General features: G+C 36.8%; 75 protein-coding genes and 2 tRNA genes (1 of these 77 only partly in view). 38 read left to right on the top strand and 39 right to left on the bottom strand.

Annotation, left to right across the window (positions count from 1 at the left end; all coding sequences use genetic code 11):
• Positions 1–4: 4 nt before the first annotated feature.
• Entirely contained in the window at positions 5–322 is a 318-nt protein-coding gene (locus JEP36_RS02285) for a hypothetical protein (protein WP_109372388.1), read from the bottom strand.
• A 68-nt stretch (positions 323–390) separates the two neighbouring features.
• Positions 391–687: a putative quinol monooxygenase gene (locus tag JEP36_RS02280; RefSeq protein WP_198629830.1), complete on the bottom strand. Its 297-nt coding sequence runs from the start codon at positions 685–687 to the stop codon at positions 391–393.
• A gap of 298 nt (positions 688–985) precedes the next feature.
• Between JEP36_RS02280 and leuE the strand changes: the two genes are divergently transcribed.
• From leuE to ttcA, 3 genes are all read left to right on the top strand, one after another.
• Positions 986–1627: a leucine efflux protein LeuE gene (gene leuE, locus JEP36_RS02275; RefSeq protein ID WP_198625583.1), complete on the top strand. Its 642-nt coding sequence runs from the start codon at positions 986–988 to the stop codon at positions 1625–1627.
• 271 nt (positions 1628–1898) lie between these two features.
• On the top strand, positions 1899–2447 hold the full coding sequence (locus JEP36_RS02270; RefSeq protein ID WP_198619581.1) for a 4Fe-4S dicluster domain-containing protein: 549 nt from the start codon (positions 1899–1901) through the stop codon (positions 2445–2447).
• A gap of 324 nt (positions 2448–2771) precedes the next feature.
• On the top strand, positions 2772–3695 hold the full coding sequence (ttcA, locus tag JEP36_RS02265; protein WP_196533251.1) for a tRNA 2-thiocytidine(32) synthetase TtcA: 924 nt from the start codon (positions 2772–2774) through the stop codon (positions 3693–3695).
• Between the two features lie 307 nt (positions 3696–4002).
• Here the strand turns inward: ttcA and zntB are convergent, their stop codons facing one another.
• Complete coding sequence (zntB, locus tag JEP36_RS02260; protein ID WP_109372393.1) at positions 4003–4986, bottom strand: zinc transporter ZntB; 984 nt, start codon at positions 4984–4986, stop codon at positions 4003–4005.
• Between the two features lie 378 nt (positions 4987–5364).
• Here zntB and JEP36_RS02255 point away from each other — a divergent pair, with 378 nt between their 5' ends.
• Both JEP36_RS02255 and JEP36_RS02250 read left to right on the top strand, forming a co-directional pair.
• Positions 5365–5706, top strand: a complete 342-nt coding sequence (locus tag JEP36_RS02255) for a DUF4377 domain-containing protein (RefSeq protein WP_109372394.1) — start codon at positions 5365–5367, stop codon at positions 5704–5706.
• A 304-nt stretch (positions 5707–6010) separates the two neighbouring features.
• Positions 6011–6571, top strand: coding sequence for an Ail/Lom family outer membrane beta-barrel protein (locus JEP36_RS02250; RefSeq protein WP_198619584.1), 561 nt, complete (start codon positions 6011–6013; stop codon positions 6569–6571).
• Between the two features lie 479 nt (positions 6572–7050).
• Here the strand turns inward: JEP36_RS02250 and JEP36_RS02245 are convergent, their stop codons facing one another.
• Positions 7051–8670, bottom strand: coding sequence for a peptide ABC transporter substrate-binding protein (locus JEP36_RS02245; RefSeq protein WP_196533253.1), 1620 nt, complete (start codon positions 8668–8670; stop codon positions 7051–7053).
• A 223-nt stretch (positions 8671–8893) separates the two neighbouring features.
• On the opposite strand from JEP36_RS02245, the gene tpx reads away from it, so the two are divergent.
• The gene (gene tpx / locus JEP36_RS02240; protein WP_198619585.1) at positions 8894–9397 is read left to right on the top strand and encodes a thiol peroxidase; all 504 of its coding nucleotides are present in this window, start codon (positions 8894–8896) and stop codon (positions 9395–9397) included.
• Positions 9398–9465: 68 nt separating this feature from the next.
• Here tpx and tyrR read toward each other — a convergent pair whose 3' ends face one another.
• The 8 genes from tyrR to pspA form a co-directional block, all read right to left on the bottom strand.
• Positions 9466–11031, bottom strand: a complete 1566-nt coding sequence (tyrR, locus tag JEP36_RS02235; RefSeq protein ID WP_196533254.1) for a transcriptional regulator TyrR — start codon at positions 11029–11031, stop codon at positions 9466–9468.
• 153 nt (positions 11032–11184) lie between these two features.
• Positions 11185–11604 (bottom strand): hypothetical protein, encoded by a 420-nt coding sequence (locus JEP36_RS02230; RefSeq protein ID WP_232797443.1) that lies wholly within the window; start codon positions 11602–11604, stop codon positions 11185–11187.
• Positions 11605–12141: 537 nt separating this feature from the next.
• Entirely contained in the window at positions 12142–13185 is a 1044-nt protein-coding gene (locus JEP36_RS02225) for a YcjF family protein (protein ID WP_198625582.1), read from the bottom strand.
• Positions 13182–14576 carry a YcjX family protein gene (locus JEP36_RS02220; RefSeq protein ID WP_109372400.1) on the bottom strand — a complete coding sequence of 465 codons (1395 nt, stop codon included), beginning with the start codon at positions 14574–14576 and terminating at the stop codon, positions 13182–13184. The genes JEP36_RS02225 and JEP36_RS02220 overlap by 4 nt, the downstream gene beginning before the upstream one ends.
• Positions 14557–14811: a phage shock protein PspD gene (locus JEP36_RS02215; protein ID WP_265576286.1), complete on the bottom strand. Its 255-nt coding sequence runs from the start codon at positions 14809–14811 to the stop codon at positions 14557–14559. The genes JEP36_RS02220 and JEP36_RS02215 overlap by 20 nt, the downstream gene beginning before the upstream one ends.
• A 119-nt stretch (positions 14812–14930) precedes the next feature.
• The gene (pspC, locus tag JEP36_RS02210; RefSeq protein WP_109372402.1) at positions 14931–15287 is read right to left on the bottom strand and encodes an envelope stress response membrane protein PspC; all 357 of its coding nucleotides are present in this window, start codon (positions 15285–15287) and stop codon (positions 14931–14933) included.
• Positions 15284–15517 (bottom strand): envelope stress response membrane protein PspB, encoded by a 234-nt coding sequence (gene pspB / locus JEP36_RS02205; RefSeq protein ID WP_023582319.1) that lies wholly within the window; start codon positions 15515–15517, stop codon positions 15284–15286. Before pspB ends, pspC begins: the two co-directional genes overlap by 4 nt.
• A gap of 36 nt (positions 15518–15553) precedes the next feature.
• Positions 15554–16222 (bottom strand): phage shock protein PspA, encoded by a 669-nt coding sequence (pspA, locus tag JEP36_RS02200; RefSeq protein WP_072062534.1) that lies wholly within the window; start codon positions 16220–16222, stop codon positions 15554–15556.
• 214 nt (positions 16223–16436) lie between these two features.
• Between pspA and pspF the strand changes: the two genes are divergently transcribed.
• The 9 genes from pspF (at position 16437) to gstA (ending at position 25765) form a co-directional block, all read left to right on the top strand.
• Complete coding sequence (pspF, locus tag JEP36_RS02195; protein ID WP_198625580.1) at positions 16437–17432, top strand: phage shock protein operon transcriptional activator; 996 nt, start codon at positions 16437–16439, stop codon at positions 17430–17432.
• A 292-nt stretch (positions 17433–17724) separates the two neighbouring features.
• Positions 17725–19410: an ABC transporter substrate-binding protein SapA gene (gene sapA, locus JEP36_RS02190; RefSeq protein WP_196533258.1), complete on the top strand. Its 1686-nt coding sequence runs from the start codon at positions 17725–17727 to the stop codon at positions 19408–19410.
• A gap of 3 nt (positions 19411–19413) precedes the next feature.
• Positions 19414–20379: a putrescine export ABC transporter permease SapB gene (sapB, locus tag JEP36_RS02185; protein WP_088496042.1), complete on the top strand. Its 966-nt coding sequence runs from the start codon at positions 19414–19416 to the stop codon at positions 20377–20379.
• A complete protein-coding gene (sapC, locus tag JEP36_RS02180; protein ID WP_023582324.1) occupies positions 20366–21259 on the top strand; it encodes a putrescine export ABC transporter permease SapC in 894 nt (297 codons plus the stop codon). Before sapB ends, sapC begins: the two co-directional genes overlap by 14 nt.
• Positions 21259–22260: a putrescine export ABC transporter ATP-binding protein SapD gene (sapD, locus tag JEP36_RS02175; protein WP_088495738.1), complete on the top strand. Its 1002-nt coding sequence runs from the start codon at positions 21259–21261 to the stop codon at positions 22258–22260. Before sapC ends, sapD begins: the two co-directional genes overlap by 1 nt.
• Positions 22250–23059, top strand: coding sequence for a putrescine export ABC transporter ATP-binding protein SapF (sapF, locus tag JEP36_RS02170; RefSeq protein WP_023582326.1), 810 nt, complete (start codon positions 22250–22252; stop codon positions 23057–23059). Before sapD ends, sapF begins: the two co-directional genes overlap by 11 nt.
• Before the next feature lie 207 nt (positions 23060–23266).
• Positions 23267–24055 carry an enoyl-ACP reductase FabI gene (gene fabI / locus JEP36_RS02165; RefSeq protein ID WP_072067955.1) on the top strand — a complete coding sequence of 263 codons (789 nt, stop codon included), beginning with the start codon at positions 23267–23269 and terminating at the stop codon, positions 24053–24055.
• Positions 24056–24235: 180 nt separating this feature from the next.
• Entirely contained in the window at positions 24236–24940 is a 705-nt protein-coding gene (locus JEP36_RS02160; RefSeq protein WP_198629829.1) for a DUF3592 domain-containing protein, read from the top strand.
• A 213-nt stretch (positions 24941–25153) separates the two neighbouring features.
• Positions 25154–25765 carry a glutathione transferase GstA gene (gene gstA, locus JEP36_RS02155; RefSeq protein ID WP_198629828.1) on the top strand — a complete coding sequence of 204 codons (612 nt, stop codon included), beginning with the start codon at positions 25154–25156 and terminating at the stop codon, positions 25763–25765.
• A 91-nt stretch (positions 25766–25856) separates the two neighbouring features.
• Here gstA and pdxY read toward each other — a convergent pair whose 3' ends face one another.
• From pdxY to anmK, 4 genes are all read right to left on the bottom strand, one after another.
• Positions 25857–26726, bottom strand: a complete 870-nt coding sequence (pdxY, locus tag JEP36_RS02150) for a pyridoxal kinase PdxY (protein WP_198619592.1) — start codon at positions 26724–26726, stop codon at positions 25857–25859.
• 122 nt (positions 26727–26848) lie between these two features.
• Positions 26849–28123 (bottom strand): tyrosine--tRNA ligase, encoded by a 1275-nt coding sequence (gene tyrS, locus JEP36_RS02145; RefSeq protein ID WP_036913193.1) that lies wholly within the window; start codon positions 28121–28123, stop codon positions 26849–26851.
• 131 nt (positions 28124–28254) lie between these two features.
• Entirely contained in the window at positions 28255–28908 is a 654-nt protein-coding gene (pdxH, locus tag JEP36_RS02140) for a pyridoxamine 5'-phosphate oxidase (protein ID WP_109372409.1), read from the bottom strand.
• Between the two features lie 43 nt (positions 28909–28951).
• Complete coding sequence (gene anmK, locus JEP36_RS02135; RefSeq protein WP_198619593.1) at positions 28952–30064, bottom strand: anhydro-N-acetylmuramic acid kinase; 1113 nt, start codon at positions 30062–30064, stop codon at positions 28952–28954.
• A 221-nt stretch (positions 30065–30285) separates the two neighbouring features.
• On the opposite strand from anmK, the gene JEP36_RS02130 reads away from it, so the two are divergent.
• A complete protein-coding gene (locus JEP36_RS02130) occupies positions 30286–30753 on the top strand; it encodes a glycine zipper 2TM domain-containing protein (RefSeq protein WP_075672187.1) in 468 nt (155 codons plus the stop codon).
• Positions 30754–31063: 310 nt separating this feature from the next.
• On the opposite strand, the gene slyA is transcribed toward JEP36_RS02130, so the two are convergent.
• Positions 31064–31492 carry a transcriptional regulator SlyA gene (gene slyA / locus JEP36_RS02125; protein ID WP_196533262.1) on the bottom strand — a complete coding sequence of 143 codons (429 nt, stop codon included), beginning with the start codon at positions 31490–31492 and terminating at the stop codon, positions 31064–31066.
• A 451-nt stretch (positions 31493–31943) separates the two neighbouring features.
• Complete coding sequence (locus JEP36_RS02120; RefSeq protein WP_198619594.1) at positions 31944–32183, bottom strand: DUF1289 domain-containing protein; 240 nt, start codon at positions 32181–32183, stop codon at positions 31944–31946.
• Positions 32184–32368: 185 nt separating this feature from the next.
• Here JEP36_RS02120 and gloA point away from each other — a divergent pair, with 185 nt between their 5' ends.
• Both gloA and rnt read left to right on the top strand, forming a co-directional pair.
• Positions 32369–32776, top strand: a complete 408-nt coding sequence (gloA, locus tag JEP36_RS02115) for a lactoylglutathione lyase (protein ID WP_198619595.1) — start codon at positions 32369–32371, stop codon at positions 32774–32776.
• Between the two features lie 95 nt (positions 32777–32871).
• A complete protein-coding gene (gene rnt, locus JEP36_RS02110) occupies positions 32872–33510 on the top strand; it encodes a ribonuclease T (protein ID WP_075673239.1) in 639 nt (212 codons plus the stop codon).
• A 121-nt stretch (positions 33511–33631) separates the two neighbouring features.
• Here the strand turns inward: rnt and JEP36_RS02105 are convergent, their stop codons facing one another.
• A complete protein-coding gene (locus tag JEP36_RS02105; RefSeq protein WP_006537039.1) occupies positions 33632–33973 on the bottom strand; it encodes a Grx4 family monothiol glutaredoxin in 342 nt (113 codons plus the stop codon).
• Between the two features lie 458 nt (positions 33974–34431).
• Here JEP36_RS02105 and JEP36_RS02100 point away from each other — a divergent pair, with 458 nt between their 5' ends.
• Positions 34432–35247: a sulfite exporter TauE/SafE family protein gene (locus tag JEP36_RS02100; protein ID WP_109372413.1), complete on the top strand. Its 816-nt coding sequence runs from the start codon at positions 34432–34434 to the stop codon at positions 35245–35247.
• A gap of 284 nt (positions 35248–35531) precedes the next feature.
• Positions 35532–36110: a superoxide dismutase [Fe] gene (sodB, locus tag JEP36_RS02095; protein ID WP_109372414.1), complete on the top strand. Its 579-nt coding sequence runs from the start codon at positions 35532–35534 to the stop codon at positions 36108–36110.
• Between the two features lie 137 nt (positions 36111–36247).
• On the opposite strand, the gene cydH is transcribed toward sodB, so the two are convergent.
• Complete coding sequence (gene cydH / locus JEP36_RS17910) at positions 36248–36331, bottom strand: cytochrome bd-I oxidase subunit CydH (protein WP_103004765.1); 84 nt, start codon at positions 36329–36331, stop codon at positions 36248–36250.
• Between the two features lie 268 nt (positions 36332–36599).
• Here cydH and purR point away from each other — a divergent pair, with 268 nt between their 5' ends.
• Positions 36600–37625, top strand: coding sequence for an HTH-type transcriptional repressor PurR (purR, locus tag JEP36_RS02085; RefSeq protein ID WP_198619596.1), 1026 nt, complete (start codon positions 36600–36602; stop codon positions 37623–37625).
• Between the two features lie 26 nt (positions 37626–37651).
• Here the strand turns inward: purR and punR are convergent, their stop codons facing one another.
• Complete coding sequence (gene punR, locus JEP36_RS02080; RefSeq protein WP_088495752.1) at positions 37652–38554, bottom strand: DNA-binding transcriptional activator PunR; 903 nt, start codon at positions 38552–38554, stop codon at positions 37652–37654.
• A 118-nt stretch (positions 38555–38672) separates the two neighbouring features.
• On the opposite strand from punR, the gene punC reads away from it, so the two are divergent.
• Entirely contained in the window at positions 38673–39890 is a 1218-nt protein-coding gene (gene punC / locus JEP36_RS02075) for a purine nucleoside transporter PunC (RefSeq protein WP_198629827.1), read from the top strand.
• A gap of 303 nt (positions 39891–40193) precedes the next feature.
• Positions 40194–41348, top strand: coding sequence for a cyclopropane fatty acyl phospholipid synthase (cfa, locus tag JEP36_RS02070; RefSeq protein ID WP_198629826.1), 1155 nt, complete (start codon positions 40194–40196; stop codon positions 41346–41348).
• 86 nt (positions 41349–41434) lie between these two features.
• Here the strand turns inward: cfa and JEP36_RS02065 are convergent, their stop codons facing one another.
• Positions 41435–42106 (bottom strand): riboflavin synthase subunit alpha, encoded by a 672-nt coding sequence (locus tag JEP36_RS02065; RefSeq protein ID WP_196533266.1) that lies wholly within the window; start codon positions 42104–42106, stop codon positions 41435–41437.
• Between the two features lie 313 nt (positions 42107–42419).
• Between JEP36_RS02065 and JEP36_RS02060 the strand changes: the two genes are divergently transcribed.
• The 4 genes from JEP36_RS02060 (at position 42420) to pykF (ending at position 46006) form a co-directional block, all read left to right on the top strand.
• A complete protein-coding gene (locus JEP36_RS02060) occupies positions 42420–43793 on the top strand; it encodes an MATE family efflux transporter (RefSeq protein WP_160230322.1) in 1374 nt (457 codons plus the stop codon).
• A gap of 148 nt (positions 43794–43941) precedes the next feature.
• A tRNA-Val gene (locus tag JEP36_RS02055) sits at positions 43942–44018 on the top strand.
• A 29-nt stretch (positions 44019–44047) separates the two neighbouring features.
• Positions 44048–44124, top strand: a tRNA-Val gene (locus JEP36_RS02050).
• 469 nt (positions 44125–44593) lie between these two features.
• Positions 44594–46006 (top strand): pyruvate kinase PykF, encoded by a 1413-nt coding sequence (pykF, locus tag JEP36_RS02045; protein WP_109372420.1) that lies wholly within the window; start codon positions 44594–44596, stop codon positions 46004–46006.
• Between the two features lie 114 nt (positions 46007–46120).
• Here pykF and gadC read toward each other — a convergent pair whose 3' ends face one another.
• Together gadC and JEP36_RS02035 are read right to left on the bottom strand one after the other, a co-directional pair.
• Positions 46121–47677 (bottom strand): glutamate:gamma-aminobutyrate antiporter, encoded by a 1557-nt coding sequence (gadC, locus tag JEP36_RS02040; RefSeq protein WP_198629825.1) that lies wholly within the window; start codon positions 47675–47677, stop codon positions 46121–46123.
• Positions 47678–47780: 103 nt separating this feature from the next.
• Positions 47781–49172: a glutamate decarboxylase gene (locus JEP36_RS02035; protein WP_198629824.1), complete on the bottom strand. Its 1392-nt coding sequence runs from the start codon at positions 49170–49172 to the stop codon at positions 47781–47783.
• 446 nt (positions 49173–49618) lie between these two features.
• Between JEP36_RS02035 and JEP36_RS02030 the strand changes: the two genes are divergently transcribed.
• Positions 49619–50677: a linear amide C-N hydrolase gene (locus tag JEP36_RS02030; protein ID WP_198629823.1), complete on the top strand. Its 1059-nt coding sequence runs from the start codon at positions 49619–49621 to the stop codon at positions 50675–50677.
• Positions 50678–50943: 266 nt separating this feature from the next.
• Positions 50944–51183: an Lpp/OprI family alanine-zipper lipoprotein gene (locus tag JEP36_RS02025; RefSeq protein WP_036913221.1), complete on the top strand. Its 240-nt coding sequence runs from the start codon at positions 50944–50946 to the stop codon at positions 51181–51183.
• A 103-nt stretch (positions 51184–51286) separates the two neighbouring features.
• Here the strand turns inward: JEP36_RS02025 and JEP36_RS02020 are convergent, their stop codons facing one another.
• From JEP36_RS02020 to ydiJ, 11 genes are all read right to left on the bottom strand, one after another.
• Positions 51287–51982, bottom strand: coding sequence for a hypothetical protein (locus JEP36_RS02020; protein WP_198629822.1), 696 nt, complete (start codon positions 51980–51982; stop codon positions 51287–51289).
• 166 nt (positions 51983–52148) lie between these two features.
• Complete coding sequence (locus JEP36_RS02015; RefSeq protein ID WP_198629821.1) at positions 52149–53066, bottom strand: L,D-transpeptidase family protein; 918 nt, start codon at positions 53064–53066, stop codon at positions 52149–52151.
• Positions 53067–53183: 117 nt separating this feature from the next.
• The gene (gene sufE / locus JEP36_RS02010; protein ID WP_198629820.1) at positions 53184–53612 is read right to left on the bottom strand and encodes a cysteine desulfuration protein SufE; all 429 of its coding nucleotides are present in this window, start codon (positions 53610–53612) and stop codon (positions 53184–53186) included.
• A gap of 21 nt (positions 53613–53633) precedes the next feature.
• Entirely contained in the window at positions 53634–54872 is a 1239-nt protein-coding gene (gene sufS / locus JEP36_RS02005) for a cysteine desulfurase SufS (RefSeq protein WP_198629819.1), read from the bottom strand.
• Positions 54873–54883: 11 nt separating this feature from the next.
• Positions 54884–56191: a Fe-S cluster assembly protein SufD gene (gene sufD / locus JEP36_RS02000; RefSeq protein ID WP_198619608.1), complete on the bottom strand. Its 1308-nt coding sequence runs from the start codon at positions 56189–56191 to the stop codon at positions 54884–54886.
• Positions 56166–56912, bottom strand: a complete 747-nt coding sequence (gene sufC, locus JEP36_RS01995) for a Fe-S cluster assembly ATPase SufC (protein WP_023582353.1) — start codon at positions 56910–56912, stop codon at positions 56166–56168. The genes sufD and sufC overlap by 26 nt, the downstream gene beginning before the upstream one ends.
• Before the next feature lie 44 nt (positions 56913–56956).
• A complete protein-coding gene (sufB, locus tag JEP36_RS01990) occupies positions 56957–58459 on the bottom strand; it encodes a Fe-S cluster assembly protein SufB (protein WP_198619609.1) in 1503 nt (500 codons plus the stop codon).
• A gap of 17 nt (positions 58460–58476) precedes the next feature.
• Positions 58477–58845, bottom strand: coding sequence for a Fe-S cluster assembly scaffold SufA (gene sufA / locus JEP36_RS01985; RefSeq protein WP_198625569.1), 369 nt, complete (start codon positions 58843–58845; stop codon positions 58477–58479).
• Positions 58846–59263: 418 nt separating this feature from the next.
• Positions 59264–59884, bottom strand: coding sequence for a hypothetical protein (locus tag JEP36_RS01980; protein WP_198619610.1), 621 nt, complete (start codon positions 59882–59884; stop codon positions 59264–59266).
• A 172-nt stretch (positions 59885–60056) separates the two neighbouring features.
• A complete protein-coding gene (menI, locus tag JEP36_RS01975) occupies positions 60057–60470 on the bottom strand; it encodes a 1,4-dihydroxy-2-naphthoyl-CoA hydrolase (protein ID WP_109372431.1) in 414 nt (137 codons plus the stop codon).
• Entirely contained in the window at positions 60467–63523 is a 3057-nt protein-coding gene (gene ydiJ / locus JEP36_RS01970) for a D-2-hydroxyglutarate dehydrogenase YdiJ (RefSeq protein ID WP_198625568.1), read from the bottom strand. Before ydiJ ends, menI begins: the two co-directional genes overlap by 4 nt.
• A 216-nt stretch (positions 63524–63739) precedes the next feature.
• Between ydiJ and ydiK the strand changes: the two genes are divergently transcribed.
• Positions 63740–64852, top strand: coding sequence for an AI-2E family transporter YdiK (gene ydiK, locus JEP36_RS01965; RefSeq protein WP_198619612.1), 1113 nt, complete (start codon positions 63740–63742; stop codon positions 64850–64852).
• Positions 64853–65307: 455 nt separating this feature from the next.
• Here ydiK and ppsA read toward each other — a convergent pair whose 3' ends face one another.
• Complete coding sequence (gene ppsA / locus JEP36_RS01960; RefSeq protein ID WP_198619613.1) at positions 65308–67680, bottom strand: phosphoenolpyruvate synthase; 2373 nt, start codon at positions 67678–67680, stop codon at positions 65308–65310.
• A gap of 218 nt (positions 67681–67898) precedes the next feature.
• On the opposite strand from ppsA, the gene ppsR reads away from it, so the two are divergent.
• Positions 67899–68765, top strand: a complete 867-nt coding sequence (gene ppsR / locus JEP36_RS01955; RefSeq protein WP_198619614.1) for a posphoenolpyruvate synthetase regulatory kinase/phosphorylase PpsR — start codon at positions 67899–67901, stop codon at positions 68763–68765.
• Between the two features lie 121 nt (positions 68766–68886).
• Complete coding sequence (locus JEP36_RS01950; protein ID WP_198629818.1) at positions 68887–69936, top strand: 3-deoxy-7-phosphoheptulonate synthase; 1050 nt, start codon at positions 68887–68889, stop codon at positions 69934–69936.
• Between the two features lie 77 nt (positions 69937–70013).
• Here JEP36_RS01950 and JEP36_RS01945 read toward each other — a convergent pair whose 3' ends face one another.
• The 3 genes from JEP36_RS01945 to licT form a co-directional block, all read right to left on the bottom strand.
• Positions 70014–71405, bottom strand: a complete 1392-nt coding sequence (locus tag JEP36_RS01945) for a glycoside hydrolase family 1 protein (protein ID WP_198629817.1) — start codon at positions 71403–71405, stop codon at positions 70014–70016.
• Between the two features lie 10 nt (positions 71406–71415).
• A complete protein-coding gene (bglF, locus tag JEP36_RS01940) occupies positions 71416–73320 on the bottom strand; it encodes a PTS beta-glucoside transporter subunit IIABC (RefSeq protein WP_198629816.1) in 1905 nt (634 codons plus the stop codon).
• Positions 73321–73501: 181 nt separating this feature from the next.
• The gene (gene licT / locus JEP36_RS01935) at positions 73502–74338 is read right to left on the bottom strand and encodes a BglG family transcription antiterminator LicT (protein ID WP_198629815.1); all 837 of its coding nucleotides are present in this window, start codon (positions 74336–74338) and stop codon (positions 73502–73504) included.
• Positions 74339–74909: 571 nt separating this feature from the next.
• Here licT and JEP36_RS01930 point away from each other — a divergent pair.
• The 6 genes from JEP36_RS01930 to JEP36_RS01905 form a co-directional block, all read left to right on the top strand.
• A complete protein-coding gene (locus tag JEP36_RS01930) occupies positions 74910–75701 on the top strand; it encodes a histidine phosphatase family protein (protein WP_198625563.1) in 792 nt (263 codons plus the stop codon).
• Positions 75702–75809: 108 nt separating this feature from the next.
• Positions 75810–77153 carry an OprD family outer membrane porin gene (locus JEP36_RS01925; RefSeq protein WP_198619620.1) on the top strand — a complete coding sequence of 448 codons (1344 nt, stop codon included), beginning with the start codon at positions 75810–75812 and terminating at the stop codon, positions 77151–77153.
• 269 nt (positions 77154–77422) lie between these two features.
• The gene (gene hemP, locus JEP36_RS01920; protein ID WP_198619621.1) at positions 77423–77605 is read left to right on the top strand and encodes a hemin uptake protein HemP; all 183 of its coding nucleotides are present in this window, start codon (positions 77423–77425) and stop codon (positions 77603–77605) included.
• An 81-nt stretch (positions 77606–77686) separates the two neighbouring features.
• Positions 77687–79861, top strand: a complete 2175-nt coding sequence (locus JEP36_RS01915) for a TonB-dependent receptor domain-containing protein (RefSeq protein WP_198625561.1) — start codon at positions 77687–77689, stop codon at positions 79859–79861.
• Positions 79862–79931: 70 nt separating this feature from the next.
• Entirely contained in the window at positions 79932–81959 is a 2028-nt protein-coding gene (locus JEP36_RS01910; protein ID WP_198619623.1) for a TonB-dependent hemoglobin/transferrin/lactoferrin family receptor, read from the top strand.
• Positions 81960–81994: 35 nt separating this feature from the next.
• Positions 81995–82447, top strand: partial view of a hemin-degrading factor gene (locus JEP36_RS01905; protein WP_198619624.1) — the beginning only. 597 nt of this gene lie beyond the right edge of the window; the window shows 453 of its 1050 coding nt (coding positions 1–453); its start codon is at positions 81995–81997; its stop codon lies beyond the right edge, outside the window.

Raw genomic sequence — 82447 nt, 5'->3', positions numbered from 1 at the left:
CTAATCATACATTATTAGCAAGTTGCATTTTTAACCAAAAACTTTGCTGGCATAAATTAAAAAATTCTTTTCTACAAGGAGAAATCGGTTTGTTATTCGACTCTACAATTTCCCAAGTTATCCAATGTTCAGGACATTGAGCATCATTATCATAGTGTTCTGTTTCTATCTCTTCTGTGCATTTCAAGATGACACCATCAGAAAATAACCAAGTATGAGTTGCCCTGGTTATTTCTGTTAAGTTATCCAAAAAATTCTGAGTACTTAAAATTTGATAGCTATCTTCTTGGTTTACAATTTGAGATATATACTTCGCTAACATCACCTTCTCTCTTGCCTTACTTCTTATTATTTAGTGTACCCATTATAAATGAGTCTAGTTTTATTACTTTATTTTTCATCAAAAGCATCCGCCATAAGTAAAAATTTAGGCTCAGCTTTTTTATATGCATTAATCATAGGGACTAATCGCTGAAAATGTTCACTAGCACAATGCACATCAAGCGCAGCATGATCTGGCCATTGTTCAATAAAGACAAAGTGACCAGGATCTTTCTCATCAACATATAAATTGTAGCTAATACACAGAGGCTCTTTCTTAGTCGCCTCAACAAGTTCTCGATAAAGAGGTAAAACAATTTCTATCGCTTCTGTTTTAATAAAATCTTCAGCAATTACTTTTAACATCACATTTCCCTTAGCGTAATTGATTAATACAGAATACTGTATAAAAACACAGATAAATATAATCGAGTTAACTTAAGAGATCTACTCTCTTTACATAAGAAAATTGCATCTTTTTTAAATGCTAACAATAGAGTGTAATCCATTGAAGTGATAACAGAGTGCTGTTTCAAACAGAAAGCAGTAAGCATCAAACATTTATCTTCTATATGAGTGAAAATATGCATTTAAATAAGGTGGATTCTCTTTATATAATAGCAATTCATTAAGTAATACAGAGAAAGTAGGATTGGGGGTTAACGTGTGGCTTGAACAATTTGGTGTACTCAATATCTGGACATACCTCGCAGGCATGTTTTTTATTATCCTCGTTCCTGGCCCTAATACACTCTATGTGCTAAAAACAAGCGCATCAGGTGGCGTCAGTGATGGTTATCGTGCTGCATTTGGTGTCTTTTTAGGTGATGCCATTTTGATTTTTCTCGCCTTTATTGGTGTCGCATCTGTTATAAAAGCCTCTCCAGTACTCTTTACTATTGTCCGTTTTTTAGGTGCTTTTTATCTCCTGTATTTAGGAATAAAGATTATCCATGCGACTTTTTTCTCCAAAAAAGTACATTCAGAACAAACAACAACGGTACAGAAACACATTTTCAGAAAAGCGCTTACATTAAGTATGACCAATCCTAAGGCGATCCTATTTTATATTTCATTTTTTGTTCAGTTTATCGATTTTAATTATGCACATACCGGATTATCTTATTTAATTCTCGCTTCCATGCTTGAAGCGTTTAGTTTTATCTATCTCTCTTTTCTAATATTTGGTGGTGTAGCCCTTGCTCGTTTCTTTGGCTCACGTAAAAATATCGCTAAACTGGGTAATGGTGTTATCGGGCTTTTCTTTATGGGATTCGCAACTAAATTAGCAACATTATCATCATAGTTTTTAATAACAGATATCCATTAAAGAAACGGCAATCGAAATAAGATTGCCGTTTTTTCATCTACGATTATTTACGTATATTATAAAGTCTTATTCCTATTATTTTATTAAATACTATTCATTCTCATTTGATTTTAAGTTTAAAAAACCCTTTTTTATTTAGTTGTTATTATTTGACCTTATTTATTAGAGATAATATTGATTAATATTACTAAAATAAATCATCAAACATTATATTATAAGTTATATAACCCTATAAATAGGTATTGAGATGAATAGCCAAATTGTTATTGACTCTAAAAAATGTATTGGCTGTAAAACATGTGAAGTTGTTTGTTCAGTCGGTCATACATCAGAAAAGGATGGAAATGATTTTCTCAATAAAAAGAATTTTCATCCAAGGATCCGCATTATTAAATTAATGCATCAATTTACAGCTTCTGTTTGCCATCAATGTGAAGATGCACCCTGTGCCCAAGCTTGTCAGACAAAAGCATTAGTGCGTGGTGAAAATTTTGTCGAAACACACCCTGAAAATTGCATTGGATGTAGAGCTTGTCTTTTAGCTTGCCCATTTGGCGCCATTGAACTTGAGAAAAAGGCGCATTCGGCACCTACTTATTGTTTAGATCTTGGTCAACAATTTCAAATTGATATCGTTAAATGTGATTTATGTAATCATAGAGAACAAGGCCCTGCTTGTGTTGAGTTTTGTCCTCAAGATGCCTTAATTTTTGTCTCTGATAATGAATTGTCACAATTGACTGCTGAACGTAGAAAAAACTCTATTTTACGAGAACTACCAACGATACCTTATTAAAGTCTATGCTTATTTAATAATCACCACGTGATACAAAAAGTTTATAGCCTTATTCAGTTTATATAAGGCTATTACTTCTTACTTTTTACCGCCTTGAAATCGCTTAACTGTAGTTATCTATATCGAAACCACCCTACCATCTGGTATCATTGGCGACTTATCAATTTTCTTGCCATAAATAACTTTGTTTTTCACACAACTTATTACTTGAGCCTATAAGATATTTTATATATTTATCATATTGTTAAGGCATCAAAACAGCGAAGAACAAAGCCTTGGTTAGCAAGTTACAGAATAATCAGCAACGATATAGAACCGTAAAAAATGAGCATCCCAAAAGAGCAGTATAATTTCAACAAACTACAAAAACGCTTACGCCGTGATGTTGGGCAAGCTATCGCTGACTTTAATATGATTGAAGACGGCGACAAAATCATGGTCTGCCTCTCTGGTGGTAAAGATAGCTACACGCTACTTTCTATCTTAATGAATCTGCAAAAAAGTGCGCCAATTAATTTTTCACTTGTTGCAGTCAATTTAGACCAAAAACAACCCGGATTCCCTGAGCATATTTTACCTGAGTATTTAAATGAACTTGGTGTGGAATATAAAATTGTTGAAGAGAATACCTATGGGATCGTTAAAGATATTATTCCTGAAGGTAAAACAACCTGCTCTTTATGCTCACGTTTACGTCGTGGTATTTTATATCGCACAGCGACAGAACTTGGTGCAACTAAAATTGCTTTAGGCCACCATCGTGATGATATTTTAGAAACATTATTCTTAAATATGTTTTATGGTGGAAAACTTAAAGGTATGCCACCTAAATTAATGAGTGACGATGGCAAACAAATCGTTATTCGCCCTCTTGCTTACGCTCGTGAAAAAGATATTGAGCGTTTTGCACAAGCAAAACAGTTTCCAATTATCCCTTGCAATCTTTGTGGCTCACAACCGAATCTCCAACGTCAGGTTATTAAAGAGATGCTAAGAGATTGGGATAAGCGTTACCCTGGTCGTATTGAAACCATGTTTAGAGCAACACAAAATATTGTCCCATCACACTTATGTGATACTCAATTATTTGATTTTGTGAATATCAAGCATGGTGATGAAGTCATTAATGGTGGCGACTTAGCTTTTGATAAAGACGATATTCCAGCCGTTCCAGTCATGTTCCAAGAAGAAGATGATGAACGCCCTGACTTTAGCCAAAACAAACTCGATATTGTTGAAGTGAAATAATGCACTATCTCCTAAGCCTTGCATTCAGGGCTTAGGATTTTTATGGCTAAATAATCGCCAATAATAAATTTAAGCAAAAAAAAACCGATGTTAATAAACATCGGTGTAATAATGGTCAATTATTCTGTATTAAGAACTCAATATGAGAAAAACTACAATTATGGAGCACAACGTTCATCGCTCAACGTTGTATTCACCTGCGAGAGTTATAATGCCAGATGTTCTATTTTAAAAAATTGATATATCTCAAACAGGGTTAGAGAATTCTTTTTTAAATCCATTTAGTTACGATTAATTTGCTGAAATTTTACAACCATCTACTACGCTTTAACCACCAAGTAACAATCACAATCAAAACAAAGAGAGATAAACAAAAAATGGTAAAACCATAAGGAAATTCATTTCCAGGTATGCCACCTAAATTGACACCAAATAGCCCTGTTAGAAACGTTGTTGGTAAAAATAACATCGCCATTAGAGACATAGTATAAGTACGTCTATTCATCGCATCAGCCATCATTGATGTTATTTCATCTGCAATTACCGCCGTACGAGAAATACTACTGTCCAAATCTTCTAAACGTCGAGAAAGTCTTTCTGAGATTTCTAACATCGTGACTCTATCGCTATCACTCATCCACGGTAATTTTTCAATAGAGAGTCTTGAAAATACATCTCGTTGAGGTGCCATATAACGACGTAAAACAATTAACTGCTTTCTTAATAATGCAAGTTCACCTCTTGCTGGTATTTGTTGATCGAGGATCATATCTTCCAATTCAATTAATTGGTCATGAAGCGTCTCAACAAATTCGCCTATTTCATCAGTCACTGCATCAGCCATTGTAATTAGCCAATCACCGCTATTTTCAGGGCCATTACCAAGTTCTAATGTATGAATAACAGAATCTACAGAATTGACTCGGCGATGGCGACTTGAAACAATTGTTTGGCTGTTAATATAAATTCTAAAAGCGACAAGCTCATCGGGCCGATCATTAGGATTATTATTAATTGTTTGCAAATTGATGACGATACCTTCACCAATGCGTTGTGCTTTTGGTCTGACGTTCTCTGCAAGTAATATATCTTTAGCAATAGGTGGAAGTAATTCTGTCTCTTGTATCCATTGAGCACTTTGTGGCTTGCGGTAATCTAAGTGCACCCAATATGGATTTTCATTTGTTGCAACAGTTTCGGCCGTGATTTCTGCTGCTCCTCCATGCCCATTAAGTTGTGCTGTATAAATAGCATCTGAATCTTGTATAACAGAGTCATTAATTGTTTTCACTTAACTTCCTCCATAACTTTTGCTTTAAAAGTAATATTTGAATTAAATACTCAACTGTCAAATATGATTAATCTACCTTCATTTTATAACGTTATGTTTTGAACCGTTATTCTATACTTTTTTTCTAGTTAACTGTATATCAGCACTATTTTTGTTTTATTCATCTAAAATATCTAATTATCTTTATTACTTTAGGATTATTACACTAAATCAAATACTGATAGTTGCGTTAGTATATTAATACTTAGAACAACCGCAGGTAACTTATTTTATTTTCAGGAGAAAAGTTACCTACTGTAATTTATAATAACTATCTAACTGGTGTATACTAAATATTCTTTAATGCATTTGTTGCACCCTAAAAATAAGGTCATCAATATGAAAAAATTTATCGCTATTCCTTTATTTTTGCTTTTGGCTGGATGCAATGACGCAACTTCAACTGAAAGTGCAAATACAACATCATCTACGGGAACAACAAAAACGCTTCTAGTGGACTCACAACTGTATGATTGTGTGGGTGTCGCGCCAATGAAGTGTATGAAGGTGAAAGAACTGCCTTCTGGAGAATGGTCCCTGTTCTATCAAAATATTGATGGTTTTGAATATAAAGCAGGCACTGAATATACATTAAAAGTTAATGTTACAGATATTCCTAACCCACCAGCAGATGCATCAAGTGTAAAATATACACTGATTGAAGTTGTAGATAAAAAATAGAACATCGCACTAAAATCTGGCTCACAATAGGTATTAAAGCTTATTGTGAGTATTTTACCTATTACGCTCAATTACTACTCCCTTCTATTTAAGTAATTTCTTATCATTTCATTGCACTATCATTAAGATAATTAATAAATCTTATGCTGTTTAATAATTAGCTATTTATAATAGTTTGATTTTTTATTGAGTTTAAAAATAAGCATTCAAACTTTTTTTAAGAGTAATTTCAATCAATTAATATTGAAATCGACATTTATTTTACTAAAAATGGTGTTCTACACATCAACATAGAAACTCCATAATGAATAAATTAGTCCTTATTTTAATTAGTTTAGCTTTATCTTATTCCTCTACATTACATGCCTATGATAAGACGCATACCCTCTCTGGTGGCTATATTTATGGCAAAATAAAAGGTGACACAGCAAAAGGTGAAATAATCAGTTATCGTTATGAAACAGAAAATGCTTGGGGAATATTAATTTCTCTACTACGTTTAAATGCCAACCATAAAGAACATTTTATTGATCCTCGTTTTACCATACCTTCAACAATAAAATACCGAACTAAAACCACAGGACTATTAATCGGCCCAACTTATAGAATAACACCTGAAATTTCTGTTTATGCTCAAATGGGGCCTAATAAATTAAAGCATCAGGAAGATAAATATCACCCTAAAATAAATACAACAGATTCCCATATAATTAATACAACAAGTGTAATTGGTCAAATTGGCATCGATTATAATCCTGTTAAGGATATCTCATTTAGCTTGGGCTATCTTTATTCTGATACCACAGCCAATAAACGTCATATTGAATTAAATGCCTTACAACTCTCTTTGGGATATCGTTTTTAAATCGTGTTGACAATCTGTAGTGTCATTTAACACTTACAAAAAGAAAAACAGATAGATTCATTTATAAAACCATCAAACACCATAACAAAAGCATTAATTATTGTTATAATTAAGAGTTTACAACTATAAATAAACAAAAATACAATATTTAACATCACACACATTGCACGATTAGTCAAAACAATGTCGCAAAAATGTATTAACATCCTACTTGCAATGTTTATTCCTTTTGAGTCTCCTTCTGTTTTCATAACAGAGGGATTTTTTTTGTTATAAATATTTTATTAATCACTGTAACAGTTAGATACAATAAAAGGCGTGCAAAGAAAGTATTAACAATATAATTTATATCTAGATAATAAGTTACCCTGCTTTATTTTGCTACGCCCCTTTCTAAAAGGGGTTCTTTTTTATTTTTTCTATAAAAAACACTCAATTAAATTGAGTGTTTTCTGTTTATGTTAAAATAAAGAATTGAATCAATGTTTCAATATATAAAGTGTATGGCTATAAGCAACATCTTCTGGGTTCTCAATGGGATAACCTTTTAACCACGGCTTTATCAAGCGTCCATTTGTGTATTGATAAATAGGTGCGATTGGTGCATCTTCAGCAATTATTTGCTCAGCGCGGTTATACAGACTATTTCTTTCGTTTGTATCAATAGTCATACCAGACAATGTTAATATTTCATCATATTGCTTATTCTGATATTTAGGGATATTACCAGCGTGTTTAGAGCCTAATAAGCTTAAAAAAGTAGAAGGCTCGTTATAATCGCCAACCCATGATGCTCTTATAACATCAAAATCCCCAGAATTTCGGCTATCAATATATGTTTTCCATTCCTGATTACGTAATTCGACTTTCACGCCTAACTTTTTCTTCCACATAGAAGCAACTGCAATAGCAATTTTCTGATGATTCTCTGAATTATTGTATAGCAATGAGAGTGTTAATGGATTATGAGGGCCATATCCAGCAGCCGCTAATAAGATCTTAGCTTGACTATCTAATTCATCTTGATTGTATTCATCATAAATTGTAGGTTCTGGGGTAAAGCCTGCCGTTACATCAGGTGTAAAACGGTTTGCTGATTTCTCCCCTGTTCCTAATACTTTATCAGTGATAATTTTTCTATCTATTGCCATCGCTAACGCTTTACGTACACGAATATCTTTTGTTGGCCCTGATTGGGTATTAAAAGCATAATAATAAGTTCCTAACTGGTCAGGAATATAAACCTCATTAGGAATATCTTTCATTAATTTATGATATAAATTTTTCGGGAACGACTCTGTAATATCAATATCACCCGCTAAATAACGCTTAGTCGCATGTGATTCATGATTAATCGGCACAAAAGTGACTTTGGTTAATACTGTATTTTTATGATCCCAATAATAAGGATTTGGCGTTAATACGATCTTCTCATTAACGACTCTATCTTTTAAAACAAAAGCTCCATTTCCGACTAAGTTGCCAACCTTAACCCATTCAGTGCCATATTTTTCAATGCTATGATGAGGTACAGGATATAACGAAAAATTAGTCGTTAAACTTGGAAAATACGAGACTGGTCGCTCTAATGTCACTTTTAGCGTTTTTTCATCAAGTGCTTCCACGCCTAATGATGTTGGTTTTAATTTTCCATCAATAATCTTTTGTGCATTTTCAATAGATGCAAGTGATGCATACCATGCAAAAGGTGAAAGATTCTTAGGGTCAACTAACCTTTGCCAGCTATAGACAAAATCTGTTGCGGTTACTTTTTCACCATTAGACCATTTGGCATTATCGCGTAAAGTGAAGATCCACACACGATTATCTTCTGTACGCCAACTTTGAGCAACACCTGGAATGGGACGTCCATGCTCATCTTCTATCGTCAACCCTTCAAATAAATCACGTTGCACTTGAGCTTCTGTTAATCCTACTGCATTAATGGGATCAAGTGATGCAGGCTCATCTTTTAAATGTCGAACTACTTCTTGCTTTTTATCGAGTATCGTTCCTGCGGGGACTACTGCCGCATTTATCTGCGATGTGAGTAATCCTTGAACGACAAGTGCACATGAGATGACGAATATTTTGCGCATGTCTGTTTCGTCCTGTAATCTGTATGAGAATAAACTGCACAATTATAAGAGCCTGATAAAAAGGCACAATCACTGATTACAAATATTTTATAAATTTTTATGTTTTTAGTGATGACTACGCCAATAGTGGCAAATTTTAATAATGGTTAAGCATTAACGAAAATTATCGTTAATACTGAGTATTAATAACAGTTAGTCTGACAACTAATAAAGGAGAACAACAATGGCACATCAAGTTACTTTACAAGGAAATGCAGTGGCACTATCGGGTAATTTCCCAACAGTCGGTCAAAAAGCAGCTGATTTTTCTCTTGTTGGTAAAGATCTTAATGATGTTTCTTTAGCGAATTTTGCAGGTAAACGTAAAGTTCTAAACATTTTTCCAAGTGTAGATACTGGTGTTTGTGCTGCAAGTGTTCGCCAATTTAACAAAGTTGCAAATGAATTAAATAACACAGTTGTTTTATGTATTTCAGCTGATTTACCTTTTGCTCAAGCGCGTTTTTGTGGCGCGGAAGGCTTAGATAACGTTGTGACATTATCTACAATGCGTGGTGCTGAATTTAAAGAAAACTACGGTGTTGCAATTACATCAGGTCCATTAGCTGGCTTAACAAGCCGAGCAGTGATTGTTTTAGATGAAAATAACATGGTTATCTACACCCAGTTGGTTGACGAAATTACAACTGAACCCAATTATGATGATGCGTTAAAAGCACTGAAATAATACTGATAAAAAAATAGACGAGTATTATGCTCGTCTATTTTTATTATGCACAAAATCTTACTACTCAATTATTCTTCAGACTTATCACTCTTTTTATTCGTAAGATTATATTCTCTTAGCTTATTCGCAATAGCGGTATGAGAAATACCTAAGCGTTTCGCTAATTTACGTGTACTTGGATAATCACGGTATAAACGCGTTAAAATCGAAGCTTCAAAGCGTTTTGTCATTTCATCTAACGAGCCTTCTAATAGATTCTCATCAAATAATGTTTCATCCGTGTGCTCAGGTAACGTAATATCTTGAACACGCAATGTATTTCCGACTAACTGTGCCATTGCTTGATAAACAGTATTCCGTAATTGGCGAATATTACCCGGCCAAGAATATTGCATTAAATAATTTGAGAAATCAGTAGAAATGGACGGTACACCCACTTTTTGTTCTTGACAGTACTGATTAATAAAATGAGTTGCCAACGGAATGATATCGTCCTTTCTTTCCCTTAATGGCGGTAATGTTAATGTTAATACATTCAAGCGATAATAGAGATCTTCTCTAAACAATCCCTTTTGTACTAATTCCCACAAATTTTTCTGAGTAGCACAAATAATGCGCACATCTACATTCACTTCTTCTTCTTCACCCACTCGGCGGAACGTTCCATCATTTAAAAAGCGTAGAAGTTTGATCTGCATTTGCGGGGACATTTCACCGATTTCATCAAGTAAAACAGTACCGCCATTGGCTTGCTCAAAAAAGCCCTTTTTTCCTTCAATGGCATTAGGATAAGCACCCGCTGCATAGCCAAATAACTCACTTTCAACAACATCATCAGGCATTGAAGCGCAATTTAAGCCAAGAAATGGATATCTTAAACGGCTACTTAGTAAATGGCAGGCTTTTGCTAATAAATCTTTTCCTGTACCTGTTTCACCCACTAATAACAATGGATCATTCATTATTGCCATTTTCTTTGCACGAGTAATAAGCTGCTTCATTTTAGGTGTTACGGCAATAATTTGGTCAAACCCACTTTGATCATTAGTCACTAATCTAGGGTAATTATAAATAATTTCATTATATTTCAGTAAAACAAAAGCCCCAACGCAATGATTATATTGGTTATCGTCTGTCAGTTTAATTGGGACTATTTCCATTTCAAAATTCTGTTTTTTCACAGTAATAGGCACCTTTTGAATAAAGTGCTCTTTTTGTTCTAAAAAACGATGAATATTAAAATTTGGGATAAATTGGTTAAATGTTTTCTCAGCATGATCATCTGGAGATAAACCAAAAAGCTGTCTTGTTGCAGGGTTAAGTAATTTTACCTTACCCTTGGTATCAATAGAAAACACAGGAACAGGAACAGATTCTAATAATGTCCAAATTGCACGATGTTCTTGCTCTGACGGCATAAATGCAACAGTACGTACATCAATAACACCATTTATTCGACGTATCTCCGCCATAAGAGGTTGAAATATATTAAAATCTATCTGTGAGAAATTCAGGTAAATAAGACCAATTGGGAATATTTCAATTCCACGCAAATCGATATTTTTTAATACGAGCAGATCTAATAATTCACGGGTTAACCCGATGCGATCTTCACAAGTGACCTCTAAACGCATTATAAACCTTCTTAATACTGAGTGACCCTGAACTAATTCTAGATATTATACATAAATATCAACGAAATAAAGAGGATTGTCAGCAAAGGTTGACACCACTAGCATTTATTTTTACACAACTAAATCAATCTCCTAATTTTTAAGCAAGATTATTTATGCTTTAAAAAAACCGAATAACGAAAATGAAGAGGTTTTTATTATTTTTTTTAGTTCAAAATCGATAAGATATTCGACATCCTTTACCAAAGGGCTTAATTCTCGACGGATCACCTTTTTGATAGTTTTACATCCATTATCAAAACAAAAGAGGAGATACTCTAATGCGTTTATTGCCTTTTCTTTCTTATCCGACTCAGTCAGATATTCAAAAAATTGGGATATCTCTTTTATTTGAAATGACTTAGGTTGCTTTTGATATTGTCTTTTTTTAATCTCACTGATCGTCTCATCAAGAATAGGGATTAAAATACTTAATTGGTTGTCAATGTTTGAAACATTAAATTCTGAACTTAGGTAGAGTTGACGTCTTGCTTTAGAGAGTTTTTTTATTACTGAAATTTGTATTTCTTTCATTTTTTACCCTTCTTAGAATAATTATTTATTAACTATTTTCTATTTTTTACAAATAAAAAACCGCCTCTGTTTACTAAATAACGAATAACTTACAAATTAGATGTTTGAAAATATATTGATAGAATAGGTCTTGCGATACATTTTTGCGGTAACATTTAACGCTATTTATTAAACCAAACTCAAGACTATTTTTCTTTCAAAAAAGGAATATTTTGACTGAAATTACAAATATTTCACTAGAGGGATGCACATTAATCTTTATATACAAATAGTTATAACCATCTCAAATTTTGTAAAAATTGACTCTTTTTAAAATTTTTTATCACGATAGTTTCCATTTAAAACAATAACATTATTGGTAGTAAAACTATAAAAACACTTTATAGCATTCAGTGACTTATTTTAAAATAATATTTTATCATCTTTATTATTATGGCTATTTTATATAAATAACACCTTGCCAATCTTTATACAAAAAAACCGCAGAATGGCTTCTGCGGTTTTTATTTAAAATTATTAAAAGGTGAAAATAATAAGTTATTCTTTTTTCTTACTACCAATGGTATTTTTTAATTTTCCAATTAGCTCTTTTCTAAAATCGCCTAGCTTAGGTTTATTATCATCAATCCAAGGTAAAGGACGGCATAATTCCATTGCTTTTATTCCTAAGCGTGCCGTTAATAAGCCTGCTCCAATACCTTGAGCGGCTCTTGTTGATAATCGTGCTGCAAGATCTTGTGAAAGCCAGTCCATTCCAACTTCTCTAACCAGTTCTGTCGCACCCGCAAATGCAATATTGACTAGAACAAGGCGAAAGAGTTTTAGACGACTATAGTAGCCTAATTCGATACCGTAAATTTCTGCAATACGATTAATTAAACGAATATTACGCCAACCAATAAAGGCCATATCAACCATTGCCAGCGGACTAACAGCGATCATTAAGGTTGACTCTGCTGCAGAACGACTAATTTCAGCTCTAGCTTGTTTATCCAAAATAGGTTGAACAAGTTGACTATAAAGTTCTAATACTTCTTTGTCGTTATGGGTGTCGTGTAATGCACTTTGCCAACGAATTAATGCAGGGTGTTGTGAGCTAATACCCGCTTGTTTAGCAAGTTTTTCACAAAATGGTCGACCATTCCCCATCGCATGGCTATAAAGTAACTCTTTTGCTTTATCTCTTTCATCTGCCCGTTGACGTAAACGATAAATACGGCGCCACTCTGTTATAACTGATCCAATCCCAGCGACAACAATTAATCCACCCGCACTGGCTGCACCCAACGCAATCCAGTCAGAATTTACCCATGAGTCATAAATCCATTGTCCCGTTTGGGCAATAACACTAATCCCTAAAATGGTACTCGCAATCGTTAATAAACGTTTCCAGATATTTTTTTTCGGTTTTAAAATTGATTGAACATCACCTTCTAATTGCCCTTCATTCTCTTCATCCAATTGTGGATCAATAGGCAAAAATTGCTCATTTTCATTAAAGCCAACACCTTTTTTCAAGATGACTTCTTCGTGAAGTATGGGCTCTTTAAAATCAATTCGCGATTTTAATGGCTCATTCATTTTAATTTATCCCCTAACAAAAACTCCATTGCACTATCCATACGAATATGAGGAACCGCACTATCTCTTGATATTTGTTGCGGCCTAAAAGATTCGAAACTAAACCCTTGTTTTTCCCAAAATGTTTTTTCAGGTAATCGCTTAGGAACCTCACCGGGAAAATATACTAATGGTGTGTTATCGCTTAAACGAAAACCTTTTAAGGCTGGTATTTTTTCGCCATGATGATCAACAATCCCACTTTCAGTTGCCGCAATAGAAGCTAGTCCCATGCAATCTATACTGATCCCCTCAAAAATAGCATTTTGTTTAGCATCTTGAATAAGCTGTTGAAGCAATGACACTAAGTTTTCGTGTTGATCAACCGTGATATGGTCGGCTTTTGTGGCTGCAAACAGAAGTTTATCGATACAAGGTGAAAATAAGCGTCTAAGTAAAGTTCTTTTTCCATAATGAAAACTGCGCATTAATTGTGTTAATGCTTGGCGCATATCATTAAAAACATCTGCACCTTGATTTAAAGGTTGCAGGCAATCAACCAAAACAATTTGTCTATCAAATCCTTGGAAATGATCACGATAAAAACCTTTTACAACATGCTGTCCATAATATTCATAACGCTGTTTTAGCATACCAATATTAGTGCGTTTATCTGCATTCTTTAATTTAGCAATATCATATTGTTGCAAATCAGCCCAAGGGAAAAACTGTAAAACAGGTGCTCCCGCTAATTCACCGGGTAATACAAAACGTCCAGGTTGAATAAAGTGAAGCCCTTCTTCCTTGCACGATAATAAATAGTCAGTGTAAGCGGAGGCAATATCAGCTAATAACGTTTCATCAGCTGGCGCAAAAGGATCACATTTTTTAAGGAGTAATTGCCAATGCTGTTCTGGTGATGTTCTTTGGCGATTGACCTTATTCATTTGCTCTGACCATTCAAAATAGTCTTGCTCAAGCATAGGTAAATCTAATAGCCATTCGCCGGGGTAATCAACAATTTCTAAATAAAGAGAAGATGTTTCTTTTATAAAACGTGTTAAAGATTCATTCGAGCGATAACGTAGTTGTAAACGAATTTCGCTGACCCCTTTTGTAGGAACGGGCCAACTTGGCGGTGTATGATAAAGAGATTCCATTCCCTCATCATAAGTAAAACGAGGAATATTTAAATTATGTTGAGGAATGCGTTTTACACCTAGTAGTTGTTTATTTCGTGCAGCCGAAAATAGTGGTAAACGCGCGCCTGTATGCACATTAATAAGTTGATTAACTAAAGAGGTAATAAATGCTGTTTTACCACTTCGACTTAATCCAGTTACGGCCAAACGAAGATGTCTATCAACACCACGATTAATAAAAGCGGTAAGTTCATTTTGTAGGCGTTTCATGTTTCTCCCAAGACATTTGACGCGATAGCTTATTAAAACCTGCTTTGATAATAGGTTCAGCTATCAATAGAACCAGCCAACGTAACGGTTTGCTACTTACTCGTTTTAATATACCGCCTGTGATTGCAGCTGGCCCAAATAAAGTGAATAACATTAACCCAAATGTTAACCCTTTTTTGGCTAATTGGGCGAGTTTATTTGTTTTTAAAGAAACGAATACTTGATTGGAATTCACAATAGGCTCCTCAATCAGAATTTTTATTCTCTCACAATACAAGCGTTGAAAAAGATAAACGGACTGAAAGAAAGACGCTCCTAAAATGGAGCGTCTTATCAGATTAAATGGCAAAAATATTACAAATCTCGAAAACGTTTATTTAACTGATAAGTAGAAGAGGTAATATAACGTTCCATTTGTTGTAAACGTTTTTCACCTTGCATCAATTGATTATCTACCCCGCTTAAAATGTCTTTTAAGCTCTCTTGCTGATTTTCACCTTGCTGGTAATTAGCAGGAGCTGGCTCCATAAAGAAACTTAAAACAAAATAAGCAACAATAGTTAAACCGAAAAAACCAGCAAACAGCGCAATCACCGCAATAACCCTGATAAGTAAAACAGGAATATTAAAATAATGGGCAAGCCCAGCACATACACCACGGATCATGCCCTCTTGTGGCAAGCGATACAATTGCTTGCTTTGCATCGTCATTGTGATTGCCTCCAGTTAGGATGTTCTGCATCAAGTATTTGTTCTAACGTCTTAATGCGTTCCTGCATTTGCTGAGCTTTATCCACCAGCGCGCTCAGTCGCTGCATTTCTTGATGGGTTAACTGAACATTACCTCCACCTTTCTGACTGTTGTAGTGCAACCACAACCAAATAGGGAGAATAAATAAAACGAAAATTGTCAGTGGTATTCCCAGAAATATATAGCCCATTACATATCCTTTATAAGATGGTTATTACGCTTGCTGTTACTCTTTATTGATATTGATTTTAGCTTTTAATGCCGCTAATTGCGCGCTAATTTCATCATCAGCTTTTAATTCAGCAAACTGTTGGTCTAAAGATTTTTCCTTTCCTAAACCATAACTTTGAGCTTCACCTTCCATATGGTCAATACGGCGTTCAAATTGTTCAAAACGCGCCATTGCTGCATCCATTTTACCACTGTCTAATTGGCGACGAACTTGGCGAGATGAATTTGCTGCTTGATGACGCACAACTAAAGACTGCTGTTTTGCGCGTGTTTCAGTTAGCTTGTTTTCTAATTCGCTAATTTCGCCTTTTAAACGAGTTAGCGTTTCATCAATAATAATCAGTTCGTGTTTCAATGTGTCATTAACTGATGCTACACGTTGTTTTTCGATTAATGCTGCACGAGCTAAATCTTCTTTTTCCTTGATAAGAGCTAACTCTGCTTTATCCTGCCAATCTTTCATCTGTTTTTCAGCTTGTTCGATACGGCGCTCTAATCCTTTCTTTTCAGCTAAAGTGCGTGCAGAAGTTGTACGGATCTCAACTAACATATCTTCCATTTCTTGGATCATTAGGCGGATCATTTTTTCAGGATCTTCCGCTTTATCTAATAAAGAAGCGATATTGGCATTAATAATGTCAGCAAAACGTGAAAATATACCCATGATGTTATCCTTAATAGCTATGCTAATTAGTGACGTTAAATTATTTCAGTAATGGCGCACTGTCGTAACGCCGGCATACTTTAGTTAATACAATTTGCGTGCCAACTTTTAAAATTCACTTAACCTATTAATAATAGGTAATTTATATTGTTCGCCTATTTTTCAAACACCTGATAGACTGGTAAAAAATACCTCAATATGGTGAATTTAACCAATGAATGAGAATTTAGAGACAATAATCGGCGTTGATAGTCAATTTATTGATGTATTAGAACAAACCTCAGCACTTGCTCAATTAAAAAAGCCTGTATTAATTATTGGTGAACGAGGTACAGGCAAAGAGTTGATCGCTCATCGCTTACACTATCTTGCTCCTTGGTGGCAAGGACCTTTTATTTCAATCAACTGTTCTGCGCTCAATGACAATTTACTTGATTCTGAGCTTTTTGGTCATGAAGCAGGCGCTTTTACTGGTGCTAGAAATCGTCATCAAGGGCGTTTTGAACGTGCGGATGGAGGTTCTCTTTTTCTTGATGAACTGGCGACTGCTCCCATGCTTGTGCAAGAAAAGCTTCTGCGCGTCATTGAGTATGGTCATTTAGAGCGCGTTGGGGGCAGTCAATCTCTGCATGTTGATGTTAGGCTTATTTGCGCGACAAATGCAGATTTACCCGCAATGGCAGAAGAAGGTAAATTTCGTGCCGATTTACTCGATAGATTGGCGTTTGATGTTATTAGACTCCCGCCATTAAGAGAGCGACGTGCAGATATTATGTTGCTTGCTGAAAATTTCGCTATCTCAATGTGCCAAGAGTTAGGTTTACCTTTTTTTCCTGGTTTTAGTGATAGTGCGCGCCAAGTACTTTTAGATTATTCATGGCCAGGTAATATTCGTGAGCTAAAAAATGTTGTTGAACGCTCGGTTTATCGTCATGGAACCTGCGATAACGTACTCACCAATATTATTATTGATCCCTTTGCCGGTCTTCAGACGTCAAAAACACCCACATTAAAAAAATCACCTAAAGAAAATTTTTCACTACCTATATTACCGTTGGATTTACGCCAATGGCAAAATGATGTAGAAAAAAAATTAGTAAATAGTGCATTAAAAGAGAGCTTATATAACCAGAAAGAGGCGGCTGAAAAATTATCACTAAGTTACGATCAATTTAGAGGGCTAATTAAAAAACATCAAATAATAACTTAATTTATTGATAAATATAGTTTTTTAATTGCCAAGGGGGAGGCGTAAACAATAGGCAAAAAAAAAGCCAGCACCCGAGCTGGCTAGTAAAAAATACTGGAAGCAATGTGAGCAATGTCGTGCCCTCTGCGGAAAACCTCTTACCGCTGAAGGGCAATACGGATGATAATCTTTATCATTAGCATTTGTAAAGCATTTTATTGAGAATTTTTCTCACTTTGTTTTTTTGACTATTTGGGGATAGAAAGTTTTTTAAGTTACAATAGCAAAATCGTTTCTCTAAAAGACATTATTTATGCGCCCTATTTTATTTATTGGTACTTTGCTACTCACCTTTACAAGCGTAACTTGTATTGCGGATGTAGCACCAAAAACACAAGCACCATCTATAACGCTTGAGCCAACTCCAATTAATCAAAATGGCTTTGTTTACTGTGTTGATGGCAGTGTAAATACCTTTAATCCACAACTATCAAGTAGTGGATTAATTATTGATCCTCTAGCTGCACAGCTCTATGACCGTCTTTTAGATGTCGACCCATACACTTATCGCCTGATCCCTGAAATTGCAGCTCGATGGGAAACATTAGATAACGGCGCGACATACCGCTTTTATTTACGTAAAAATGTCTCCTTTCAACAAACATCTTGGTTCACACCAACACGTAAACTTACCGCTGATGATGTTATTTTTAGTTTTGAAAGGATGATCAATCCACAAAATCCTTTCAATCAAATTAATGGCGGGAAATACCCCTATTTTGACAGCTTAAGTTTTGCCAATAATATCCAATCGATAAAAAGACTAGGTCAATACACGGTAGAATTTAGCTTAAAAGAGCCTGACGCCTCCTTTCTATGGCATTTAGCAACACATTACGCCCCTATTCTTTCTGCCGAATACGCCCAAAATTTAGAAAAATCAGGCGATCAAACACAGCTTGATTGGAAACCAGTAGGAACAGGCCCTTTCTTTTTAGATGAATATCAACCAGGGCAATTTGTTCGTTTATTTAGAAATAAAGATTACTGGAAAGGCCAACCCAAAATGCAACAGATTGTTATTGATATGGGTGCAGGTGGTACAGGCCGTATATCTAAATTACTCACTGGTGAATGTGATGTTTTAGCCTATCCTGCCGCAAGCCAATTAAAAGTCTTACGTGACGATCCACGACTAAGATTAACGTTGCGTTCTGGTATGAATATCGCTTATTTAGCCTTTAACACCAGCAAACCACCCCTAAATGATCTTAAAGTTCGTCAAGCTATTGCTTATGCCATTAATAACGAACGTTTAATGGAATCTATTTATTATGGTACGGCAGAAACGGCAGCATCAGTGCTTCCTCGCGCATCTTGGGCTTATGATAACCGAGCAAAAATTACAGAATATAATCCTGAGAAATCGAAACAAATTCTTAAAGAGCTAGGCCTTGATGGGCTGAAATTAAATCTTTGGGTACCTAGCGCCTCACAATCTTATAATCCAAGCCCATTAAAAATGGCGGAACTTATTCAAGCAGACTTAGCGCAAGTGGGTATTCAAATGAGCATTCGTCCTATTGAAGGACGATATCAAGAAACGAGTATGATGGATCGCACCCATGATATGACCTTATCTGGTTGGTCAACTGACAGTAACGATCCTGATAGTTTTTTCCGTCCTCTCTTTAGCTGTGCAGCCATTGGCTCACAAACTAACTTAAGTCATTGGTGTTTACCTAACTTTGATGATATTTTGAAAAAAGCGCTTTATAGTCAGCAACTTGCTTCAAGAATGGATTATTATCATGAAGCTCAAGATATTCTTGCTCAAGAGTTACCAGTGTTGCCTTTAGCAAACTCTTTACGTATGCAAGCATATCGTTATGATATTAAAGGATTGGTATTGAGTACTTTTGGTAATGCGTCTTTTGCTGGTGTTTATCGAGAGGCAGAAGTAGACGAACAAAATCACAAGAAAGAGGCTGTAAAATAATCCATGATTATTTATTCAATACGTCGATTGCTTTTATTGCTTGTGACACTGTTCTTTTTGTCGCTAGTGAGCTTTAGCCTAAGTTATTACACACCAAATGCCCCGTTAAGTGGTGCATCACTCACCGATGCCTACTTTTTTTATGCCCATAATATGATCCATTTTGATTTTGGTATTTCCTCTATCAATGGTGAACCTATCAAAGCGCAATTGGTAGAGGCACTTCCAGCGACCATGGAGCTTTGTACATTAGCTTTTCTTTTTGCCCTTATTGTAGGTATTCCTGCTGGTATTATTGCGGGAGTTTGGCGTAATAAATCCGCCGATATTATTATCAGTAACTTCGCGCTTTTAGGTTTTTCTGTGCCAGTATTTGGACTTGCATTGCTGCTAACGCTTTTCTTCTCACTAAAATTGGGTTGGCTACCTGTTTCAGGCCGTATTGATTTGCTTTATAACTTACAACCTATTACAGGCATTGCATTAGTGGATGCGTGGTTATCTGATTCACCTTATCGTCAACAAATGATCATTAATGTATTACAGCATTTAATTTTACCTGTAATAACTCTGGCTATTGCACCAACAACCGAAGTTATTCGATTAATGCGAAACAGTACGGAAGAAATTATGTCAGAGAACTACGTGAAAGCAGCCGCAACTCGAGGTCTTTCACGTTTTACAATTATTCGTCGCCATATTCTTCATAATGCTTTACCCCCAATCATCCCTAAATTAGGCTTACAGTTCTCCACCATGCTTACGCTAACTATGGTAACAGAAATTGTATTTAACTGGCCGGGGCTTGGTCGTTGGTTGGTTACAGCAATCCGTCAACAAGATTACTCTGCTATTTCAGCTGGCGTAATGTTGGTGGGTTCAATGGTCATTATTGTCAACGTTTTATCGGATATTGTGGGCGCAATGAGCAACCCAATGAAACATAAGGTGGGATATGCCTTTAGATAGCCAATTTTATAAAGAGAAAAAAACACCCACACCCGCTGCGGTGATTTGGCAATGTTTTTCTAAAGACGTTATCTCAATGGTTGGGTTTTATGGCGTTCTTTTTCTCTTAGTGCTCAGTATTATAGGCCCTTATATTGCGCCTTATGCACTTGACCAACAATTTTTTGGCCATCAACTCACTCCGCCATCTTGGTATCAAAACGGCAATGTCTCTTATTTCTTTGGTACAGATGATTTAGGACGTGATGTATTCAGCCGAATTTTAATTGGTACAAGCATGACCTTTGGTGGTGCATTTATTGTTACTTTTGCAGCGACACTGATGGGATTAATTATCGGTTGTTTTGCAGGTATGACTCATGGCTTAAAATCCGCTATTCTCAATCATATATTAGATACCCTGTTATCAATTCCATCCCTACTGCTTGCTATTATTGTTGTAGCTTTTGTTGGAACAAGCCTTGGTCATGCGATGATAGCGATTTGGCTAGCGCTGTTACCTCGTTTAGTCAGAATGATTTACTCTGCGGTTAATGATGAATTAAACAAAGAGTATGTTATTGCTTCTCGACTTGATGGTGCATCGAACATTTCCATTTTATGGTATACCGTACTGCCTAATATTACGCCTGTATTAGTTTCTGAATTAACACGCGCTTTCTCAATTGCTATTCTTGATATTACAGCATTAGGTTTTCTCAATTTAGGTGCCCAACTTCCTTCACCAGAATGGGGAGCGATGTTAGGTGATTCGTTAGAGTTAATATATGTTGCTCCTTGGACAGTCTTAATTCCGGGCGCCACAATTATGATAAGCGTTTTACTGGTGAACCTTTTAGGTGATGGTTTACAGCGTGCAATAAATGAGGGAGTTGAATAATGCCTTTATTAGATATACGCAATTTAACCATTGAATTTATGACACCCGATGGCCCAGTAAAAGCGGTAGATCGTGTTTCTATAACCTTAAATGAAGGTGAAGTGAGAGGTCTTGTTGGTGAATCAGGGTCGGGTAAAAGCTTAATTGCAAAAGCGATTTGTGGCGTTACAAAAGATAATATCAGTGTGACAGCCGATCGCTTTCGTTTTGATGATATCGACTTACTTAAATTATCACCAAGAGCTAGACGCCGAGTCATTGGTCATAATGTTTCAATGATTTTCCAAGAGCCACAATCTTGTCTTGATCCTGCTACAAAAATTGAACAGCAACTTATACAGGCAATTCCTGGTTGGACTTTTAAAGGCCATTGGTGGCAACGCTTTCATTGGCGAAAACGTCGCGCAATTGAACTATTACACCGTGTAGGTATTAAAGATCACAAAGACATTATGCGCAGTTATCCTTATGAATTAACTGAGGGTGAATGCCAAAAGGTGATGATTGCCATTGCTATTGCAAATCAGCCTCGATTGCTGATTGCGGATGAACCGACTAACGCTATGGAGCCGGCAACACAAACCCAAATCTTTCGTTTACTGACTCGACTTAATCAAAATAACAATATGACCATTTTGTTGATTAGCCATGATTTGCAATGGATGAGCAAATTGGCGAATAAAATTACGGTTATGTATTGTGGTCAAACCGTTGAAACGGCATCCCCTGACGAGTTATTAGTGACACCTTATCATCCTTATACTCAGGCTTTGATCCGCTCTATTCCCGATTTTACCAACTCATTGGCACATAAGAGCCGTTTAAATACATTACCCGGTGCAATCCCCTCTCTTGAGCATTTACCTGTGGGATGTCGCTTAGGGCCTCGCTGCCCTTATGCGCAGCGACAATGTATTGAAGCACCTCGGTTACGTTTATTTAAAAACCATGCCGTGGCTTGTCATTTTCCGTTAAATGTGGAGCCAACTGATGTTCGATAAGCTGCTTGAGGTGAAAAATCTATCAAAAACATTTCGCTATCGTACCGGATTATTTCGGCGTCAGCAGTTAGAAGCCGTAAAACCTGTGAGTTTTACGCTAGAACCCAAGCAAACTTTAGCTATTATTGGTGCTAATGGTTCGGGAAAATCTACACTAGCGAGAATGTTATCAGGAGTGACAGAGCCTACGGGTGGCGATATTTTTATTAATGGGCATCAACTGACTTTTGGTGATTACCCTTATCGTAGTCAGCGAATTAGAATGATATTTCAAGATCCCACCAACTCATTAAACCCGCGCCAGCGTATTGGTCAAACATTAGAGATCCCTTTACGCCTGAATACAGACTTAAGTGCGATTGAGCGTGAAAAACGAATTTATCAAACATTACGCCAAGTGGGTCTTTTACCTGAACATGCAAACTATTATCCTCATATGTTTGCATCAGGTCAGCGTCAACGAATTGCGCTTGCACGAGCATTGATATTACAACCTCAAGTCATTATTGCCGATGAGGCAATAGCTTCGCTGGATATGTCTTTACGCTCACAAATAATAAACTTGATGTTAGAACTGCAAGAAACCCATGATATTGCCTATATTTATGTGACACAAAACTTAGGCATGACAAAACATATTAGCGATAAAATCATAGTGATGGATAATGGCGAAGTCGTTGAACGTGGTAATACAGCAGAAGTCCTTGCGTCACCATTACATGAAGTTACTCGAAGATTGGTAGCAAGTCACTTTGGTGAAGCCTTAACAGCAGAAGCTTGGCGTCAAGATTTGACTTAAGTGTAAACAATATAAGCATAATGTTGATTGTACATTATTTCACCCTTTTCCCTTAACTCCTCGGAGGTGCTAGGGAAATTAAACAAATTTACAAATGTCGTGGTAGAATCAGCCACGTTTATTAACAATAAGCGTGATAACCTAACAGATAAATAAAACTGTGAATGATGTTATTATCGCGATTTACGAAAAAACAAGGATACAGCTATGGGCTTTATGACCGGCAAACGCATTCTTATTACTGGTGTTGCTAGTAAATTATCAATTGCTTATGGTATTGCCAAAGCTATGCGTGACCAAGGTGCAGAACTTGCATTTACTTACCAAAATGAAAAACTGAAACCACGCGTTGAAGAATTTGCAGCATCATTAGACTCAAATATCGTATTAGAGTGTGATGTGTCAAAAGACGAAAGCATCGATACCATGTACGCAGAACTTGCAAAAGTTTGGCCAAAATACGATGGTTTTGTTCACTCTATCGGTTTTGCTCCTGCTGACCAATTAGATGGCGACTACGTTAATGCCGTAACTCGTGAAGGCTTTAAAATTGCTCACGACATCAGTGCATACAGCTTCGTTGCTATGGCGAAAGCAAGCCGTGAAATGCTAAATCCAAATTCAGCTCTATTAACTCTGACTTATTTAGGCGCTGAACGTGCAATCCCTAACTATAACGTTATGGGTCTGGCAAAAGCCTCTTTAGAAGCTAACGTTCGTTATATGGCAAATGCTATGGGTCCTGAAGGTATTCGTGTTAACGGTATCTCAGCAGGTCCGATCCGTACATTAGCGGCATCTGGTATCAAAGATTTCCGAAAAATGTTAAGCCATTGCGAGTCAGTAACTCCTCTGCGTCGTACTGTAACAACGGAAGATGTGGGTAATACAGCCGCATTCTTATGCTCTGACTTATCTGGTGGTATCACAGGTGAAATCATTCACGTAGATGGTGGTTTCAGCATCGCTGCAATGAATGAATTAGAATTAAAATAATTCTATTCTATAAATAAATAGAAGCCAGTCTTACTGTTAAGGCTGGCTTTTTTATTATAACAATGCTGCTATTTATCCTTACTTTTTAATTGATTTTTTTCTTCTATTTTTTAGCTTATTCCTATAATCTTTTTTATACTAGCGATAAAATAATCACCTATTAATAAAAGGACTTAATGTATGAAGAAATTTAGATTTCTGTTTTATATTTTTGCTCTTATTGGTGCAATTATTTTTGTTGTGGCGTTGTTTGTTATTAAATCTGAATTAAATGTAGTAAGAAATGGAATAGAGACAACAGGTGTTGTTATTGACCAAAGTGTGAGTAAATCTTCGGATGATAGAAGTATTTATCACCCTATTATTAGATTTAATACGGAAGATAATAGAGAAATAACGTTTCACTCACCAGAAGGTGGCAATCAATCCCGCTTTTATCTTGGTGAAAAGATTAACGTTATTTATCTTCCAAGTGATCCACAAAGAGCAACAATAAACAATTTTTTAGGCTTATATGGCGCGGGTACTATATTAAGTATTTTTGGATTGGTATTTGCATCAACAGGGCTTATCCCTTTGTATTTTATCAGAAGAAGAGCAACAAGGGATCAACGACTAAAACGTGATGGGATGCCTATCAATGTAAAAATATCCGAAATTATTATTAATAGTCATATTCGTTTTAATCACCGTTCTCCCTATCAAATTATTGCTGATTATCATGATACATTAAACAATCGATTAATTCGTTATAAAAGTGGTTATATCTTTTTTGATCCCACACCTTATATTAATAAAGAGCTTGTTACAGTCTATGTTGATAAACGAAATCCAAAAATCTATTACCTTGATATTTCTTTTTTACCCTCCTTTGAAGAGTCATAATTGAAGACGTCTTATATCCTATTAATATAAGGAGCATTTGTTTTCGTGTATTTTCATCAATTAACTGCCTTGTTCACAGATTTACAAAAGCCTTTTTTATTCGCACCATTTGAGTTTGCTAATTTCTTAGAACCTCTTATCATCTTATATTAGTGAAGATATTCTGATATCTGTAAGTTAATTCACCACCTCATTGATAGGGAGCTATTCAATATGAAATTGTACTACACGCCAGGTAGTTGCTCGCTTTCCCCTCATATCGTTTTACGTGAAACCGGTTTAGACTTTTCAATAGAGCGCATCGACTTACGTGCTAAGAAAACAGAATCGGGGAAAGATTTTCTAACCATCAACCCAAAAGGCCAAGTCCCTGTTCTTCAATTAGATAATGGTGATATTTTGACTGAAGGTGTTGCAATTGTTCAATACCTTGCAGACTTAAAACCAGATAGGAATTTAATTGCACCGCCAAAATCGCTAGAACGTTACCATCAAATTGAGTGGTTAAACTTTCTTGCCAGTGAAGTACATAAAGGCTATAGCCCTCTATTTTCACCAGATACACCTGAAAGCTATATACCTGTTATTAAAACTAAATTAAAAAGTAAATTTGCTTATATTAATGATGTATTAAGCAAGCAAAAATGTGCATGTGGTGAGCATTTTACGGTTATTGATGCCTATTTATTTACATTAAGCCAATGGGCACCGCATGTGGGTTTAGATTTAACTGACTTAACACATCTGCAAGATTACCTAAAACGCATTGCACAACGACCTAATGTGCATAGCGCACTGGTCACTGAAGGGTTAATTAAAGAGTGAGTTAAAACGTAATAAAAAATAAACTTAATACAATAAAAAAGCGGACGTAATATTCATATCCGCTTTTTCTTTTCTTAGGATTTTGTGTGGTTTAATCTATCTGTGTTGCGCAGAATCTGTGTGTTGGATGCACCATTTGATCTTGAGCAGCAACGAGTTGCAGTTCGTACTCATTCATCTCTTTCGTTTTTAGCATCACTTCATAAACTGCCGCGGCAACGTGTTCTAATGCAGTTTGTAATTCAACACCTTTAAGTAAATCCACTAGCATTAAACCACTGGTTAAATCACCGACACCCACAGGTTGACGCTCACCAAAATCAACTAATGGACGGCTCACATGCCAACTATGTTCTGCGGTAACTAGCAGCATTTCAAAACGATCATGACGATATCCAGCGCGTGATAAGTGTTTTACTAATACAACCTTTGGACCTTGTTTACACAATTCACGGGCAGCATTGACACACTCATCAACATTATGAAGGGCTTTGCCACCACTTAATGTTTCAAGTTCTAACAAATTAGGCGCAATGATATCGCTGATAGGTAACGCTTCTTCACACAGTACACCAGATACTTCTGGCGGCACGATACACCCTTTTTCAGGATGTCCCATTACAGGATCACAAAAATACCATGCGTTAGGATTCGCTTGTTTTACTTTTTTAACGATATCAACAATGCGCAAACCTTGTTCAGCCGATCCCAAATAACCACTTAGTACTGCATCACATTGTGAAAGTTTACCAATTGCGGCAATACCATCAACAATCTCAGTAATATGTTCTGCTGACATGACGCAGCCAGTCCATTTTTCTGGATATTGTGTGTGATTTGAAAATTGCACTGTATTTAGAGGCCAAACATTTACCCCCATACGACGCATTGGAAACTCAGAGGCGCTGTTACCTGCATGACCGAAAACAACATGTGACTGAATAGAGAGTATATTTTTCATGACATAAACCGATTATTGTGAATACACACAACACCCAAGCTTTATCATCATAGGCGAGGTATATACGTTTATTTATTGTTATTAAGAAAAAGGGCAACTCATCGGCTGCCCTTTACTGTCAATTATTTCCAGATAACGAGGCAGTAATGTTTTTTACCGCGACGCAAAATAGAATAATGACCAAATAAGAAATCTTTTTCTTCAAAGACGTATTCAGGATTGTCTTGTTTTTCGCCATTAATTGAAACTGCGTTAGAGCCAATCATTGTACGAGCCTGACCGCGAGAAGGAACTAATTCTGCGTTAACCAGTGCTTGTTGCAAATCACTGCCTTTTTCTAACTCAATTGTTGGCATACCATCTTGTGCTAATTGTTCAAGGTCAGCTTGTGTTAAGTCTGCAATTGCACCAGAGAATAAGCTTTCTGTAATACGTTTAGCAGCGATTAGACCTTCTTCACCATGAACTAAACCAGTAACTAGTTCTGCTAATACACGTTGAGCACGAGGCGCTTGACCGCTATTTTTATCTTCTTCTTCAAGTGCATTAATTTCTTCAATGCTCATAAATGTGAAGAATTTTAAGAAGCGATAAACGTCAGCATCTGCTGTATTGATCCAGAACTGGTAGAATTTGTATGGGCTTGTTTTCTTAGGATCTAACCAAACCGCACCGCCTTCTGTCTTACCGAATTTAGTTCCATCAGATTTAGTAATTAATGGTACAGTCATACCAAATACTTGTTTCTGATTGAAACGACGGGTTAAATCGATACCTGAAGTGATATTACCCCACTGATCAGAGCCACCGATTTGTAATTCAACACCTAAATGCGTATTTAATGACGCAAAGTCATAAGCTTGTAATAGGTTATAGGCGAATTCAGTAAAAGAGATACCCACGTCGTCACGGTTTAAACGTTGTTTAACCGCTTCTTTGTTGATCATTTGGTTCACAGAGAAGTGTTTACCGATATCACGCAGGAATGTCAGCACATCCATTTGACCAAACCAGTCATAGTTGTTTGCTAATTCCGCACTGTTTTCACCACTGTTGAAATCTAAGAAAGGTGACACTTGTTTACGAATTTTTTCTACCCATTCGTGAACAGTATCTTGGGTATTCAGTTTGCGCTCAGTGGCTTTAAAACTAGGATCACCAATTAGACCCGTTGCACCACCCACCAACGCCACAGGCTTATGCCCGGCTAGTTGGAATCGTTTTAAACACAGCAAAGGAACCAAATGCCCCAAGTGCAGGCTATCAGCGGTAGGATCGAAGCCACAATAGAGAGCGATAGGACCTTGCTCCAAACGCTCTACCAAAGCTGCCTCATCCGTGACCTGAGCGATTAGCCCACGCTCCTGCAATTGTGTGATTAGGTTCTTGCTAGACATCAATGACTCCATCGGTTTATTGTTTTTTGTCTATTAAAATATAAGTGAAACACAAGTGGTATAGCATAAAGCGCCACTACATTAAGTACCAGTAGAAAAAGACTTTTTGAGGCAAATTTATTAACACAGCATTAAGGTGCTAATCGCTCAATGTCCCATCCTTGTGGTGATTTTTGGTAGATAAAGCGATCGTGTAGACGATTTTCTCGTCCTTGCCAAAATTCAACAGAATCAAATGTCACACGATATCCACCCCAGAAACTCGGTAATGGCACTTCTCCATTTTGGAATTTCTGTTTTAATTCCAGAAATTTACTTTCTAATACGCCTCTTGCGGAAATGCGAGAAGACTGTTGAGAAGCCCACGCTGCAATTTGACTATCTTTAGGACGACTATGAAAATATTTAATCACTTCGAGTGAAGAGAGCCTCTCTGCTTTACCTAAAAAGCAAACTTGTCTTTCCAAGGGATACCAAGGAAACAACAGACTGATTTTTTGATTATGCTCTAAATGACTGGCTTTGCGGCTACCCAAATTGGTATAGAACACGAGCCCTTTTTCATCAAAGTGTTTTAATAACACGATACGTTGATAGGGTTGTCCATTTTCATCAACTGTGGCGACACACATGGCAGTAGGATCGCTTAAACGTGCTTCACAAGCCTGTTTTAGCCACTTTTCGAACAAGACTAATGGCTCTTCTGTTAATTCATGACGTCGTAATCCGCCTTTCATATATTCACGGCGTAAATCTGCAACATCAATAAAATCAAGTTCTGTCATTTTTCACTCTCTCTTTTGAGAAACTGCGTTCAGCATATCACGCTTAACGAGGATTTGTAGGGTAAATCGCCCCTAAAACGGTTTCTCTTGATGCCCCTGTTACAGAAGGCAAATTCCCTGATTCATTTGCGATAGTTCGAGCGGCTAACCAAGCAAATGCCAACGCTTCCATATCATCGCCACTTAAACCATATTTATCCGTTGTTGCGACTTCTGTACCTGGTAATAATGAAGCTAAACGATGCATAATTTGCCCATTTCTCGCCCCACCACCACAAACGAGTAAACGTTCACATCCACCGTTTAATTGGATCTGTTGCACAATACTTATCGCGGTTAATTCAACTAAAGTGGCTTGTACATCTTCAGGAAAAACATTCGGTACTCTTGCTAAATGGTAATTTAGCCATTGTGTATTAAAATATTCTCGCCCTGTACTTTTAGGTGCTGAACGCGAAAAATAAGGATCTGAAAGCATATCTTTCAATAAAGTTGCGTTTACAGTGCCAGTAGCAGCCCATTTACCATTATCATCATAGGGTGTTTGGTTATGGATCCAATTCCAGCTATCTAATAGCATATTTCCGGGTCCTGTATCGTAGCCTTTGACTGCAATACCAGGTAATAACAATGAGATATTGGCAATACCACCAATATTTAAAATAACACGTTTTTCAACAGAGTGTCCTAACACGGCAAGATGAAAAGCGGGTACTAAAGGTGCACCTTGTCCGCCATAAGCAATATCTCTGCGACGAAAATCACCAACTGTCGTAATTCCTGTTAGTGCAGCAACACGGTTGTTGTCACCAATTTGCATAGTAAATGGCATATCACTTTCTGGCTCATGCCAAACGGTTTGTCCATGACATCCTATCGCCGTAATATCACTCGCGCTAAGTTTTACTTTTGCGAGTAACTCTATAATTGCTTGCGCATAAAGTTCGCCCAGTTGGGCATCTAATAGGCCGATTTCATGCAAGGTAGTAGGTTGCCCTTGGCAAACAGCTAAAATTCGTTGGCGTAGTTTTTGTGGATAAGGCAGAAAGTGATTTTCTTGTTGTGCTACGAACTTATTATTGATTGCAGCTAATACAACATCAACACCATCTAAGCTTGTGCCAGACATCACGCCAATGTACCGCCCTGCTATCATGTTCTTTTCCTTATAATCAAGATGATGCAAATTTTTAACATATAATGTTATATTCTCTCTTTTCAGAAATCTCTTCTGTTTTTACGATCAGCCTTTACTATATAGTAAGCTATATATTATTAAAATCAGTGTCGACATACGCAAAAAACGAGCTATAACTGATACTAGATAACATTGGTATAATCTGAATAATTTACCTCAGATTTTCTTTAGGAGTGACTATGTTTAAGCATTTACTTATTGGTCTTTTTACAATGACTGTACTTACTGGTTGTGTGAATACAAATTCACTATCTGGTGACACTTATACCGCAAGCCAAGCAAAACAAGCTCAAAATATTACTTATGGTACAGTGGTTTCTGTGCGTGCAGTAAATATTCAAGCGGGTAGCGATGAGAATATTTTAGGCGCTATCGGTGGTGCCGTTCTTGGTGGTATGCTAGGTAACACTGTGGGGGGTGGTACAGGTCGTAATCTTGCAACAGCCGCGGGTGCAATAGCAGGTGGTATGGCAGGACAACAAGCACAAGGCGCTTTAAATACCACTAAGGGTGTTCAAATTGAAGTTCGTTTAGATAGTGGTAGAACTGTCGCTATCGTTCAAAAAGCAGATAATACTGTTTATAGCCAAGGTCAACGTGTTGCAGTTATTGGCAACGGAAATAACTTAACTGTTTCTCCTCGCTAATGAACAACAAAAAACAGGCAACATTAAAGTTGCCTGTTTTATTTTATGACTCAATAATAAGTAACCTAAAGAGAGAACGAATATATAATCTAGTTATGACAATTAGGATTATATAATGATTTTTGTTATATACTCGTCATATTTCAAATTTCAGTATTGTTGACATCGTTTACTCGCACCAGTGACATATTTTATATATCCCTAGTGACTCATTCACTTGTTATCTAGCTGAACATCAAATTATTTAGAGTATAGTTATCATCATGTCATTAATCTTATTTAAATAGAATATATATTAAATTTGAAATTATTAGTCATTTAACCTATTTATATTTTTTTCTAATTTTTGGATTGTACCTATTAGCCTTTCGATTTCGTCTAGTTGGATACCACCTAATATTTCTCGTCTCGTTTTTTCTATAACAGTATAAACCTCATTAATAAAAGGCTCAGATTCTTTTGTTAATTTTATACGTTTTGCTCTACGATCATTTGCACATGTATGCCGACATATCAGCTTTTTTTCTTCCAGTTGATCTAAGGTTCTCACTAAAGACGGTTGCTCGATCCCTATTGCTTTTGCCAATTGGATTTGTGACTGCTCTGGAGGTAATTGGCTGATATTGTACAAAGTAACCCAGTGGGTTTGGGTTAATTTTAATGGTTTGAGACGATGATCAATTAAAGCACGCCACAATCGAACTAAACGCGCTAAATCAGCTCCTAATGTTGATTCCACTTATCTCTCCTTAATTAGCATTTTCAGTCAACTTATTACAAAGTTTAGATATTCATTTTTAATACAATATTTACCTATTCTTTTTAATTAAAACATTACCTTTAATAACTAATATAGTTATAACCCTATTTATTAGATAAGTAATTATTTTCCAGATATAATTAAAGCTTTTCTTTCTAGCAAAGAAAGTTCATAAAGAATAACCTTGTTATAAAAACTAATCTATATTTTTTTACATAATAATTATTATTATTTTAAATCCAACACTAAAACCAAGAAAAAAACCATTCTTATCAATTGATTGCAAATAAAAATAGAGCAACAACACTTTAAAGTTATAACTTTATATTAATAAAGAAAAAATAATAAACCACATAACTACAATAAATAATAATAATGAATTAAAAAGATAGTTAATTATTATTTTAATATTAAAAAATAAGTAGCACATTTAAAATAAATTGAGTTGATCATTTTCTCTTTCAATTGAAGAACCCAGTTTTTTTAATGTTCTTAAATAACGTTGCTGACAAAGTCGTAATATATTTCTTTTCTCTTGTTGACTCATTATTGACCAATTAAACCGCTCTTGGCGACTGCGATAGCACCCAACGCAATATCCTTGCGCATTCATTTCACAACGCCCAATACAAGGACTAGGGATATCAAAAAATTCTAATTGTTCTTGCATTTGATTTTCCCTCCCTATTGTTTGTTACAATAGAGTATAGTTAATAGAGATATTATCTGCACAACATGATTTATTGAACTGTTAAAGGCGTAGTAAAATTGAACTTTAGGGCTTTAACGCGTTATAGTACTCCGCCATCAGTTTAACTGTAGGGTTTAATCATTAGAAAAACACAAGAGGTTTATATGCGAGTACTTCATACCATGATCCGTGTGGGCGATTTACAACGTTCTATCGACTTTTATACCAAGGTTTTAGGTATGCAACTTCTACGCACTAGCGAGAATGAGGAATATAAATACTCGTTAGCTTTTGTTGGTTATGGTGATGAAAGCACTGGTGCGGTTATCGAATTAACCTATAACTGGGGTGTAAACAGCTACGAAATGGGAACCGCTTTTGGGCATGTGGCATTAGGTGTTGATGATGTTTCCGCAACCTGTGAAGCCATTCGCCAAGCTGGCGGTAATGTTACCCGTGATGCGGGTCCAGTAAAAGGTGGCTCAACAATTATTGCTTTTGTTGAAGATCCTGATGGATATAAAATCGAGCTCATCGAAAACAAAAGTGCAAGTCACGCTCTAGGTAACTAATATTTATTAAAACCAGAAAGATAACATGTGTATCTTTCTGGCCTTACTGATTATCAATTTCCGATATTCTATTTTTATCGGATAAGTACAACTTAATGCCTGATATAAATAATCCCAATAAGCTTTGTAACCGTTTTCGGGGTTACTACCCTGTTGTCATTGATGTTGAAACAGGTGGATTTAATGCGAAAACAGACGGTTTACTTGAAATCGCCGCCATTACACTAAAAATGGATGAGCAAGGTTGGCTAAAACCTGATAACACATTACATTTTCATGTTGAACCCTTTGAAGGGGCTAATTTAGAGCCAGCAGCCTTAGAGTTTACAGGTATTGATCCAACTAATCCTTTACGTGGCGCAGTCAGTGAATATGAAGCCTTTCATGCCATTTTTAAAATGGTACGTAAAGGAATGAAGGATGCAGATTGTAATCGCGCTATTATTGTCGCTCATAATGCAAATTTTGATCACAGCTTTGTGATGGCTGCTGCTGAGCGTGCTGGATTAAAACGTAATCCTTTTCACCCTTTTGCCACCTTTGATACAGCGGCTTTAAGTGGATTGGTATTAGGGCAGACAATTTTGGCTAAAGCCTGCATCACTGCTGGCATTCCCTTTGATAGCAAATTAGCGCACGGTGCATTATACGATACTAATCGCACATCATTACTTTTTTGTGAATTAGTTAACCGTTGGAAAAAGCTTGGTGGATGGCCATTGCCTACACCTTGAAACTATGATTTCGCTGATACATTTATGAATAACAGAAAAAAGCCCGTTCATCATTGAACGGGCTTTTTTATCGAAGATCTCATTATTTTATGCGTTTCAATACCGACACAATAAAAATTAATTACTGTGCTTCTTCTTCACCACGGTATTTATCAGCAGTCTCTTTTAATAACTTCTGTAATTCACCGCGCTGATACATTTCTAAAATAATGTCACATCCACCGACTAATTCACCATCTACCCATAATTGTGGGAAGGTTGGCCAGTGTGCATATTTTGGTAGCTCTGCACGAATATCTGGGTTTTGCAAGATATCAACATACGCAAAACGCTCACCACAAGCAGAAATAGCTTGAACTGCCTGAGCAGAAAAACCACAACTTGGTAATTTTGGTGAACCTTTCATGTATAAAATAATTGGGTTTTCATTGATCTGGCGTTCAATTTTTTCAATAGTCGTCATTTGTAAGTCCTTACAGCCTTTTATATTCGATATGCTTTATAGGGGAAAACATGAAAGAAGAATACCACTTTATATTAGAAACCTCTATATAAGTTTAGTTCTCGATATAAAACAATAAGTTGGTATTAATCTATGAGATTATTGATGAGAAAAAACACAATAAAGCATAAAAAATAAATCAATACGTTACCGATGGTTATGAGTGTGTTTTATCCTATTAGCTCCCCTTTTATTTTTGCAGTTTTTCCTTTCTTAATTTTAAGAGCATTTTTTCTTCACTTGATTTTAAAGTATATGAAGCACTGCTTTATTATTAAATGAAATAACAACGGCTTTAGTTTTACATCAAAATCAATATATTAAATTTCATAATCTATACATTAAGATAAAACGCTACTTTATTAAAAGGATATAATGTATATAAATAAATTTGTTATAAACCTTGATGAGTATTAACTATGGATATGATTTTGCTGTTTCTTTTAGTGGGATGTATCACTGGCTTTTTTGCTGGACTACTTGGCATAGGAGGCGGTGCAATCATTGTTCCGGTAGTTATGTATGTAGTGAGTCAACAAGCTATCCCAACAGATATGGTGATGAAAATTGCCTTATCTACCTCGTTCTCTGTCATTATATTTTCCACAGCATCTTCAGCGTATTCCCATAACAAACATAAAGCCATTTTATGGCAGCAATTTCCTCTATTATCCATCGGCACTATCATTGGTATGCTTGTTGGGACATTTTTGGTACAAAAAATGTCAAACACGATATTGCAAATCGTGTTCTGTATTTTCATGGTATATACCATCTATGGATTATTAACTAAAAAGAAAGAAGCAGAACGCATAGAAAACGTGAAAGATCCTGTTGTTTCAAAACCAGCGTTAACCAGTGGTGGCTCTTTAATTGGCTTTATATCCAGCTTTATCGGTATTGCTGGTGGGACTATCACCATTCCTCTTTTAAGTCATTGGGGATTTAATACACGCAAATGTATTGCAACCTCTTCAATGATTGGTGTCATCATCGCTTCCATAGGCACAATCATGGGTATTATCTATGGTTGGAATCAAACAAATATTGATGACTATTATTTAGGCTTTGTTTACTTACCTGCCTTTATTGGAATAAGCATTACCAGCATTCTCTTCGCCCCTGTCGGTGTAAAAGTTGCTTATCGCCTACCTATTCCAAGAGTTCGCCAAATATTTGCATTATTCCTATTCTTAGTCGTAGTGAAAATGATGTATACACTGATGATAGAGTAAGCAAAAAATGCAACAATCAGAGGATATAGGCTCTGAACAAAGTCAATATTTTACTGCTTTACGAGTTACTCTGTGGGATATACTCTTATGAGTATAATTAATCTATATGGCTTATAACTATAGATAAAAGATATTTAGCTGTTATTTCAGCAGATTTTTGTTAAAATAATTAGCAAAATAGTAACAACTTAGTGATTCATTTGCCTCATTCTATCAATTCAAATGATTTTGATGGAATGATTTCAGGCACAAAACCCGAAATAGATAGTTTAAAGGAGTACGCAATGTCTTTCGAATTACCAAAATTACCTTATGCGTTAGATGCTCTTGAGCCACACATCTCTAAAGAAACTTTAGAATATCACTACGGCAAACACCACCAAACCTACGTAACCAATTTAAATAACCTGGTTAAAGGTACTGATTTAGAAAGCAAATCCTTAGAAGAAATCATCAAATCTACTGATGGTGGTATCTTTAACAATGCAGCTCAAGTATGGAACCACACTTTCTACTGGAACTGCTTAGCACCAAACGCAGGCGGCGCACCAACAGGTAAAGTTGCTGATGCTATCAACAAAGCATTCGGCTCTTTTGAAGAGTTCAAAAAGCAATTTAATGATGCGGCAGCTAAAAACTTCGGTTCAGGTTGGACTTGGTTAGTTAAAAAAGCAGACGGTTCAGTTGCAATTGTTAACACGTCTAATGCTGCTACTCCAGTTTCAGGCGCAGACAAACCACTGTTAACAGTAGACGTATGGGAGCATGCTTACTACATCGACTACCGTAATGCGCGCGTTAAATATTTAGAAGAGTTCTGGGCACTGGTTAACTGGTCATTTGTTGAAGCTAACCTTGCTTAATTGAGCTTGATAATCAAAGGTGAGTGATTGAGATTCATTTGTGGTGACAAAATAACAAAGGGCCTTGAGCCCTTTGTTATATTCAGATATTCGATAATTTATTATTTAAATTGATCGGATATTCTATAAAGCAGTGATTAGAACAACATAGTCGAAAATAAAACAATCATAACAAGCGCTGCTACTGCTGTACTCAAACCAAATTTCAGATCCGTATCCATCTATTTCTCCCTCAAAATGATTATAATACACTTTTTTAACCATAACCTTGTCATGGTTAATTATTATCACATATCAAAATTTGCTAAAATAGCGACTAGTGCACAATTTATAACATTGATTAATACTTTCACTTTTGAGCTAGATCATACAAAATTCACAGCTAATCGCTAAATTATTGCCAGTGTTTGCCCTATGTATGACTATACTGGCAGTTAAACCATAAAATTAGATAAAAGAGACCAATGAAGGTCAGGAGTTTTCCACACCATGGCAACAATAAAAGACGTGGCAAAACGCGCAGGCGTATCAACCACGACTGTTTCTCATGTGATCAACAAAACACGTTTTGTTGCTGAGAACACACGGGCAGCAGTTTGGGCCGCTATAAAAGAATTAAATTATTCGCCTAGTGCCGTTGCGCGTAGTTTAAAAGTCAATCACACCAAATCTATTGGCCTGTTAGCCACGTCCAGTGAAGCTCCTTACTTTGCTGAAGTGATTGAAGCTGTTGAAAATAGTTGTTATAGCAAAGGCTACACACTGATTTTATGTAATTCACATAATAACCTCGATAAACAAAAAGCCTATTTAGCGATGCTGGCACAAAAACGTGTTGATGGGTTATTAGTCATGTGTTCTGAATACCCCGATCACCTTCTGTCACTGTTAGAAGGCTATCGTAATATTCCAATGGTTGTCATGGATTGGGGTAAGGCGCGTGGTGACTTTACCGATACGATTATCGATAATGCTTTTCATGGTGGTTATATTGCGGGTCGTTACCTTATTGAACGAGGTCATCGTGATATTGGTATTATCCCTGGTCCATTAGAACGTAATACCGGTGGTGGTCGCTTACAAGGTTTCTTAAAAGCCATGGAAGAAGCAAAAATCACAGTAAAAGATGAGTGGATTGTACAAGGCGACTTTGAGCCAGAATCTGGTTATAAAGCCATGTATCAGATGTTAAATCAAAAACATCGCCCTACTGCTGTTTTTTGTGGTGGTGATGTGATGGCAATGGGCGCAATTTGTGCCGCTGATGAGCTAGGTTTACGTGTTCCTTTCGATATTTCCATTGTGGGTTACGACAATATTCGTAATGCGCGTTATTTTACACCAGCATTAACCACAGTCCACCAGCCAAAAGAGCGTTTAGGTCAAATGGCTTTGTCAATGTTGCTTGATCGCATCGTCAATAAACGCGAAGACGCCCAAACAATCGAAGTTCATCCACGATTAGTTGAGCGCCGTTCAGTTGCTGACGGTCCTTTTATTGACTACCGTCGTTAATTCAGATTTATTCGGCTATCTGATTTCTAGCGAAGCCATTCCTCATTTAAGGTTTGGCTATCTCCAAGATAATCTAACAACCATGTCAAAGCGGGTGATTCACTTTTATCGACCCACGTCAGGCAGCATGGGCTGTCTGGCAATGGTTGTGCCAGTTGTAAAGTAACCAGCTTACCTTGTTCAATTAAAGGTTCAGCACGATGCCAAGGCACCATTCCTACGCATAATCCCGCTAACAAACATTCAAGCCCCATATCCCATGTCGGAACAACCATTCTACGCTGATTATTTAGCGCCCAAGTGTCACGCTTTGGTAAACTGCGTGAAGTATCTTCTAAGCATAAACTTGGATAAGGTCGCATCTCATCATCCGTTAATGGATGTTGTGCTTTCGCTAAAGGGTGATCAACATGACAAACACAGCGCCAAGGCATAAATCCCATATCTCTAAAACTATAACGTTCACCAATTGGTGAGGCTCTTGTTGCACCAATCGCTAAATCAACACGACCATTAACTAAGGAGTCCCATACGCCATTGAACACTTCAGGGTAGACATACAACTCAATATCAGGAAAATGGCGGTAGAAATCGAGAATAAGTTGTTGTGTTCTTTCAGGTTTAACAATGCCATCAACTGCTATACTAAATTGACCACGCCACCCATTAGAAACTTGTTGACAAAGATGTCTAGTGTCATTCATTTTTTTGATAACAGATCGTGCTTCTTTGATGAAAATTTTACCTGCATCGGTTAATTCTACATCACGGTGACGGCGCTCAAACAAAGGAACGGCAAGCCATTCCTCTAATTGCCGAACAGTGTAACTAACGGCGGATGGCACTCTGTGCAATTCTTGAGCAGCGGAGCTAAAACTTCCTGTTCTTGCAACTGCATCAACAACTTCTAAAGAGTATTCTGACCACATAGAGTTTATTCCTTTGAAAATTTTTCACAGCATTAACCAAATATTCCCGTTTCACAAGTAAAATAAGTCTTAGTTACAATACATAAAATGTTCTACATCACATAGCATAGAAAATAAAATGAATTCTAAAACTTCCACACAATCAAAAACACCTATGAGCTTTATGGTGTACCTAGCGGGTTTGAGTATGCTAGGTTACTTAGCTATTGATATGTACTTACCTGCATTTGGTATGATGCAGCGTGAGCTCTCTATCAGCGAAGGTGCTATTAGTAATAGCTTAAGTATCTTTTTATTTGGCTTTGCTGTTGCTCAATTACTTTGGGGACCACTTTCTGACAAAGTCGGTCGTAAACCTATTCTACTTATTGGTTTAAGCCTTTTCTCTTTAGGCTGTCTTGGTATGCTGTGGGTTGAGAGTGCAACTGGCTTACTTGCTATGCGCTTCCTACAAGCTTTCGGCGTCTGCTCTGCGGCTGTTATTTGGCAAGCTCTTGTCATCGACCGTTTTGATGAATCTCGCGCTCAGCACGTTTTTGCTTTAATTATGCCACTGGTTGCATTATCACCAGCACTTGCACCTTTAATTGGCGCATCATTATTAAATCACGGCGGCTGGCGTATGATTTTCATGCTGTTAATGGCTGTAACATTAGTTCTAATGTTACCGACATTAATGCTAAAAAACATTAAACAAAAATCAGTCACTGATGAAAACCAATCTACCGCTTCATTTACGACTTTACTAAAATCCCCTCTCTACACAGGTAATGTATTAGTTTACGCTTCTTGTAGTGCAGGTTTCTTTGCTTGGTTAGCTGGCTCACCAATCATTCTTGAAAAGATGGGCTACTCTCCACAGGATATCGGTTTAAGTTATATTCCACAAACTGTTGCATTTATGGTGGGTGGTTATGGCTGTCGTATTTTACTGTCAAAAATGGCAGGTAAAACGCTACTGCCACTGTTGTTAATTGGTTATGCTGTCAGCATGACTGCGTTATACCTTGTTGCTAAATTTACTGAGCCAACATTAACGACTATTTTAATTCCATTCTGTATTATGGCTGCAATGAATGGTGCATCTTATCCAATCGCAGTATCTAATGCTTTATCCGCTTACCCTGAAATTAGTGGTAAAGCAGCTGCGTTACAAAATGCACTTCAACTGGGTCTTTGTAGCTTAGCGAGTTTTATTGTGTCCGCATTTATCAGCCAACAACCGCTGATTAACACCACGGCAATTATGGCGTTAACAGCAATTCCAATGGCGGTTGGCTACTTTATTCAGCGCAATAAATCTGTTACCAAGCACACGGTTCAAACCGCAGAATAATCGCCCCCTTATTTTAAGAATCATCTTAAAAAGGCCATTTTATAAAAATGGCCTTTTTCTTTTCTAGAGAAAAACATTCTACGTCTCTATACTTACTCATACGCTGTAATAGCGTTTTATTTATTTTTCTTTCGGATTTTGAGACATTAAACAGATTATTTGCTGATTATGTCAGATTAGTTGTTTTATTAATTCTATTCGTTCAATTCATACTGAACACAATACCATTTTAATACTATCAATCTGTACACATCCTTTCTTAGCTTTATGTTTCAAAACCCGCTTAGTTTACGCGGAGAGTATATGAGTACATCTTGTGTAGAAGAAGGCCGAAAGACCTCCAACGATCCTTATAAAAAGATCGCAACAGAACTGTTAGCTCACGCTGATATTCGAGTTAATGGCTCAGAACCTTATGATATTCAGGTTCATAATCAAAATTTTTATAAAAGAGTATTACAGCAAGGCTCATTAGGTCTCGGCGAAAGTTATATGGATGGTTGGTGGGATTGTGAGCGACTAGATATATTCTTTCATAAAGTTTTACGTGCTGGTCTTGAAAATAAGCTTCCACAAAATCTACGTGATCTTTTCAAGATTGCAACAGCCCGCCTTTTTAATCTGCAAACACAAAAACGCGCATGGATGGTAGGTAAAGAGCATTACGATCTTGGTAATGATCTATTTACCGCCATGCTTGATCCTAATATGCAATATTCCTGTGGTTACTGGAAAAATGCAGATAATTTAGCCCAAGCCCAAGAGCATAAATTAGATTTAATTTGCCGAAAATTAGATTTAAAGCCAGGTATGACCTTATTAGATATTGGTTGTGGCTGGGGTGGACTAGCAGGCTACGCAGCCAAATACTTTGGCGTATCTGTTACGGGTGTCACTATTTCTGTTGAGCAACAAAAACTGGCACAAGCTCGATGCCAAGGACTTGATGTTAATATTATTCTAGAAGACTATCGTGATTTACATGAAAAATTTGATCGCATAGTTTCAGTGGGGATGTTCGAACACGTTGGACCTAAAAATTATGCAACTTATTTTGATGTAGTTCGTCATAATTTAAAAGAAGATGGTCTGTTTTTATTGCACACCATTGGTTCTAACCGCGATAAAGTGAATGTAGATAGCTGGATAAGCAAATATATCTTTCCTAATGGGTGTTTACCGTCTATTCAAAAAATTGCTCATGCAATGGACAATAAATTTGTGATGGAAGATTGGCATAACTTTGGCGCTGATTACGATAAAACATTAATGGCATGGTATCAGCGTTTTTTAGCGTGTTGGCCAAGTATTGAATCTAACTACACACCGCGTTTTAAACGTATGTTTAGCTATTATCTTAATGCCTGTGCTGGCGCATTTCGTGCCAGAGATATTCAGTTATGGCAAATAGTGCTAAGCCCTAAAGGCCATATTGGCGGTTTACAGATCCCTCGTTAATTATTTTTTTCTAACAAGAGAAAAGCCAGTTTGATTGATAAACTGGCTTTTTCTTTGGTTCTCTTTAAGAACAACAACATTAATCATTAATTGTGTGAAGCTTGTTCTTCATTTTCAATTTGTTGTGTTGCGAATAAAGCTTGTTGCTGTGCTTGTTGTGCCATAACGCGCTCTACTGTATCGACAATCGCTTGAGTTTGAGGATCAAGCTCAATATTGACTTTATCACCAAGGCGCTTACGACCTAATGTCGTTCTATCTCGCGTTTCTGGAATTAAATGGACACAAAAACGGTTATTAACCACATCGCCCACAGTTAAGCTTATTCCATCAATACCAATAAAACCTTTGTGTAAAATATACTTCATTAATGCTTTATCAAAGATACGAAACCATATTTGTAGATTATTTTCTGAGGTAATAATTTTGGCAACTTCAGCCGTTGTTACAATATGACCAGACATCACATGCCCGCCAATTTCATCACCATACTTAGCCGCACGTTCAATATTTACTTCGGAGCCGACTTTTAATTCACCAAGGTTAGTTAAACGTAATGTCTCTTTCACCAAATCAAAGCTAATATGTGTACCTTCAATTTTAGTGACCGTTAAACAGCAACCATTATTTGCAACAGAAGCACCTGTTTCTAAATTGCCGACTAACTCGCTGGGTAATTCAATGATATGGGTACGAAAATCGCCTTTATCTTCGATAGCAATAACCCGCCCTTTTCCCTGAACAATACCTGTAAACATCTTACATCTCCTTGGATCGATAAACTGGTAAACTCAATTTAGGTTTATGCTATTAAGGATAACATAGCTCGTATTAATACAAAGGAACAATTATCGCATTTATTCCTTATCGATTATTGTCGTTAAATATAACGTAAAAACACCTAATAAATTATCAAAATTCTGTGCTTGAAAAGCTAAACTTCTTTCGTTGCTAATTAAACTTTTATCATTAGAATAGGCGGTCTTGAGGATCTCTTTACGTCATTTTAACAATACGACGTTTGTTCTCTTCCTTTCCTTTCGTTTTCTTATAATAAATAAAGGTGTATGCGTGCAGAAGTACATAAGAGAAGCGCGTAGCTTACTTGCTCTCGGTATCCCCGTTATCATCGCGCAATTTTCCCAGACAGCAATGGGTGTGGTTGATACTGTCATGGCGGGTGCTGTAAATGCCACAGAAATGTCGGCAGTGGCAGTAGGTACGTCTATTTGGTTACCAACGATTTTATTAGGCCAAGGCATATTAATGGCATTAACCCCAATCGTTGCACAATTAAATGGTTCAGGACAACGAAAACACATTGCTAATCGTACACAGCAAGGTTTTTGGCTCGCCACTTTCTTATCAATCATGGTAATTGCTATTCTTTATAACAGCCGTTTTATTATTGAAGCGCAACATGATATCGAACCGGAATTAGCCGAAAAGGCCATTGGATTTATTCACGCCATTATGTGGGGTGCGCCAGGTTGCCTTTACTATCAGGTACTAAGAAGCCAATGTGAGGGATTATCTAAAACAAAACCCGGCATGATAATTGGTTTTATTGGCTTATTAATTAATATCCCTGTTAACTATGCGTTTATTTACGGTAAATTTGGCGCACCACAATTAGGGGGTATTGGTTGCGGTGTTGCAACGGCCTCTGTTTTCTGGGCAATGTTCTTAATGATGCGTTATTACGTGCGTCGAGCACCGACACAACGTGATGTTATGCCAAAGAAACGTTTAGTAAGTCCTGATTTCCACACGATAAAACGTATTACATTTTTAGGATTACCCGTTGGTTTAGCCTTATTCTTTGAAGTAACACTCTTTGCTGTTGTTGCATTATTAGTTTCACCTTTAGGCGTTACTGCGGTTGCTAGTCATCAAATAGCACTTAACTTTAGTTCCCTGATGTTTATGTTCCCTCTGTCATTGGGAATAGCGGCAACAATCCGTGTTGGTCATAACTTAGGACAACGCTCCACAGAACAAGCCCGCACTTCAGCCATTACAGCACTTGCTGTTGGGCTAATGTTGGCAAGTTGTACTGCGATTTTCTCTATCATCTTTAGAGAAAAAATCGCATTAATGTATAACGATGATATTGAAGTGGTGACATTAGCATCTCATCTTATGTTATTCGCTGCGCTTTATCAGTTATCAGATTCTGTGCAAGTTATTGGCTCAGGTGTATTAAGAGGTTATAAAGATACCCGCTCTATCTTCTTTATTACCTTTATTGCCTACTGGGTAATTGGATTGCCTTCTGGTTATATCTTAGGGCGTACTAATTACGTTGTTGAAGCGATGGGACCTGCTGGTTTCTGGATTGGCTTTATTCTAGGTTTAACTGCCTCAGCAATTATGATGGGTTCCCGTATTTGGTGGATCCAACGCCAATCTGATGAAGTGGTGTTATTACGCTCAGAGCGTTAAAGATAAACAGTTATTTAGGCAAGGGAATGACACAAATATCAACAAATAGCTTTAAATACGAGCAGTTGAATATAAATTTGTGTTTTTCCTCTTGCCAGAATCGAATCATCTCGTTAATATTCGTCCCCGTTGTCACCCAATAGATAATGCGTCCATAGCTCAGTTGGTTAGAGCACCACCTTGACATGGTGGGGGTCGGTGGTTCGAGTCCACTTGGACGCACCATTTATTTTTCGGCAACATCTCAATACAGTGCGTCCATAGCTCAGTTGGTTAGAGCACCACCTTGACATGGTGGGGGTCGGTGGTTCGAGTCCACTTGGACGCACCATTTCTCTTTCTCTATATTTTCTTATTGTTGTTCATCTTACCTACCCTACAAAATAATTAATCTAGCTTGCAATATTTTATTGCGCAACAAATTGTTTAAAAAACAAGCAGTCAGCGCTGTATTTTGATCACATCACTTAAATTTACCTTTTTTCGATTTTCTTCATAGAAATTAACCTCTATAATACGAAACATAATTTTGTTGAAAGGTTTCAGCGTATTGATTTACGGGCATCTTTAGAAAACAGAACAAATGAATCGTGATAGACTATAATGTAAGATGTCTACCAACCCTTGAAACAAAATAGTGACAAGATTTTTATGATGTTGCTGAACCATTAACATGTTGCGCAACTTATCCATTAGAGGTGAGTTTGTACATCCTGTTTTGCACCGTTGATACAGTTAATAGAAAACGGCGACATTAATCCTTATTCATCCATTACAATACAACCATTAAATAGACTGCCATGAAAAAGACAAAAATTGTTTGCACCATCGGGCCAAAAACCGAATCTGAAGAAAAACTGAATCAATTACTAGACGCAGGCATGAACGTTATGCGTCTAAACTTCTCTCACGGTGACTATGAAGAGCATGGCAACCGTATCAAAAACCTGCGTAACGTTTGCGCTAAAACAGGCAAAAAGGCCGCTATCTTATTAGATACTAAAGGCCCAGAAATCCGTACCATCAAATTAGAAGGTGGTAATGATGTTACTTTAGTTGCAGGTCAAACTTTCACTTTCACCACAGACAAAACTGTTGTGGGTAACAAAGACCGCGTTGCTGTGACTTACGAAGGTTTCGCTAAAGACTTAACTGTTGGTAACACCGTTTTAGTTGATGATGGTCTTATCGGCATGAAAGTAACGGCTGTAACTGATACAGAAGTTGTTTGTGAAGTTTTAAACAACGGTGACTTAGGTGAAAACAAAGGTGTTAACTTACCTGGCGTTTCTATCGGTTTACCTGCATTAGCTGAAAAAGATAAACAAGATCTTATCTTTGGTTGCGAGCAAGGCGTTGATTTCGTTGCTGCATCATTTATTCGTAAACGTTCTGACGTTGAAGAAATGCGTGCTCACTTAAATGCACACGGTGGCGAAAACATTATGATCATCTCAAAAATTGAAAACCAAGAAGGTTTAAACAATTTTGATGAGATCTTAGAAGCCTCTGACGGCATCATGGTTGCTCGTGGTGACTTAGGTGTTGAAATCCCAGTTGAAGAAGTTATCTTTGCACAAAAAATGATGATCGAAAAATGTAACGCTGCGCGTAAAGTGGTTATCACTGCAACGCAAATGTTAGATTCAATGATCAAAAACCCACGCCCTACTCGTGCTGAAGCGGGTGACGTTGCGAATGCTATCTTAGATGGTACTGATGCTGTTATGTTGTCAGGTGAAAGTGCTAAAGGTAAATACCCAGTAGAAGCTGTGACTATCATGGCAACTATCTGTGAGCGTACAGACCGTATCATGCAATCTCGCCTTGATTACAAACAAACAGCTGCGAAATTACGCGTAACTGAAGCAGTTTGTCGTGGTGCGGTAGAAATGGCTGAAAACTTAGATGCACCTCTGATTGTTGTTGCAACTTTTGGTGGTAAATCAGCTCGTTCTATCCGTAAATACTTCCCAACTGCACCAATCTTAGCATTAACAAACAACGAAGAAACAGCTCGTCAGTTACTGTTAGTTAAAGGTGTAACAACACAATTAGTTAACGAAATCTCTTCTACTGATGACTTCTACCGTATTGGTAAAGAAGCAGCATTAGCAAGTGGTTTAGCTCACTCAGGTGACCGTGTTGTTATGGTAACTGGCGCATTAGTTGATAGCGGTACAACAAATACTTCATCTGTTCACGTTCTGTAATTCTTTATTCATTTAGTCGCTTTACAATTTAAAACACCACTTCAATATTTGAAGTGGTGTTTTTTTAATGCTTTATTTATTAGTGACAATTTCCTTTACCTGTTCGTCTTTTTATTACACGTTATTCTTATTTGTCTCTTCTTTATTTTCTAATAACAGATAATGTGTTGCACGAGCACGAGGATGAATAAAAAAGTGCCCTGTTGGCGCATTATGGCTTTTAATGTGAATTAAGGAGACGTTGCTGAGTGTTTTACCTTGTTTAGAACGACACGCGTAAACAATAAAGGGTAAAGCAAAGATAACAAAGAAGCCGACTATCAGTAAGGTCACATACGTTTTATCACTACTTGCGTTTGGCAAAGAGCTTGGTGGGAAAAAAGAAACCACAAACGCAATAATAGAGAGTAATAAACCAGCCATTGCAACAATAAGTTTAACATTTTTACCACCAGGAATACTAAATGCACGTTTTTTATCTACTTGCTTACAAGTAAGTTGCATATACCCTAAGAAAAGCATGAAATAACTACAAAGATAAATAACGACCGTTAAGGCTAAAGCAATCAAGAATGACATATTACCGCCGCCACCAGTGTTAGTCAGAATAATGATCGCAATACTTGTTATCAATAATTGAGAAATCACTAAAGCAACAGGTACTCCGTTTTTATTCACCTTCGCCAACGCTTTCGGTAAAATTCCTTTTTCAGCGGCAACATACATGCCACGAGAAGGTCCTACAATCCAAGAAGCTATCTCGGCTAAAACTCCTAGCAATAATAACGTAGCAATAATCCTAACCGTCCAATCAAGTGTACTACTGAAATGGGAGACTAAAACACTGAACGTTTGTACCACTCCTGCTGATAAATTAATTTCATTATTAGGTATCACTGCTGCAACAGATAATCCCCCAATAGAGCTTAAACAAATTGCCACTATCATGAGTAAAAACATGGCGATGGGGTAATCTCGTCCAGGGTTTTTCATCTCATTAACATGAGTTGCTGAAGCTTCTACGCCCATATAACTTAAAATGAATGCAACAAAAACCACTAATGTCCCAATTTGGGTAAAGTCAGGGAAAAAGGTTTTTGCGCTTATTTCAATCGCTAATGGTGCACCACTCATTAAATAGCTAACAGCTAAAATAATTAAAATTAAAGCTGGTAATAAAATACCTGCAAAAAAACCAAGTTTGGCAATAGATGCCGTATATTTTGTACCGCCAAATTGCGTAAATGCTAATACCCAAAGAATAATTAAAGCTGCGACTGTTTTAATTACTGGATCGGTATTTAACTCAGGCCAATTGAGAATATAAGAAAGCGCGCCTAAGACGAAGTAAAGCATAGGAATAAAACCAATAGCAATTTGTAGATAACCAAAAGAGATGGCGGCAAACCCCCAGCGTTCTCCTAATGTATTCGATACCCAAGCAAATATTCCCCCTTCTTGCCAGCCTTCTACGGTAGCCATTTCAGCTGCACATAATGCAACAGGAATAAACCACAATAATCCACCTAAAAGTAAGAAGAAAACAAGGCTAAAACCAGATGTGGCAAACGTCGGATATTCATATACCGCCATCACCATCGAAGCGGTAATAGCAAAAAAACCGACTAATGTAAGTTGTTTTGGTGCTGAATTTGTTGATGATGTAGTCATACAATCCTCCTGAACTTTATTCAGAAAAATAATTACGGTCGAGTTATTATCTAGAAAGAGGTTGAGAATAGATAAAGATCCTCAACCTCAAAACGAACAGAATTTAGCTATGGTTAAAACCTCTACCATCTTCTGCTGATAGAGGATTGCAGACAGGGTGCTTATCAAAATATTCTAGCGTACGTTTGAAATCATCAACTAATAATGAAGCAAGATCTAGACTTACACCATGACGAACTAAAATACGCTGGATCACTAAATCCTCCCGATTAGCTGGCATAGAGTAAGCGGGAACCTGCCAACCACGACTACGTAATTTATCTGCAACATCGTATAAAGAGTAAGTGACTTTAGCCCCTTTTTTTAGTTTCCATGCTAATGCGGGGATACCTTCTTTACAGTCACCACTAAATATCATTTCAAAAGGGCCTAACTTTTCAATTTCCCTTGCTAAATATTGTGCTGTTGAGTAGCAAGCATTATGAATTTTTGCATATCCTTCTCGGCCTAAGCGTAAGAAGTTATAATATTGAGCGATAATTTGACCACCAGGGCGTGAGAAATTCAGCGCAAAAGTAGGCATATTGCCGCCTAAATAGTTCACATTAAAAATAAGCTCTTCAGGAAGATCTTTTGCTTCACGCCAAATAACCCAACCCGCACCTAATGGTGCTAAACCAAATTTATGCCCCGAGGCATTAATAGATTTTACTCGTGGTAAGCGGAAATCCCATTCAATATCAGGTGCGCAAAATGGTGCTAAAAAGCCCCCACTTGCACCATCAACGTGTATTGGAATATCTAATCCCGTTTCTTTTTGAAGTTTATCTAATGCGTCATGAACCGCTTTAACAGGCTCATAGGTACAGGTAAAAGTAACGCCTAATGTTGGAACAACCCCAATGGTATTTTCATCCACACGTTTAATGACTTCTTCTGGGCTCATCATTAAACGATCACCTTCTAAAGGGATCTCTCTTAATTCCACATCAAAATAACGAGCGAATTTATGCCAACAGATTTGAACAGGACCACAAATCAAGTTTGGTTTATCAGTCGGTTTTCCCTGTGCAATACGTTTTTTACGCCATTGCCATTTTAATGCTAACCCGCCTAACATTGCGGCTTCGGATGAACCGATAGTAGAACAACCTAATGTATTTAATGCATCAGGCGAACACCACAAATCAGCCAACATATGAACACAACGATTTTCAATTTCAGCTGTTTGCGGATATTCATCTTTATCTATCATGTTCTTATCGATAGAAAGATCCATTAAATCGCGTATTTCATCATCAACCCAAGTTTGACAAAATGTCGCTAAATTTTGTCTTGAGTTTCCATCTAACATTAATTCATCACGAACAGCATCAAAAACATTACGTGGATTATTTTCTTTCTGTGGAATTTTTGTTTTAGGTAAGGATTGAGAGAGATCGATAGATGCATATACATCATCTAGGTCATTATAATTTGATGATTTGTTTTTCATATTATTACCCTACAATAATAAATATTATAAGACATGGAATAAGCTTAATGCTTATTTATTAAAGATAGTCAACAATATAAAAAGTGAGAAATTAAATTCAAATTTAATTTTTGGATTTTACAATTAACGCGAGATTTTGTTTTGAAAAAAAATCAAATTTCAATGTAAAACATTGAAATAATAAAAATTATAAGTGTAAACACCCATCATAAAAATATTTCATTATCATAAAAACAACATTAACATTATAAAAAAACAAGCGCCATTTTACTGAGTAAAATGCCCTCATCTAGTACTTATTAATATTTTTTTACCCTATGAGATTTATGTTTGGTCTAATACAAAAGTAACGCTATATTAAACAAATATAAAAAATATCTTATGTAAATGGTTGTATCCAATACTATGTATTACAAATACTGAATTAATTCTATTAGGAATAAACTATGCCAGAAAATAACATTGATAGTAGAGTATTCGCTTGTACTACCCTCGCAATTAAAGATAAGAAAAATCGTATTTATCATGGTAGAACAATGGAATTTTCAGTAGACAAGCCTGCTTCAATATTTGCATATTATCCTAAAGAACATACTTTCCAGCAAAAAGCCCCTGATGGCACCCTAGGATTAAAATATACTGTCAAATATCCTTTTATGGCGATCGTTGCGCCAATCAATTTAGAAGGCACAAAAGACGTACTTGAAGGTGTTAATTCTCAGGGACTCTCTTTTAGCTTAAATATGTTACCCGATTCAAATCTCGATGATATTAGCCCACAAGATTACGCAACGTCAGTGCCTATCGCGGCAATTGGTGAATGGGCGTTAGCACAATATAAAACCGTTGAAGAATTAAAACTCGCTATCCCTAAAACGGTATTTTGGTCACAAAAACTACTCCTTTTACGTAACTTACCCAGCCCTTTCCATTATGCATTTTATGACAAAACAGGAGCTTGTATTGTTATTGAAGTTTCTGATGGAAAATTACATATTTATGATAATCCTACTTATTGCATGACCAATGGTCCGTTATTTCCATGGCATTTAACCAATTTAAATAATTACACCCATCTTTCGAATGTTAATATTTCCAGCAGCACATTAGGAAATATAAAAATAAAACAACCTGACAGTGGAATTGCTTTAGCCTCGTTGCCCAATTCTGATACTTCTGTAGATAGATTTATTCGTGCTGTTTACTACACAACCTACTATCACAAAGTGTCTGATCCAGATACACAGTTAGTTGAATTAGCACATATTATGAATAGATTCGATCGACCTAAAAACGCCACTATTGATCCCCTATTAGGTCACGATACGTTAAAAGCACTTCATACTAGTGAATTTTCAGTATGGACAACACTAACGGATTTAGAACGCGGAATACTTTTCTTTAGGGGATACAACGATCTCAACTTCCAAAAATTTACACTTGAATCATTTAGAAATGAAGTAGAACCCATTTTCATAAAAGTAAATTTAGGTGGTGCTTTATAGCTATAAATATAAGTAACAATAGAACAATGTAGATAAAAATGTTTTTCTATCAGACTTTTATGAATAAAAATCTTTTGTGAAATAACACGCATTTTTTGTACTGAATATTTGCGTTTTAGGTGTTATTTTTTCTATTGTTCAACTAATGGTTCAGTAGAATGTGATAAATAAATCCAGCATTTTCCTATATATGTGCCATACTTATTAATGGTTTCATATAAATGCTACTTGTTCCTTTACACAAACTAATAATAGAGGTTGTAACTATGAAAGCGAAACTTGTACTAGGTGCAGTGATTCTGGCTTCAGGCTTATTAGCGGGTTGTTCTTCTAGTAATAATGCACAATTAGATCAAATCTCTTCTGATGTAAGCCGCCTGAATACTCAAGTTCAGCAACTAAGTGGTGATGTACAATCTGCTCGCGCTGAAGCTAAATCAGCTTACGACGAAGCAGCTCGCGCAAATCAGCGTTTAGATAACCAAGTCACTACTTATAAAAAGTAATTTGACTCACTGATAGGCTGAAAACAGCTTTAGAACAGTACTAATAGCAAATAGCAAAGCCCCAATCTACAATGATTGGGGCTTTATTTTTTCAAAAAATAAACTATAAATTAAGCTCCTCTAAATTCTGCTGTATTATCCTATTTTTCTCTAATTTATGATTAATTTTATCGGCCACATTTCTTTTTAATAGTTCAATCTCTCCTTGATATTTTTCATTTATATTTTTAAGTAATGCAATAATGTTATCGTTTTGAGTAGTTTCGCAATCACTTTTAATAGTAAAATTATTATTAATTAATTCAAATATCTGTGATTTTAATAAGTCGTTATGACCAGGATTAATATTCTTCTGAAAATGTTCATTCGCCTGTTGATAAACCTGATACAGTGTCGCCAGCATTATATTGACTGATTTATCGGAGTGACCTTCATTGACTGATAAAGATTTTTTTGTTTGATTTAATAGTTCATTTTTGATGGAAGAGAATAATTTAGTCACATCATTAGTCAATGTTTTATGGGTTAGCTTAGTACTAATACATCCACTATCATTCAATTTTTTTTCGTCTAATCTTTCATATTCATCATTTTTTGTTTTTGTTGAGATCCGCTGAATAAACTCACCGCATGTTTTATTAATATTCTGTTGTCTTTTCGCTTCACTTCCAACAAAAAGAGTTTCTGCACTATTTTTTATTGAAACGACTATATTTGCCAATTGACTAAATTTATTTTCAATACTGGAAGTAATACGTTCATAAATACCACGAGTAACATTTATTGAATTAATTTCCATATCTATAACTCACTTATTTTACAAAAAGAAGTTACTTATATTAAAGAATAAAACGTCAATTTAATGTTAAAAATATACCTTTATTAGATTAAACTGTTTTATATAAATTATTATTAAAAAAAAACAGATGCTTAAGGCATCTGTTTTTTTACAATATCATCCAATCTTAGTAGGCTGTAACCTCTACAGGAATACCTGAACGTCGAATAAGCTCTGCATCGACTTTATTTTTATCGACTTTGCCACTTTCATACCAAGTATTGAATTGTTTCGTGAATGTAAGAGGCATGGTTTGTGGATCATCATTTTCATTACGTGATAATGGCTGATGGACTTCAATAAACTGTCTGCCATCAGCAGTTTCAGTAAATTTAATCGGTTTATTGATAATTTGAACACGACTGCCTTTAGGAACCACATTAAACAAGGTTTCAATATCATTTGGTCTTAAACGAATACAACCTGAACTCACTCTTAATCCAATACCAAAATCTGCATTTGTACCGTGAATTAAATATTCGCCACGACTATGAGCTAATCTTAATGCATAAGCTCCCATTGGATTTTCAGGGCCAGCAGGAACGACCGCAGGGAGCGAGATCCCTTTTGCTGCATAGTTTTTACGAATATTGGCCGTTGGAGTCCATGTAGGATCTTTAATCAACTGAGAAATAGACGTCACCATTTCAGGCGTTTCTCGTCCTAATTGACCAATGCCGATAGGATAAACATCAACGGTGCCACCCTCTTTCGGGTAATAATAAAGACGTAATTCGGCAAGATTGATGACAATACCTTTATGTACCGTATCAGGCAAAATCATCTGCAATGGAATATTTAATGTTTTACCTGCATCAGGTAAAAGCGGATCAATACCAGGATTTGCTTCCATCATATTAAGCAATCCCACTTGATATTCAGACGCAATAGCTTCTAGTGAACGCTTATCATCTGGCACGATATACGAAACATTCTCGCCGATAATACGCTGACCATCAGTGGGTAACAGGTATTCTGTCGCATAAGATAAGTGGCTGTTCATCCCTAACAGCGATACTCCCAATAGGGTTAACCATTTATTCATCGTTTATCCCGTGTGTTAGAAATAAAATAAACTGACTATTATGATGATAACATTATCATTGTTATGCTATTCATATAATAAGTCAGTTTAGAACATTAATGTGGGATTAGGTAACATTTATGCTACAGCGTATTCTGAAAAACGCTTAATCAGTGTCGTGACCATCGCATGTAAGCCTTGAGTTCGAGAAGGTGTTAAGTGGCTTTCTAGCGCTAGTGATGAAAAATACTGTTTTACATCTGTGGATAATGCTTGTTCGAGCGTCTTCCCCTGAAATAAGATAATTACCAAGGCAACAAGCCCTTTGACAATGCCTGCATCGCTATCACCCGCGAGAATCAGTTGCTTATTCTCATTAAGAGCAACAGCGATCCACACTTGACTTTGGCAACCCTCAATAAAATTAGCTGAAGTGCGTTGTTCATCTGTTAATGGTGGAAGGCGCTCGCCTAACTCCATCATATAGAGATAACGTTGTTCCCAATCCTGACAACGAGAGAAATTGCGTAATAATTTTACTTCATCTGGCAAATTGGCCACTGCCATGAATAACCTCTTTTTTAATCTTTAACCTAATAACATTTCAACACGTAATAGCGCATTAACCAACGCATCGATATCATTTTTATTGGTATATAAACCAAGAGATGCACGACACATTGCAGGAACTTGGTAATAATCCATAATTGGCATCGCACAATGATGCCCTGTACGAATCGCAATACCATAATTATCAAGAAATGCCCCAACATCATAAGCATGGTGTTTACCTAAATTAAACGCTATCACACCTTGTCGAGAATCATTGCCATAAAGCGTTAAAGATTTTACTTTTTGCAACTGCTCTTGGGCATACTTCATTATACTATTTTCATACTCAGCAATATTATTCATACCTAACTGTGAAAGATAATCTAATGCAGCACCTAAGCCAATCATTCCCATTATATTAGGTGTTCCCGCTTCAAAGCGCCAAGGTGCATCTGCGTAGGTAATATCACCATTAATATGAACATGTTTTATCATTGCGCCACCGCCTTCCCAAGGCGGTAATTCATCCAGTATCGCTTTTTTACCATACAGCAAACCAATGCCAGTAGGCCCATAAAGTTTATGGCCGCTACAAACAAAAAAGTCACAATCAAGTTGTGAAACATTAATCGATTGATGCATGGCACTTTGCGCCCCATCAACCAATATATGTAGCTCCCCTCCTTGATCAATAGCATATTGGCGAGCATTACGAATAATTTGAGCGATAGGATTCACTGTGCCCAATACATTTGATTGGTGCGTAAGGCTGAATAATTTAGTTCGTTCGTCGATTAAGCGAGGTAATTGAGCTAAATCGAGCGTGCCGTCTTGTAATAGCGGTAACACACGAACATTAAAACCATACTGTTTTGCCAACATATACCAAGGAACAATATTTGCATGATGTTCCATTTCTGTAATGATGATATTGTCACCATCATTCAAAAATCGTTGGCTATAAACATTCGCAATTAAGTTGATGCCTTCGGTTGTTCCTTTAACAAAAATAATCTCGTCTTCGCTATTGGCACCTAAAAAATCACTAGCTTTTTTACGGACATTTTCAACTAAGGTTGTCGCATTTGCACTCAAGGTATGAATGCCGCGGTGAACCGCGGCATATTGTGTTAAGGCAAATTGTTTTTCATGTTCAATGACGCAAGCCGGTTTTTGAGCACTTGCGGCACTGTCGAGATAAACCAGTGGTTTTTCTTTCACTTGCTGTGAAAGAATTGGAAAATCATCTCGCGCTTTTTCAATGGAATGCGTCATAATGCCCTATTTTATACCTCTAATAAGCGCTGATTAATTCTGTCTAATACATGCGCCTTGATCACACTATTTTCTAGCGATTCAGTTAATTCAGCCGCAAATGCATGGATGATCATTTTACGGGCGTTACTTAAAGAAATACCGCGTGAACGCAAATAAAATAGTTGCTCATCATCAATTCGCCCCACAGTGGCTCCATGACTACATTTCACATCATCAGCATAGATTTCAAGCTGTGGTTTAGTATCGATTTGCGCTTTCTCACCCAGCAACAGATTATTATTAGTCATTTGACCATCTGTTTTTAAGGCTTGAGGTGTCACCGTGATCATACCGTTAAATACAGCTTTCCCTGCATCCATCGCAATACTTTTATGCAGTTGACGACTCTGGCAATTTTTCTCACTATGAACCAGCCATGTACGAGTATCTGCTATTTCGCCTGCTTTAGGTAATACAACGCTATTCATTGAAAGCTCTGTATTTTCACCTTTTAGTGCCGAACTCGTGTGATGACGACTAAGTTTAGCGCCTAATAAGAAAGCATAACTATTGACACGAGCATCACGCCCTATTGTCAGATCGTTATGAGCAAAATGCTGACTTACGCTATTCTCAAAACTTAATTTGATATGGTTAAAAGAGGCATTATCACCAATCGCTGCGGTTAATCTTGCCCCTGTAAAGTGACGGTTTTCGTTGTCACTGCTGATATAATGCTCTACCACTTGCATCTGAGTATTTGCACCAACATCGAGGTGAAAACGATAATTTGCACTATTTACCTCTGCGCTTTGATCACCTTGAGTAATATTGAGGATATAAAGTGGTTTATCCGCAATAACACCCGCTTTCAGGGTAATCAACAAAGGATGTGGCGCTAAGCTTTCAACTAAATGCAGGAAAATTTCACCATTTACCGCTGTAGGTAATTCACTTTGATTATCAAGTAACGTCACTTGATAAGGACCAAAATCTTTACTGCTTTCTGTCGGTGAGAATGTGCCATTCACCATTACAATACGATAGCAATCAAAAGATAAAGCTTGTTTAGCTATTAAGCTTTGCACATCAAAAGGTGGCAATTGTTGATAACTTTGGCTTAACGTTTCTTCTAATGGCGTATAGTGCCAATCTTCATGACGATAAGCGGGAAAGCCTATTTTTTCAACTTGCAACCAGTGATTACGTGCATTCAGATTTTCGTCACCTTTACGTTGATGATATAACGTTGAAAACGTTTTTAATGCTTGTTGATTACGCAGTTCAACTTGGCGCTGTTTTTCACGCTTTTCATTGAGGGTCAATAAGCCAGCCATAACCTTGTTCCTCCAATTTTTGCGCCAATGAAAAATCACCAGATTTAATGATTTTTCCCTGATAAAGCACATGTACAAAATCAGGTTTAATATAGTCAAGAATGCGTTGGTAATGTGTTACAACAATAAAAGCACGTTTACCATCACGTAAGCTATTAACACCATTAGAAACGATTTTTAATGCGTCGATATCAAGTCCTGAGTCTGTTTCATCTAAAATACATAATTCCGGCTCTAACGCAGCCATTTGCAAAATATCGTTACGTTTTTTTTCACCACCAGAAAATCCCACGTTAACTGAGCGTGTTAACAAATCTTGTGGCATATCTAGCAATTTAATTTTATCTTCAATAAAGTCTTCAAAATCAAAGCGATCTAATGGCTCTTGACCACGATATTCTCTCACTGCATTTACAGAAGATTGTAAGAAAAATTGATTGCTGACACCGGGTATTTCAACAGGATATTGAAATGCCATAAAGATGCCTTCACCTGCGCGATCTTCTGGTTCTAATTCCAATAAATCTTTATTTTTAAAGGTGATTGAACCTTCATCGACTTCATATTCATCACGACCAGCAAGTGTTGCTGATAAGGTACTTTTACCCGAGCCATTTGGCCCCATAATCGCGTGAACTTCACCTGCACGAACCTGCAAATCTAATCCTTTTAGGATCTCGTTGCCTTCAACACTGACATGTAAATTTTTAATCTCTAACATAATATATGCCTTCGGTATCTTTATACTCAGAATTTGGTTAATAGTTAACCGACGCTATGTTCTAAGCTGATAGCTAATAATTTTTGTGCTTCCACAGCAAATTCCAGCGGTAATTCTGAGAACACATCTTTACAAAATCCGTTTACAATCATTGAGATTGCATCATCTTCGCTTAATCCACGCTGACGACAATAGAACAACTGATCCTCACCAATACGTGACGTTGTCGCTTCGTGTTCAAGCTGTGCTGAGTTGTTCATTACTTCAACATAAGGGAAAGTATGCGCACCGCACTGCGTACCAATTAACATGGAATCACATTGGGTAAAGTTACGGGCATTTTGCGCACTAGGGAGTACTTTTACGAGTCCACGGTAACTGTTTTGGCTTTTACCTGCAGAAATACCTTTAGAGATAATGGTTGATTTGGTATTTTTGCCGATATGGATCATCTTAGTGCCCGTATCTGCTTGTTGATTGCCATTGGTTAAGGCAACAGAGAAAAATTCAGCGCTTGAATTATCCCCTTTTAAAATCACACTTGGATATTTCCATGTGATCGCAGAACCGGTTTCTGATTGCGTCCATGACATTTTGGCGTTTTCGCCTTCGCAAATAGCACGTTTAGTCACAAAATTAAGAATGCCGCCTTCACTATCGCCACCAGAGAACCAGTTTTGCACAGTAGAGTATTTTACTTCGGCATCTTTATGGATAATAACTTCAACCACAGCGGCATGAAGCTGATAGCTATCACGAACAGGTGCTGAACAACCTTCGATATAACTAACGTAACTACCTTCATCAGCAACCAAAATAGTTCGTTCAAATTGACCTGTTTGAGCCGCATTAATACGAAAATAAGTCGATAATTCCATTGGGCAACGAACCCCTTTTGGAATATAAACAAAAGTACCATCAGATGCGACCGCAGCGTTTAATGCAGCAAAGTAGTTATCATGGCTTGATACAACGGTGCCTAAATATTGGCGCACTAAATCAGGATATTCTTGAATAGCTTCGCTAAATGAACAGAAGATAATGCCATGTTCAGCAAGCTCTTCACGATATGTTGTTGAAACGGAAACAGAATCAAAAATAGCATCAACAGCAACGGCTTGCCCTTCTCTTACAGGCACACCGAGTTGGTTAAAAGCATCTTCAACTTCTTTGGTTAAATAATCTTGCGTGGCTTGTTTATCACTCGTAACCGCTTCATTCGCGCCACCAGCACAACTGCCATTAGCGCAACATGAACTACAAGATGGCGCTGAATAATAGCTATAATCTTGATAATTAAGCGATGGATAATCTGCTTTTAGCCAATGAGGCTCTTCCATTTCTAACCAATGGCGATAAGCATCTAAACGAAATTCCAGCATCCACTCTGGTTCGTTTCTTTTTGCCGATATTGCACGTACAACCGCTTCGTTTAATCCTTTTTCTAAGGTATCGGTTGAGATATCGGTATAAAAACCTTCTTTATAGTGGTGATCGCTTAGCCATCCCTGAACTTCATCACCAATTTCAACATTGCTCTGAGACATAATCTGACTTCACTATGTTATACCCCGAAGCTCTCACCACATCCGCAGACGTTTTGAGCTTTAGGATTATTAAATTTAAACATTTGATTAAGTCCTTCACGAACATAATCAACAACCAACCCATCGATAAATGGCATTGCTTTTAATGAGACAAAGAGTTTTGCTCCATTATGTTCATAAACAAGATCATCATCATTTGGGGCAGTAGCGAGTTCAATAACATAACCATACCCTGTACAACCAGAGGGTTTAATACTTAAGGAAAGCCCTTGTTTTTCTGGGTTTTTCTCAACTAAATGGCAGATATGCTTTGCTGCATTATCCGTTAATACAATGCCTTGCCAAGGTGTGTCATTAAGAGAAAAAGTTTCAACGTTGTTTGTCATTTCTGACCTCATTTCGAAAGGAGATTGATATCTTTCCTGACACTAATGGTAATGATAACCCTTATCACTTCAACCATGTCTTTTGAAAGGATATTCTATAAATGTGTATTTTTTGTTCTATTTTTGAGATCACCTTGTTAACAATTAATGTTAACACAATGTAATATAACACTTTTCTGCTCTTTCATTACAAAAAATAAAACTTTTAATTTTTCTTATATTTCGCACAATACGCATATAAGTTGCAATATAAATACACTTTATATGTTATCACTGAAATTTAGAGAAAAAAGCATAAAAATGTGTTTTTACATTACAGCCTATTAGCTCTGTTCACATTCACTTTTATGCTTATTATGAAGGATAAGATAGCACCACTTATGTGATGACCTCTTATTGGATTGTGTGCTCTTTGAACTTATTTACTGATAGTGATGGTTTGAATATATTTGTTTGTACATTCAAGGATTTGACTGTTTTTTTGTTTGTTCGATTGGCTATTGAAGTTGCTAATCAATTGTAATTGCCATACTCGGTTCGTTTTAAGATCAGCCGCTAAAACACCTTCATAGCTCACATTCTCTTTTGCGTATTCCCCTTCAAAAAAGACATGTCGGCTTTCCACATTTGGGATAGTTAATGGTTTTATCGATGTGGATGTTTCATTCATACCATCTATTATCGCAATATTATCAACTATGCCTTGTGCTCCTGCATCCACATCGTAACTCATTGCATCAATCATTTTAAAATAAACCAGACGAACTTCTGTCAAATCACAAATAGGTTCTGATTTATAAACCATCATTTCTGTTGTGACGTCCTGAATATTATCTGGTAATGATTTAAAATAATTTTCAGTATCTTCTCTGCTCATTGTAAATGAAGTGGGATAAGCCATATTAAAGCCAGAAATAGTTTGTACTGGAATATTACTTATATCATTACTCGTTTCAGAGGTAGAATTATTATCGCATCCGCTGATTAATAAACCTGCAATTAATAATACTGTAGTGTTGAATTTAGAAATAGTTAACATTATTGATCGTCTTATCTTTTATTATGAAGATAATGATTATCATTAAAAATAAAATCTAAATAAAGAAATAATTCTATTTTCTCTCTATTTTTATTCTTTTTGACATTATCTATAAACATAAAAAAACGCACAAAGCGAGTATTTCACTTTGTGCATATGTCTTTTTTATTCTTTAAGAAATAACAGATGTTGTTAATCTAGAAATACACACTTGACGACCTTCATCATCAAATATTTCTATTGACCAGACTTGGTGTGAGCGCCCTAAATGAATAGGTTTGCATACACCTCTTACCTTGCCGTCTCTAGCAGAACGAATGTGGTTAGCGTTAATTTCTAAGCCCACAATTTTCTGTTCGCCTTCAGTACAAAGATAACCCGCAACAGAGCCCAATGTTTCAGCTAAAACAACAGAAGCACCACCATGCAAAAGCCCCAAAGGCTGCTTAGTACGATGATCAACCGGCATTGTTCCTTCAAGATAATCATCACCAAGGCAGGTCAATTCAATACCTAGATGACTCATCATATTATTTTGCCCAATATGATTAAGATGCTCGAGTGTCGTTTCACGTTTCCATATCATGGCATAATCTCCAAAAGTGCCTGTAGTGGGTGTTTTAGCTCAATATTATCAATACGTTTCACTTGACTACGACAAGAGTAACCGGTGCTTAAACAACGCATTGTTGGTAATGTTTTTAATACATTACCCCATGAGAGTTGATAAATGCCCAACGAGTTTTCATAATTATTTAGTTCATGTCCATAAGTACCTGCCATTCCACAACATCCCGTGCTCACAAATTCGAGTTGCTGCCCATAACGTTGGAAAATAGCCTGCCACTGTTTCATACTTTGTGGTAGCGCCGTCACTTCTGTACAGTGCCCAAAAAGATACCATTTTTCAGCATCATCGCGAACTGCTATTGGCTCAGATACCAATTTACTTAGCCATTCATGAACAAGTTGAACATTAAAATCCCCACGTTTATCACCCAGTATTTCACGATATTCATCACGATAACAAAGCACTAATGCAGGATCGACTCCCACCATAGGGATACCTAATTTTGCAACACGATTAAGCATGGTTGAGGTTTTTTGCGCCGTTTTACTAAATTGCTGTAAAAAACCTTTAATATGCTGTGCTTTACCGTTAGGTGAGAATGGCAATAAAACGGGCTTAAATCCAATTTTTTCAATCAGTTTGATAAAATCAGCGACGACTTTCGCATCGTAATAACTGGTGAAAGGATCTTGAACCACCAGCACATGATGACTACGTTGCTTTTCAGATAACCGCTCTAAGTCTTCTAACGTCATATCTAACGCTTTATGCCCAGCCAATTGCTGTTTTAATGTCGGTGATGACAATAAAGGTAAATCGACCATACCAATAGCGTGTTTACTTAACGATTGCACCAACGGTTGCTTCATAAAAAAGTTAAAGAATCCCGGTGCTTTTGCCATAATCGGCGTTGTTAATTCAACATTAGCAACAATATGGTCTTTTAACGGACGTAAATAACGCTGGTGATAAAGTTCAGTAAACTTAGAACGAAACGATGGTACATCAATTTTAATCGGACATTGCGTTGAACAAGCTTTACAAGCCAAACAACCGTTCATTGCAGCTTTAACTTCATGAGAAAAGTCATATTCGCCACGTTTGGCTTTCCAAGTATTACGTGTTTTCTCGATTAAACCTCTTAAGCTAGGTTTGTTATTTTCTAGGCTAGATTCAAGTTGTTTTGGGCTAACGCCTTGCTCTGTTAATAAGCGTAGCCACTCTCTTACAAGTGCCGCTCGTCCTTTCGGCGAATGAATGCGTTGCCCACTGATTTTCATTGAAGGACACATTGGGCTTTTGGCATCAAAGTTAAAGCAAAGTCCATTACCATTACAATCTAATGCACCTTTAAAATCTTGACGCACAGATAAAGGAATTGTGCGATCAAAAGTACCTCGTTTGATAGTATCAACCTGCTTCATAGGTTCATCGACCTCTAATGGAGGGCATATTTTCCCAGGATTCAGTCTATTTCGAGGATCGAACACCGTTTTGATTTGACGCAGTTCATGATAGAGCGTTTCACCGAAAAATTCGGGGCTGTATTGCGCTCTAAAGCCTTTTCCATGTTCCCCCCAGAGTAACCCACCATATTTGGCTGTTAACGTGACAATGTCATCTGAGATGGATTTCATCAATAATTCTTGTTGTGGATCACACATATCAAGCGCAGGTCTTACGTGCAATACGCCTGCGTCAACATGTCCAAACATGCCATAATTGAGCTGATGGCTGTCAAGTAATGCTCTAAATTCTGTAATATAATCAGCAAGATGCTCTGGTGGCACACAGGTATCTTCTACAAAAGGAATTGGCTTTGCTTGCCCTTTTGCATTACCTAATAAACCAACCGCTTTTTTACGCATGGCATAAATACGGTTTATATCTGCCAGATCTTCACAGACTTGATAACCGATAACACCACTCTGACCTTCTTTCATTAATAAATCTAAGCGTTGGCATAATGATGCGACTTGTGAAGCGATAAGATTTTCATCATCACCTGCAAATTCAACAATATTAAGGCCTTGCATATCTTTATCAGGGATATCAGTGATCAACTCTTTGACGGAGTGCCACACAATATCTTCACGAGCAAGATTTAAGACTTTGGAATCAACAGTTTCAACAGAAAGTGCATTCGCTTTAACTAAGAAAGGTGCATTACGTAATGCTGAGTCAAAAGAATCGTATTTTACATTGACTAGACTGCGCTGTTTAGGAATTGGCGTGATATCCAGCGTTGCCTCAGTAATAAACGCAAGTGTTCCTTCGGAGCCTGTTAAAATTCTTGTTAAATCAAATCGTTTCATGTCATCACTAAAAACATGACGTAAATCATACCCAGTTAAAAAGCGATTTAATTTAGGAAATTTTTCAAGAATAAGCTTTCGCTGCTCTTTGCAACGAGATAAAACGGTACGATAAACTTTACCGATCGCAGAGCTCTCTTGGGCAATATTTTCTGCTAACGCGGTATCCATAGCCCGCGTTTCAAGCAGTTCACCACCTAATAAAACTGCTCTAACACCGAGAACGTGATCAGAGGTTTTACCATAAACCATTGAACCTTGCCCTGATGCATCGGTATTGATCATTCCGCCTAATGTGGCGCGGTTACTGGTAGATAGCTCAGGTGCAAAAAAGAAGCCATACGGTTTTAAAAAGAGGTTTAATTCATCTTTAATGACACCAGCTTCCACTTTTACCCAACGTTCTTCTGGGTTTATCTCGATAATACGTTTCATATAGCGAGATAAATCGACGACAATGCCATCTGTTAAAGCCTGTCCATTAGTCCCTGTTCCTCCTCCTCTTGGAGTCAGAGAAAGAGAATGAAATCGAGGTTCATCAACTAAGCGAGCAATAATAGTTACATCGGCTGTTGAGCGAGGAAAAACAACCGCCTGTGGCAATAACTGGTAAATACTATTATCTGTTGCCATAGTGAGTCTGTCAGCGTAACTGCTGGAGATATCACCGGTAAAACCGTTTTTTCGAAGGGTATCAAGAAATTCTGTTGTGAGTTCACTGACTTGCGGTGCTTGCGATATACGTGGGATCATTTGTTATAGCTCTTTAATCTAATAGTCCACATTGCTTAATTTTAGATGTTGAAATGTATGCTAAGAGGTACTTTGCCTCATTTTGTACTTTCAGACCGATACCTGTTCACCTTATCATACAATTCTGGCAAATTGCGTAGTGATATAAACAACGTGATATTTGCAATGTTTATTCATCTGCTTCTAGCATTTTTATTCGTGTAGGGATTTAAAACCATGGAAAAACCGCAGATCCATACAGATATACCCAAAGTTTTATTCACTGTTCTTTTTATTTCTTTTTTTATTATCGCCAGTTTTTGGATCCTAAACCCCTTTATTGTGGGTTTCATTTGGGCTGGAATGATTGTTGTAGCAACGTGGCCTTTACTTCTTATTATTGAAAAACGGGTAAAATATCGTTGGCTATCAACCATGATAATGATGATTTTGATATTACTGATCTTCGTTATCCCTATTATCTTATTAATTAGTAGCGTCATTGATAATAGTGCCCCCTTAATTGAATTAGCGAAATCACCATCGAATATTCAACCACCGCAATTATTATGGCTTAACGATGTCCCTATGATAGGGAGTAAGCTTTATGATACATGGCACTCTATTCTTGTCTCAGGGGGTAATGCGCTAATCTCAAAAATCCAACCTTATGTTGGGCAAGCTGCAAACTGGTTTTTTGCTCAAGCCTTAAATATTGGTCGATTTGCCCTACATTTGGGGGTGATGTTGTTATTTTCTGGCTTACTGTTTTTACAAGGTGAAAATGTCGTTTCTTGGTTGCGTCATTTTGCTATTCGCTTAGCAGGCCAACGCGGGGATGCCGCAATCTTACTTGCATCTATGTCTATTCGCGCCGTTGCATTAGGTGTGGTTTTAACTGCCTTAATTCAGGCTATTGTTGGTGGTATCGGCCTTGCTGTATCTGGCGTACCTTATGCTACCGTATTAACCGTCCTTATGTTTATTTGCTGCCTTGCTCAATTAGGTCCTTTATTAGTATTGATCCCTTCAATTTTATGGCTATTTTGGACGGGTGATACCACTTGGGGCATTGTCATGGTGATTTGGGGTGGTGTTGTTGCAACAATGGATGGCGTATTACGACCTTATTTAATCAAGATGGGTGCCGATTTGCCTATGGTATTAATTCTCACAGGCGTTATTGGTGGGATTTTAACATTAGGTATGATTGGTTTATTTATTGGCCCTGTTGTTCTCGCTGTTGCACATAGTTTATTAAATGCATGGATTAATGAAGTACCAAAACCTAATCCTGATTTAACTGAAACAGTAGAATTTATGAATAAAAACTTTATCGAAAAAGAATAAATAATAATGGAGCATGTAAGTGTAGCTACTTACATGCTCTAAAAATAACAGAGCAAAGTTTAATAAAGATTATCAATTTAGGAATAAATCATTATATTTCTATATTAAAACTTACATCTTGAAACAAATTACATTTTTTTAAACCTGTTTGTTACCAGCAAGTTATATTCAATTTTAAATAAACCAATATTCTTTTTATTGAGATAATTCTTAGAGCATAATTAACGCATTTCTCTTAATATAAATATCAACGAAACAAATGTTTCATCGAATTAATAATTTCGCCGTTCATATTAATAGATTAATTGGCGGGATTAAAGAATATAAAATATTGCTGTGTGTAGTCTTTGCCTGTCAGCCCATGATAGGCTTTTTTTTTGCCTATTATTTAATAATTGTATAAAAAAAGCTCACATAATATTGTGAGCTTTTTATTTATAACGATGATATTAATTCTATTGTGCTAATTTTACCCAAGTTTTAATTACGGTATCTGGGTTTAACGATAAACTATCAATTCCCTCTTCCATTAGCCATTGTGCGAAATCTTCATGATCAGAAGGTCCTTGACCACAAATACCCACATATTTTCCATTACGTTTTGCGGCTTGGATTGCCATTGATAATAAGGCTTTCACTGCATCATTGCGTTCATCAAACAGTGCAGAAACCACACCTGAATCTCGGTCAAGACCTAATGTTAATTGGGTCATGTCGTTAGAGCCGATAGAAAAACCATCAAAGTGTTCTAAGAATTTATCCGCTAATAAGGCATTTGATGGAATTTCACACATCATAATGACTTTTAAGCCGTTCTCACCTCGTTTCAGACCGTTTGCCGCTAATTCGTCAATCACTTCTTCAGCTTGGCGTACAGTACGAACAAATGGGATCATGACTTCAACATTTTCTAAACCCATATCATTACGAACACGTTTGACTGCTTCACACTCAAGGGAGAAGCAGCGACGGAAATCGTCAGAAACATAACGACCCGCACCACGGAATCCTAGCATTGGGTTCTCTTCATCTGGCTCATAACGATCGCCCCCTACTAAGTTGGCATATTCGTTAGATTTAAAGTCAGATAAACGAACAATAACGCGTTTAGGCCAGAATGCCGCTGCTAATGTTGCAATCCCTTCCGTTAGTTTACTGATGTAATACTCAACTGGAGATTCATAGCCCGCCATCATTTCATTGATTTCGGCTTTCAGTGCTTCAGTTTGGTCGTCATACTCTAATAATGCACGAGGATGCACACCAATCATGCGGTTAATAATAAATTCTAAACGCGCAAGACCGACACCATCATTTGGTAGGCCAGCAAAATCGAATGCACGATCAGGATTGCCGACGTTCATCATAATTTTGAGCCCTAATTCAGGCATATTATCGATTGCGGAGCTTTGAATAGAAAAATCCAGTTTGCCATCGTAAACAAATCCTGTATCACCTTCAGCACAAGAAACGGTTACAACTTCTCCTTCAGCAATACATTCTGTTGCATCACCACAACCTACAACAGCTGGAATACCCAATTCACGGGCAATAATTGCAGCGTGACATGTTCTACCACCACGGTTAGTTACAATCGCAGAGGCTTTTTTCATGATAGGTTCCCAATCTGGGTCTGTCATGTCAGTAACCAGCACATCACCCGCTTCAATTCTATCCATCTCACTTAAGTTATGAATAACTTTAACGGCACCTGTACCAATACGATGACCAATAGCACGACCTTCAATAATAACAGAGCCACTTTCATTTAACTGATAGCGCTCCATAACTTGTTGGTTAGAACGAACTGTTTCTGGACGTGCCTGAACAATGTATAAACGGCCATTATGTCCATCTTTAGCCCATTCGATATCCATTGGACGACCATAGTGACGTTCAATCAATACAGCTTGTTTAGCCAGCTCTTGAACTTCATGATCAGTCAAAGAGAAACGATTGCGCAGTGACTCTGGTGTATCTTCGATACGAACTTGTTTACCATGTTCAACGCTATCCGCGTAAACCATTTGGATCTTTTTAGAGCCAAGATTACGACGAACAATAGAAGGTAAACCTTTTGCTAAAGTTGGCTTGTGTACATAGAACTCATCCGGGTTAACAGCCCCCTGTACTACCATTTCACCTAAACCATAAGCTGATGTAATAAAGACAACTTGATCAAAGCCAGATTCAGTATCGATAGTAAACATCACACCTGAAGAAGCAAGATCAGAACGCACCATACGTTGAACACCCGCAGATAATGCAACACCACGATGATCATAACCTTGGTGAACACGATAAGAGATTGCTCGATCGTTAAATAACGAGGCAAATACATGTTTGATTGCAACGAGTATGGCATCAATACCTTGAACGTTTAAAAACGTCTCTTGTTGACCTGCAAAAGAAGCATCAGGCATATCTTCTGCAGTCGCAGATGAACGAACGGCAAATGAAGCTTCAGATTCACCTTCACTTAATGTGAGATAAGCATCGCGAATATCTTTTTCAAACTGAGGCGTAAAAGGTGTATCAATTACCCACTGGCGAATTTGATTACCTGCTTGAGCCAGTTGATTAACATCATCAACATCAACGCTATCAAGCAATTCATAAATACGCTGATTGATACCGCTCTGTTCCAGAAAATCATTAAACGCTTGCGCTGTGGTAGCAAACCCATTAGGAACAGAAACACCCAGTTCCGCTAGGTTTGTGATCATTTCACCGAGGGAAGCATTTTTCCCACCAACACGATCAACGTCATTCATACCTAATTGGTTATACCAAAGCACATTGCACGGGGTGAGGCTATTGCTGGACATTGAGAACAATCCTTTTTTAAACAATTATGAGAGAGAGAAAAAAAGAAAAACCCGCTGTCAAAACGACAACTGAAATAAGCGTATCACAATGTGATGCTGAATATAGAAAGGTGAATCGATCAACCAGAAAACTTTATTTTTTTATCCTTTATAATCACTAAAAATGCTTTAGATAATATTGTTTGATTTGCTAATTCAGCTAAAAAAAGGTGAGCGTTATGATATTAAGCTTGAATTCTATTAATTGTGATAATAATGAACCCATTGATAGAACAGTCTTTTTTATCTCTGATGGTACAGCGATTACGGCAGAGGTATTAGGCCATGCGGTACTTTCTCAATTTCCATTAAAAATGAAAAGTTATACATTACCTTTTGTTTCTACTGTGGAAAGAGCTGAAGAAATAAAACAGAAAATCTCTGAAATTTATAAAAAGAGTGGCGTTAAGCCCCTTGTTTTTTATTCTATTATCAGTCCTGAAGTTAAACAGATAATAAATAGCAGTGAAGGTTTTTGTCAGGATATTGTGCAATCTCTCGTAATACCACTTGAAAAAGAAGTAGGGATCCAGGCATCGCCAAAATTAAATAAAACTCATGGACTGACTGAAAAAAATCTTAGTAAATACGATGCTCGTATTGCCGCCATCGAATACACTCTTTCCCATGATGATGGCATATCATTACGTAATCTCGATCAAGCACAAGTGATCTTAATTGGTGTTTCTCGTTGCGGGAAAACCCCCACCAGCCTCTATTTAGCAATGCAATTTGGTATTCAAGCAGCTAACTATCCATTTACTGCGGATGATATGGATTTCTTAAAACTCCCCGCAGAACTAAAAGAATATCAGCATAAATTATTTGGCTTAACCATTGCGCCAGAACGTCTTGCCGCTATTCGTGGTGAACGCCGCGAAAATAGCCGTTATGCCTCTATTCGTCAATGCAGAATTGAATTGTCCGAAGTAGAAGCACTTTTTAGAAAAAACAATATCCCTTATCTCAACACCACGAATTATTCTGTTGAAGAAATTTCAACCAAGGTAATTGATTCTATGGGATTAGCAAGAAGAATGTTTTAACCCTTTATGGCGACTTTTTTATTCGTTTTTCTCTGTGAACGCTGTTGAAATTAGCTGAATTTCGTTTATTGTGATCTTAATCACTGGGTAGACTTACCCTGTATATTTATTGAGATGAATTATGTTAAAGACAGACGAACTACGGACTAAGGCTTTAGACAGTCTGGTAACACCAGAAACCTTAGCAAAAGAGTTCCCCATTTCTGATGAGATAATCCAAAATATCACATCAGCACGTAAACGCATTGAAGCGATCCTTACCGGAGAAGACAAGCGACTATTAGTGATTGTAGGGCCTTGCTCTATTCATGATCCTAAAGCTGCCAAAGAGTACGCCACTAAGCTTAATCAGCTAAAAGAACGCTATCATAACCGCTTAGAAATCGTCATGAGAACCTACTTTGAAAAGCCACGTACGGTCATTGGCTGGAAAGGTTTAATCTCTGATCCTTACCTCGATAACTCTTGCAACGTCAACGAAGGTATTCGCCTTGCAAGAAAGCTATTAATTGAAATAAATGCGTTAGGTTTACCCACTGCAACTGAATTTCTCGATATGGTCACAGGCCAATATATTGCAGATTTAATTAGTTGGGGCGCCATTGGTGCTAGAACGACTGAAAGCCAAGTTCATCGCGAAATGGCTTCTGCGCTTTCTTGCCCTGTTGGCTTTAAAAATGGCACTGATGGTAATACCCGTATTGCGATTGATGCTATCCGTGCCTCTCGTGTTGGTCACACCTTCTTATCGCCAGATAAAAATGGCCGTATGACAATTTACCAAACCAGTGGTAATCCTTATGGTCATATTATTCTGCGTGGAGGTAAAAAACCGAATTATCACGCAAGCGATATCGCTGATGCGGTTGATGCACTAAAACAAGTGGATTTACCAGAGCATCTTATTATCGATTTTAGCCATGGTAACTGTGAAAAAATTCATCGTCGTCAATTAGAAGTAGCCAGAAATGTTGGTCAACAAATTAAAGATGGCTCACAAGCGATTGTTGGCGTGATGGCTGAAAGTTTTTTACAAGAAGGTTCACAAAAAGTGATACAAGATAAACCGCTTAATTACGGACAATCTATCACCGATCCTTGTTTAAGCTGGAATGACACAGAACAACTTCTTGAATTATTAGCACAAGCCGTTGAAAGTCGATTTCAATAAGCTAAATACTAATAAATAGCAAAAAGGAGAGCCTCTGCTCTCCTTTTTTATTGTGTCATTCACACAAAAAAATTGTGTTAACGCAATAATTCACCTTGAGATTGAATAATACTTTGATACCAATAAAAACTTTTTTTACGTTTTCTTTCTAATGAGCCTTTTCCTTGATCATCTCTATCCACATAAATAAAACCATAACGTTTAGACATCTCGGCTTTTGACGCACTCACTAAATCAATCGGTCCCCAACTGGTGTATCCCATTACATCAATACCATCTTCAATCGCTTCACCAATTTGCACCAGATGGTCATTGATGTATTGAATACGGTAATCATCATTGATTTCACCTTCTGGCGTAATTTTATCAATCGCACCAAGCCCATTTTCCACAACAAATAAAGGTCTTTGATAGCGATCCCACAATAGATTAAGCACGATGCGAATACCTTTAGGATCGATTTGCCATCCCCATTCAGAGCTTTCTAAATAAGGATTTGGCACCATACTGAGAATATTCCCTCGCTTCATCTCATATTCTTCTTTATCTGCTGTAATACAACCCGTCATGTAATAACTAAATGACACAAAGTCTACAGTTTGCTTGAGATCCTGACGGTCTTCATCCGTTATCACAACATCAATATGATTATCTTTAAAATAACGCAGCATATAAGAAGGATATTGACCACGACATTGCACATCACCAAAAAATAGCCATTTACGATTTTCGTTCATAGCTTCCCAAACATCATCTGGCTTGCACGTTAATGGATAAACTAAGCCTCCCAATAACATATTGCCGATTTTTGCATCTGGAATAATTTGATGACACGCTTTAACTACCCTGGCACTGGCAACTAACTGATGATGTATGGCTTGATAAATTTCTGATTGCGTTCTTTCACCCGCTAATCCAACTCCCGTCATTGGCGCATGTAATGACATGTTAATTTCATTAAAGGTGAGCCAAAGTTTGACTTTATTTTTATAACGCTGAAAAACACTACGGGCATAATGCTCAAAGAATTCGATAGTTTTACGATTTCCCCAACCACCATATTCTGTTACCAGATGATAAGGCATTTCATAATGAGATAAAGTTATAATTGGCTGAATATTGTATTTAGCCATTTCATCAAATACACGATCATAAAATGCCAGCCCCTCTTCATTAGGCTCAGATTCATTTCCCAATGGAAATATACGACTCCACGCAATAGAGGTTCTTAAACAGGTAAATCCCATTTCGGCAAAAAGTGAGATATCTTTTTCATATTGATGATAAAAATCGATGGCAATATCTTTGATACAAAAACCATTTCTTGTTCTTTCAACCACAGAACCAAAAATACCTTGTGGTTGAACATCTGAAGTACTTAATCCTTTACCCGCAGTTAAATAAGCGCCTTCAACTTGATTAGCGGCGACAGCACCACCCCATAAGAATGTATTAGGAAATTTTTTCATTGTTAACTCCTTATTTGTAATTAACGCTGATAAGCGCTGAACCTGAACTCATCGATTTATTTAATTCCAATCCAGTAATTGAACTGTAATCATCGGTATTACTCACAATAACGGGGGTTGTTAAATCGTAACCAGCCTCAAGAATTTTTTTACGATCAAAGGTGAGTAATAAGTCGCCAGTTTTAAATTTATCCCCTACTTTAACTTTCGGTGAAAAATACATTCCATCTAACTTAACGGTATCAATTCCAACATGAATAAATAACTCGATACCCTTCTCACTTAATAAGCCCAAGGCATGACCCGTTTTAAAAAATGACGCAACTTCACCATCAAAAGGCGCATAAACCTCACCAATACTTGGAATAATGGCGACGCCATCGCCTAATAAGCCACTAGCAAAGGTTTCATCTGGTGTGTTTTTTAATAAGATCACCACACCTGATAACGGTGAAAAAATAGTTTCTTGCGTTGGATTTTTCCCAGCGCTATTAAATGGCGTTGCTGGTAATTGAATAGAAGATCTAGACTCTGCGTTATTTTCCTTTTTCAACCCAAATAAGCACGTTGCTATACACGCAAAAACAAATGAAATTAACGAGCCAATAATGGCACCCCAGACGGTGCTATCAATTCCCGTTGCAGGAATAATTTGTGTGAAAGTGAAAATATTTACCAGACCAAACGAAAACGTAAGTGTGTTGCTATAACCGACAATCGCCCCACCAATTCCCCCCCCAATACAAGCAAAAATAAAAGGTCGACGCAGAGGTAAAGTCACTCCATACACCGCGGGCTCAGTAATACCAAAGATACCCGCTGTTACCGATGAACCAGCCATAATACGTAATTTAGTATCACGAGTTGCCCAGAAAACCCCAAGTGTTGCGCCCACTTGTCCTGCAATTGCGGGTAATAATAGAGGTACAAGCGCATCTTGACCCAATACACTCAGATTATTAATACTAATCGGTATAATGCCCCAATGCAGACCAAAAATAACGCACACTTGCCAAATTGCCCCCATAATCGCACCGGCCACAACAGGTGTTACGTTATAAACAGCTTGGAAACCGTCTGCAATCAGCAAACTTATCCATGTTGCTAAAGGCCCTATAACTAAAAAAGTCAGCGGAACAATAATTAATAGACACAATAACGGAGAAATAAAATTTTTCATGGATGAAGGCAAAATAGTGTTTAATTTTTTTTCTAATAAACAGCTCACCCACGCAGCAAAAATAATAGGAATAACCGACGCACTGTAATTAATAAATGTGACTGGAATACCTAAAAAGTATTCCGTGGTTTGTTGTTGAAATGCCGCAAGCATTAACGGATGCACTAATGCACCACCAATCGCCATAGTTAAAAATGGATTTCCTCCAAATTTATTTCCCGCGGTATAGCCTAAAACAAGCGGGAAAAAATAGAATAGTGAATCACTTGCAGCAAATAGGATCTGATAAGTTCCACTTGAGGCTGACAACCAATTTAAAGTGACGACTAATGATAATAGCCCTTTTAAAATCCCCGACGCAGCCATGATCCCTAATACTGGGGTGAAAATACTGGAAACAATATCTATAAAATGGCTAAAGATATTATCCTTACGTTTTTTCTTTTTGTTATTACTGCTATTTTCACTTTGAGTATTTCTATTTTGTACTTCACCGATAAGAGCAATAATCGCTTTATAAACCTCACTAACATGATTACCAATAACAACCTGAAATTGCCCTCCACTTTCAACGACTGTAATAATGCCTGTGTTCTGCTTTAACACTTCAGCATTGGCTTTAGTGTCATCTTCCAGTTTAAAACGCAAACGTGTTGCACAATGTATAACACTGGCGATATTGCCTTTTCCACCTACATTATCAATGATCTGTTCTGCTAATGTTCGGTATTCCATACTCAATTCCTTTATGACTTAAATAATGAAATGCTTAACCACCAATGAATATGTAAAAAAAAACCTGACTACCCCCATTAATAAATGAGAGTAAATCAGGTTTTGCCTACCGAATATCGGTAGTAACAATCCATCACATTTTAATTTAATATTTTTATATCAACACAATATACCTTAACAATTAATCGTGTCGTTTCTTTCTTATCCGTTCAATATGGATCACTAAAAACATACGCTCTTCATCCGTTAACTCGCGCTGATATTTATTCAGTAAAAACTGACTTATTTTTTCTGCACAGCACCAAGAAAGCGGATAATTTTCTTTGATAACAATATGCATAGAAATATCATCATTAGGCACTGTGTCTCGACTCATCATTCTGTGGGTAAAAAACTTCAAATGCGTAACAAATCTTTGGTAATCTAAAGTATCTTCTTGATATTCAATATCAAAATGATACTTAACAATATTCATGACTTCATGCATGATAGTCATGGTTTCCATCACAGCTGGCATATCACCCGTTAATTGCGCATTAACAAAGTGAAGAGCGATAAATCCCGCTTCATCAACCGGTAATGTTACTTGTAACTCTTGTTCAATCAGCTTTAATCCTTCTAATCCAAGTCGATACTCTTTAGGATATAAACGCTGAATTTCCCACATCATCGTATTTGAAATAGCCAAGCCTTTTTTCTGTCTTTCAATAGCATAATTGCAGTGATCTGTTAACGCGATATAAATATTTTCATTAAGCTCTCCTAATTGGCAGCGAGCAACAGAAATAATACTATCGCAGACTTTCATGACAGAAATTGGAATGTGGCTTAATAACTCACTTAACCGAGAAATAAGTTCGTTGCTACGTAACTCAAATATTTTCTCAATTTTATCTTGTTCAACGTCTTCATTTACTTTCTTTTGAAACGCCAATCCCCTTCCCATAACAACGAGCTCTTGGTTATTTTCACTTAAGGCAATGACCACATTGTTATTTAATATTTTTGCGATCTTCATTTTATTTCCCCAAAAATGAAAAAACCCGATAGTCCCATGACAATTCATGGTCTTATCAGGTTTTGCCTACCAATATCATTGGCAGTAACAATCCAGTAAACTCGCTTTTACTGTAAACAAATCCGAACCGTTATTCAAATCACAAATTTTAAAAGTGTGAGTTTCACATCATTTTTATGCCTCAAAAAGTTTTTTTCATTAGATTTATTTCTCAATTAAACCATTTTATTTATTATTGATTAATTTATTCATTTTTTAATTTTATTTCTTATCTATAAGAGTAAAAATTTTAATCTAACACCACATTCAATCTATTATTTATAAATAATAAAATATGTCCAATTTATTATTATCATATGAACTTGATCACACTTATTAATACTAATCATAAATAGTGTGTTTTTTTATTATATTTGGTGCTAACGTTATCGATGTTGGATTGTTACTGTTAAAAACAGGCGAAACCTACGTAAGATAAATAGAACAAGCATAATGCCATTTATGTCTTGTCTCATTTCTCTAGCGTAGGTTTTTTTTTGCTTATTAAAAAGACCATTCTATGGGGATTATTATGAAAAAATGGCTTATAGCATTAATTTTAGCAATAAGTACAACAACCAGTTTTGCTGCAGAAACAGCTATGGATGTTAAAGAAAATGACGGTATCACTATCTATTTTGCTCGTCATGGCAAAACGTTGCTAAATACTTTTGATAGAGTTCAAGGTTGGGTAGATTCGCCATTAACAGAAGATGGTATTCGTGTTGCTCGTTATTTAGGTGAGGGTTTAAAAGGGATCCCTTTTGATAATTTTTATTCTAGCGACGCTGGACGTCAACGTGAAACAATGAGCGTAATATTAAAACAAGCGGGTATCGAGAATTATAAATTAAATGAACTTAATGGATTACGCGAAGCTTTCTTTGGTGGATTTGAAGGCGGATATAATAAAGATATGGCGGATGCAGGTGCAAAACAATTAGGCCTTAAAGATGGCGCGGCTTTATTTGCTCAAATGAAAGCTGGCACCATCACTGCAGAGAAAAACCAAAACGCGTTAGCCGCAGCTGATCCTAAAAAAATGACAGAGAATTATCAGCAAGTAAAGGAACGGACTCAAGCTGCACTTCAGACCATTGTTAAAAATGCCCAAGAACGTGGTGATAAAAATATTCTGGCAATTTCATCGGGCATTGCAATGCAAATTATGATCTCTGATTTAACTAATGATATTGCAAAAAATAAACCACTCTCTAATGCCGCTATTGTTAAAATTATTTATAAAGATGGCCAATATACTGTAACTGAAATTGGCACATTAAAATATGTCGAGTTAGGAAAACAGTCTTTAGATAAAAAATAAAATTAATATCTAATCATTCAATGTAGTTATTAAATATAGTTATTCAATATGGTTATTCAGGCGAAATATTTTCGCTTGAGTAACTACGCCTATACCTCGGGGAATATTATGAAAATAAAGATGATAAGTATCATCATACTTTTATTAATTAATCCAATAAAAGCATTAGCTGAAACAGCAGAAAATAATATCAAAGAAACTACTTTTATTAATAATGTATTTGAAGATCCTTTATTTAGCCAATCTACTATGTCGCTATCATTAAAAAATTATTGGAAATACTTAAAAGAAGAGGATACAGGTAAAACCCGTGTCCATAATGCATGGGGACAAGGCGTTGGGCTTGATTTTAAATCTGGTTATTTCGCTGATATTATCGGCTTTGACGTTGCTTATTACGGGGCGGTTAAATTGGGTGCGAGTGATTATTTTAATTCTCGTGGCGTTTTGTATAATCGCGGTGAAGGGAATAATAAAAACAATGCCGAAGGTTACTCTAAATTTGGTCAACGTAATATAAAATTACAATATCAACTTGCTGATATTAATTTTAGTACCCGTTGGGGTTGGCAGACAATAAAAAATTTTGGTGTAATTTCTAATTCAACACGTTTATCACCAACTACTTATTCAGGTTGGACTGGAGCGATCAATTATGGTGCACTAACATTACGAGGTGCTTATATTGAAAACTCCATGGATCGTAATTCACCTGATAAAAAACAATTTCAAACCAATAGTGGCAAATATATTAATCATATCGCTAGTGGTGATTTATTGTGGAAAAGTAACAATCTAAATATACAATATGGATATGGTGAAAGCGATAATTACCTACGCCGAAATATCTTATTTTTAAATATAAAGCCTATAAAAGAGCTAAATATAGGTACACAAATTTATGCAACTCAGGCCTTAGATAAATATAAAATAATGCCTGCGAATAAACGTGACTTTGATAATAATGCTTGGCATTTTGCCATAGATGGTAAATGGCAGGCGGATAATTGGAGCACTAAATGGGGATTAGGTTATACCAATGCAGATAAATCCAATGAAGTGGGTTTTTATCCTCGAGCAATGAGTAAAAACTCACGAGGTACGTTTACTTCAATGGCGTTTGCTGGAAATGATTATATGCGTGATGGTGAAATTGTACTTTCAACGATGACTGATTATAACCTAACTCCTGAGCTAGCCATTGGGATTGCAAGTAATATTGCTCAATTTAACTATCGAGGTAATCATATTCGCACAGGTGAAATTAATACATTCAGCCGTTGGGTTCCGACTAATTCAAAACTCAAAAATCTCACTGTTTGGGCAATGTTTGGGCCTGGTTGGTCTTATCAAATGAAAGGTAAAACCCCTGTTCTAACTGAGGGTAAATATCATCACGCCAATACGCTCTCGTCAGAAGTTATCATCGAATATAAATTTAATTTATTTTAATTATTATGTCTCATCATTTTGGTGAGACATATTCCCTCTTCCCTATCGCATATTTAACGCTTAATCACGATAGCATTATAAAAAAATACCTTTTGTCATTCAGGTTATTAATCCTTTGTGTGATTTTTCTTCAGTTTCTCTTTCACATCGCCCAAATGATTCACAATATGACTTAAATTTACGTTTTCACGTTAAAAAAAGCTTGTCTAAACACTTTTGTTAACGATAATGATTATCAGAATGATAACGCTTATTACTCTTAGTGTATTATGAATAAAAAAGCTAATAATTTGGAGAGTTCTTTAATCAGACAGAACTCTCATTCTTCAATAATTCAATCTATTAATAGCGTTGAATTATTAGGCAAAGATGGCGTGGTTTACATTCAACATAACGGAGAGTTGTATCAACTACGTCAAACAAAAGCAGGAAAACTGATCCTGACTAAATAATCTTTTTTGACAATAACGTGCAAGCCACCTATCGACTCAGCTAGGCAGCCAGCTAAATAACTCCATATACAAGGACTTTTTATGGATATTTATGGTATGTGTATGCTGAAAAAACATTTCAAATATTCAGGTATAGCAACAGCACTTTGTCTGCTGTATTCCCCTATTACCTCTGCACACCTTGAAAATACAGGAACGGACTCTCTTACTGTTATTGGCTATAACGACGATCGAGCCTCAGATTTTCACTCTGTTATTGATGCTTCTTCAGCTAAAACACAAACCGCTTCAACTGCGGGAGAAATATTAAAAGATGTTGCTGGTGTAACGTTATCAGGAACGGGTATCACGAATGGCGCGAATATTCTGATGCGAGGATACGATCAAAAAGGCGTCAAGATCCTCGTTGATGGTATTTATCAACCACTAGAAAACACCATAAATAATTTAGGTGGTGTCTTTCTTGATCCTGCTTTAATTAAACGTGTTGATGTAAAACACGGCTCTGCATCCACTTTGCATGGTGCTGGTGCTATGGGGGGAGTTGTCGCGTTTAATACTCTTGATCCTCAATCTATATTAAGTACGGATAAAAAATTAGGTGCAAAACTATTTAGCTCAGTTTCATCAGCAGATCGCCATTTTTCTTATGGTGGCATTATTGCAGCAAGACACGATATTGCAGAAGGCTTATTTGCGTATAGCCAACGTCAACGTGGTCCTATTCGTCTTGCTAATGGTGATAAATTAGAAAATCACGAGCATATTAAAAATTTCTTTGCAAAAGCCTATTTCTATCCAACTGAAAATCAAACGCTTATTATTTCAGCTCGCCATTATGATAATTCAGGTGAACAACGAGAAGTTTTGCATCGAATGGGTGGATTTGGCAAGAATGAAAGTAACCAGATGCAGCGCGATACTCAGCAAAAAAATTATGCGCTCACTCACCACTATGCTTCTGATACAAACTCATGGTTAGATTTAACCACTTATCTTTACTATTCACAGTTTGATATTAACCAAACTTTTTTAACGGATACTAAATTAACAACGTCAGATTTAAAAAAAAATATCCAAGGTAAAATAGGTAAATACGAAGCACGTACACAATCAACTTACGGGCTTAAATTTGAAGATAATGCCAGTATCAATTGGTTTGACACATTCAATCAATCTGTGATTATTGGTACAGAAGCTTATCAGCAGAAAATGCAATCAAATGAAGAAGCAAAAAACTTTCCTTTAGCGAAAATGAATTATATCGCAGGTTGGTTGCAAAGTTCTCTCAGTACACCATCACTCCCTCTCACACTCACAACGGGTATACGTTATCACTATTACAAAAATATACCTGGTGAAGGACTTGATCCTTTCTTCAGTAAATTTTCGGCTAAAACATTACAAGCAGAAAAACATACATCGAGTTATCGAGGAACAACTGAAAATATCACGTTAGCATTCACACCAACACGTTGGTTACAACTTTATTCTACCTATTCAACTGCGTTTCGCGCGCCAACTTTAAATGAAATGTTTAATGATTCATTCCATTTTAAAGCGGGTTTTTTTAATGCGCATTGGGTGCCTAATCCAAACTTAAAACCTGAAAGAAATAGCACTTGGGAATATGGCGCTGATTTCTCATTTAAACAGCTTTTATCACAACAAGATAAACTCATTTTAAAAGCAGCTTATTTTGATACTAAATCAAAGGATTACATTACTTATGGTCCTTGGCATTCAAGTTCATTTGCGGGTAAATTAAATCTCCAAGCATTTAATATTCCCGAAGCAATGATTGAAGGTATTGATCTTAGTCTGCGTTATTCACACCCATTAATTTCTCTAGGTTTAAGTTATAACCGTACTCATACCCTTGAGTTAACCACACATGAAACCATTTCGCCTGTTCGCCCTGAAATACTGACGACCTTTATTCAACTTCCTGTTACTAAAACCCCATTCTCATTAGGGTGGTCAGGAAAATTCGCTAGTGCTACTGCCAATAAAGGTACACATCGAGGACAAGCGCCTCATGTAAAAGGCAAAACCACAAATCGAATGCAAGAACTTATTACCCAATATCCGGGCTATGGTATTCACGATTTTTCAATTAGTTATCAATCTCAAAACAATAAAGATATTCAAGCCGCGTTAGTGCTCGCCAATGCGTTTAATCGAGAATATTTCTCAGCATTAGGTGTGCCACAAGAAGGTCGAAATATCAAAATGTCCATCAGTTATCGCTGGTAGATGAGGAGCAATAATCTACATAACAAAGGGCTGTATTTAACAGCCCATTAAATAACGGAGATCCATCTACATGTCTCAGTCATCCCTATTGATTAAATTCAGTTTGCTGGCAATTGCAGTTTCTTCTGCTTGTGTATCTGCACAAGAGAAGACGCAAACTAATGAGAAGAAAAAAACAGAAGTGCTTACAGTTTATGCGACGGGTAATGAGCGTGATAGCTTTACATTACCTATGATGTCAACAGTTATAAAAAATAACAATGCGTTGTCAGAAACAGCAGGAAGTGCTTCTGAATTACTTCGCCATGTGCCTGGCATTTCAATTTCAGGCGCAGGTCGTACTAATGGTGAAACCATCAGTATGCGTGGATACAGTAAAAATGGAATACTGACACTTGTAGATGGCGTTCGCCAAGGAACAGACACCGGTCATATCGACAGTATTTTTGTTGATCCTCTGCTTATAAAACAAGTTGAAGTTATTCGTGGTCCTTCTGCTCTTTTATACGGTAGCGGTGCCCTTGGCGGTGTTATCGCTTACGATACGGTTGATGCAAGCGATCTACTTTCAAAAAACGAACAAGGCGGCGTACGTGTTACAGGTCTTGGTAATACAGCACAACATAGCCAAGGTCTTGGTGTAACAGCTTTTGGCCGACATGATAACCTTGATGGACTCGTTGCATTATCAGCCCGTGATAAAGGTGATACTCGTTACGGTGGGGGTTATCGCGCTCAAAATGACGAAACCATTATTAATCTCCTTTCTAAAGGACGCTGGTTAATTGATGATAGCAACACATTAAGTGGGCAATTCCGCTATTACCATAACAATACAAATCAACCTAAAAATCCTCAAGTTGCCAGTGACCCAACATCTGCAAACGTAGAAACTGATCGCACCACGACACAAAAAGATGTTCAGTTAACCTATCAATTTGATCCTTCAGATTCACAATGGATTAATTTGAAAACACAGGCTTATTACAGTGAAGTTGATATCAATGCCAAAACGATACAAAAAGGATTTGAAGGTCGAGAGCAAAAAACCTATGGCGTAAAACTGGAAAACCGCTCACAAGTGGGTACGTACAGCTTTGCATCACATGGCTTTACTTATGGTGGCGAGGTTTATAAACAAAAACAATCACCAAGCCAAAATGCTGAAAGTTTTCCACAAGCCGATATCCGTTTTATGTCCGGTTGGGTACAAGATGAAGTCACTTTACGTGATTTACCTGTCTCCCTAATTTTAGGAACACGTTTTGACAAATATAAGAGCCAAAACGATCGTTATGATGATATTACCGCAGACAAATGGTCATCAAAAGGTGCAATAAGTATTACACCTACCGACTGGTCAATGCTTTATACCTCTTACTCACAAGCATTTAGAGCACCAACTTTAGGTGAGATGTATAACGATGCGAAACATTTTGATGCACCTTTCCCTGGAGCACCAACAAACTATTGGCGCCCAAATCCTAATTTAAAGCCTGAAACCAATTCAACCACTGAATATGGATTCGGTTTTCAATTCGACGACTTATTATCTAATAATGATAATCTGAAAATTAAAGCTGCCCATTTCAATACTCGCGCAAAAGATTATATTGATGCAGATGTTGCTATTTTTCAGGGATATACACAGTCAACAAATATTCCAAGAGCAACTATTTGGGGATGGGATGTTTCGATGAGCTATCAATCAAAATTCTTTAATTGGGATTTAGCTTATAACCATACCAAAGGAAAAGATAATGCGACAAATGCCTCAATTACCTCAATTGAGCCAGATACATTAACCAGTCGCTTTGATGTTCCTGTACCAAGTACCGATTTTTCTGTGGGTTGGGTCGGTCAATTTACCAAAAAAACGGACTTTACCAAACATGACCGTTTTAATCGCCCAACCAATCGCCAACAAGCAGGTTATGGCGTTAATGATTTCTACCTTCGTTATGAAGGTAATGCCTCATTAAAAGGATTAACAACCTCATTTGTACTGAGTAACGCATTTGATAAAACTTATTACTCTTCTGCAGGTATTCCTCAAGAAGGTCGAAATGCAAAAGTACTTGTAAGTTATCAGTGGTAATTAACAATAAAATCAACGATATAATAGGAGTTTCTGTGAATAAACCTCTTTATGAGAGCTACCTGCAAGCTAAAGCGGACAAAAAAGCTTCATATGCACGAGATCTCGCTACTTACTTAAATGTCAGTGAAGCCGAACTCACTCATGCCCGTGTAGGACACGATGCAAAGCGTCTACGCAATGATGTACAAGAATTATTAAAAGCATTGAGTAAAGTAGGTGAAGTCAAAGCGATTACTCGTAATGATATTGCTGTTCATGAACACCTTGGTGAATACACAAATGCCCGTTTTAACGATCACGCAGGGTTAATCTTAAATCCGCGTGCAATGGATTTACGCTTTTTCTTCGCTTATTGGTCAAGTATTTTTGCACTTACCGAAGAAACATCAAAAGGAACGCGTTATAGCATTCAATTCTTTGATATGCATGGTGATGCATTACATAAAGTCTATGCAACAGATAACACGAATATGGATGAATGGAAT

Source organism: Proteus sp. PR00208, from assembly GCF_016238545.1.
Classification (GTDB): Bacteria; Pseudomonadota; Gammaproteobacteria; order Enterobacterales; family Enterobacteriaceae; genus Proteus.
This window is presented reverse-complemented; position numbering and strand designations above follow the sequence as displayed.

What these genes read in the sequence shown, in the direction of transcription:
- JEP36_RS02285 (WP_109372388.1), bottom strand. Translation starts at nt 322, where the DNA reads ATGTTAGCGAAGTATATATCTCAAATTGTAAACCAAGAAGATAGCTAT.
- JEP36_RS02280 (WP_198629830.1), bottom strand. Translation starts at nt 687, where the DNA reads ATGTTAAAAGTAATTGCTGAAGATTTTATTAAAACAGAAGCGATAGAA.
- JEP36_RS02270 (WP_198619581.1), top strand. Translation starts at nt 1,899, where the DNA reads ATGAATAGCCAAATTGTTATTGACTCTAAAAAATGTATTGGCTGTAAA.
- ttcA (WP_196533251.1), top strand. Translation starts at nt 2,772, where the DNA reads ATGAGCATCCCAAAAGAGCAGTATAATTTCAACAAACTACAAAAACGC.
- JEP36_RS02255 (WP_109372394.1), top strand. Translation starts at nt 5,365, where the DNA reads ATGAAAAAATTTATCGCTATTCCTTTATTTTTGCTTTTGGCTGGATGC.
- JEP36_RS02250 (WP_198619584.1), top strand. Translation starts at nt 6,011, where the DNA reads ATGAATAAATTAGTCCTTATTTTAATTAGTTTAGCTTTATCTTATTCC.
- JEP36_RS02245 (WP_196533253.1), bottom strand. Translation starts at nt 8,670, where the DNA reads ATGCGCAAAATATTCGTCATCTCATGTGCACTTGTCGTTCAAGGATTA.
- tpx (WP_198619585.1), top strand. Translation starts at nt 8,894, where the DNA reads ATGGCACATCAAGTTACTTTACAAGGAAATGCAGTGGCACTATCGGGT.
- tyrR (WP_196533254.1), bottom strand. Translation starts at nt 11,031, where the DNA reads ATGCGTTTAGAGGTCACTTGTGAAGATCGCATCGGGTTAACCCGTGAA.
- JEP36_RS02230 (WP_232797443.1), bottom strand. Translation starts at nt 11,604, where the DNA reads ATGAAAGAAATACAAATTTCAGTAATAAAAAAACTCTCTAAAGCAAGA.
- JEP36_RS02225 (WP_198625582.1), bottom strand. Translation starts at nt 13,185, where the DNA reads ATGAATGAGCCATTAAAATCGCGAATTGATTTTAAAGAGCCCATACTT.
- JEP36_RS02220 (WP_109372400.1), bottom strand. Translation starts at nt 14,576, where the DNA reads ATGAAACGCCTACAAAATGAACTTACCGCTTTTATTAATCGTGGTGTT.
- pspC (WP_109372402.1), bottom strand. Translation starts at nt 15,287, where the DNA reads ATGACGATGCAAAGCAAGCAATTGTATCGCTTGCCACAAGAGGGCATG.
- pspB (WP_023582319.1), bottom strand. Translation starts at nt 15,517, where the DNA reads ATGGGCTATATATTTCTGGGAATACCACTGACAATTTTCGTTTTATTT.
- pspA (WP_072062534.1), bottom strand. Translation starts at nt 16,222, where the DNA reads ATGGGTATATTTTCACGTTTTGCTGACATTATTAATGCCAATATCGCT.
- pspF (WP_198625580.1), top strand. Translation starts at nt 16,437, where the DNA reads ATGAATGAGAATTTAGAGACAATAATCGGCGTTGATAGTCAATTTATT.
- sapA (WP_196533258.1), top strand. Translation starts at nt 17,725, where the DNA reads ATGCGCCCTATTTTATTTATTGGTACTTTGCTACTCACCTTTACAAGC.
- sapB (WP_088496042.1), top strand. Translation starts at nt 19,414, where the DNA reads ATGATTATTTATTCAATACGTCGATTGCTTTTATTGCTTGTGACACTG.
- sapC (WP_023582324.1), top strand. Translation starts at nt 20,366, where the DNA reads ATGCCTTTAGATAGCCAATTTTATAAAGAGAAAAAAACACCCACACCC.
- sapD (WP_088495738.1), top strand. Translation starts at nt 21,259, where the DNA reads ATGCCTTTATTAGATATACGCAATTTAACCATTGAATTTATGACACCC.
- sapF (WP_023582326.1), top strand. Translation starts at nt 22,250, where the DNA reads ATGTTCGATAAGCTGCTTGAGGTGAAAAATCTATCAAAAACATTTCGC.
- fabI (WP_072067955.1), top strand. Translation starts at nt 23,267, where the DNA reads ATGGGCTTTATGACCGGCAAACGCATTCTTATTACTGGTGTTGCTAGT.
- JEP36_RS02160 (WP_198629829.1), top strand. Translation starts at nt 24,236, where the DNA reads ATGAAGAAATTTAGATTTCTGTTTTATATTTTTGCTCTTATTGGTGCA.
- gstA (WP_198629828.1), top strand. Translation starts at nt 25,154, where the DNA reads ATGAAATTGTACTACACGCCAGGTAGTTGCTCGCTTTCCCCTCATATC.
- pdxY (WP_198619592.1), bottom strand. Translation starts at nt 26,726, where the DNA reads ATGAAAAATATACTCTCTATTCAGTCACATGTTGTTTTCGGTCATGCA.
- tyrS (WP_036913193.1), bottom strand. Translation starts at nt 28,123, where the DNA reads ATGTCTAGCAAGAACCTAATCACACAATTGCAGGAGCGTGGGCTAATC.
- pdxH (WP_109372409.1), bottom strand. Translation starts at nt 28,908, where the DNA reads ATGACAGAACTTGATTTTATTGATGTTGCAGATTTACGCCGTGAATAT.
- anmK (WP_198619593.1), bottom strand. Translation starts at nt 30,064, where the DNA reads ATGATAGCAGGGCGGTACATTGGCGTGATGTCTGGCACAAGCTTAGAT.
- JEP36_RS02130 (WP_075672187.1), top strand. Translation starts at nt 30,286, where the DNA reads ATGTTTAAGCATTTACTTATTGGTCTTTTTACAATGACTGTACTTACT.
- JEP36_RS02120 (WP_198619594.1), bottom strand. Translation starts at nt 32,183, where the DNA reads ATGCAAGAACAATTAGAATTTTTTGATATCCCTAGTCCTTGTATTGGG.
- gloA (WP_198619595.1), top strand. Translation starts at nt 32,369, where the DNA reads ATGCGAGTACTTCATACCATGATCCGTGTGGGCGATTTACAACGTTCT.
- rnt (WP_075673239.1), top strand. Translation starts at nt 32,872, where the DNA reads ATGCCTGATATAAATAATCCCAATAAGCTTTGTAACCGTTTTCGGGGT.
- JEP36_RS02105 (WP_006537039.1), bottom strand. Translation starts at nt 33,973, where the DNA reads ATGACGACTATTGAAAAAATTGAACGCCAGATCAATGAAAACCCAATT.
- JEP36_RS02100 (WP_109372413.1), top strand. Translation starts at nt 34,432, where the DNA reads ATGGATATGATTTTGCTGTTTCTTTTAGTGGGATGTATCACTGGCTTT.
- sodB (WP_109372414.1), top strand. Translation starts at nt 35,532, where the DNA reads ATGTCTTTCGAATTACCAAAATTACCTTATGCGTTAGATGCTCTTGAG.
- cydH (WP_103004765.1), bottom strand. Translation starts at nt 36,331, where the DNA reads ATGGATACGGATCTGAAATTTGGTTTGAGTACAGCAGTAGCAGCGCTT.
- purR (WP_198619596.1), top strand. Translation starts at nt 36,600, where the DNA reads ATGGCAACAATAAAAGACGTGGCAAAACGCGCAGGCGTATCAACCACG.
- punR (WP_088495752.1), bottom strand. Translation starts at nt 38,554, where the DNA reads ATGTGGTCAGAATACTCTTTAGAAGTTGTTGATGCAGTTGCAAGAACA.
- punC (WP_198629827.1), top strand. Translation starts at nt 38,673, where the DNA reads ATGAATTCTAAAACTTCCACACAATCAAAAACACCTATGAGCTTTATG.
- cfa (WP_198629826.1), top strand. Translation starts at nt 40,194, where the DNA reads ATGAGTACATCTTGTGTAGAAGAAGGCCGAAAGACCTCCAACGATCCT.
- JEP36_RS02065 (WP_196533266.1), bottom strand. Translation starts at nt 42,106, where the DNA reads ATGTTTACAGGTATTGTTCAGGGAAAAGGGCGGGTTATTGCTATCGAA.
- pykF (WP_109372420.1), top strand. Translation starts at nt 44,594, where the DNA reads ATGAAAAAGACAAAAATTGTTTGCACCATCGGGCCAAAAACCGAATCT.
- gadC (WP_198629825.1), bottom strand. Translation starts at nt 47,677, where the DNA reads ATGACTACATCATCAACAAATTCAGCACCAAAACAACTTACATTAGTC.
- JEP36_RS02035 (WP_198629824.1), bottom strand. Translation starts at nt 49,172, where the DNA reads ATGAAAAACAAATCATCAAATTATAATGACCTAGATGATGTATATGCA.
- JEP36_RS02030 (WP_198629823.1), top strand. Translation starts at nt 49,619, where the DNA reads ATGCCAGAAAATAACATTGATAGTAGAGTATTCGCTTGTACTACCCTC.
- JEP36_RS02025 (WP_036913221.1), top strand. Translation starts at nt 50,944, where the DNA reads ATGAAAGCGAAACTTGTACTAGGTGCAGTGATTCTGGCTTCAGGCTTA.
- JEP36_RS02020 (WP_198629822.1), bottom strand. Translation starts at nt 51,982, where the DNA reads ATGGAAATTAATTCAATAAATGTTACTCGTGGTATTTATGAACGTATT.
- JEP36_RS02015 (WP_198629821.1), bottom strand. Translation starts at nt 53,066, where the DNA reads ATGAATAAATGGTTAACCCTATTGGGAGTATCGCTGTTAGGGATGAAC.
- sufE (WP_198629820.1), bottom strand. Translation starts at nt 53,612, where the DNA reads ATGGCAGTGGCCAATTTGCCAGATGAAGTAAAATTATTACGCAATTTC.
- sufS (WP_198629819.1), bottom strand. Translation starts at nt 54,872, where the DNA reads ATGACGCATTCCATTGAAAAAGCGCGAGATGATTTTCCAATTCTTTCA.
- sufD (WP_198619608.1), bottom strand. Translation starts at nt 56,191, where the DNA reads ATGGCTGGCTTATTGACCCTCAATGAAAAGCGTGAAAAACAGCGCCAA.
- sufC (WP_023582353.1), bottom strand. Translation starts at nt 56,912, where the DNA reads ATGTTAGAGATTAAAAATTTACATGTCAGTGTTGAAGGCAACGAGATC.
- sufB (WP_198619609.1), bottom strand. Translation starts at nt 58,459, where the DNA reads ATGTCTCAGAGCAATGTTGAAATTGGTGATGAAGTTCAGGGATGGCTA.
- sufA (WP_198625569.1), bottom strand. Translation starts at nt 58,845, where the DNA reads ATGACAAACAACGTTGAAACTTTTTCTCTTAATGACACACCTTGGCAA.
- JEP36_RS01980 (WP_198619610.1), bottom strand. Translation starts at nt 59,884, where the DNA reads ATGTTAACTATTTCTAAATTCAACACTACAGTATTATTAATTGCAGGT.
- menI (WP_109372431.1), bottom strand. Translation starts at nt 60,470, where the DNA reads ATGATATGGAAACGTGAAACGACACTCGAGCATCTTAATCATATTGGG.
- ydiJ (WP_198625568.1), bottom strand. Translation starts at nt 63,523, where the DNA reads ATGATCCCACGTATATCGCAAGCACCGCAAGTCAGTGAACTCACAACA.
- ydiK (WP_198619612.1), top strand. Translation starts at nt 63,740, where the DNA reads ATGGAAAAACCGCAGATCCATACAGATATACCCAAAGTTTTATTCACT.
- ppsA (WP_198619613.1), bottom strand. Translation starts at nt 67,680, where the DNA reads ATGTCCAGCAATAGCCTCACCCCGTGCAATGTGCTTTGGTATAACCAA.
- ppsR (WP_198619614.1), top strand. Translation starts at nt 67,899, where the DNA reads ATGATATTAAGCTTGAATTCTATTAATTGTGATAATAATGAACCCATT.
- JEP36_RS01950 (WP_198629818.1), top strand. Translation starts at nt 68,887, where the DNA reads ATGTTAAAGACAGACGAACTACGGACTAAGGCTTTAGACAGTCTGGTA.
- JEP36_RS01945 (WP_198629817.1), bottom strand. Translation starts at nt 71,405, where the DNA reads ATGAAAAAATTTCCTAATACATTCTTATGGGGTGGTGCTGTCGCCGCT.
- bglF (WP_198629816.1), bottom strand. Translation starts at nt 73,320, where the DNA reads ATGGAATACCGAACATTAGCAGAACAGATCATTGATAATGTAGGTGGA.
- licT (WP_198629815.1), bottom strand. Translation starts at nt 74,338, where the DNA reads ATGAAGATCGCAAAAATATTAAATAACAATGTGGTCATTGCCTTAAGT.
- JEP36_RS01930 (WP_198625563.1), top strand. Translation starts at nt 74,910, where the DNA reads ATGAAAAAATGGCTTATAGCATTAATTTTAGCAATAAGTACAACAACC.
- JEP36_RS01925 (WP_198619620.1), top strand. Translation starts at nt 75,810, where the DNA reads ATGAAAATAAAGATGATAAGTATCATCATACTTTTATTAATTAATCCA.
- hemP (WP_198619621.1), top strand. Translation starts at nt 77,423, where the DNA reads ATGAATAAAAAAGCTAATAATTTGGAGAGTTCTTTAATCAGACAGAAC.
- JEP36_RS01915 (WP_198625561.1), top strand. Translation starts at nt 77,687, where the DNA reads ATGGATATTTATGGTATGTGTATGCTGAAAAAACATTTCAAATATTCA.
- JEP36_RS01910 (WP_198619623.1), top strand. Translation starts at nt 79,932, where the DNA reads ATGTCTCAGTCATCCCTATTGATTAAATTCAGTTTGCTGGCAATTGCA.